The organism is Pelotomaculum isophthalicicum JI, assembly GCF_029478095.1.
GTDB lineage: Bacteria > Bacillota > Desulfotomaculia > Desulfotomaculales > Pelotomaculaceae > Pelotomaculum_D > Pelotomaculum_D isophthalicicum.
Genome location: NZ_JAKOAV010000008.1, coordinates 1 through 106,499, shown reverse-complemented (window position 1 = coordinate 106,499; position 106,499 = coordinate 1). Strand labels below are relative to the sequence as shown.

Here is a 106,499-nt window from a genome sequence, read left to right as displayed (position 1 = left end):
TATTATAACACATTACGCAAAATTACGCACTATTTATCGGAGGGAATTTGACATTTTTCCAATAAAAAAAGCCCTATTTTCAAGGCTTGTAGAGATTTCTATATAGGTCGCAAGTGTCAAAGACCCGTTTCTTGTCCCTGTGTTTGAACAATAACCATTGTAATATAAAAAATAATGTAATATAATATTGCCAAGTTAAAAACAGTGTTGTTTTTGCTTTTTTGAAACTGGGTAGTTTCCATGAGGTAATGACGCCTCATACCGGCCCTTTAACAGGCGGCCGGTATGAGGTTTTTGTTTTTTATGCCCGCGTTGGAAAGGAGGTTTTTTCTTTTCTGAAGAGTTTTATTAAGTTTATTTTATATCTAACAGGAGGTATATTTAATGAAAACACCCCAGGACGTCCTTGCTTATATCAAGGATAAAGATGTAAAAATGGTTGATGTGAAGTTCATCGACCTGCCTGGTCTTTGGCAGCATTTTTCGGTTCCTGTTTCCGAATTTGACGAGAATGCTTTTGCTGAAGGTTTTGGCTTTGACGGTTCCAGCATACGCGGTTTCAGGGCTATTGATCAAAGTGATATGAACCTGATTCCCGACCCGACAACGGCTGTTATGGATCCATTCAGCAAAGTACCCACCCTCAGCATTATTTGTGATATTATTGACCCGGTGACCGGCGAGAAATACAACCGCGACCCCCGCAACATTGCCAAAAAAGCTGAAGCGTACTTAAGAGCCAGCGGGATTGCTGACGAAAGCTACTGGGGACCTGAAGCGGAGTTCTTTGTTTTTGACTCGATCAGGTTTGACCAGAACCAGCATTCAGGCTACTACTTTATTGATTCCGTGGAAGGCATATGGAACTCGGGACGTGAGGAAAATCCCAACCTTGGTTATAAGCCGCGCTATAAAGAAGGATATTTCCCGGTTCCCCCCACTGATTCCCAGCAGGACATGCGTAACGATATGGTTATGACCATGCTGGAAGCCGGGCTAAATATCGAGTGCCAGCACCACGAAGTGGCTACCGCGGGCCAGGCCGAAATCGATATAAAATATAATAAGCTTGTCAAAATGGCCGACGATCTGATGATGTTTAAATACATTGTGAAGAATGTCGCCAGAAAGCATGGTAAAACCGCGACCTTTATGCCGAAACCGCTATTCCAGGACAACGGTACCGGCATGCACGTCCACATGAGCCTGTGGAAAGACGGAATTCCCCTGTTCTTTGACGAAAAAGGATACGCCAAGTTAAGCCAAACCGCGCTATACTTTATCGGCGGCTTGTTGAAGCACGCCCACGCGCTCACCGGTATTACCAATCCGACCACCAACTCTTACAAGCGGCTGGTGCCGGGCTACGAAGCGCCGGTGAACCTGGTTTACTCCATGAGGAACAGGAGTGCGGCGGTACGTATCCCCATGTACTCCAACAACCCCAAAACCAAACGGGTTGAGTTCCGCCCGCCCGACCCCTCCTGCAATCCATACCTGGCTTTTGCCGCCTTGTTGATGGCGGGTCTTGACGGGATTAAGAATAAAATCGATCCGGGCCAACCGATGGATAAAGACATTTTTGAGCTTCCGCCCGAAGAGGCCAAGGATATCCGTTCAGTCCCGGGTTCGCTCGACGCGGCATTGAAAGCGTTGCAGAATGACCACGAATTCCTGCTGGAAGGCGGAGTCTTTGATAAAGATGTGCTGGATGCCTGGATTGAATACAAACTAACTAGGGAATTTGACGCCATCAGGCTTAGACCGCATCCGTACGAGTTCATGCTTTATTACGATTTATAGGATTTTTTGAAGATCCGGATACCTGACGCTGAAACGCCCGGCAGTTTAACTGCCGGGCGTTTTAACGTATTTCAGCTCAAGGTGGTGCCACTGCTCAGCTGTTCTACATAAATATCTTCCTCGCTGTCTATCGTAACTAGAAAAACACTAACTATATCGGTATTCGCCTTTATTTAGCCTTCTTAAGGGGGGGACCGTACCAAAAAAATAAAATTGTACGCTAAGGATTGTTCATTAAGGGCCATTCAAAACCCGTGCATTTTGAAATTCATAAATAAAAATACCTGCAGCAAACCTGTCAAAGACAGGGACGAAAAGCTGTAGGGTCTAAGGTGCTTTTAAACACTATGATAGCCTGGCTGCCGCATATACTATGTGCATGACCTGCCCTTTTTTAAGCGGCAGGTTTTTTGTGCATATGCTATGTTCTGATATGGAATCCAAAAGTGAAGAATTATTAGAACTTCTATATTATATATTTTTTAAAAAATTTCCACAAAATAAAGTGAGATATTTCTCGCATGAGATACTTCTCATATCGAGTAATTTATATTATTATGTTTTACAGGAGGTGTTAGTGTGCCCAAAGACACTTTTTATAATTTGAGTGACGAGAAGAAAAAGAGAATATTTGACGCTGCCGTACAGGAATTTTCTACCCGGCGTTTCAGCGAAGCATCCCTTAACCAGATTGTGAAGGCCGCCAAAATACCTTGGGGAAGCTTTTATCAGTATTTTAATGACAAAGAGGACATCTACCTTTATATGCTCGAAGAAATTGGAAAGGATAAGCGGAAGAACGTCCCCTACACAGAAGCCTTGGATCCGGATGCGGACGTTTTTGAAACCATTATTCAAAAATCCAAAGAATCCCTTGAGCTGGGCAGAGTAAAACCGGAATATACCAAGATAGGCATGCTGATGGAGATAGATAACAGCGAATTCATTACAAAGCTCCGTGTAGCATCCGCCGAAAAGTATATGAAAATGATTGAGCGTGATAAAGAGCGTGGCCTCATCAAGCCGGAAATTGATTCCGAACTGGTTATGAATATGATTTTCACATTCGGTTTGAATGAGTATTTCCGGAGCGGGTTGGACGAGAATAGGTATTTAAAGAAACTCAACGATGCTATCAAAATAATCAAGGAAGGAATTTCTATGTTTAAGGATTGATAGAATCCGATTGCCTAATGGGTTCGGCCATCAAATAATAGAAAGGAGAGCCTGTATGAGTTCATATGTGCTTGGTTTTCAGGAAATCGATAAGCATAAGCTCATGGTGGTCGGGGGCAAAGGCGTTAACCTTGGGGAACTAGCCAGGATTGAGGGGATCCGGGTACCGGAGGGGTTTTGTGTTACCACCGAAGCGTATAAAAGAATCACTGGGAATAACGAGGAATTCAATTCATTACTTGATCAATTGTCCCTTCTAAAAGTGGACGACAGGGAAAGCATCAGTGAAATCAGCAAGAAAGTTCGCATGGTCATTGAAGGGATATCCATTCCAAAGGACATAGATGAAGAGATCGCTCGCCATCTTTCAAAGCTTGGTGAGAAAAATGCCTATGCCGTGCGTTCCAGCGCTACGGCGGAGGATCTTCCGACAGCTTCCTTCGCAGGACAGCAGGATACGTATTTGAACATTATAGGAAAAGATGCCATTCTTAAGCATGTCAGCAAGTGCTGGGCGTCGCTGTTTACTGACCGTGCCGTAACCTACCGTATCCAAAATGGTTTCGACCACAGCAAGGTCTATCTGTCTGTGGTTGTACAGAGGATGGTTTTTCCACAGGCTGCGGGGATTATGTTTACAGCCGATCCCGTCACGTCCAACCGGAAAGTGCTGTCCATAGACGCCAGCTTCGGGCTTGGTGAGGCACTGGTCTCCGGCCTGGTCAATGCTGATATTTATAAAGTGCGGGAAGGTAGGATTATTGATAAAAAGATATCCACCAAAAAGCTGGCCATCTATGCCTTGGAAAAAGGAGGCACGGAGAAACGGGAGATCGAGCCCCAGCAGCAGAATAGGCAGACCCTGACCGACGAGCAGATTTTGCAGCTTGAGCGCATGGGCAGAAAGATCGAGGCGTATTTCGGCTGCCCGCAGGACATCGAATGGTGCATCAGTTGGGGACATTCCTCCGACCCCAGAGACTGGCCTCAAAGAGAGGTGTATCCCCTTTCCTCTGAAGATGCATTCTTTATCGTTCAGAGCCGCCCCATTACCACATTATACCCCGTACCGGATGTGAACGATGGGAAAAACCGTATATATTTATCCTTCGGCCATGGCCAAATGATGACCGAAACCATCAAACCATTGGGAATGTCCTTCCTCCAGGTTTTATCCAAGGATTATATACTACGCAAAGCCGGTGGAAGGTTATTTTACGACTTGACTCATGATCTTGCCTCACCGGTGGGGAGAAAAATAGCATTCAGTACTTTTGGCCAAATCGATCCTCTAACAAAAAACGCTATGTTGAATTTATTTAAACGAAAACAATTTTTAAAGACTTTACCGCGGGGGAAGAGAGCACTCCGCCTGGGCGCAGAGGGTCTATCCTGGGCACTGCCCATTCATGTCATAAAGATCTATCGCAAAAACGACCCTCCGCTTATTAAAAATCTCATTTCCCGCAACGAGGAGTCTGTCAGGGAGCTGCAGCAAAGGATCGCAAATCTGTCCGGAGAAGAACTGTTCGATTTTATTTCACAGGACCGTACTCAGCAACATCAGAAACTTTGAGCCCAATGTCCACAAGATTAAATTTGAGCAGGGGCTTAAGGAAGCGAAGCAGAAGGAACAGGAGCTCTTGAGCCGCCTGGAGCAATTGCCCGGCGGCAAGGGTAAGGCAAAAAAGACGAAGAAGATGATCAGAATTATGCGCAATTTAATCGGCTACCGGGAATATCCCAAGTATACCATTATCCAACGTAACTACATTTATAAGCAGGCACTGCTGAAGGAGGCCGGCAAGCTCGTGCAAAAGGGGGTTATCCGGGAGAAGGAGGACATCTATTACCTGACCTTTGAGGAACTCAGGGAGGCAGTTAAAACAAACCGGGTGGATTACAATGTCATAGATAAGCGAAAAGCGGAATATAAGGTCTATGAAAAGCTGACGCCGCCTCGATTGATGACGTCTGAAGGAGAGGTCATATTGGGTGAATACGATACCGGCAACATTCCCAAAGGTGCTTTGGCAGGTGTACCCGTTTCAACAGGCGTCATAGAGGGCAGGGCACGGGTCGTTTTAAACCTGGAGGACGCCAAGATAGAGGAAGGTGATATTTTGGTCACCAAATTCACTGACCCTGGTTGGACACCGCTCTTTGTATCCGTCAAAGGCCTGATAACGGAAGTCGGCGGGATGATAACCCATGGCGCTGTTATTGCAAGGGAATACGGTCTTCCGGCAGTCGTAGGCGTAGAAAACGCCACCAAGCTGATCAAAGACGGACAGAGAATCCGGGTGAACGGAACGGAAGGGTATGTAGAAATCCTGTAACAGAGAAAATGGCATTTTACTGTTACAGGAGGAAATAAATGATGTAAGCAATAAAAGCGACCCGGTCAGGGTCGCTTTTTCAGACAGAAGAGAATTGAGGTGCCGACATATGAAAAGAGAAAAGAAAACTGTAAATACAAATCTTATATTGTTATTGCTTGGGAGGATGGTAAGCATGTCAAACGAGAGTTAGCCGAAGGTGTGTCAGGATTCGTAATGGATTTGTCCGAGGGTATCAGATTCATTCTGAATAATAAAGTAATCCGTAAATTATCTATTTTTTTCCTGGTAATATACACCTTAATCCAACCTATATTTGCCGTAGTGTTGCCTCTGTTTTTCAGAACCTGGTTGGAATTCACAGATACACAGTATGGTTATCTGCAAATGGTAATCGTATTGGGAGCGCTGGTGGGAAGCATTCTGGTGGGCGTGCTGTTCAACAAAGAGAATGAAGTGACCAAATCCCTCGTGATCGGCTGCAGCCTGCTTATGGCTACAATGATGTACATTGGACTATACTGGCAGCTACCTTATTGATAATATTGATTTCATTTATGTTTTTGGCCTCGCTCTTAAGGGTTCATTTCTTAGCATTCTCTTAGTTTTTTCTTGGCTGATCTTTAACCGGCGGGGATATACTTAAATTTAAAAAAAGTTATAGAAACTATAACAGTCTTGATCTGTTAGGAAATTTTAACTTTGGTATAATTGTTTATTGAAAGATGAAAACATAATTTTTATTGCTGTCTTGATAAATGAAAAACATTGGGAAGAGAATTTAGGAGTGAGCAGGGATGTCCACGGAAAAGCCGAAGTTTACGGTCCTAATAGTTGATGATGACCCCGGGGTTATAGATTTCCTTTCTCTGGGTTTGCGCTATGAAGGCTATTCAGTAGATAGCGCCGCGAACGGCAGCCTTGCGTATGAACGCGCCCGGGCGGCGCCGCCCGATGTGGTAATTCTTGACTGGATGCTGCCTGACGCTTCCGGCCCGGAAATGTGCCAGCGGCTTCGCACCCTGGCTGACCCGGCTATTCTGATGCTGACGGCTAAAGACGAGGTGGCTGACCGGGTAGCCGGTCTGAGGGCTGGGGCGGATGATTATCTCGTCAAGCCGTTTCATTTTGACGAACTCCTGGCGCGTCTGGAGGCGCTTCTGCGCCGGAGGGGTCAATCTTACGGCAAAGACATGCTTCAATTTTCCGATCTAAACTTGTGGCCCTCCCGCCGCGAAGCCCGCCGGGGACAGGAGCGCCTGGCTTTGACCCCCACGGAATTCGACCTTCTCCACCTGTTGATGCGGCACCCGCATCAGGTTTTGCCGAAAGAAACGATCCTGCAAAATGTATGGGGCTACGACTTTGGTGGGGACGCTAGTGTCGTAGAAGTCTATATCGGTTACCTGCGCCGCAAGCTTGGCGAGCCGCCGCTTATTAATACGGTGCGGGGTGTGGGTTATGTCCTAGAGGAAATCAAGCCGTGAAATTTCCCCAATACATCCACAGCCTGCGCGCCCGCTTGACGCTGGGGCTGCTCCTGGTGCTGACCGTGCTGCTGCTGGTTTACGGCCTGCTGGCCTATACTGAATTAAAAGCCGATTTGATAGAGACTGCCGAAGCCAAACTGCGTGTGCAAGTGGGACCAACACTGAAGCGCTGGACCAGCCATAACTATACTATTAGCGAAAACCAGCACCCGCCTGTCGCCGGGCTGACTCAGGAACTGGAAGCCCAGGGACTGGATGTGTTGATATATGACAAGGAGGGCAATCCTCTAACGAATAGCGGCCAGGCAATGGAAGAAACACCTCCCCTCCCGTCTTTACTCCTGTCAGATGTGTTGAAAGGTACGGATCAAATCCGGGTCCAGCCCGGTGCTGAAGGAAGAAAGCTTGTTTACCTGGTTCCGGTTATCGGCAGTGGCGGAGAGGTTCAGGGAGCTCTGGAGGTCAGCGCTTCGATGACCAATGTAGATGTTTCGCTTTCACGTGCGCGCTTGTTGCTTTTCACCGGCGGCCTTGTAGTATTGCTAGCGGCGGTTGGCTTGGTTTATCTGGTGATCCGTTTTGCCCTGCGCCCGCTGACCAATTTAGCTGCCACCGCGAGGAGCATTTCTGGCAACAGACTAACAAGCCGTGTTGTAGTGCCTCCCGGAGGAGATGAAATAACGGAGTTGTTTGTGGCTTTTAACTCCATGCTCGACCAGCTGGAGAACGCTTTTGCCGCTCAGCGTAAAGCCACCGATCAGGTTCGCCAGTTCGCCGCTGACGCCTCTCACGAGTTGCGTTCTTATCTTACTGTTATAACCGGTTACCTTGATGTGTTGAGGCGGGGAGCGGCTTCAGAGCCGCAGGAGCAGACCCGTGTGCTGACGGCTGCGAGAACCGAATTAGAGCGCTTGAACCGGCTGGTTGATGATTTGTTGACTCTGGCCCGCCTGGGCGCCGGGGCGCCTCTCCACCGTCAGGCGCTCGACGTGCCCGGTTTGCTGTCCGACGCGGCCCAACGCGCTATTTTGCTGGCGCCGGGGCGACGAGTAACGGTTCGGTGCCCGGTCTTGCCACCTTTGTTGGCGGATCCGGACAGGATGCGCCAGGTATTAAACAACCTGGTTGATAACGCGTTGCGGCACACGGCGCTGGAGGAGGAAATTACATTGGGCGCGGAAGTCCGGAATGAAAACTTGTGTATGTGGGTGCACAATACCGGCACAGGTATTGCAGCCGAGCATCTTTCCCGTGTTTTTGAACGATTTTGGCGCGCCGATTCATCCAGGAGCTGCAGCAAAGGCAGCGGTTTAGGTCTGGCCATCGTCGCGGCTATCGCTGAAGCCCACGGCGGCACCGTCGATGTGTATAGCGCTTCCGGCAGCGGCACCACGTTTACCGTCTGCCTGCCGCTTAATGTTCGGGAAAATTCTTAAGAAGCAATGTACTAAAACAATAATTGGGAGGTTTCATTATGGGATTTTTATCTAAGTTTTCACGTTCGTCAAGTAAGGGACATTATCGCCATGGAAGACATGGCAGCGACTATTACAAGAGACGTGGACACGGTATCTTGGGCAAAATTATTGACGCTTTGAACAGTTCAAGAAGCTACTCTCACTCTCATTCTCACTCACATTCACATCACTACAGACGCCGTCATTCGCGCCATAGTTCATGGTCATAAAAGATATAAGATCTTCACAAATGCAGCAAATTGATGAAGATGAATTTAATGGTTCGTATAACCATGAGCGCTCCGCTGTGCTTATAGTTAACACCCATTCCCGAAGGGGGCAACAATTTTTCCTTTCAGCTAAGGACGAATTGACTAAGCAAGGTATCTCAATTGTGGCTTCATACCCGGTTAGATATCCGGAACGTTTGCCCGAAGTGGTTCAGGATGCAATAAAGCATAAGCATAAACTGATAGTTGTCGGCGGGGGGGGGACGGGACAATAAGTTCGGTAGTGGATTATTTCGCCTGCCAGGATGTGGTGCTTGGGATACTACCGTTTGGTACGGTGAACAGTTTTGCGCGAACTCTTGGAATCCCTTTAGACCTGAAGGGAGCAGTTGAAGCCATTGTCAATGGAAAAGTGATTGATGTGGACCTGGGGAAAGTTGAGGAGGTTGTTATAGCCAATGGCAGGCACTTTGGAGTAACGCCGCTTGCCCAAAGTGCTACAGCGGATGATCGGGAACTTACAGTTTTCGTTATGGATACGCCGAACCGATGGCATACTCTAAAATTATGGATTGTCTTCCTGCTTGGGAAAGCGACTATTTTTCCCCAAGCCCGTTTTTTCAATGTGAAGGAAGTAAAGCTTGAAGCATCACCGCCGCAATGTGTTGAGGTGGATGGTGAAATAACTGCGAAAACACCGGTTAACATTACATTGGTTCCAGAAGCTCTAAAGGTTATGGTACCCGGTAACCTTAGGGATATAAGTCTGGAGTCTCCAAGAGTAAGTCCTGATATAAAATAAAACTCTTAGCTATCTCTTGGTTTTTTCTTGGCTGGCCTTTAGCTGGCAGGCATATAATAAAGAAGCATTCACGTAATGTTTACGAGGAGGTATTTGAGATGAAAAAATTATTTTATATATTAGCGGTTATTTTTATATTCTCTCTGGTTACTGCTGGCTGTGGCAATGTGCAGGACGTTACCGAGGGTGTTAAAAATGTTAACGATAGCATCCAGAACGTTAACAAATCAATTCAGGATGCCAATAAAAGTATACAGGATACAGGAAAGAAACTATCACCCAATAAGGAAAATAACGGAGGAGAGTCTGGATCTGAGTCCGGATCTAATGCAAATGAAAAAGGGTCCGGGGAAGGAAGTAAAGAAGATTAATTTGTTTTCATTATCGAACATAGCCTCTTGGGAATCCGCATTTGTTTTGGTTCAGGGCTTACGCCCTGGGCTATTTTTATTGCCCGGTATTTTCTTAACGCTTGCAGAGGCTACAGTTTACAGTAAACAGGTAATTCCATTTAGACCCGTGTTTTAACTCGTCAGTATAAATTTCAGTAATCATATTTCTATATGGTAGGAATTCAAGGCCGAATAAGATTTTGCGATATCTTTCAACCGCGGCTAATTCTCCGAACAGGGCTTTGGTTATTCCGTTACAATAACTGTCAGGAGGCTGGAAAGCACCGTTCTTGACCGCGGATATCTCCTGCCCGGTCAGTTCCCAATAGATCTCTCTCAGCATTTTGTTATGCTTGATCTCATCATCGCGAATGGATGCTATAATTTCTTTTTGCTCAGGCGGGGCAATGCTAATCATGTAATTATAGAATAATTCATCTTCCCTCTCACCGCTCACAGATTCGACGATTAGCCTTAGAGCCTCCGGATAGGCATATCCCGGCACATACATGTATGTTGGATAATATTTATAATTAATGCATGGATAACCCGGATACGGTGTTTGTAATGGATTGGTTCCTGGACCACAGGCAGGACAATTAAAATTTACAGCGTTTGTGTTGATTTGTTCGTGCTCATCTTTATTCACATTTCCTTTGTTGTGAATATCGGCCATGAGAAACACCTCTCTTTGGTACCATTATATGGTATTGGGACAATAATGTTCCTGTACTATTAATTGTAATTTCACAAGAATTACCCTTTTCGTGCTGTGCTACACTGCTAAACATACCATAAATCTTATCCACCAAACTTATATAAGTGGTAGATGGTTGATTTGTCGTATCCCATGTCCCAGGGACAGTGGTAGCGGTCCACGTTATGAGAATTCACCAGGGGGTATCCCTTTGAATCATATCCGACTACTATGGCCATATGTGCTGAGTAGCCGATCTTGCCGTAACCTATTACATCCCCCTTTTGCAATTCTCTTACTGCTCCACGTGGATATTTTTCACCGGGGGTGTTTAATTCCTGGAATGTGCCCCGGGCCAGTCGCTGTCCCCATCCACTGTACACCAGCCAGTCACCGAAGGTCTCAGCCCGAACCCAGGCTTGGCTGCCCGCGCCTTCGTTCAGGTTGTAGAACCAATTGTCATCCATGGGCAGCCTGCCTCCTTCCTGGTCTCCCAGGCATTGTGAGACAAAGTTGGTACAGTCCCCGCCCTGGTCGTTATAATCGCGATAACGGATGTTGTATTGATTATCATTGCCCGCCCCCCAGGCCAGGCCGGCGAATTCATCGGCATATTTTACCGTGCCCTCCCGGTTGAGTAAACTGGGGGCGCTGCTCGCAGCCGAATTTGTATGTTCATTTTTCTTTACAACCGCGGGACCGTCTGACGGTATGGGATCAAGCGCCAAACTATTGTCGCCGAGACCGTCGGTATAAAAATCTTGCAGTATAAACCATTTACCGTTTTTAAGTGTTAGTTTCATCCAATGGCGCGTACCAATACCAAAACGGTTTACTGTGGGATCATCTTGGTAAACATAGCCCAACTGCAGAGTTTGGTCGACGGTCAGTTCAGCATTATCTCCCACCACTTGCGACCAGGGGATTTTTATGGTTGAATTTGCTTCAATAATATTTACTCCACGTTTCTGAGACCACAACTGGATGTATTTTAATTTGGATTTCTCATGCTCCAAAGCCCAGCGGCCCAACATCGTCGTGGTATCATAATATGAAAGGGCCTTTTCGGGATCGCTGCCGGTAACTGATGCCGAGGCGCGGGACTGAAAAATCACCTGAACTCTTTCCTGCAAATCCCTTTTACTGATATCCGCTGATGAACTGGCTCTGTAACTTAATACTCCCATCAGTAATACAGTTATGGCAAATATCATCAACATGGTTTTCTTTGTAAATTTCATTAGATTCATCCTCGTCTAATGGTGTTTTTACTAACGGGTCTTAAAATAATTAGTTCTGTCATATAGGTTTACCATCCCGAACAAAATTATATGAATTTTTCACCTTGGATTGGTTTTCAACAGAAGATGAGGAATCATTGATGGTCAATTGTAGTATGTCGGTTGGTTACCAAGAGCCTGTGATGACCAAGTGGGGCCATTCTTGACAAAATATTTCTAATCTGATCTTTGGGGAAATAGAATTCATAGACACTAGAAACCAAACTCAATATTTAGTATTTCGGCCTGACTATCCTGGGGCTTTGCAAATTTGATTTCTAGTATGCCGGAGCGGTAGTTTGCCTGGGCGCTATTGCTGCTTACCGCTGTCGGAAGGGTAACGGTACGGCAGAATTTGCCTGTGCGTCTTTCTTGTATATGCACTATTGACCCCTGCTCAGAAAGATGAGGTTCGTAACCTACTACCCCCTCAATCTTCAGTGTATTTCCTTTTATCGCTACTTTGGCGTCGCTTGCTTTTTGCAATCCTGGTAAATCTACGCTGATTATAATCTCATTAATTGTTTCAACTAGATTTAGCAATGGCCAATTCCTTCTACTAATGTGTTCTAAAAAACCCGTGGGGTCGGGCCAACCATTAATCTCCTGAAAAAACTTTTTATCTGCATTGGGAATATTTTTAAAAATCTCGAACGGGTTGTGATTCACGGCCAATATTTTCACCTTCTTTATCTTCACGTTGAAAATTTATCTTTATTTGAGGCTGCTCCTCCTGGGGGGAAGGAGGTTCGCCGGTTTTGCCTTTTTTTTGCTCTTCTGTTTTTGGTTTTTGTGGCGATGCAATGCGGAGCACTTTACTGCCGTAATTAAGGCCTATGCTTAAACAACCGCTTAGGTCTTTCACATCCATGCCGTCAATGTTAAAGATAATCTGGTCAAGATTTACCTTGTCAACACATACTTTTTCAATTTTAATTTCACAGGACTGTCCCATACATTCCCTTTTTATGGCTGCCAGGTCGGCAGCCATCCCATTAACGGTAGATTGCAATTCCTCTACCTGTTTCATAAAGTTGACCTGTTGCGACGGTTGTTCCCTAAGAGGATGCATAATACGTCGCCAGAAAAGTTTGAACATGACATTACCATTTCCCGCTTTTTTTGAATGATGTTCAACTAGCCCTGTTATCAGACCTTTATAGCTAGCAGTATATGCTGTGATTAAAAATTTGTCACTGATATGGCTTTGTGGGCATATCTTTTTAATAATAGATAAAGTGGTGGTGAAGTTGTGGCCAAGGTATTGCTACAGATTAATATTAATAACTTGCGAATCGCCGATGTCGATACCGGCTCGGCAGTGGCAATCGGGAACAATTATTTCTTTGACTGGAAGACCTATAGCAAATCCAACAGCGGTTTTGGCCGGTTGAGCGGCGACAGAAATTCGATAGCTGAAGCTGACTTCAAGGTGGATGATCCGGACTGGCAGGATATGATCTGCATGGATAGGCCGGATGAAACGGTCCTGCGCAAACTGCTTGATATTGATTAATTTAAAAGAGGTGCAAGGATGAAAACAGAAATATACCTTGGAAAAATTAATTTGGCAATGGCTCAAGGCAACGCGGGAATATTTTACGGTGACAACACCCTTAAAGGCTGGCGTGCCAGTTCTAAGAGAAATCTTTCCCTTGGCCGGGTCAACGGGGACGGTAACTTTATAGCCAGCCGGCTAAATTTTCTGAATGATTCTGACATTATTGACATGTTTGTAAAAACTCAAGAGCCGAAATCCTAAATGACCTCGGCATTGCCGCCGGTGACGGGGCTTTGCCCGCCGGCATTGGGAACGTTCATGTCAAACAAATCATTATCGATAATGATATTAGCCCCTGAGGTAATAAGATTCAGGTTGCCGGGAACTGGCCCAACTGAAGTATTCGCCTTTGACCAAAAACTCCACGCGTTGGCCACAGCCTTTCCCTGATTTAAATTGGCATTATTGCGAAATTCGTTAACTTGAATGGCGCCGTTTAAAATTGATACTGCCACGTCAAAACTCTCCTCGCTGATATTGTTTCTATAATTTATGCCGCACTTATTCATATTGACTGTTGGGCCATGATTCTTATATCAAGGGTTTATGTTAGGGGTGTTATATTTTATGAATTCAGCTGATAAAAATTGGTTTAAGCTTGCTCTTGATCTTTATGAAAAGACCAAGGGAATGAATGTCTATGGTAATTTAAACAAAGATGTTCTTGATCATTTAATGGAAATTGCCAACCATATTGCATTCCCTAATTTGAATACGGCCCAGTCCGAAAAAGAAATAAAAGTTGAACAGGCGGTTTCGTCTACCCCTGTAAAAGCAGAAGATAACATCGTTTGGCAGGAAGGGTCCGCTGCGTCGTACGATCTCGCCTCAACTACGGATACTATAAAGGGCGGTTACACCCCGCCCATTTCAATCTATGAAACCCCGCGAGAAGTAAACGTTAGCGCCATTCTTCCCGGTATTGCTTCCAGGAACAATTTGAATGTTCTTTTGTCCCAGGAGACATTAGAGCTATCCGGTACTAGGGATGTTATCGAAACTTCGGGAAATAAAATAGAAAACAAAAGGTTTTTTAAAACTATACGTCTACCGGCGCTGGTAGAGCCTTCCGGCGCAACCGCCACATACCATAATGGGTTCTTGTATGTAAAGGCTCCAAAGAAGAATCGATCATCGCAAAATATTACAGTAAAATTCGAATAATATAAAGAGATAGGTGGTTAGATTCCGACTCGCTTGCGGAGGTCGGTTTACGATCTTTAACAACGCTAATAGCTGGCGTTCCTATTCCAGATATCGCCGAGAAAAAGCCCCAGGTTAATAAAAACAGTCACCCACAGTAATGCTCCGGCAGCCGAAAAAAACATTACCTTCCAATAAGGCAGCCTGGCGATTCCGGACAGGTAAGGCGTTATGTGCCTTAACCCGGGCACAAAATAGGCCAGGACGATGGCCGGCGCCCCGTATCTCCCCGCCCATACCTCTGCCTTTAAAAGCTTCTCCGGCGTTACGCGAATGAAGCGTCCATACTTTTCAAAAAAGGGAGTTCCTATTTTCCTTCCGATAAAATAGCTCACGGACACGCCGGTCAGGCTTCCCAGAACAGCCGTAAACACTACTGGGGCAAAGCCCAATATACCTTTTCCCACGAAAAACCCTATTAAAGTGAGGATTGACTTGGAGGGAAGAAGCACTCCCAGGGTGTCGCATACGAAATACAGGTATAATCCGGTATAACCGTGGCTTGATATAAACTGTGCGGCCAACTCCTTCAAGTCCAGAACCATCCCCCCTATATCCCCCTTATATCAACTGCTTCATATTGCGCCACAGCGAATTAAACCTCGCCTGGCGTATTTCATAAACATAACATGTAAGCCAGGGTCAGAGCTATATTTTTCAATGATTTACTTCCCGTATGGATTATAACACAATTGCCTGAAATATCTTTAGGTTACACTTGGCCCAGGGGGTTTTAGAACCGGGAATAAAAAACACTCCCTTCTTTTCAAAACAAGGAGTGTTCAAATACGATAATTAATGGGTTCCACGGAGTAATATGCTTCCCGGCAGTTTAACTGCCGGACTCTTCCGCATATTTCAGCACGCGGGCCAGGATTTCGTCGCGCTTGGCGTTGATGGCGTCAAAGTTCATGGCGGGGATGTAGTATGTCTCCATATGGTCATGCTCCGCTTTGGCCTTGGCGATATAGCTGATCGCCCTGTTGATGGCCGCGGAGAGACGTTTTTGGGCGCTGTCGATTTCGCTGTCGTAAACCGTTAGGATCGATTCATTAAGATACTGGTTCAGATTGTACAGCTTAACCTTGGTGATGGAAGGAACATTTTGGGCTTTAAACTCAATACCGGGGATATCCTTCATAACCGCGCATCCTTGCTGCGGAATTAAAACGAGGTCTATATTATCCGGCGCCAGCGGGCAGTGGAATACGCTGGTGTCCAAACCCCTTGTATGGGCGGCTTTGGCGACAGCGCCCACAACATAAGAAGTAAGGCTGGTCGCGTCGCCGGTCACCAGGTATAGCTTCTTGACATCCTGCAGGATAGTGTCGAGATAGTGCCACTGACCTCCGGGGGTAAAAGCGGTGGCGAACAGATGCCTGTCTTTGGGCTCTCTCTCATACTGGACCGGGGCGTCCTCAGTGACGCTTTTGATTATTTTCCAGGCGGTTTCATGCACCCGGGACCGGTTGGCGGCTTCTTCCAGATAGCTGTCCAGTTCGTCCTTGATCACTTTAGCTTCGGCCAACTGGTTGTACGCTATTTTGAAAAGGCGGCCGACGCGGGCGTTTGACTGCAATACTTGCTGCTTTACGGCCTGCATTTTTTCTTCATCCCAAAAGTCGCCGAGATGGATAATTTCATCAACCGCTCCGGGATTTTTCGGATCAACCACATGCGGAGCGGTCCCGTCAATCATCGCCACCCGGACGGCCGGGATACAGATGCCGTCAAGAGAGTCGTTGTCGGATGAGCAGCAGTGGTACTCGACATCGAATCCTTTTTCCAGCATCGTTTGTCCGATATTACGCATAAACGTTGATTTTCCGACACCCGGCCCGCCTTTTAAAATAAAGATGCGAGTGGCGTCATTTTCAATAATATAGTTGTAGAAAGAATAAAAGCCTCTTGATGTGTTGCCGCCGGGGAATAGTTTTGTCAGTTTCCCGTTTGCCATAATCCAAACCTCCTTGTTTGGTTTAATAAGTTGCAAAAAGGTGCCTTGCCAAGGCGGAATAAGCATTTGTCCAGGGTCTTTAAATGGAAACGCATCAGTCTGTTTTATATATCTATTATAAAAAGCGGTGGTTATGATTTATTTGGGCAGGGAATTAATGGGAGGGTCATTTTTCCATCTTGCGGTGGCAGTATCTTTATTGAACCTGGTGTGTTAAAATAAAGTTCAATCCACAGTTCATTTCGAGGTGTGTCCCATGTATGGGGCCAGGATCGTTCTTGCCGACGCTGATGTTAATTTTCGTAAAAAGTTAAAAGAAATCCTTATCCTTGCGGGTTATCTCGTGGTCGGCGAGGTGAGTGAAGGCAGGAGTGCCCTCAAGGTGGTCTTTCAGACTGACCCCGACCTTGTTATTATGGACACAATGTTGCCGGGCGCGGCAGGTTTGGATATTATCAGAATTATAGAAGATCACCGGGTGGCGCCGGTAATCCTGCTGGCCGACTCACGTGGGCAGGATATACTGGAAGAGGCCAAAGATTCCTGGATTTTTGCTTTCCTGGTAAAGCCGGTAAACGAGGCGCATCTGGTCCCAGCCATAGAAATAGCAATTGCAAATTTTCGGAAGTTTATTAAGCTGGAAGAAGAAAATAAAAAGCTTAAACAAGCGTTGGAAGAAAGAAAACTTGTGGAAAAGGCTAAAGGTTTGGTGATGGAAGCCAGAGCTCTGAGTGAAAAAGAAGCTTATAAGTACTTGCAGAGATTAAGCATGGACAATTGTATGCCGATAGTCAGGGTGGCGAGAAAAGTTATTAGTCATTACAATAAAAAGGAGCAGTAAGACATCAAAGATTGTATACAATATTTTATCTGTCAGCCGGTTGATTTTTTGAGATTAAATGTTTATACTCGTTTATGTAAGCTAGGTTAAGTTAATAGTTTTTGGGGCAAAGGCGTCCTTTGAAAGACCGGTAGAAATACTGAGTCCTTAAAGGGCGTTTTTTTATTTCCCGGAAATTATGTATAAGTGATCTTGGTATAAATAAGCGGTGATTTTGAGCCGCGCTGAATGCCTAAAGGTCGTGATTTGCGAATTTGTTCTTAATTATTAACAATAAAAATGCGTTATCATATATAGATCATAAATAAATAAACCGGAGGTTTGCTTTGAAAGCCTTTACCAAAGAAGAAGTATTGGAAAAAGCCAAAGAATACAATGTCAAGTTTATTCGCCTGCAATTTACCGATATATTCGGTTCTTTTAAAAATATTGCCATTACCGTGGAAGAACTGGAGAGGGCGCTGGAGGGACAGGTCATGTTTGACAGCGCCGTTGTTGAAGGTTTTATTCGCAACAAGGAAAACGAAATTTATCTCTACCCGGATCCCGCCACCTTTGAGATCTTCCCGTGGCGTCCCAGAGACGGCGCGGTGGCCAGGCTGATCTGTGACATCTATTCCCCGGAAGGAGAAACTTTTCCCGGCTGCTCCCGCTCCGCCCTGAAAAGGGTGTTGGAAAAAACGTCCGAATCGGGGTTGCAGTTACGGGCCGGCGCGGAAATTGAGTTTTTTTTGTTCCATACCAATGAGCAGGGCAAGACTACCACGATCACCCATGATCACGCGGGTTACTGTGATTTGTCCCCGGTGGATTTAGGGGAAAACGCGCGGCGGGATATGGTGCTGACGCTGGAGGAAATGGGTTTTGAGATTTCTTCCTCCCACCATGAGATAGCTCCCGGACAGCACGGGATATTTATCAAAGAGGACAGTGCCTTTGCTATCGCTGATAAGATTGCCACTTTTAAATTCGTTGTGCGGACCATCGCCCAGCGGCACGGGCTGCACGCGTCGTTTATGCCTAAACCGCTTGCTGGAGAAAACGGCTCCGGTATGCGCCTGCACCTGTCGCTTTGGCGTGAGGGGAAAAATATCCTTGCAGACTTGAATGACAGTTTGGGCTTGAGTGAAACGGCGTATCATTATATTGGGGGCGTACTGCAGCATGCCCGGGCGATTACCGCTGTTGCCAATCCGCTGGTTAATTCATACAAGCGGCTGCTGCCGGATGAACTGTCTCCGTGTCTGGCGGCCTGGTCGGAAAAGAACCGCAATACGATGATCCGTGTCCCCGCGGCGCGGGGGGACAGTACCCGTTTCATCCTGCGCAGTCCCGATCCCGCCTGCAACCCCTACTTGGTACTGGCCTCTGTCCTGGCGGCCGGCGTGCACGGCCTTGCCGCAGAGATTAAACCTCCGCAGCCGTCGCCGGAAAATTACCCGGGACCTGGAGGATTGAGGGAATTGGTCGGGAGCAGCGGACTGCCGCGCAGCCTGAACGAGGCGCTGCAAGCCCTTACCGAGGATGAGACTGTTTGCGCGGCGTTGGGAGAACACATAGCCAGGCGTTACCTGGAGGCAAAAGGGGAGGAATGGGAGCGTTTCATGGCTGAAGTGCACCAATGGGAACTGGATGAATACCTGGCCAACTACTAAGTTTATAAAATTTGTTTTTCCATTAGATCGGAAAAACGCTATTTGGATATCTAATTAACGAACTGAAAGGAGGCTGCCCACCCGAATTACCAAACGGCGTGTATCACAAAGAACAGAGAATAAATAAGAGAGATATTATTTAGGAGGATGGTACAAATGAGTATTGGTCAGCAGAAGTCTAATGATGCTTTGGGTACAGCGAATCGCGGCAACCCCGCCGAATCAGGGTTGTGCACTTTATGCCGGGCAGATTGCCAGGGCAGGTGTGAAACCTTTATGTCCTGCATGAAAGGACGTAAAATGCTTTACCCCAGAGATTTTGGAACTATCACAGCAGGCAGTGACAATATCACTCACGTGGGGGTTTCCTACAATTCCCTCCGTATACAGGGTTATAACTATGGCGCCTATGGTCTCTCGAAAGGCCTTTCCAATGGGGCGGATGATTGTATTTTCCCCAATGTCAATATCGAAGCAGAGTTTGGTAATGAAGTCAAGACGAAATCCAGGATTCCCATCCTGTCCGGCGCCCTGGGATCAACCTTTGTCGCTGCGAAGTACTGGGAGTCTTTCGCGGTCGGCGCGGCTCTCGTCGGTTATCCGATTGTCGTCGGTGAAAACGTTGTAGGTGTTGACAAACAGTCTGTCATCGAAAACGGCAAGATTGAGGTATCACCAGAACTCGATCGCCGGGTTAATACCTATCTTCGTTATCATGACGGATACGGCGCGATTATTGTTCAGATGAACGTTGAGGATACCCGTAACGGCGTCGCGGATTATGTCCTCAGGAAATATGGCGACAAAGCGATCATCGAGTTGAAGTGGGGCCAGGGCGCCAAGGATATCGGCGGCGAAATCCAGGTAACTGACCTCGATTACGCTATTTTCTTGAAAAACAGAGGTTATATCGTAGACCCGGATCCGACCGTGCCCGAAGTCCAGCAAGCATTTAAAACCGGAGCCATCCGTTCATTCGCCCGCCACAGCCGTCTGGGATACACCGATCTTTCAAGTAGTGACCAGGTCCAGGAGGCTTTCATGACGGCAGTTGCCGATCTTAGAAAATTGGGATACAAGAGGATTACCCTGAAGACTGGTTCCTATGGCATGGAAGCGCTGGCCATGTCGATCAAGTTGGCTACGGACGCCAAGCTGGATCTCCTGACTATTGACGGCTCCGGCGGCGGCACCGGCATGAGCCCGTGGAACATGATGGAGAGTTGGGGTGTGCCTTCAATTCTGCTCCATTCCAAGGCCTATGAATATGCCAGCATCCTGGCTCAGAGAGGCAAAAAAGTCGTTGACCTGGCTTTTGGCGGCGGTATTGCCAGAGAAGATCAGATGTTCAAGGCGTTAGCCCTGGGTGCTCCGTTCGCGAAGATGATTTGTGTCGGCAGGGCGACGATGATTCCCGGCTTCCTGGGAGCAAATATCGAGGGAGTACTGAATCCCGAGCGCAAAGCGGCTCTGAATGGAAACTGGAATGAACTGGCGAAGTCCGTGGCGGAAATTGGCACAAAACCAGAAGAAATCTTTGCGGGATATTATGATGTTCAGAAAAAAGTCGGCGCTGCTGAAATGAAAAACATTCCTTTCGGAGCAATCGCTATTTGGACACTTTGTGATAAATTAGCGGCAGGTCTGCAGCAGCTTCTCGCCGGAGCCCGCAGGTTCAATATTTCGGAAATTTCCAGATTTGATCTGGCGTCCGGCAACAGGGAAACCGAGAGAGAAACAGGTATTCCGTTTATCACAGAAGTTCAGGATGAAGCTGCAAAGAGACTGTTAAACAGCTAATTTGACTTGCTCAGGAAATTACCGGCGTCCGCTATGTCATGGACGCGGACGCTGAAGAAGAGGAGCAAATTTTAAGCTGACCCTTAATAAAACAGTTGCCTTCTTAATAAGAGTTTAATATAATAACGTCTATAGTTGTTTTATATTATAGGTACGAGGATGTATCTATATAATTCAGGCAATGATGCCCTCATCAGGTGAATATTCCTGCCAGAGGGCATTTTTATATCCGACGGATTGATTTAGAATGCTAGCGGCAACAGGAGGCATGCGCCCGTGGGGGAACAAAGGGTAATATTAATTGACAATGATGCCGCCTGGAGAAAGAATGTCAAAGCCATACTGGTTAAAATGGGCTACTGGGTAATCGGCGAGGCTGAAGATGGTCTCACCGGCCTAAAACTAATCAGGACAAGGCAGCCTGATCTGGTCATTATCGAGGCATTTCTCCCGGGTATGGACGGATTTGAAGTAGCCCGCATCGTTTACGAAGATAAACTGGCTCCTGTGGTATTGATTGGTTCGTCCACACATCAAAATGTGATTGAGAAAGCTAAAAACGCGAAAGTCTTTGCTTTTCTGGTCAAGCCTGAGCTTGACTTCAACCTCATCCCGGCGGTAGAATTGGCTCTGACCAATTATCAAGAAAGAGTCAGACTTGAGAGCCAGGTGCAGGAACTTCAGAATACGATTGAGACTAGAAAAGTTGTCGAAAGGGCGAAGGGTATCTTAATGGAAACAATGGGTGTTTCCGAAGCCGAAGCTTTTAAGCGCATCCAGAAGCAGAGCATGAACAAGCGGATTTCCATGCGAGCGGTGGCTGAGGCTATCATCCTGGCCCATAACCTGTAAGCCGGCGGTTAACATTCACGCTTCATCAACATGATCCATTAAACCGTGCACGTGGTTGTGCCGGGCGGGCAAAGAAGCCCATGACGGTAGAGGATAATCTGGCTCTATTGTTGTGGGCTTTTTTATTATCATAAAAATTCTTTTCTGAAGGGTGGTTGTTATGGAGGTAACTGAAAAAGGACAATTACTGGATAAAGCCAGGAATTTGGGAGTTAAGTTTATCCGCCTCCAGTTCACCGACATCCTTGGCGTGATGAAAAATGTTGCCATCACCATTGAGCAGCTTGATAAAGCGCTTGACGGAGAATTAATGTTCGACGGTTCTTCCATTCACGGCTTCGCCAGGATTGAAGAATCGGACATGTACTTGAGGCCGGACTTGAAAAGCTTTGCCATGTTTCCCTGGCGGCCCAGGGAAGGCGGGGTTGCCCGCTTGATTTGCGACGTCTATAACCCGGACGGTTCTCCTTTTGCGGGCGACCCCCGCTACGTTTTAAAGAAAGTTCTGGCTGAAGCGGCGGAAATGGGCTACAGTATGCAAGTTGGGCCTGAGCTGGAATTTTTCATGTTCCAGATTGACCAAGATGGTAATCCCACCCTGGATACTCATGACGACGCCGGATACTTTGACCTGGCCCCGGTGGATCTTGGCGAGAATGCCCGCCGCTCGATGGTGCTCACCTTGGAAGAAATGGGTTTTGAAATTGAAGCCTCGCACCACGAGGTGGCCCCGGGGCAGCATGAAATTGACTTCAAATATTCCGACGCTCTTGATGTCGCCGACAAGATCATGACTTTCAAGATGGTTGTACGTTCCACGGCCCAGCGGCACGGCTTGCACGCCACTTTTATGCCCAAACCTGTTTTTGGCATCAACGGTTCCGGCATGCACATGAACCAGTCACTTTTCAAGGACGGGCGGAATGCTTTTTATGACCCGTCCACTCCCGACCAGTTAAGTGATGTTGCCAAGTACTATATCGGCGGATTGATGAAGCACGCCCGTTCCATGGCGGCTGTTACCAATCCCACGGTTAATTCGTACAAACGCCTGGTGCCCGGCTATGAAGCCCCGGTTTACGTCGCCTGGTCGGGACGCAACAGGAGCCCGCTGATCCGTATACCTGCCAAAAGAGGCAATTCGACCCGTATCGAATTAAGAAACCCGGACCCGGCCTGCAACCCGTATCTGGCCATCGCGGTTGCTCTGAAGGCGGGACTCGACGGGATTAAGAACAAGATTCAGCCGCCGCCGCCCACCGACATGAATATTTATCATATGACCGCGGAGCAGCGGGACGAAATGAACATCTCCAGCCTGCCAGCCAGCCTTTTGGAAGCGCTGGATGAATTATCGAAAAATAATGTCATAAAAAGTGTATTGGAACCGCATGTTTATGAAAAATTCATTGAAGCCAAAAGACATGAGTGGGACAGTTACCGCGTGCAGGTCCATCCGTGGGAGGTCAGTGAATACCTCACCAAGTTCTAAGTATTGACGGATCATGACGCCAGTGTCTTAACTTGTGTTAACTTGTACAAAATGTACCATCCTCATCGTCCTTTCCCCAAATTTCCGGGTGAAAGGACACTTTTTAACTATACACTTCAAAATTAATATGGTATACTTTTGTCTAGTTCCAATAGAAAACAGGTACAGTGTTGTACCGCGCTACGGGGCGATGAGGCCTTCACGCACAGGCAAAATTAATTATTACCTGTAGTGGGGTCTTTTTGTAATTATTGCGCCGTGGTGACAGCAAACAGAAAGGTGTGAAATATAAGTGGCTAAGCTTACCAACGACGATGTGCGTAATCTGGCCAAGGACCTGGGAGTAAAGTTTGTGCGCCTTCAATTTACGGATATCTTCGGCATTTTGAAAAATGTCGCCATAACAGTTGAGCAACTGGATAAAGCCCTTGACGGTGAGTTGATGTTTGACGGCTCATCCATAGAGGGTTTTGTTCGCATTGAGGAATCCGATATGTATTTGCGGCCCGATCCGGCAACGTTTGCGACTTTTCCCTGGAAGCCCCAGGAAGGCGCGGTAGCCCGTTTAATCTGCGACATCTACGATCACGACGGCAAGCCTTTCGCGGGTGACCCGCGGTTTGTTCTGAAGAGGGCTATCCAAGAAGCCGCGGAAATGGGCTACACGATGAATGTGGGGCCGGAAGCCGAATTTTTCCTTTTCCACGTTGACAGTGAAGGAAAGCCCACTACCATCACCCACGACAAGGCCGGTTACTTCGACCTCACTCCCGTCGACCTGGGGGAGAACGCCCGGCGTGACATGGTACTGACTTTGGAGCAAATGGGCTTTGAGATAGAGGCCTCGCACCACGAGGTGGCGCCGGGCCAGCATGAGATCGACTTTAAGTTTGCGGAAGCGCTGGATATAGCGGACAAGGTTGTCACATTCAAGTTTGTGGTGCGCACCATTGCCCAGCGGCATGGCCTGCACGCGACCTTCATGCCCAAGCCGGTGTTTGGACTTTCAGGCTCCGGCATGCACATGAACCAGTCGCTGATGAAAAACGGAAAGAACGCCTTTTATGATCCTGCCGCCGCAGACGGTTTGGGGCAGGATTGTATTTATTATGTGGGCGGTTTGATGAAGCATGCCAGGGCGATATCGGCAATCGTGAACCCGACGGTTAACTCCTACAAGAGACTGGTTTCCGGCTATGAGGCGCCGGTATATGTGGCCTGGTCGGCACGCAACAGGAGTCCCCTGATCAGGATTCCGGCCAAGCGGGGAGAGTCCACCCGCATTGAGCTGCGCAACCCCGACCCGGCGTGCAACCCTTACCTGGCCATGGCGGTCTGCCTTAAGGCTGGTATTGAAGGTATCAAAAACCGGATTATGCCGCCCGCGCCGTGCAACCGCAACATTTACGAGATGACGCCGGCTGAAAGAGAGCAGCTTGGCATCGGCAGCCTGCCCGAAAATCTGCATGAGGCTGTGCAGGAATTAAAAAAAGACAAAGTAATTCAAGAAGCCCTGGGTGAACATATTTTTGGCAGATTTATCGAGGCGAAAGAGATCGAGTGGGATCGCTACCGGGTTCAGGTACATCCCTGGGAGATTGAGGAGTACCTGACCAAGTTTTAAATAAGAAGGCAGTTAAAATTTCTAACTCGACTTTCGGTGAACGAAAGTTGAGTTAGAATGGCATAAGGGCAAAAAACGATCTCGAATGGAAGATAATCGGCTTGGATTTCATGTTCCTTTGCCTGGTGAGGAAGGTCAAGTATAAACTTAGTAGACTTTTGGATGTTCTTTGTTCTTCTTTTGCATAGTTTCTAATTAACCAACAAAATACCAACAGAAAATGCGGATACAACGGCGTATCTAAGTTAAAGTTCGGCAATGAGGCCCGTATTGCAGGGTGCGGTGTTATAGCACGCCTGTAATGAGGCCTTTTCTTTTTCTAATACATTTTTTCATTTATTAAGGAGAGAAAGAAAGGTTGTAGAACATGAAAATCAATGGATTACCTTCAAAACAAGGCCTTTACGACCCGTGGTACGAACATGACGCCTGCGGCATCGGTTTTGTGGCGAACATAAAAGGAAAAAAATCAAACGACATCGTACGAAAAGCTCTCGCCGTTTTGCTTAATTTAGACCATCGCGGAGCCAGGGGAGCCGAGTTGAATACCGGTGACGGCGCGGGAATCCTCATGCAAATTCCGCATGCTTTTTTTGAAAAGGAATGTGCCAAGGAGGGTATCCACCTTCCCTCCGCGGGAAATTACGGCGTCGGTATGCTTTTCCTGCCTACGGATCCCACCTCGCGTGAAAGATGCGAACAAGCGCTGGAAAGAATCGTCGGGGAAGAAGGCCAGACCCCGCTGGGGTGGCGAACTGTTCCGACAGACAACCATACGCTTGGTGAAACCGCGAAACTGGCTCAACCATATATACGCCAAATTTTTATCGGGAAAAATCCGGACGTCAAAGACATCATGGCCTTTGAGCGCAAGCTTTACGTTATTCGCAAGCGGGCGGAAAAAGAAGTTCCCCGCGACTGCCTGCGGGAAGGGGATACTTTCTATTTTGCCAGTTTCTCCTGCAGAACGATAGTTTATAAAGGAATGTTGATTTCCGAACAGGTTGCCGAGTTTTATCCCGATCTAAACGACCCTGCCGTGGAAACCGCGCTGGCCCTGGTCCATTCCCGGTTCAGCACCAATACGTTCCCCAGCTGGGAGCGCGCCCACCCGTACCGTTACTTGATCCATAACGGGGAAATCAACACCCTGCGCGGCAACATCAACTGGATGCATACCCGCCAGGCCATGTGCGAGTCGGAACTGTTCGGCGAGGATATGGCAAAAGTCTTCCCTGTGATCGACCAGGACGGCAGTGACTCGGCCATGTTTGACAACTGCTTCGAGTTTTTGTCGCTCACGGGGCGTTCCCTGCCTCACGCCGCCATGATGATGATTCCGGAACCGTGGTCCAACCACGAAAGTATGAGCGACGAAAAGAAAGCGTTTTATGAATACCACGGCTGCTTGATGGAGCCGTGGGACGGACCCGCGTCCATCGCTTTCACGGACGGCGCGATCATCGGCGCCGTGCTTGACCGGAACGGCCTGCGGCCTTCGCGATATTACGTAACCAAAGACGACCTCATTGTTTTGGCCTCGGAAGTCGGTGTGCTTGACATACCGCCGGAGGACATAGTGCTGAAAGAACGGCTGCGCCCGGGGCGCATGCTGCTTGTCGACACGGTAGAGGGTCGCATTATCAGCGATGAAGAGCTTAAAACGAGCATGGTGACGGAGCATCCTTACCGGAAGTGGCTGGACGAGTTCCTGGTGAGCCTCGAACAACTGCCGGAGGCTCCTGATGTGCCGGAACCGGACTTTGAGATGGTGCTCAAGCGGCAGCAGGCCTTTGGTTATACTTATGAGGACCTTTCTAAAGTGCTGGAGCGCATGGCGAGAGACGGGGTGGAGCCGGTGGGGGCAATGGGGCATGACGGCCCGCTGGCGGTTTTATCGGACCAGCCTCAGCTTTTGTACAAATATTTTAAGCAATTGTTTGCCCAGGTGACCAACCCGCCGATTGACTCCATTCGCGAGGAGATCATTTTTGCCGTCGAGACCACCGTCGGCAGTGAAAAGAACCTGATCAAGCCGGAACCCGGCAGTTGCCGCCGGATCAGGCTGAAAGCGCCTGTCCTGACCAATGAAGAGTTGGCTAAAATCCGGCATCTGAAGATGGACGGGTTTAAAACGGTGACCTTGCCCATCCTGTTCAAAGTGGCGGAAGGAAGCCGGGGCATGGAAAAGGCGCTGGAAGACCTGTTCCATGCGGCCGGCCGGGCCATTGACGGCGGCGCCAATTTGCTGATATTATCCGACCGGGGTGTGGATGCCGAAAACGCGCCCATTCCGGCCCTGCTTGCCGTAGCGGGGCTGCATCACCACCTGATCCGGGAGAGAACCCGGAACAGGGTCAGCCTTTTGCTTGAATCAGGGGAACCGCGCGAAACGCATCACTTGGCGGTGCTGCTGGGCTACGGCGCAAGCGCCGTCAATCCTTACCTGGCCTTGGAAACGCTGGAGGATATGTCACGTCAGGGGATGCTGGACGGGATAACAGTCAAGGAGGCGCGGAAGAATTACATCAAGGCGGCTATTAAGGGCGTGGTCAAGGTTGCTTCCAAAATGGGTATATCCACAATCCAGAGCTACTGTGGAGCCCAGATATTTGAGGCTGTCGGGATTGACCAGTCTGTAATTGACAAATATTTTACCTGGACTGCTTCGCGTGTGGGCGGAGTCGGGCTGGCTGAAATCGCCGGTGAGGCGGCGCTCCGCCACCAGAGGGCTTTCTCGCCCGGCTGTGACAGCGCGCTGGATGCCGGCTCCACTTACCAGTGGCGGCATGACGGTGAAGAATATATGATCAATCCGGAAACTATCGCTTTGCTGCAGCAGGCCTGCCGCAATAGTGACTTTCCGTTATTTAAGAAATACTCGGCGCTGGTCGACGGCCAGAAAAACGCGCTGCGCAAGTATTTAGACTTTAAAAAAGACCGGACGCCCGTGCCGATTGAAGAGGTCGAACCGGTGGAGTCCATCTGCCGGCGCTTTAAGACCGGGGCCATGTCGTTCGGCTCGATCAGCAAGGAAGCCCACGAAACCATGGCTATCGCCATGAACCGCATTGGGGGCAAGAGCAATACGGGCGAGGGCGGGGAAGATCCGGCCCGCTTCAAGCCCCTGCCAAACGGCGATTCCCGGCGCAGCGCCATCAAGCAGGTGGCCTCGGGCAGGTTTGGCGTTACCAGTGAATACCTGGTCAACGCGGATGAAATCCAGATCAAGATGGCCCAGGGGGCAAAACCCGGTGAGGGCGGCCAGCTTCCGGGGCGCAAGGTGTATCCCTGGGTTGGCAAGGTCAGGGGGACCACGGCCGGGGTAGGCTTGATTTCACCCCCGCCGCACCACGATATTTATTCGATTGAAGACCTGGCTGAATTGATTCACGACTTAAAGAACTCTAATCCAAACGCCAGGATCAACGTTAAGCTTGTTTCGGAAGTTGGCGTGGGCACAATTGCGGCCGGGGTGTCCAAGGGGCGGGCTGATGTAGTATTAATCAGCGGCTTTGACGGCGGCACGGGGGCCTCACCCAGGACGAGCATCACTCATGCCGGCCTGCCCTGGGAACTCGGGGTGGCTGAGACACATCAAACGCTGGTGTTGAATAATTTACGCGACAGAATTATTGTTGAAACGGACGGAAAACTGATGACCGGCAGGGACGTGGTGATCGCCACACTGCTCGGCGCCGAAGAATACGGATTTGCCACAGTTCCACTGATCGTCATGGGCTGTGTTATGATGCGGGTTTGCAACCTGGATACCTGCCCGGTCGGCATAGCGACCCAAAACCCGGAATTGCGTAAGAATTTCAAGGGCGACCCGCAGCATGTAGTCAACTTTATGAGGTTTATCGCCCGGGAAATACGGGAAATTATGGCGGAACTCGGTTTCCGCACTGTTAACGAAATGGTTGGCCGCACCGATGTGCTGGAAGCCAAGAAAGATATAGATCACTGGAAGGCGAAAGGACTGGACCTGTCGGCCCTGCTCTGGCAGCCCGACGTTCCGGAAAACGTCGGGAGGTACTGCCAAACTGAACAATATCACGGGTTGGAGAAATCTCTGGATAAACAGGAGCTATTAAAGAGATGCGAGCCGGCCCTGGAGCGCGGGGAGCCGGTTGAGGCCAGGCTGCCTATTCTGAACACCAACCGGGTGGTAGGCACTATATTGGGCCATGAGGTGACCAAGCGCTACGGTGGGGTAGGCCTGCCCGAGGATACAATCCGTCTTTACTTTGATGGTTCCGCCGGGCAAAGTTTTGGCGCTTTTGTTTCCAGGGGAATTACGCTCACCCTTGAAGGAGACGCCAACGATTACTACGGCAAAGGCCTTTCGGGCGGCAAGCTGATTGTTTTTCCGCCGGCTAAAGCGACCTTCGTGCCGGAAGAAAACATCGTTGTCGGCAATGTGGCCTTTTACGGCGCGACATCAGGGGAAGCTTATATCCGGGGCGTGGCCGGTGAAAGATTCTGTGTCAGAAACAGCGGTGTGAATGCTGTTGTTGAAGGTGTAGGCGACCACGGATGTGAATATATGACCGGCGGCCGTGTTGTCGTGCTTGGCGTGACCGGCAGGAACTTCGCGGCCGGCATGTCGGGCGGGGTTGCCTATGTGCTTGACGAAGACGGGACGTTCCCGGATCGCTGCAACTACGAGATGGTAACTATTGAAACTCTTGAAAATGCCGGTGAAACTGCCGAGGTTAAAGAAATGATTCAAAGACATTTAAAATATACCCGAAGCGAAAAAGCCCGGGTGGTTCTGGATAAATGGGACGAAATGGCGCCGAAATTTGTAAAGGTTATTCCAAAAGATTACAAGCGCATGCTTGAAGCCATTGACCGGGCGCATCAGATGGGCCTTGGCGGTGATGAAGCCATTATGGTCGCTTTTGAAGAAAATCTAAAAGACGTATCTCGGGTCAGCGGGAACTAACCGGTGAGGAGGAAGTATCATGGGTAAGCCGACAGGATTTATGGAATATCAGAGGGAACTCCCGGACGACCGTGCTCCTTTGGAGCGCATAAATGACTGGGACGAACTTCATTGCCCTTTTTCGGAGGAAAAGTTAAAAATTCAGGGATCGCGCTGCATGGGTTGCGGCACGCCCTTCTGCCATAGCGGAACCGTGATAAACGGCATGATTTCAGGTTGCCCCAACCATAATCTGATCCCCGAGTGGAATGACCTGGTGTCCAGGGGCCTGTGGAAAGAGGCGTTGACACGCCTGTTAAAAACGAATAACTTTCCGGAGTTTACGAGCAGGGTTTGCCCGGCCCTTTGTGAGGGCGCGTGTGCCGCCGGGTTGTACAGCGACCCTGTCACTACGAAAATTATCGAGAATGCCATTATCGAGCGTGCCTATGAAGAGGGATGGATAGCCCCGTGCCCGCCTTCCGGCAGGACTGGCAAAAAAGTTGCAGTGGTTGGCTCCGGTCCTTCCGGCCTGGCCTGCGCGGACCAGCTTAACAAAGCCGGTCACCGGGTTACTGTTTTTGAGCGTGCCGACCGGGTTGGCGGGCTTTTGATGTACGGCATCCCCAATATGAAGCTTGACAAAAGGATTGTTCAGCGGCGCGTTGATTTGATGGCGGCGGAAGGTGTCACTTTTGTAACAAGCACGGAAGTGGGCAAAGACTATCCCGCGAAAAAGCTCTTACAAGAATTCGACGCGGCAGTTCTTTGCGGAGGCTCGACAAAACCGCGCGATCTGCCGATTGAGGGCCGAAACCTGAAGGGAATTCACTTCGCGGTGGAATTTTTGGGCGCAAGTACCAAGAGCCTGCTGGACTCCGGTCTTGCCGACGGGAATTATATCTCCGCCGCGGGCAAAGACGTTATTGTGATCGGCGGCGGTGACACCGGCACCGACTGTGTCGGCACCGCCCTGCGCCACAAATGCAATAGTGTCAACCAGCTTGAGATCATGCCGAGGTTGCCGCTCGAACGTGCCGCCAATAACCCCTGGCCCCAATTCCCGCGGGTATTTAAAGTTGATTACGGCCAGGCGGAAGCGGAGGCTCTTTACGGAGCCGACCCCCGTCATTACTGCGTCACGGCGCAAAAATTTGCCGGAGATGAGTATGGCTATGTAAAAGAAGTACACACTATTCAGGTTGAGTGGATAAAAGATGATCAGGGCCGCCTTGCGCCCAGGGAAATTCCCGGTACCGGGAAAGTTTGGTCCGCCCAGTTGGTGCTGTTGGCCATGGGGTTTACCGGTCCGGAAAACACCCTGCTCGACCAGCTCGGTGTCGAGCGCGACGGGTTTTCCAACGCGAAGGCTGAATACGGCAAGTTTGCGACCAATGTCAAAGGAGTATTTGCCGCCGGCGACATGCGCCGGGGTCAAAGCCTCGTGATCTGGGCGATCAATGAAGGGCGCGGCGCGGCGCGCGAGTGTGACCGCTACCTGATGGGTTCCACCATGCTAAAGTGATCAGTAGACAGGAGTCAGAAATTCAGGAGTCAGAATAAAAGAAAAGTATTTTGGGCAGGGATGATGAAATTCATCCCTGCTTTTTATGAGTGCAAAAGCATTGTAGTTATCAGTTGTAGAAAAATGAATTTCATAACACCGTGATTTATTATTATCAATATATTCTTTTGGTATTTTTTTGAAACAACCGATAAATCTATTAACAAATAATAAATACCTTATAATTGATATTAAGTCAGCTTACATTTATAATGTAAGATAAAGGAGGTGTAAGGCAGTGCCGGTTATCACAGTTTCTTCAAAAGGACAAATAATTATCCCTTCAGAAATAAGAAAAAAATTCAATATTAAACAAGGAGATAGGTTTCAACTACACGAACACGAAGGTAAGTTAGTTTTGGTACCATTACAGGATAGACCATTTGTTAAGCTTCATGGTACTTTAAAAGGTAAAACAAGCTTAACCGGGTCGCTGCGAAAAGAACATGCCCTGGAAATTGAGAAAGAAGAACGATAAAGTTTTCGTTTTGGATGCGTATGCCTTGCTTGCTTTTTTGGAAGCTGAGGAGGGGGGAGATATTGTTAATGAATATCTCCAGGGTCCTGGGGCACAGTTTTATATAAGTGCGATTAATTTAGGTGAAGTATTTTATATTGTACTTCGAGAGCGAGGTATGGAAACTGCGGAGATCGTTGAGTCTGAAGTAATGCAAGCTAATAATATTCGTATTGTAGATGTCACTTGGGAACGGGCTAAATTAGCTGGGATATTTAAGTCGAGGGGTGGTATCTCCTTTGCAGATTGTTTCGCCGCTGCGCTTGCTTTAGAAAAAGATGCGCCACTCATTACTGGGGATAAAGAATTTCAAAAAGTAACTGATAAAATAAAAATTATTTGGTTAGGTCCTCAAAAATCTTGTTAGAGAATACTCCGGCTAATCCCCTCTTTTTCAAATGAGGGATATCATATTAAGAATAATTTTTGTAACTAGTATACTCATTAATATAGCCGTTAGGTAATTTAAAAAAATCATTTTGATTCATCCTTCGTGAACATCTGTCAAATACTTTGGCTGACCACCAATTACTGACAGTATAGTAATACTATATTGAAACTATTTTCATGTCAAGGTAATAAAAATATTATGGGCCGGCAACCGGCAGACGGCACTTGGACACCGGGTTGTACTGCGGAGTGTTTCACTTGCGCGGCGGGGTTGATTCGGATAAACTGGGTGAAAAGTAGACGTCTGACGACCGACAACTGTTTAGCGAGGTGGGTATAGTGTGCTATAAAATTGTGATTATAGGCGCCGGTCCGGGCGGCTATGTCGCCGCGGTCCGGGCGGCCCAACTGGGCGCTAAAGTCGCCTTAATTGAAAAGGACGAAGTGGGCGGCACCTGCTTGAACCGGGGGTGCATCCCGACTAAAACACTGGCGTACGGCGCCGAATTGTTGAATAACATCCGCCGCGCTGCCGAATTCGGCATTGCCACGGGAGAAGTGACGGTTGATTTCAGCCGCCTGGTGGAGCGGAAAAATAAAGTCGTGTCTCAACTGGTTACGGGGGTAAATTATCTTATTAAAAAGAATAAAATAGATTTGATTAAGGGTACGGCCCGCCTGCAGGCTCCGGGTAAAGTCAGTGTGGCGGCGGAAGGCGGCGAAGAAATAGTTTTAACAACAGATAATATTATTATCGCCACTGGAACCGAGCCGGCACTAATCACAGCTTTAGGCTACGACGGGGAGTTGGTGCTCACCTCCAATGAGGCGTTAAACATCGCTGACGTTCCGGAAAAGATGCTGGTTGTCGGCGGCGGGGTGATTGGCTGTGAGTTCGCCTGTATCTTTAATGCCCTGGGATCGAAAGTAACCGTGCTGGAAGTGATGCCCGCCATCTTGCCGGCGGTAGATCAGGAAGCGGCCAAGACAATGCAGGGACTGCTAAAACGGCAGGGTATCACTGTTAAAACCAAGGCGAATATCCTGGAAGTGAAGAAGTCTGCCGGAACTGTTACCGCCGTGTTGGAATCGGGTGAAGAAATTGCTGCCGGCAGGGCGCTTATTTCCATCGGCCGGACGATGAACACCCACGGTTTGGGGTTGGAAGAAGCTGGTGTGGCCTTGGGGCAGCGCGGTGAGGTCATTGTTAACGGTAAACTTGAAACCAGCGTTCCCGGCATCTACGCGATTGGCGACATTACCGGCAAAATCCAGCTTGCCCATGTCGCTTCCGCCCAGGGCCTGGCCGCGGTCGACAATATTTTAGGCCGTCCCCGTGAGATGGACTACCGGGTAATACCTAATTGCGTCTTCACCCACCCGGAAGTTGCGGGTGTCGGTTTGACTACCCAGGAGGCGCAAGAAAAAGGAATCAATGTCAAATCGGGTAAATTCCCCTTTATCGCCAGCGGCAAGGCGAAAGCCATGGGTGAAACAAATGGATTTGTCAAAATTCTTGCCGATCCGGAAAGCGACCGGGTGCTCGGAGTGCATATTGTCGGGCCGCACGCCACCGACCTGATCGCTGAAGCCGCCCTGGCCGTCAAGATGGGGGTCACGGTTAAGCAGCTGACAGAAACCATTCACGCCCACCCGACATTGCCCGAGGCCGTGCTGGAAGCCGCCGGGGCCGTACACGGCATGAGCATACACACGTGAAATGACAGTATTCAGTAGTCAGGAGTCAGTAGTCAGAATAAAAGAGTGGTTTTTGACTCGTAATATTCTGAATTCCGACTACTGAATTCTGACTACCTATATAGAAAAGTTTTCCGGAGGAGGGCGAACTCTTGAATCGCTGGTGCCGGGTACTGTATCTAGGACTATGTGATTATCTTAAAGCGTACAACCTGCAAAAAAGGCTGGTTAAGGAACGGGTAACCGGGAAAATTCCTGACACACTCCTGTTGTTGAGCCACCCGCCGGTCTATACGATTGGCCGGAGCGGGTCCAGGAAACATATCCTTGCGCCGGACTATGTGCTGGAGCGTGAGGGCATCAAAGTATATGAAGTCGACCGGGGTGGCGATATTACTTACCATGGCCCCGGTCAGCTTGTCGGTTACCCCATCTTAAATTTAAGGCAGCACGGAAGCGACCTCCATAAATTGCTGCGCATGTACGAAGAGGTGTTCATCCGGGTCCTGGCGGAATACGGCGTCGAGGCAGGCCGCCTGGACCGGTATCCCGGGGTTTGGGCCGGTCAGGATAAGATATGCGCCGTTGGGATCGGGGTCAGCAACTGGGTTAGTTATCATGGATGGGCTTTTAATATTAATCCGGATATGAAGTATTTCAGCTTTATTACTCCCTGCGGCATCCGGGATAAGGGAGTGACCTCGTTAACCAGGCTCCTCGGCCGGGATGTCCCGGAATTTGAAATTATGGCAACCGTTGGGGGACATTTCGGGGATGTATTTAATCTTCAGATAGAAGCCGGCTATTCAGCGGCCGAACTGAGTGAGGCGGTGGGGATATGACCGTGACGGGGCGTTTTCCGCCCTGGCTGCGCAAAACAATAGTTACTTCCGTTAAAGTAGCTCACACCAGGGAACTGCTGTCCGGACTGCGTCTGCATACAGTCTGCCAGGGAGCGCGGTGCCCCAACCAGGCGGAATGCTTTTCCCGGAAAGTCGCCACCTTTATGATCCTGGGTGATACCTGCACTCGTGGTTGTGCTTTTTGCGCTGTAAACAAGGGGACACCGGCGGCGCCGGATTCAGGCGAGCCGGAGCGGGTGGCGGAAGCGGCAGCCGTGCTGGGTTTAAAACATGTGGTGGTTACGTCGGTAACCCGGGACGACTTGCCGGACGGCGGCGCGGGGCATTTTGCCGGTACTATTGGGCTTATTAGAAAGATAGCGCCGGACGCCACCATTGAGGTCCTTACCCCGGATTTCCAGGGCAAACCGGAGTCGATTGCCGAAGTGGTTGCCGCCGGACCTGATGTTTTTAACCATAATATCGAAACGGTTCCCAGACTTTATCCTACTGTAAGGCCGCAGGCTGATTTTACAAGGTCGGTAGATTTTTTAAAAAAAGTTAAGGAACTAGCGCCTGGGATCACTACCAAGTCCGGTCTGATGGTTGGCTTGGGTGAGAGCAGTGAAGAGGTTCTGAATGTAATGCGCATTTTACGCTCCGCAAGCTGCGACATCCTCACTATCGGGCAATATCTTCGTCCTTCAGATGTTCAACTGCCGGTAATGGAATATGTCTTGCCGGAGACTTATGATTTTTACATGGAAAAAGGGTTGTCCATGGGGTTCGGGGAAGTTGCGGCAGGCCCGTGGGTGCGCAGTTCTTACCAGGCCGGTGAAGTGTATCGCAAATATAGTTTGAAGTAGGCTTAAAATCGCCCTAATGGCAAACCTACATCAACTTAACAACTATATAGTCAATTAAAGTACAATAAGGGAGGTTTATCATATGGAAGTCAAGTTGCCGTTTCTCGCTGAAGGTGTTGAGGAATGTACCGTTACTTTCTGGCACGTGAAGGAAGGCGACAAGGTTGAAGAAGAGGATGATCTGGTTGAAATGGAGACCAGTAAAGCAATTTTCAATGTGCCTTCTCCTTCGGGCGGAACTATTAAGGAAATCATGGTAAGTGAGGGTGACGTGGTCAAAGTGGGGGATACCCTTTGTATTATTGAGTAAACAATATCAGCCGCCTGGAAAGCGGAACGTACAATCCGTCCCTCGACTTTCTGGCAAAGGTTGCCCGATCTCTTGGGAAAGAGGTACAAATTACGCTGAAATGAAACATCGCAGGATGCCACAAAAAAGGTAATGGCGCATCGTATGGGCCTGGCCACGATTGAAGAAACCTGCAAAAGAAAATGGCATGACGTCAAGCGCCATACCATTTCGACATACCCCTTTGGGGGAGCTCTTTTATTGACTTTGCTTTGATTAACTTGTGTATAAACTATACCGGAATAAAAGTCTCTTGCTTTAAGGCGTTGAGTTTATGGCTCAATGTTTTGAGCGGTATTCACCAGTAGCGCTTTCTGCGGCTGGATACCGCCAAAGGAGTGTGCCGGGTTCTCTTCGATGTCGTAAAGCGGGTTTGTCATCAGTCCCGTGTATGCTGTGATGCCATGTTCATTCAAATCCAGTCCTTCAAATTCTTCCTGGGCGGATACCCGGATACCGACTGTTTTCTTTAACGCTGTGAACACCAGGTAAGTGGCAGTGAAAGCCCATACCGATACTGAAAGAACGCCGAGCGCCTGAACGCCCAGGAGCCCGGCGTCGCCGCCGTAAAACAAGCCGCCCTGCTGGGCAAACAAGCCAACCGCCAGGGCTCCCCATGTGCCGCCTGCCCCGTGCACGGCAATAGCGCCTACCGGGTCGTCAGCCTTGATTTTGTCAAAGAAGCTCACTGCCAGAACCACCAATACTCCGGCTACTCCGCCTATTATCACCGCGCCGGCCGGTTGCACGTAAGCTGTCCCGGCCGTAATGGCGGCGAGTCCTGCCAGCGCTCCGTTCATAGCCATACTGGGGTCGGCTTTGCCGTATTTGAACATGGTAAACAGGATGCCGGCGGTGCCGCCTGCCGCCGCGGCCAGGTTGGTGGTCAGGGCGATCCTGGCTATATTCATGTCCAGTCCGGAGAGGGAACTGCCCGGATTGAAGCCGAACCAGCCAAACCACAGAATAAAGGTCCCCAAAAAGGCCAGGTGCAAGTTGTGAGCGGGCAGAACATTTAAAGAGCCGTCTTTGTTATACTTCCCTGTTCGCGGACCCAGCGCCAGCACGGCTGCGAGGGCGCTCCAGCCGCCCACGGCGTGCACAACCGCCGATCCGGCGAAGTCCAGCATCCCGAGTTTTCCCAGCCAGCCGTTAACCCCCCATACCCAGTGGCCGGCGACAGGATAAATCAAGGCGGCTGCCACCGCGGTATAGATAATGTAAGGGCCGTATTTCATCCGTTCGGCCACCGCGCCGGAAACGATCGAGGCCATGGCCATGGCAAAGGCTGCCTGGAATAACCAATAAGCATAGATTGGTATTCTTAATTGAATGTGGCTCAGGTCGCCGCCGATTAAAAACCCGGTGCTTCCGAAAACGCCGGCCCGGTCCAAGCCGTACATTATTCCAAAGCCTGCCGCCCAGTAACTGAGCATCCCGATTGTGCTGTCGGTGAAAACTTTCATCACGATATTCATAGAGTTCTTGGCGCGGATAAAACCGGCTTCCAGGAAGGCGAACCCGCCTTCCATAAAGAATACCAGGGCCGCGCAGAGCAATACCCACACGGTATCCACACCGGACGCAAGATCTTGCACATTGATTTCAGTCATTGGTTTTTACTCCTCCCATTTCTTCCATGAAAATTTGCCATCGGCGGCCAGCAGGCTTACAATGCGGCGCCTGTTCAACCTTACCTGAATAAAATAAAAACGTTCTTTAAGACCGGATTATAGTCATACCGGTCAAAAAGAGCGCCTTCGCCCGTTTAACATCCCTGTCGAAATATTATAATTGCATGTATCTTATATCGCGGCAGCGGCTTTATCTTTGCTAATTGCGCGCCGCCATTTATCAACGACTTCATGTTTTCGCGCGCCGGTATTGGCGGCTTCTTCGGCCAGGTCCAATAAAGCGCTTAAATCATTGATATTAATCAAGAATGCTTCGTGAATTCCCGGTTGCTTAAATTGATTGAAAATCCCTCTTAATTTGTCAATACGGCAACTTGAACAGTGTTGGCGGGTGAGCAGACAGTTATCGCAGCTTTTGTCAAACAACGCTTCAATTTTTTTAAGATCGTCATTGTCTATCAAGATAGTCCCCTCCCATAAAAAGAAAACGCCCCAAATAAACTATTCAAGGGCGTCGTCGACCTTGTGTTTTTATAATGCGTCTTGACCAGATTCGCCGGTACGGATGCGAAAAGCGTTTTCCACAGGTAAAATAAAAATTTTTCCGTCGCCGATTGCGCCTGTATATGCTGCTTCTTTGATAATGTCCACTACGTCCTCGACCTGATAGTCACTGATAACGATCTCCAGCTTGATTTTCGGCAACAGGTTGATACTGTATTCATTGCCGCGATATACACCAACCCTGCCTTTCTGCAATCCGCAACCTACCACCTGGCTTACTGTCAAGCCTTGGATGTTATACTTGCCTAAAGCATCTTTTACTTCTTCCAACTTTTCCGGACGGATAATGGCCTCAATTTTTTTCACAAAACAACCTCCTTGTTGTTTTCTTGCTAAAATAAAAAGTGTCGCAAAAATACCATAAATCATTACGGCATTTAAGGACACCCTCGGCCTCAATACTTCTATGTACCTTATTATCATATTTACCTTAAGTTATTTTAACCTGGCAGCGTACTTTTGGCAAGGGGATATCTATAAAAATTGCCGCTACATAACTTGCCGGCATAGATCGTCCAGGTTTATTACTTGAAGTTTTTTCCGGGTTACTTTGATTAAATTGCTGTCCTGCAGTTCAGCGAGCACTTTAGTCATTGTCTCCCTGGATATTCCGACAAGCTTGGCAAGTTCAGCATGAGTTAACTGCAGTGATATGGTTATTTCCCCTTCTTCCGGCCGTCCGTATTCTTTGGCCAGACTGATTAAATTATAAATCACCCGGGAACGGGCGTTTAAAAACACCAGTTCCTCGATCTGTCTATTAGCCTGCTTTAACCTGTTAGATAAAATTTCAATAATTTTCACGGGTAACCCATTTTACGACCCGGTCCAATTCGCTTTGCTCGAGACCTTCGAAAATTGATATTTTACTAAAACTGATCATGGTAACCTCCGAGACTTTGCGTAAATATATAATAACATAAAACCCATTTATCGTCGTTATGCTATATTTCGCGCAGGTGTGCTTATAAGTTTAAGAAGCAGGGACTTTTGCGCTTAATTATGGTATAATATGTGGTATAACAAATAATTTTATTATGCTATAAAGTTTACTATTGCACAGTAGTATTATAGTGATAATAATGTCGGGCGGGAGGGCTTGATTTGAGACATACACTGGCAGTGTTGGTAACTAATAAACCGGGCGTCCTGGCCCGTATATCCGGCCTACTCAGCAGGAGGGTATTTAACATTGAAAGCATTGCTGCCGGATATACTGAAGAAACAGGTGTGACACGCATTACCATTGTCGTTCAAGGGGATGACTATATCTTGGATCAGGTTATGAAGCAGCTGTCTAAGCTGGTCGATGTCATTAAGATAGTTGAACTGAAGTATGAAGATTCAGTTGACCGTGAGCTTGCATTAATCAAGGTGAATGTTGAAGTTGACCGCAGGTCGGATATAATCAATCTTGTTTCAGTATTCCGGGCTAATATTATTGACGTGAGCAAGGATACAATGATAATAGAGATATTAGGTGACGAGAAGAAGATAAACGCGTTTTGCGTGGCATTGGAAGACTACGGTATTGTGGATATGGTGCGCACCGGGAAAGTGGCGCTGTCACGCGGCCGTGGCGCGGTGAAACACTGATACTATTATCGCTTCATGAAAGGGGGTCCGGTTCGTGCCACGGGTTGAGAAATTTATGGTCAGTTTGCCTGATTCACTTCTGGCCGAAGTGGACCGGATCGCAGCCGCCGAGCAGATTAGCCGGAGCGATATTATCCGCGAGGCCGTAAAGCTTTACATTGAAGATCGCAGAAGGCGGTTATTTATTGAGCAAATGAAAAAAGGATACCTGGAAATGGCTAATATCAACCTTGCACTTGCTATTGAGCATTACCGCCTGGAGTCGGAAGTCACACAAAAGTTCGAACTACCGGGGACGGAGGTAAAATAAGCCATGCTGATCCGCCGGGGTGATATTTTTTATGCTGATCTGAGCCCGGTTGTCGGCTCGGAACAGGGGGGGACAAGGCCGGTGCTGATAATACAAAACGACATTGGAAACCAGTACAGCCCCACCACCATTGTTGCCGCGATTACTTCCCAAATTGCCAAAGCTAAGCTTCCTACACACGTGGAGATGCCGGCCCACCCAGGTGGAATGGGAAAAAATTCTGTAATTTTGCTGGAACAAATCAGGACGATAGACAAAAGCAGACTTTTGGAAAAAATAACGTCTCTTGACAGTGAGATGATGGTTAAAGTGAAACAGGCGGCGGAAATAAGTCTCGGTTTGTTGGATTTATAAAAAAGAACATCCGGTGAGGATGTTCTTTTTGTAACAAAGTAGAGGTGAGCAAAAATGCTGGCTGTCGCAGGCGGTATGATTATTACCATGGCGGGGCGCGTAATAGACAGGGGAACTTTGCTGGTAGATAACGGCAAGATTTATGGCGTCGAGAACGGTATCGTCATTCCCCGGGGCGCGGAAAGCGTTGATGTATCGGGAAAGGTGGTTATGCCCGGGATGATCGACGCGCACAGCCACCTCGGCATTGTTGAAGAGATATACCGGGAAGAGGGAGACGACTGTAACGAGAGCACCGACCCGGTCACTCCGCATCTGCGCGCCATTGACGCGATCAACCCGGCGGATCTGGGATTTCGCGACGCTCTCGCGGGAGGGGTCACCACTGTTGTGACAGGTCCCGGCAGCGCAAATATCATCGGTGGCGAAATGGCGGCGGTAAAAACGCACGGCACGGTGATAGATGATATGATCGTCCGCTTTCCGGTCGGCCTGAAGGCTGCTTTAGGTGAAAATCCAAAACGCAGTTACGGGCGTGAAAAAAAGACGCCCGCCACCCGCATGGCTTCCGCGGCGATTTTAAGAGAAGCGCTGGTGCGCGGGCAGGAATACATGAAGAAGTCTTCTTCAGGCATAGCTAAAAATGCAGCCGCGTTTGAGAAAGACCTGAAGCTGGAAGCGCTGGCCGGGGTGCTGAAGCGGGAGATTCCCTTGCGGGTGCACGCCCACCGCGCTGACGACATTATGACAGCGGTCCGCATTGCCCGGGAGTTTCAGGTGGATCTGGTTGTCGAGCACTGTACCGAGGGCCATATCGTAGCGCGGAAACTGGCGGAGCTAAGGATTCCCGCCGTCGTCGGCCCGGTGATCACAAACAGGGCCAAGGTGGAAATGCAGGGACTGACCCTCCAAACGGCCAGAGTGCTCTCGGAGGCTGGAGTGCTTTTTGCGATAATGACCGACCATCCGGTTGTGCCTATTCAGTATCTGGCTGTTTCCGCCGCCATGACTGTTAAAGGCGGTTTAACTGTAGACGCCGCTCTACGGGCGGTAACCATAGATGCCGCGAAGATATTAAAGTTGGATCATCGCCTGGGGAGTTTGGAACCGGCGAAAGACGCCGATTTTGTCGTAATGGATCGACATCCCTTTGATTTTCTTTGCCGTGTGGAACAAGTATTTATTGACGGAGTTAAAGTTTATTCGCTCATATAAGAGTTTCTACTGAAAAAAATTTGCTGCGAAAAAGTTTTGGATTTCTGAATAAATTTAAGAAAATTGCTTAGAAATATTGCAATTAGTTGTCGAATTGAATATAATTGGATTATTAAACTTAATTGCTATATAATGTAAATTTTTGTCGGGAGGTGATGAAATGCGACGAGAGCCGTTAGATGTTCTAATTGTAGACGACCAAGCCGGGGTGCGTTATTTGCTGGAAATTATCGTTCGGGATTCGGGTCACCGGGCTCATACCGCCGGTAATGGACTTGAAGCAGTTGATTTGGCTCGTTCCATCCGTCCCGATTTAATCTTCATGGATGTACGGATGCCCTTGATGGGGGGGCTGGAGGCTTTGGAGAAAATTAAGGCGCTGGCCCCCGAAACAAATGTGGTGATCATGACTGCGTTCAGTTCGGAAGAAACGGTTTCACAAGCTATGCAAAAAGGGGCGCTTACCTGTATTGTCAAGCCTTTTGATGTGGACGAGCTAAAAGAATTCCTTAAGGGATTTGACCGCGATTGCCCTGCTTTTGGAAAAACGGCTGCAAGCGGTTGAGTAAGCAGAATTTTTATTTTCTTTTAATCTCCTTCCAATAGTGGAAGGGTTTTTTGTTGTTTGGACAAACTTTTGTTATAATGAAACGTATAAAATGCAAGCTTTTATTATAATATTTAATGTTTTCGCCCTCTTTCGGGTAGGGGTGTTTTGATATCGGGGTGAACGTGTTGCCTGTAATTAAAACTACGACACCAAAGGAAACCGCCTGTGTGGGAAAAAAACTGGGCGCGTTGTTGCGTCCGGGCGACGTGGTATGTCTGAATGGCGACCTTGGGGCCGGAAAGACCCGGTTTGCCCAGGGAGTGGCTTGTGGCATGGGGGTCGACGGGCCGGTGACCAGTCCCACTTTTACCATCATCAATGAGTATCTGGGCCGGCTGCCTCTTTATCATATGGATTTTTACCGGCTGGAAGACGCTCTGGAATTAGAAGATTTGGGTTATGAAGAATATTTTTACGGCAGCGGTGTAACAGTAATTGAGTGGCCGGAGCGGGTGGCGGAATTGCTCCCGGCCGTTAGACTGGATATCTTTATTGACAGGAGTCCGGAAAGTGAGGAAGCCAGGAATATTTCTTTCGTTCCATATGGAGATGACTTGACGGGCATGGTTGAGGAGTTGATGGGTCTTGTATGTGTTGGGGATTGAATCCGCCACTCCGGTGGCCGCGGTTGCTGTCGCCGGTAGAGAGGGAATCCTGGCCGAGCGCATGGTTCTAAATAAACGGACACATTCTGTAAATTTGCTTCCGATGATTAAGGCTGCACTTGAAGATGCGGAGATTGAACGCCGCGACCTGACCGGTATAGCGGTGTCCAGCGGGCCGGGGTCTTTCACCGGCCTGCGGATTGGGATGAGTACCGCCAAGGCTTTGGCCCAGGTATGGGAGTTGCCGGTAGCGGGTATTTCTACTCTGGAAACCCTCGCTCACGCCTTTGCCGGACATAACCGTTTGATATGTCCGGTATTGAACGCCCGGAAAAATGAAGTATACACTGCTGTATATGATTATTCCGGCATGGCTCCGGTTCTGTTGATGAGTCCCAGAGCCGCGCGGATAGAGGAATTAATCAAATTGTTAGCGGGTTACCAAAAGCCGGTGACTTTTTTAGGAGACGGATTGCCGGTTTATGGCGATCAGCTTAAAACCGGCCTGGCGCAAATGGCGGTATTTGCCCCGCTGGCTGCTAGTTACCCGAGGGGTGCCGCGGTAGCTGAGCTAGGTTTAGTGGCGTTTGACAACGGAAGGGGTGTCAGCCCATCACGGTTGCAGCCGGAATATATCAGACTATCTGAGGCTGAGGTAATTTGGCGGAAAAAACATTGTGCCGGGGGATTGGAATTGTGAAAGTTACTTTTTGTAAAATGGGCCCTGAACACCTGGATCAAGTGTTTGAAATCGAACAAGCGTCCTACCCGGCTCCCTGGTCCCGTCAAACTTTTTCTTCTGAAATAAAAAACAGCTTTGCCCATTATATAGTAGCGTTAGTGAATGGACAGGTGGCAGGCTACGGAGGCATGTGGCTTGTTCTTGAAGAAGCGCAGATTACTAATGTCGCCGTGCATCCTGATTACCGGATGAATAATATCGGTAAAATGCTGATGATGGAATTGATCAGGCGGGCAGCTTTATTCGGGATCTTTAAGATGACCCTTGAAGTGCGCCCGTCAAACCTGATTGCCCGGCATCTGTATACAACTATGGGTTTCATAGAAAAAGGGCTGCGGAAAAAGTATTACACCGATAACAATGAAGACGCTATTATCATGTGGAAATATGGCCTTGAGAACGGACAGGGTGTATTAGTGAACACATGAGTCCGACTTCATGGAATGATTTTGAAGATACAATTAATCCTAAAAATTTTGAATAGTTGATTAATAGGAATATATGGGTTATACTTTTGTTGAAATTTGCCAAAAGTAAATTCAGGTCAGGGGTGTAAAATGGCAAAAATAATTCCGTCCGAGGAAAACTCCATATTCGCCCTGGATATTGGGACGAGAACGGTGATTGGGGTCGTAGCCCTGGTTGAGTCGGGCTTGCTGCGGGTAGTCGCTCAGCATATGGTTGAGCACGGCAGCCGGTCCATGTTTGACGGGCAGATTCACGACATTCCCAAAGTGGCGGACACAGTGCTGGAAGTCAAACGTGTTCTCGAAAAAAAGGTCGGGTTTAAGTTGAACAAAGCGGCCATAGCTGCCGCTGGAAGGTCCCTGGTAACCAAACAGTGCCATGCTGAAATGGATATTGACGATCATGTGGAGATCGACGGCACGATGGTTAACAGTCTGGAAATAGCCGGCATCAGGAGCGCCCACCAGGAGGTTGACACAGCTGTTGCCGGAAACACTGAAAAATTTTATTGCGTGGGTTACAGCGTCGTTAAATATTATTTAAACAATTATCCGGTTACCAATTTAATCGGGCATCGCGGTAAAATTATCGGAGCCGACGTACTGGCTACTTTCTTGCCGGAATCGGTGGTGAACGGGCTTTACGCGGTGCTGGGAAGAGTGGGTCTGGAACCGGTAAACCTGACGCTGGAACCAATCGCGGCCATCGAGGTACTGATTCCGGAAAGTATGAGACTGTTAAATCTGGCGCTGATTGATATCGGCGCGGGCACGTCTGATATTGCCATCACCAGAAAGGGATCAGTAGTATCGTATGGTATGGTGCCGGTGGCCGGCGATGAAATAACCGAGGCTGTCGCCGAAACTTTATTAGTTGACTTTAACTGGGCGGAGAAGATTAAACGATCTTTAGAAAACGGCGGGAAGATTGTTTACAAAGATGTCCTGGGTATTGAGACCACGGTTGCCGCCGCTGAGGTGGCCGCTGTGATCGAGCCGGTTTTGGACAAGTTGGCCGGTGAAATAGCAGGGTCAATCATGAACCTTAACGGCGGAGAACCGCCCAGAACAATCTTTTGCGTGGGTGGCGGCTCGCGGCTGCCGGCGTTGACCGACAAGCTGGCTGAAAAGTTGGGCATAGAAGCGCAAAAAGTCGCTGTCAGAGGGAGAGCGGCCATTCAGAATCTGACTGTCGATGAGGAGGGTCTGGACGGACCTGAAGGAGTCACGGTAGTGGGGATCGCGACAGTGGCCATTAAAAAACTGGGACAGAATTTTGTCACTATCAAAGTGGACGGCAAGGAATTCAGCCTGTTTAATTCAAAGGATCTTAATGTGTCAAACGCCCTCAGCCTGTTGGAGTTCAACCCCAGGGATTTGATCGGGTACAACGGCAAAGATTTGAAATTTACCCTCAACGGCAGACCCGAAGTAGTTTACGGCGGTCTCGCCAGTCCGGCGGAAATATACATAAACGGTGAAAAAGCCAACCTGAAAACCGCCATTAAAGACGGTGACGAGATTAATGTTCTAAAAGCCGGGGCCGGCGCGGACGCCAGGGCTTACGCGCGGGATTTCCTGGAGGGTCTGGCGGGCGTCAGCATTACTTTAGACGGCGAGCCCAGGGTAATCGAGCCGGTTTGTATGATTAACGGGAAATTATCTTCTTATGATACCGAGATAATGAATGGCGACCATCTGGAGATAAAGACGGTAAAAACACTAGGCGAGCTTTTTGAAAAAGTCGATCTGACGGATCAGGTTATCCATGTTAACGGTGTAGAAGCGACTTTGGAGCATGTTTTGCAGGACGGGGACGATGTAAGGCTTGTCAAAAAAAAACTTTCAGACAATGAGAGTGATGACACGGGAGTAGACAGGAGCGAGGCCGGACAGCCGTCTGGTGAAGTCGTTTCAGTCACAGTCAACGGGAAGAAAGTAAACCTTTCCGGTAAAAAGCATTATATTTTTGTGGACGTGCTCAACCACATTGATCTGGAGCCGGCGGCACATACCGGCCTGCCGGTTTTGCGCCTAAACGGGGCCCCCGCCGGTTTTACCGACGCGCTTGAAGAAGGGGATTCAGTAGAAATATACTGGCGGTAGTTTGTTGTAAATAAACCATTTTAGGCGAATAGACTGATTGACGCGCGTAGATACTATGTATATACTTATGTTGGAGGTGACGCGCATGTTTGCTACTATTCAAAAATGGGGAAACAGTCAGGCGGTACGTTTGCCGAAAGGAGTACTAGAGGAGGTCGCCATGCGTGAGAACGACAGAGTGGAAATAAGGGTGGAGAACGGGAGTATCATTATCAGCCGTGCAAATAAAAAACACAAAACGATAGAAGAACGATTGGCCGGTTATAATGGTGATTATAGAAGCGCAGAATGGGATACGGGCAGCCCGAGGGGAAAAGAGGTGTGGTAATGGCCTACACACCTGCACAGGGAGATATCATAACACTTGAATTTGATCCACAGGCGGGACATGAACAAAAAGGCAGACGTCCGGCGTTAGTGGTCAGTAATAATACTTTTAACAACTTTACAAAAATTGCGATTGTTTGTCCGATAACAAATACCAATCGCGGGTTTCCATTGCATGTGCCTCTTGATGAAAGAACTGCCACAACAGGTGTTATAATGTGCGAGCAGGTAAAGGCATTAGACATGCTCGCCAGGAATGCAAGGTTTAAGGAAAAGGCTCCGGAGGATATTCTTGAAGAGGTAGTTGATATACTGGCTGGGTTTTTTGAATGACATCAAGGACAGCACTTATCGAAATGCACGTTTTTGTGTTAAGAAAGTTGAATTGACGCCGCCAAGAACGCTGACAAATGGTGTTAAACTAAGCAGATATACAATTGCGCAAGATATGATTATCACACTTATAAATAGAAAAATTATAACGGAGCCGCCGCTCCAAACAGCATCTAAATTTTTGTTCGCGATGAATATTCTAAGTTCACTTAGCACTAAAATATGACTGAAATATATAAAAAAAGACTGGGCTGAAAACCATTTGATAAATTTATTAAAAGAATCATTAAAATCTTTGATATATATACTTAGTGGTATAAGAAGAAGAAACTTGCAACACTGTAGAGCATTATGGTTGGTTTGATTGAGGTGGCTGATGTGTTGGTTAATATAGTATCCGTTATCAATATACAGTAGGCCAACACCCATGGCAAGAAGGTCTTCATTGATAATTTGTTTAAATTTATCTCCCCTTTATCTATCTTTATTACAGTATACATGCCGAGCACGAAATAAAAAATCCAGGGGAAAAATAAAATCGAATAATATTTGAATCCGCTTTTGGGTAGCAGGAATAATTCATAGCCATAGAGATAATCAGCTAATTGAAAGTAAAAAGTTACAATAAATGAAATGACTAATACTAGCTTTTCGTGTTCTTTAACTAGCTTGTGCAAAATTGGATATAAAATATAAAATTGAATTATTATTACGATAAAATATAAGTGTGGCGCCGCTGTCCCTCGTATAATATTTATAAGGTATTTTTCAATAAAAGTAAATCCTTGCCCAAACATATCCATGATGCCGTGCTTTATTTCAAATAACCCGTTGTGCAAGTAATAAACACTATAGATAAATGTCCAGATAATATATGGAATTATTATTTTAGATAAACGCCGGACAATAAAATTATTAAATATAACTTTTTTCTTGTCAAGATCATAATAGAATAGAAGAAAACCTGATATTATAAAGAAAGTAGGCACTGCAAACCGCATCCCTTGATTCCACAATAAAACAACACCGTGCTTGCCGTTAAATAAATATCCGCCCGTTATATGTATCGCTATTACGGCTAACACGGCAATACTTCTTAATAAATCTAACTCCTGTAAACGTGCCTTCAATTAGCCCTCCAGCCCAACCTACTTTATCATTTGCTAATTTTATTATAATTGATAACATGAGTCAAATATAGACATCAAACAATCGAACAGGACGTACCCTTGCTTGACCGGGAAAATATACCACGGGCGTCACGCCTTGACAGAGTGTTATTAAAGCTATAATCTCTTGATAAGTTTACTGGTGCAACTGTCACAAAAACGCTCTCGTCTCTGTTATATATAATGAAATCACCCCAGTCTGGAGGACCCGGATGAGCTCGCCGGAAAATGATGAACACAGATTAAAACCGGCTGTTTTCAAGGTGCTTTTTGACCGCTTTTACCCGGCTGTTTGCAGGAGGCTAATCGGTCTGCTGGGTAACCGCGCCGCCGCGGAGGACGTTGCCCAGGAAACGTTTATCAAGCTTTACCTCACACCACCCCGGGAGTCTGCCAACCTGAACGGTTGGCTGGCAAAAGTGGCGACTAACCTGGCTTACAACCAGTTGCGCAGTGAAAACAGCAGGAGACACCGGGAAAGCCGTGCCGGGCGTCAGTGGGATACTGCAGCGGAAGAGGGTCCTGAAGATGCGCTGGAGCGGGAGGAGGAAGCGTCCTTCACCCGGCGCGTTCTGGAACTCTTGCCGGAAAGAGACCGGGCCTGCTTGCTGCTGAAGTTTTCCGGAATGAGTTACGCCGAATTAGCCGAAGCGCTGGGTGTGAAAGAATCATCAATTGGTACCCTGCTGGCGCGGGCCCGTGCCAGATTCAAGACCGAATACACCAGGCTCAAGGAGTGATGGCGGTGTGTTATGATACCGGCGCGCTGCAAGCTTTCCTGGATGGAGAGGTTGCCGGCGGCGAACAATCTGCGATTGAAAAACACTTGACGGGCTGTAGTTCGTGCCGTGAAACTCTGGATCAATTAAGGGAAAACCAAACCTTCACCGATGCCAGGGTGGCCGGTTACCTGCGGTCCCTGAGCCGGACCGGGATTGACACCGGCGGAGTATGGCTCCAGTCCAACAACAGCAGGAGGCCGAGGCAAAATAATTATGGATTTAAGAAAGGAGTCTTTCAGATGTTGTCAAAATACCGGGTGGCCGCAACCGCGGCGGTAATGGTTTTAGCGGTGGCGATCGCCTTTAGTTTCAGTTCGGTGCGCTCCGTGGCCGGCGAATTGCTGACTATATTCCGGGTGGAAAAAGTTAAAACTATCAGCATTGCACCTGCTGATTTAGCAAATATTGAGAAAGCAGTCCGCAGCGGGGCCGGTCAGGTTGACATTGAAAATTTTGGCAAACTGGAGTTTGTTGGCAAGCAGACCGCAAGTAAAGTATCTCTGGAAGAGGCGCGCGACGCGGTTGATTTCCAGCTTAAGCTGCCTGAGCCGCCGCCGGCCGGTTACCGTTTGCAAGAAGTTAGTCTAAACTCTGGAGGAACCTTGAACCTGACCTTGAATACCGATAATACCAACCAGGTTTTAAAATCTCTCGGTAGTGAAAAACTCCTTCCCGATGAACTGAACGGCAAGATGTTTTCAGTAAAAGTGCCTGCCACAGTTAGTACGCGGTATGCCGGTTCAGGCGACGCAAGTATCTTTGTGATGGAGGGTAGGAGTCCCGAATTGGCGGCGAATGGCGCGGACGTGAGTGCCATCCGGGACGCGCTGCTGGCGCTGCCGTTCCTGCCTGAAAGCCTGCGCGGGCAAATAGCTTCCGTTAACGACTGGCAGCATACCTTGCTTGTACCGGTTGTCGACGGTACTACCCGGGACGTTAACGTGGCCGGGTCGCAGGGCGTATTTATCACGCCGCCCGCCGATGTAAAAGGCGGCGGCAACGATTCTCCGCCCAACAGCTTGATTTGGCAAAAAGACGGTGTTGTTTACGCAATCAGTGGGAAACTGACCCTGGAACAAGCCATGGATATGGCTGTCTCGATGAAGTAAGTAATTTGCCGACCTTTCTAGGTGGTTAATACAAGGCGAGGTAAAAAAATGATCCTGGAAACAAACGAACTAACAAAAATATACGGCGCCAAAGCCGCGTGTTCGAAGATTTGCCTCTCGGTGAACGAGGGGCAAATCTTCGGTTTTCTCGGTCCTAACGGCGCCGGGAAGAGCACTCTGGTCAAGATGCTGGTGGGGCTTCTTTTCCCCTCTTCGGGGACGGCGCGCGTCCTGGGGCGGCCGCTGGGCGACCTGGGAGCCAGACGCAAAATTGGTTATTTGCCGGAAAATTTTCGCTACCAGGACTGGCTAAGGGGTGAAGAACTGCTTTCTTTCCACGCCTCCTTGCACGGGATGAGCGGAGCGGAGAGGAAACAGCGCATTCCAGCGGTGCTGGAACAAGTGGGGCTGGCCGGCAAAGAGAAGCAAAAGGTCGGGTCTTACAGCAAGGGCATGCAGCAGCGGGTAGGGCTGGCCTGTGCCTTGCTGCACGATCCCGAACTGATCTTTCTGGACGAGCCGACTTCCGCCCTGGACCCGCTGGGGCGGCGTGAGGTGCGTGAAATAATGCTAAAACTGCGCGACGACGGTAAAACCGTTTTCTTGAACAGTCACCTTCTAAGTGAGGTGGAAATGATTTGTGACCGGGTAGCGATAATAAACAAAGGAAAAATAGTGGCAGGCGGGACGCTGGATGAACTGCTCTCGCAAACAATAGAGGTGGAAATGCAGGTTGATGGCCTGACACGGGCGGCGTTGGAGGAGCTAACCAACCTGAGCGGTAAGATTGCCGTGGAAGGCCGTCATGTCAATGTTACTCTAGAACACAGTGAACAGATTCCGGCTCTCGCCGAAGCGGTGGTCAAGAACGGCGGCCGGCTATATAGCCTTGGCGCCAAGCATAATTCTCTCGAAGATTTATTTGTAGACCTCATACAAAGAGGTGATAGTTAAACGTGCCGACAATAATTTTATTGACTTTAAAGGAAATAGTCCGGCGACGGATACTCTTGGTTACTGTCATCCTGACCGTTATTTTTTTGATTCTATACGGCGCCGGCGTTCATTACGGCTACCAGGATATGAGCCGCGGCGCGGGGCCGTTGAAGGCGTTGATCGCCCCGCAGTTTCTTGCTTTGGGCCTTTATTTCGGCAGTTTCATAATCGCATTTTTAGCTGTCATGGCTGCGGTTGGAACCATTTCCAGTGAAATTGAGAACGGCACGATGCATGCTATCGTGCCGGGTCCGGTGAGACGCTCAACAATCATCCTGGGAAAATTCTGTGGCTACGGTTTGATGTTATCCGCCTTCGCAGCCTTATTTTACTTTGCTGTGCTGCTTATCGTACATTATAATACGGGGCTGGACATACCGGTAAAAGCGGCGGCAGCCGGTCTTTTCTGCCTGCAGCCATTAATTCTCCTGGCGGTAGCCATGCTGGGATCCACTTTTCTTTCTACTTTGGCCAACGGCATCGCCGCGTTTATGCTTTACTCGGTAGGGGTTGTGGGCGGTATGCTGGAACAAATAGGCTACCTGGCCGGTAGTAAAACGCTGGTGAACATAGGTATCGTGTCCAGCCTGCTTATGCCGGCTGACTCCGTGTACCGGAAAATAGTTTATTCACTCTTATCCGTGCCGGGCGCGTCTTTATCCATGACGATGCTGGGTCCGTTCGGCAGCGGCGCGGAGCCAAGCGCCTGGATGCTGGCGTATACAGCTTTCTATATCTTGGGATTCCTGCTCCTTGCGCTGAGAATCTTCAGTAAAAGAGATATTTAGCGTTGAAGAATCAGTTTTAGATGGTAATATTAATATAGACCTGAATATAGACGTGCTTGTCACCAACTTGTTGCTTGTTGAGAAAGAAGCGTTTGGATATATGGGAATGAAGGTCGTTATGAGCGAGCGCGATTTGATACGCGCTTCTCAGGCCGGCGATAGTGAGGCTTTTTCGGAACTAACCAGTCAATATTTAAGCTACGCTTTCAGGATTGCTTTTACTGTCCTGCAAAGCCAAAGTGACGCGGAGGACTTGGTGCAGGAGTCCTTTTTGGTTTGTTTTCGCAGACTGGCGGGATTTCGCATGGAGTCGTCTTTTAAAACGTGGCTCACTCGTATTGTTATGAACCTTTGCTATGACTACCTGAGGAGAAAGCGCCGGGAAGGAGCTGTGCTTGATAAAATGGCAGATTGGGACACTGCCGTTACAGAGGACTGGACCGATAAAAGCGACCGGAGCCTCGAATTGAGGGATGCCTTGAGGTTATTGAGTGACGCGCACAAAACTGTCCTGGTGATGTATTATGAAATGGATTTGGATATTAAAACAGTGGCTAAAATACTGGGGATACCGGTGGGAACAGTCAAGTCGCGCCTGGCTAACGCTCGCGCAATGCTAAAAGAGGTTTTGGAAAGAGGCTAAGAAACATGCTTTGTGAAAGCGTCAAAGTTTGGTTTAACGACTATCTTGACGGTGACCTGAACAGCAAGAAAAAGGAAGCTGTTGACATCCACCTGGAGCGTTGCGATCATTGCCGTCAGGAGTTCAACAAGTTGAAGCAGGCGGACGACCTCCTGCGTCTGGAAGTCAGACGTATGTTTCAGGAGATTCCTTTGCCTGAAGGCCTCCAATCAAAAATTGACGATAAAATTAAAATGCGCGGCAGTCGTATACCCTTTTATGAGCGGCTGCAAAGAGGCTGCACCGGCATTGCCGCCGCGCTGCTTATTTTCGCCGCGGCTTATGGTATGTTCCACCAGCAGCTTGGCGGCCACTTGTTTACTAATCTTAAAGACGGGGAATCGTTACCCGAAGTGACCGATCAGGTAAATCTGCCGGAAGTAAATGACCCGGCTCAAATAAATCAGTTTGACAAAGACGGGGATGTTCGAACTGTTATCACTGGTAAGCCTGTTGAGCAAAGTGGCCAGGGTGCGCAGAATCAACCTGAAAATGCCCGGCAGCCAGCAATGATAGCGGAGTTGCCGGCCAGGCCGCCGGCTGGCGGAGCAGATACCTATGCCGGGGCTAATCCCGTGGCTTCACAAAAGCTGGAGTCAACAGTCAAGAAGGCGAATGGAGCTGAAAACGCGGCAGACAGCGCCGCCGCAATGACCGGCGCCGGGAAAAGGGTTGATAATGCCGATTCTAAAAATGATCTTGTGCCGCTGACGCCATCTTATTTACCAAAAGGAACGGTGCTGGAAAGCCTCTCCCGCAGTGAGAACGTGGTTAGCATTAATTATACGACCGGTAATTTAAAATTCGGGATTGAGGAGAGGCCGGCAACTGAAGCAAACATTCTTAAGGATAAGCAATTAAAGGGGAAAGAAGTAAAAATAAACGGGCGGAGCGGGACCTTGCTGGAATCGGTTCCGGCAGGCCAGGCGACCATAATTTTTAAGCAGGATAGCTTGCTGATCACTATAGAAGGCACTCTGCCGGTTGAAGAAATTCTGAAAATCGCTGAATCATTACAGTAGATAAATAACGGAGTACATTCTTAATTCGTGATATTTTTGGGACTTTAGGGTGATTTATGCTATACTTAATTCATAATATTGCTTTTGCCATCGGATGTTCCACAGTGGCGATGATGTGCGAAAAAGGTTGTAAAAAGGAGTGGACTATGAAGAAGTATCCCATTTCAATTTTTTTTCCGTGTTACAATGAAGAGGAAAATGTGGAGAGAGTGGCACGGGAAGCCTTGGCTGTTGCCCCTAAGATATCGGATGACTATGAAATCATTATTGTCAACGACGGCAGCCGCGACCGCACCGGTGAAATTGCCGAGCGTCTGGCCGGGGAATACCCTGAAATAAGAGCAATCAATCATGATAAGAATAAAGGTTACGGCGCCGCGTTGCAAACCGGGTTTAAAAGCGCTACTAAAGAGCTTGTTTTTTATACTGACGGGGATGGTCAGTTTAAAATGGAGGAGATTACAAAACTCCTGCCGTTAATTGAAAAATACGATATTGTATCGGGTTGCCGGATTAACCGCCGGGATCCGGTTATCCGAAAAATAAACGCTTTTTTATGGGGCACTATGGTGAATATGTTGTTCAAGTTCAAAGTTTCGGATGTCGATTCCGCATTCAAGCTCTACCGCCGTAAAATATTTGACGAGATAACCCTGGAATCACAAGGAGCTCTTATTGACACTGAAGTTCTGGCAAAGGCAAAAGCGCGGGGGTATCTAATAACCGAGGTGGGTGTAAATCATTACCCGCGGATAGCCGGTGAGCAGACGGGGGCAAAACTGACTGTAATCCTAAAAGCGTTCAGGGAGCTTTTTAAGCTTAAAAAGAGTTTCTCCAAGGTTTGACGATCATTTTGAAAGTAAAAGGTGAGTCAGGGGACGGTTCTTTGACTCATTTTTTTATTCAAAAATGAGTCAAAGAACCGTCCCCTGACTCACGCGTCCCCTGACTCACCTTTTATTAGCTCTGTCGTTTGCCGTTAAACTACCTGCACATTGGCTGCTTGTTGGCCGCGTGGACCGGAATTAATGTCGAATTGTACCTTCTGACCTTCGTTCAAAGTTTTAAAGCCGGAATTTTGTATGGCTGAATAATGGACAAAAATGTCCGTTCCGTCTTCTTGTTCAATGAACCCGTATCCTTTGCTGTCGTTAAACCATTTAACCGTGCCAAACATAGTATTAATTCCTCCTGTAGATTATCTATATATTAAATAGACTATATATAGTATTACCAGGAGCAATGATTTAATTACCTAGCCCGACAATTTTATTTAAACGGCCTTAGGGCACACAACGCGGCTCCTATTTAAAAATCAAGCCCACCCTTTTTAACGGGTAGGCTTATTTTAGTATACGCTATTATTATGGTATCAGCAATTACCGCGCGTAGCTGGAATTGTTGCGGAAACAATCACTGCAGTAAACAGGCCTGGAACCGTCTGGTTGAAATGGTACCCGTGCTATTTGACCGCAACCGTCGCATGTAACTTCATACATTGGACGGTTTTTCCTGTTGCCGGACCAATTGCCTTGATCACGGTTACGGTTGTTTTTTCTTGCCTGACGGCAGGAAGGACATCTGGAAGGTTCATTAGTAAAACCTTTTTCGGCAAAAAATTCTTGTTCACCTACTGTGAATTCGAATTCTTGCCCACAATCCTTACACACTAACATCTTGCTTGAAAACAATAAAAACATCTCCTTACCTCAAAGTGCTCTGCATGGACGAATACCAACCCCGGTCAGGAGATGTCTATCGATCTTTAGCAGGCTTAATAATTATATCATTTCTGCATAATTAATCAAGCTCGTTGCCGAGAAAGTATCAATCAAGGGGAAGTATAAAAAATATTCCAGCAAACACTTTACTTTTTCAAAGCAATGGTTTGTAATATGTTATAAAAGAGTATAATTTTTTAGGGAGGATATAAATGTTTTCTAATATTAAACGAGTTAGTTTACTACTTGCGGCGCTATTCGCAACGGTAGTTTTTTGGGGAACAACGCCGGTTACACCTGCCTGCGGCAGCATGGGTTATGACGGTTATGCGTGGAAACTTACGCAAGCTTTTGGCGACGCTATGAATGATATGATAATGCAGAATCAACAATACTTGTGGTTGTGGCTGGCTTTGATTATCTTGCTGCTGGGGTTAATTGTTTTCCGGTATCGTACCATGAAGAGAGTAAATAATCAAAATATCTGGACTGCGGGTACAGCTGCAGGAAGCAGCACACAAAGAGACTGGATGCGTCTTTCCATTGAGCAAGAAGTGCTTTACGCACGTGAAGAGGACGATAAATATAAGCGGGCAAAGGTTATAAATATGAGCGGCGGCGGGCTTCTTTTTGCAACTAGGGAAGAACTTCAGAAAGATGATGAATTGGAAATCATATTAGAGTTATCTTATGGTGAAGAATTGAACCTTAAAGGCCGGGTAGTGAGGGTTACAGAAGACAGTGGCGGCGATGACAAAAAACAATTTATGATCGGCCTGCAATTTTTGAATATAAAAAAAGGTGAGCAGGATAAAATTGTAAGAAAAATACTTCAAGAGCAGCAAGAATCTGTTCTTGAAGAAAGAAGGAAATCTAAAGGCGAGTGTATTTTATGTGGAAAACCCTTGCCTGAAGGAGATAAAGGAGTTAAGTTGTATTGTCCGAAATGCAGCGCATATGACAATGAATAAAAAAACCTTGCGTGAATGCGCAAGGTTAAGCCTGTCTGGTTTTAAATAATTTCTTCCACCATGTTAACGGCGATTTGTGTTTGTTTTGTTGTATGACTACCTGGGCTTGAATTCTACGGATCGTCCGCATAACTTCCTGGTCTCTTCTTTCAATATTTTTTTCCAAAGCGGAAACGCGTTTGTCAACAGTATCCTCAATCATTTTTTGGGTCAGGCTGAATAGTACCTTGGCTGTGTATACATCAATTGTAGGCACCACAGCCTGTGAGTAAGGCCCTTCCCATTCATGATTGTCGCCTGTCAAACTGTTTTCGTCTTGTTTTCTGGCATATATAAGCTCTCCCATGCGATTACTCCTCCTATTGGCCAATTCTTCTCAGTGGATGCATATATATTCTCTATACTATACGGAATTTCCTTCCTGAGAAAAATAATTTTACCAAATATAATTTAAATACACAGTTGAAAAGCATAAAAATAGACAGGAATGATTAAATTTCAAACCTGTCCATAAACTTTTAAATTCCTTATTTTATAAAAAGGATGTTAGAATTTAATGCCCTTTTTCCCGGTTTGATGTTTAGACATATTCTTCTTGATTTCATATTCATGTGCTTTAGGATCGTTCAGTTTGGCCTTGTGTATGTCTTCTATCATATCTTGAGGAATATCATGCGCTTTTCGGTTCTTATTGCTTTTATCATAAGATTTGTCCAAATTGTGGAACCTCCTTTTTTGAATTTATAAACTTATTTTAATTAGAGGGCAATATTTTATACATGCAAAAATAGACTCATTTTGTAAAAAAATAACTTAATCGACACAACTCGACAAAATCTCTGAAGGAATTTTTTGATCGGCGCAGAAAAAAATAGAGTAATTTTACCATAAATAGATTTAAAAACAAATGATGGGGATGAATTGATTTTGCGAAAGATTGAAATTTCATCTCTCCGGCCGGGCATGGTACTTAGCAGCGCGATTTACAACAGTAGAGGTGAAGAACTTTTAAGGGCCGGGAAGCAACTCACCGACACCTACATTCAACAACTTCTCAAACAAGGTGTGACTGTTGTATGGGTAGATGGAGCGCAAATTGGTCAACAGGTTAATGACGTGATAAAATGGCAAACGCGCCTGGCGGCTGTGAACCAGGTGAGAAATATCCTTGTTAATGCCAAGGAGTCCGGCCGCCTGGTAATTGAACCGCAGACACTCTATAATACTGTCGGTGAATTTACCGAGCAACTCCTGAATAATAAAAACTTAATATTTAACCTGGTAGACCTGCGTTCACAGGATGATTACACTTTCGCTCATTCTGTCAATGTATGCACGCTGGCCTTGATGACTGGCATTACATTGGGATACAGTCGCGAAGAGTTGGAAGTGCTGGGGGTTGGGGCGTTGCTGCACGACCTGGGCAAGGTTAAAATACCGGATGAAATCCTGAATAAACCAGGGGCCTTAACTTCCGAAGAATTTGGAATTATGAAAAAACACACAATTTTGGGTTACGAACTCATTCGCAATGCTGAAAATATCGGTGAAATACAGGCGCTTATGGCGCTTCAGCACCATGAAAATTATGATGGGTCAGGCTACCCGGCAGGGATACAGAGTGACAGGATCCACGAATACTCTCAAGTTGTAGCCATCGCCGACAGGTTTGACGCGATCACGGCGAACAGAGTTTACCGGAAGGCATTCCCGCCTCATGAAGCTTTCGAGATGTGTTTAGCTGCAGGCAACTATTACGTCAAAGAGAATGTTGCAAAAGCTTTTATGTACAATATAGCCGCTTATCCTGCCGGGACACTCGTTGAGTTAAATAACGGCATGATTGGTGTGTCGGTTGACACCCCGAAAGGTTACTCACTATATCCTTTGGTACGTATTTTCTATAACAATCAATACAAACCTGTAACAAAACAGTATGATCTGCCTCTGTTTGAGAAACCCGGGCTTTGCGTGCTTAAGGTTTTGCAGGATTCATTGGGATATAAATCTAAGGAGTTGCATTTACGTGACTAATGAAAATGATATAATTGTTGTTAAGCAAGAGGTCAATTTGCAGGTCTCTGAGCAGATTGAATTTAAAGCTATTGTCACAGAAGTTGATGAAAAGCTTTTCTGGATAGGTCTTCCAAGAATAAATGGACAGGTTTTAATGCTGCAGGAAAAACAGCGGGTTAAGGTGAGTTTGGTTAAGCCGTCCGCGTTTTATAGCGCTGAAACGAGTTTGGAGGAAATAGGAACAGATTCTTCTAAATTTTATGGACTGGCTATACCGGAACATTTTGGCCAAAAAAAAAGAAAATTTCTTAGCGCCAAATACGCCACAAATGTTAAGTTTTCCACAGGTAAACAGTCTGTGCAAACAACTCTTGTGAAGTTTTCGGCGGGCGGCCTGACGGCCTACATGGTTCCTGATCTGGCAAAGATGTTGCAAAGCGGTGACGATATCTACGCAAGCTTTCGGATAAGCAATGTTTCATTTAATATTAAAGTGCGCTTGGCTTCGCTAAAAAGTTATGATAATATCCATTATTGCGGTTTTGAATTTCTTTATCTGCTGCCGGGTGTCCGTAAGGAACTGGATACGCTTGCAAATGTTTATTCCAGGACTTCAGTTTAAGCTCAATTAGCATCTGTTGTGGGAGTGATTTGCCAATGGGCGTTCTTGTATGCAACGGGGCCAACTTGCAATGCAGCTTCGGAGTTGCGCCGTCTACGTTGATGGTGCTGCCGGTAAACCGTGTGTTAGCAACCACGCCTGCCGCTACAATAATGGATTTTGCGCCAATGGTTAATATACTGCCTTTTGGGATGTGTAACTCCATGGCTAATCCCACAGTCGCGTCAGCCACGGCGGCGGCTATGGGTGTTTTAACTCCGATGCCTTGCGTGCCGGTCACGCCCGCTCCATGGGCGCCTGGCAGCCCGCAGGTGCTGATCGGAAATATGCCGGCGCTGAATAATTCGTCGAAATTAATGTGCGCTTGGGGCGGAGTAATCCAAATAATCAGCCCGGGGCAATTTAAAACCCAAGAAACCAGGATCTTCAATGTATGGCTTAACTTATTCCCATATAATCAGTATTGTGCTAACATTGACTTTTGTATCCCTTGTGGGCATTTACGCGGGCAGGCAGGTTAGCGGCGCCGCCGATTTCACAGTGAGCGGGAGAAAAGCCGGGGTAATTCTGATAATAGGAACTATTACAGGAACTCTGGTGGGAGGCGCTTCAACTGTTGGAACAGCGGAATTGGCTTTTAGGTATGGCATGTCGGCTTGGTGGTTCACCCTTGGCGCGGGAGCAGGCTGCTTTTTGCTCGCTTTACTATTGGCCAAGCCGCTGCGGGAGTCGAAATTAGAAACAATACCGCAATTTTTAGTTATGAATTATGGTCCGGCCGCGGGGCCCATTGCCAGTATCTTTAGTTCAACGGGTATATTCTTAAATATCATAGCCCAAATTTTGGCTGCTATTGCCTTAATATCACCAATATTTCAACTTAGTTCTATTAACGCCGCCTTAATCGCCATAGTTCTGGTAATATGCTATGTCTATTTTGGCGGAGTAATGAGCACCGGTATTGTAGGAATTGTGAAACTTGTTATCCTATATAGTTCTTTAATTGTCACAGGCTTGCTGGCTTACACCAAGGTGGGGGGAGCGGCAGGCATCATCAACTCATTTCCTCCTTTCCCCTGGCTCAGTTTCTTTGGCCGGGGGTTCTCCACGGACATAGCCGCCGGCTTTTCGCTAATTGTGGGAGTTATGTCCACACAGACTTATTTGCAAGCGATGTTTTCCGGAAAAGATGTAAAAACGTCCAAGCTTGGCGCTATATGTTCGGGAGTTCTTGTGCTGCCGAGTGGCTTGGCGGGATTGCTTGTCGGCATGTACATGAAATTGAACTACCCGGATATGATAGCTTCCGAAGCCTTGCCGGTGTTTGTGATCAATTTCTTGCCCCCCTGGCTTGGGGGGATTGTGCTGGCTGTGCTGTTAGTGGCTGTCATAGGGACTGCGGCAGGCCTTACTTTAGGGATTAGCACTATGTTTACCAGGGATATTTATCAGAAATACATCAATACTCAGGCTGACGACCGCCGCATGTTGATGATATCAAGGGTAGTTCTGATTGCAGTAATAGGTTTGACCATTCTCTTTGTAACTGGAAACCTGAAATCAATGATCTTGCAATGGAGCTTTCTCTCCATGGGGTTGCGTGGGGCTTGCATATTTCTTCCGTTGTTAGGTGCGGTTTTCTTTAAAAATTTAGTCAGCCCCATAGGCGGCATTTTAGCCCTGGCAGTAGGGCCGATGGCCGACCTGGCTTGGAAACTAGCCGTTCCTGGAGGAATTGATCCATTATATGCAGGCTTGCTGGCAAGTTTCATTGTTCTTTTGATTTGTTCAGTGATGTTTCCGGCTTCCAGATATCCAAAAACAAACTAACCTGCTTTATTGCAGGTTAGTGTTATCGATGTTTACATAAAGTGCACTTTCGTTTTCGTCATAAACGGCTGCGAATCTTCCCTTTTTATTTATATCGAAGTAATTAAAAAACCCTTTGGCGAAAACCTTTGTCTTTTTAACATTCAGGCCGTCTTTTGATGACTTGATTCTTATTGTGTTGCTGCTCTTGTCATATGCTAATTCCACAATTTCAGGTTTGTTTAGTTTTTCGCGCGCTTTGTTGTTCATCACCAGAGAATTCTTTGACAATGATACTAGGGGTAATTTTTCAGCCCGTTCCCCTCTTGGCTTATAAACTTCGAATGCCATTTTGTTTTAGACCACCTTTTTGTATTTTAGAAATTATTATATATAGGTAATATTATAATGTCAAATATAAACGCTAAATTTATTATAAAGTTGCTTAGTGTTGTATTATTAGGTTAGGTCTAACGTATTTGCGAACTCATATTACAGTCATCAAATTGATTTTATTTTGAGTGAACTATCCATAATTCTTAAAACTGATAAAGTTGTCCCGCGTTTTAAATAACCATTTCTTTAGGTATAAATATCGGCATTTGATAAATAATGTTAGAGATGCTATTCCCACTCTATTGTCGCCGGCGGTTTTGAAGTAATGTCGTAAACCACCCTGTTAACGGCCCTGATCTCGCTGACAATGCGGGAAGAGACAGACTCAAGCACTTCGTAAGGAAGGCGAACCCAGTCAGCAGTCATAGCGTCCTGGCTATTTACCGCCCTAAGCGCCACTGTATAAGCATAGGTACGCTCGTCTCCCATTACCCCCACACTTCTCATGTCGGGCAATACGGCGAAGGATTGCCAGATCTTCCGGTAAAGGCCGGCCTTTCTAATTTCTTCTTCAAATATTGCGTCCGCTTCTTGTAAGATTGCCACCTTCTCGGCGTTAACTTCACCGGTAATACGGACTCCCAGTCCAGGCCCCGGGAATGGCTGGCGCCAAACGACTTCGTCCGGCAGCCCCATCTCTTCACCCAGCGCTCTCACTTCATCTTTAAATAGCCAGCACAGTGGTTCAATTAATTTCAGCCGCATGTCCTCCGGCAGTCCGCCCACATTGTGGTGTGACTTGATTACGGCCGCCGTGGCGGTGCCGCTTTCCACCACATCAGGGTAAAGCGTTCCCTGCACCAGAAAATCTATTTGGCCAAGTTTATCCGCTTCTTCTTCAAAAACGCGGATAAATTCTTCCCCGATAATTTTCCTCTTGCGTTCGGGATCTGTTACACCTGATAATTTCGAAAGGAAGCGTTCATGCGCTTCAACCCCGATGAGATTGATTTTAAATTTATCCCTGAAAACTTTAAGAACCTGCTCCGCTTCACCTTTGCGCAACAGGCCGTGATCCACAAAGACGCAGGTAAGACGGTCGCCTACCGCCTGATGGACCAGAACAGCGGCGACGGAAGAATCCACTCCGCCGCTCAGGCCGCAAAGCACTTTCTTATCTCCCACTTGCCGGCGTATTTCATCAACGGCTTGTTCAAGAAATGAGGTCATGGTCCAAAGACCGTGGCAGCCGCATATATCAAAGAGAAATCTTTGCAGTATATCCTGCCCTTTTGGCGTGTGAACCACTTCCGGGTGAAACTGCACCGCGTATAAGGACTGCTCCGCGCGAGCCATGGCTGCTACGGGCGCCTTGCTGGTAGTCGCCGTGACAGTAAATCCCGGTGGTGGTGATTCGACCATGTCGCCGTGACTCATCCAGCATTGTTCGGTTGGCTCCAGGTTTATGAAAAGCTTGTCCCGCTCAAGCACAGTCAATTCTGTCTTGCCGTATTCCCGGTGCGCGGCGGGAGATACCACGCCGCCCAACTGACGGCCCATAAGTTGCATACCATAGCAAATGCCCAATATCGGGATGCCCAGTTTATAGATGCCCGGGTCGCATGAAGGAGCGCCTTCACTGTAAACGCTGGAAGGCCCGCCGGAGAAAACAATTCCTTTGGCCCCTTTGGCAATAATGTCTTCAAGTGGTGTTGAAAACGGCAGCATCTCGCAGAATACCTTCAGATCCCTGATGCGGCGCGCGATCAGGTGGCTGTATTGGCCGCCAAAATCGAGCACAATGATCATTTCTTGCTCATGCAGTGACATTTTGTTTTCCTCCACCGTAAATTTTCGGACTTAAAATCATAATGTAGGGGAGGTTCCGGTAACGCTCATTGTAGTCAAGGCCGTATCCGACCACAAATTCGTCAGGAATGGTGAAGCCGCAGTAATCGATATTCACCGGTTCGATTCGCCTGGACGGTTTGTCGAGCAGCGCGCATAATTTAATGCTGGCAGGGCCGCGGGAGCTCAAATTATCTGACAGGTAATTCAGGGTCAGGCCGGAATCAATGATGTCTTCCACGATTAAAATATGACGGCCCTGGATGCTCCGGTCTAAATCTTTAAGAATCCGGACCACCCCTGATGATTTGGTTGAGCTTCCATAGCTGGATACAGCGACGAAATCAAAGTAAGTTGGTATCGTAATTTTGCGTACCAGGTCGGCCAGAAACACCATAGCGCCTTTAAGTATGCCGACTACCAATATTTCTTTATTAGCATAGTCTTGTGAAATCTGCCTGCCTAATTTAGTTACCTGCAGCTTTATTTGCTCTTCTGTAAGCAATATTTTTTCACCGTCTGGATGCACAACCAACCCCCCCCGGAGAAAATAAGCTTTAAAATCCGGCATATTATAACAAGTATGTTGTCGTCATGTCAATCGCCGCATAATCGAATAAGATATCAAACATAACAAAAAGACCCGTATTTTATGTAACGGGCCTTGAAATATTTAGTTTACATCAGGCGGTACAATTGATATATTTTTGTCATAATCCCAAAAGCTTAAGTTGATCTCGATACCGCTTTGGGGACTATTTTTTTCCTTTGCCTGTATCAGCGCTTGTTTGATCCGGTAGTCCTCCGGACTTAACCATATCATATAAGAAAAGTCGGTTAGCCGGAGTTCAAGAAAAGGATCCATAAGGATTGGGCGGATTTCCATTTGCAGCAGTCGTTCACCGTTTACTTTTACAATACCTTTATATTTTAAGTCGGGGATATCTTTAAAGTTGAAATAAGCTAGCGGGTTCAACTCGGCATAAAAGATCTCCATGTCCGAGAGTTTGTTCCCGGGCAGGGAGACCCACCTGCCGGAAGGCTGGTCCCTGAAATACGAACTATCGCCCACTTGAATGAAATCAACTGGTGTATTCATGATGGTCCCTTTCATCTGGACCTGGTCGGGAGCCGCTCTCTCGCCTTCGACTTTGCTATAAAAATTAATATTTGCTTTGCCTGTTGTGATCAGTTTGGTTTCTGTCTGGTAACGGAAGCTCTCGCTGGCAATTGTCCTTTCCAGTCCGATCTTGAACATCTCCCGGGGAGGAGCTTTTCCGGCCCCGCGGGATTTAATGGTCATACTTGCCAAAAAGAAAATAAGCAAGATAAAGATTACCGCCAGAAATATGAAGGAAATTTTTTTATTTAATACTACCCAGCAAGGACGCCGCAAGACGCTACCTCCCGTCCTTTTGTCGTATTATTTAATATACTTTTCAATTCTGCGGATTATGACACATAGACACGCGCAATAGTGTAAATAATTTAGAAAACCCTTTTGGGAGGAATTATTATGGATATCAAATATGGGGAAAAACCTAAAAAACCGGATGAGCCAATTGGAGACCTGGCGCTTGAGCTGGCTGACATATTGTTCATCCTGATTTGCTACTCCAATTCATTGAATATTGACTTGGAGGACGCGTTTAAGCGGGTGATGGCCAAGTACCGGTACCGTGACAGTGAGCGTTGGACCAGAAAAGATAACACGTGACATATATCATTGTATTTTAATCACTATTATAATACAATTTAAAAGTATTGTATTTAGAACTTTACTATTCATGCTAAAAGCGTGGCGTTAATCCTAGTGCCAGTTTATTGAGGGGGTTCTCTTTATGGCAACGATAGTACCTTTTAAAGGTTTACGCTACAACCCGGGAAGAATTGAGGAGATGGCCAAGGTCGTCACACCGCCTTACGATGTCATTGACACTGACGCCCAGGACCGGTATTACAAACGTCACCCATATAACATTATTCGCCTGGAATACGGGAAGACCTATCCGGAAGATGACGAAGCAGACAACCGCTATACCAGGGCGGCCAGGGACTTTGACGCCTGGACTAAAGACGGCGTTTTAATAACCGAAACCGAACCGGCCCTATACCTCTATGAGCAGGAGTTTTTTGCCGGCGGGGAAAAGAAAATTCGCAGCGGCTTTATTTGCGGGGTCAAGCTAGAGCCTTACGATAAAGGTATCGTATTGCCTCATGAGGAAACCATACCTAAACACAAGGCGGACCGCCTGGACTTGATGCGTGCCTGCAGGGCTAATTTCAGCCCGATTTTCAGCTTGTACGCCGATAAAGAAAAAAAGGTGGAGCAATCTTTACGCGAAGCGGTAGCAAGGACCTTGCCGGATATAAGCTTTACCGATGAAATTGGCGAGTCGCACCGGATGTGGGTGATTACTGATCAGGCAGTAATCAGCAAGGTGCAGCAAATAATGGCCGATAAGCGGATCTTCATTGCCGACGGCCACCATCGTTACGAGACCGCTTTGAATTATAAAATGGAGAGAGAAGCGCAGCATGCGCAAAATGAGCCATATAATTATATGATGATGACTTTGGTAAACTTGTACGACCCCGGATTGGTGGTCCTGCCCACACACCGTCTGATAAAAAATGTTGATAATTTAGATATTAGACGGATTATTGAGCGGATAAAAGACAGCTTCGTCGTGGAGGAACATCGCCTGGGAGCGAACGGGAGCAGTTTGCAGGAACTCATCAAACTCATGGCTGAACGTGGACAAGTAGGCAAAGATAAAGGAAAGGCCCCCCTCACACAGGATACTCTTGCTTATCACCCACACGTTTTTGGCTTGTATGCCGGGGAAAATATATTTTACTTATTGCAGCTGAAAAACGAAAAAGAACTTTCCGAAATAATGCCTCAAGGAAAGTCTCCCGCCTGGCAGGGGCTGGACGTTTCGATACTGCACTCGCTGGTTGTTGACAGGCTTTTGGGTATTGGCGGCGAACTTATGGCAAAAGCTGAACATATAACCTATACTCGTGAAGAAGAAGTTGCCCTGTCCTTAGTGGATAGGGGAGAATGCCAGTTAGCTTTGTTCCTAAACCCCACTTTTGTGGAAGAAGTGATCAATGTGGCTAATAACGGGGAGAAAATGCCGCAAAAGAGCACTTTCTTCTATCCGAAGTTAATCACAGGTTTGGTTGTAAACCAGCTATAGTGTGCATTTGTGTAAAGGTAAGGCATGTAGTTCTATGTATTATGCGCTGTTCATCTTGCCATTCGGCCTTCTATATGTTAGAATAAAATAGTCAAATACGGGGGTGTAGCTCAGTGGGAGAGCGCTTGACTCACATTCAAGAGGCCACTGGTTCGAAACCAGTCATCCCCACCAGTAAAATCAAGGGTTTCAGGGTTTTTAAGTGTGGCCAAAATCATCTTTGCCCACACCAGATTTTGATTAAACCGGTAGCAGAGAAGCCGGTTTTTCTTTATTATCGGAGTATTTTTATACGGTAAAATATTTTCAAGTTCCTTAGCTATTTTAAAATCTGTCTCATCATTAGTGTGACCATAGGTTCTAATTGTAAAGGTTGGTTCTGTATGCCCAAGTCTTTCAGAAACAGCTTTGGCACTATCAATTAGATTACTCTTTTTTCTGTAAAGGACTTTACAGGAATATGAATGATTCTACCAGTAATAGTCTTATCACGTGCCATTTGTTCCAAGGCTTTGACGACTTTGGCGGTATAATATTTTTCACCGCACTGTCTGCATACACCGGCTGGGACGTTTTCAAAAACTACCAATTCATCGCCTGTACGATAATCAACCTGGATTTTTTTCTCCGTTACTTTACCTCCACAAAAGGAGCAGTCGGCATATTCGTGCTTCATTGGTTTGCCCTCCGTTTTCTTGTTTTCCAATCATCTTCCCAATAATCGGAACTTGGTACATACACTGTAATAATCCGGCACCAGCCGGTAGGTAAAAAACCAATCACAACATGAACCGGTCGCCCAGATATGGCATTTCCATAAATTAAGCAACTTTGCCCACGCGGATCATCCGGATATGGCTCAATTATCTCACCAGTTAGTATTGCCTTTTCTATGTCCTCAATAAGCAGATTATCGTTTCGTCTCTCCTGCTCCGCATGCTGGGAGACTTCATATCGTTCTTCCAACACAGCTTTACGTAAGATTGAGATATCCAGGAAACCTGCCCCCTTCAATCCATGTTGGTAAATCCATTATACCTTTTTAGTTTAAAGAAAGAAACGAAGATATTTCGACAGCATCTAACTGGTAATTCAATAGGCTAATTGATTCTTGTATCCTCTGTTTTTTGTAAGGAACAATTTACTATTCGCCTGTCTAATGGCGAGGGCAGTTATATCACAACAAATAAAATGTTCAACTAGAACCACCCGCTAGCAGAACAACACCACTAAATTATTAGTTCAATTTGAGAACTACTATCTTATTTAAGGAAGAAAAATGATAAATCCCCAAAAAGTAGGAGTCATTTAAATCTTTACTTGCTTGGGCATAAGCCTTAGTCACAGCGTCGAAGTTAGCCTTTTGCTTATCACTTTCTGAAACCTTGTGTGCAATCAGCTAAGAAGAAAGATATTTTTTATATATCATTATTACCTTTTAAATGATTTAGTGGGGAAATGTAGTATTGTATTAGGTATATTTTATTGTCAGGTTAGAGGCACCGGCAAAAGCCAACAACACCGCTGTATACGTTACGCCTAAGACCACCGATGCCAGGAAAATCATCCCCGTCGACGATTTTTACGTGACCCGGTCCGTGGACGTAATAATGACAAACGCCTCAGCCGGAGTAGTCACTCAGCTCGCAAAGCAGGTACGCCTGGTATTCTCTTTTAAAGACATTGATTTTAAAAGAGCCAGTAAAATGGATATAGAACAGCCGATAGGATGTTTCAGAATTGGCTATTGGGATGAATCAAACAAGAATTGGGTTGAACTGCCGTCTCAAATATTTTGGGACGGTACTAACGGTGTGGCAGAAGCAGAGACAGACTTGGGTGATGGCCGTTATGCCCTGCTGTGGTCCTATCGGGGAGACGTGCAGTTAAGCCAGATAGCTGACCAGGGGACCAGGGTAATGATTGACAATGTACCGATCAAGTTTACAGATGCTCCTTACACCAAAGATGACCGGACGATGGTCCCATTGCGAGCAATATCTAATAACCTGGGGGCGCAAGTGACATGGACCGCTTCGGAAAGCCGAATTGATTTAGTCCACAAATCCGACAATATCAAACTGTGGGTAGGTAAAAAAGAAGCTTTCAAGAGCAATCAGTCACTATCAATTGATGTCCCGCCGGAAGTTGTTAACGACAGAACCTTCGTACCCCTGCGCTTTATAGCGGAGGCGTTTGGTGCAAAAGTAAGCTGGGACGACTCGACCCAAACGGTGAAAATTTTCGGCGGTCAATAATTAGTAAGCGTAACTTAGAAACCTTCCTCTACGCGGGGAAGGTTTCTTGTTTCCAGTCCTCAACACGATGAAAGGGCAAGCCTCTATAAAAGAAGGAAATATTCCTCTACTGTTGAATTAGATAGTAGGGGAGTGTATATAAATGAATGATTTAAAAGATAATGTGCTGGATGAGTTTAAATATCGTGAAAGAGTTACAGCTTTCATTGACATACTAGGATTTCGGAAAAGAGTGAATGAGAGTTCTCATGATCATGAAAAAACGCTTCGAATTTGTTCAGCGTTAAAATTCCTAACTTATGATTATAAAAAATACAATGATTTTTGTAATAGTACTGATGAGTTTGTCAAAAGCGGCAGGAAAGTAACGGCTTTTTCGGACAGTATTGTCATATCATATCCCAAGAAAGAGGAAACGATGGTTTTTCTTTTATTGGATGTGATGTTGTTACAGGCACATTTGGCATTTCTTGGTTTCATGCTTCGTGGAGGAATTGTTTGCGGAAAGCTATTCCATAGCGGCAATATAGTTTTTGGCCCAGCTTTAGTTAAAGCTTACGAGTTAGAATCGAAGGCCGCAATTTACCCACGTATTATAATTGAAAGAAAGTATTTGGAAGACTATAATTTTGATATGCAATACTTGCACCCTAAATTATGTGAAGTTCATCCAAATCTTAAAGAAAGAAAACATCTTATCCACTTAGTGAAAAAAGATAATGATGGTTTATATTATGTGGACTTTCTCTTGGTCTGTAGAGTTGAAATTATAGAAAAACTTCTAATTTCATGTGATGAAATGCTTAATAGTACTGAAGAACCAAATGAAATTAGCAAGATTAACTGGTTAATAAATTATGTTCGAAGTTGTGAGGAATTAGGTGAAAAAAGGATGCCTTTAAACGGCATCCTTTAAGCTGAAAAATTCATAACCCAATTTTGTCAGACTGCATATCTTGCTTTTTCCTTCGGTGCTGACGTCCACAATGCCTAGCGCGTAAAGCTGCATGACTACATGATCTAAAACGGCTCTTTTAACTTTGGCGGTGAGTGATAAATCCTCCTTATTCATTGGACCGCTGTCTTCCAAGGATTTGATTACTCTTTCCGCTTCTTCCGGCAAGCGCTTTTGCACTGTTTGAAAGTATTCAGCAAGTGATGGAAACATAATAATATTTAATCCTTTCTAAGTAATTTATTAATATTATTGTCATTTGCTCAACCAATTAAACATGAGGTACACTATGATTTGTTATACTTCTCCGCCCTTTTGTTTTATTATTTCCACAGCTTTATTTACATGCTTATCGCTTGTCACCACCGTAACTAAAAAAGCCCGCCCGCCGGCCACTCCATAATCGGCGCACCCGTAACCGCTGGAAGAAGGATCCGCGCCCAATAATATCCTACCATTATCGTTCAGATTCTCACTGTCGCCACTTGAGAATAAAGTAAGCCCGGTTAAACTTAGAGCATTATTTACAGGATTATTGAATTCCCTGTTAAGCTCCTCTCCGTAACGGGATACACGGTCTAACCGGACCTCTTTCATTCCGGCGTTCCTTAACGCATTTACAGCTTTCTGAGCTTGATTATCCGAAGAGAAATAAGAAAGAATAGATCTTTCGCCTGGCGACAATTGCATAAATAACAATCCCCCTTAATTTTTTCTTATTGTCACCGGGTTTATTAAAAACATACCCTTCCCATATATTAAAATAAAAGAAGCTACCACTCAAAAAAGCAGCTCCTTTTCGCAAAAATCTATTTGCATTATTCAGTTTTATTTAATCCTGGCAACTTCTTCAAGTTTTTCAGCCGAGTTGGCCAGTTCATGCATAGCCGCGGAAATCTCCTGGGTGGCAGCTGCCTGTTCCTCGCTAAAAGCGGCTGTGTTAATTACTTTTTCGATCATTAGTAATGCTGTATTGTTTATCGTAGCAAGTATTTCTTTAATTTCCTTAACGGCTTGTGTATTTTTTACCGACATTTTACGGATTTCATCGGCTACCACCGAAAAACCTTTGCCGTTCTCCCCCGCTCTCGCCGCTTCTATGGCGGCGCTAAGGCCAAGTAAATTAGAAGTGTTGGCGACATCATGAATAAAACCTAAAATCGTGTCAGTTTTCTTGACCTGCTCAACCACTTCTTTTCCTAAAGTCTCAAGGATGTTTTGAATGTCAGCCAGCTGTTGAGCGGATGAGGCAAGTCCCTTTATGGTAGCTGAAGTTTGTTGTGTTGAAGAAGCGACTACTTGGGCAATATCCATTACTGCCCCCTGGCTTTTTAAACTAAGGCCGAGGGCTAGGCCGCCAACTACATTGCCACTTTTCTCTCTCAAGGGTAGGCTCCTGGATTTAAAGGGTACGCCATAAACTTCCTTAGGTAACACCGCGTCAATGATCTTTTCCGTTTTAATGGCTTTGTACATACCGCCGCCCTCGGGGATTGGTTTTCCTGCCAAGTTGCCCAAGTTTATTTCTTGACCGGGTAGATAATAGATATATTTCTCCCTGTCCGTTATTCCAATTGTACAATCAACAGGAATCATATCTTGGATTAACGGGGCAATTTTAATCAATGAGTCCAAAATGTCTTGCGCCATGAAAATACCCCCCAAGTTTTTCTGTTTTTGCAATAGTTCTAACTGATTTCTATAAAAAGCAAGGGATACCTTTAGAAATTGATAAATATATTTGAATTTTTTAAAAAAGTTTAATTATCATAAAATTCTATTTTGTTATTATTCGCGTCAAATATTCCGGTTAAAAAAACGGTGCAAGATAATGCTTGGGAGCCTTTATGGCTAATACCATAAACTCTCTTCACCAAGCCCATTCCTTCAACGTACCAATCCTCACCTTTACTGACGGACGGTATATTGCACCATTCGGAGTAAAAAGACTGCTGTTTTGCAGCGCACTCTTTCTCCCATAGTATATTTGCCGCCTGAACATCATGCCCGAGGATATTTATTCTTTCCAGCCCATTGTATTTGTAAGTGCATTTATACTCAGATATGTTATTATAGCTGTCTATGGTTATATACCGGCTTAGCCAAGTACCTCCAGGTGTTTGCTCCTGAAAAACCAAGTCGCTTCCTTCAATATTTTTTTCGACAATGACTTCACTTTCCGGTATTTCGAAGCCGCTTTCCAAACCCATTAAAGTATCTTTATTTAGTTGATATATTGAATAGCTTCGAGATCCATCTTTATTATAAAAAATTTGCTTGTATGCTCCCGGCGCTGATTCTTCCCAGGTGGTTACATAATCATATTTATCGTTGTTATTTAATAACGACGTGTAGCTGAATCTGTAGCCTGTGTGAGGAATGAAATAATTTATTGTTAATTTATCTGCGTCATTCGCCAATGCATTATTGATAGAACTGATGAAAAGTAAATGTATTATGATAATACAGGATAATATACAAAATGCGCTGCGAAATTTCATTGAGAAATCCCTCCCAAATTAGTCAGTGCGATAACTACGGATTAACCTCCTGGTCGGGGATCGTCTGTAATTAATTACCATAAATGTAATTATATCAAAAAAGTAAGGAAGCATATAGTGCTTCCTTACTTTTACCTTTCACTTATGTCCACCCTGGAATGGGTTGGTAACTATAGGTATATTTTGATATCTTGATGAATTGCGAAAAAAATTGGTATTATTCTAATTTATTCTCAAAAGAAAGGAGGTAAAACCTGTAAAATGTCGAATAATACCGAAGGGAGATGATTCAATGGACGTGGTTGATATCGCCAAGAAAACTCTTCTTATTTATCCACTGGTTGAGGGTCATTGCAGAAGGGTTGCCAACCTGACATATGCGGTTACTTCGCTTCTGCATATGTCTAATCACAAAAAAATAACATTGGCGGCTTACCTGCATGATCTAGGAAAAACCACATGGCCGCCTGAACTATTAACTAAATTTCCAATAGAACCTTCTGATTGGGCGGTGATTACTGCTCATCCCATCGCTTCTTTAAATATACTTGATGAAATATGGCCAAAATCGCCGGAATTTATAAATGCCTTGGTTCGTGGTCATCATGAGCGGCCAGGAGGCGGCGGTTATCCCGACGGTCTGCAAGAACCGGCTTTAGAGATGTTGATAATTGGAGCTTGTGACGTCTATGACGCGATAATTAATAGGCATGAATTCATCCCCGGCGAAGCTTTATCTTCCGAATTTGCATTATCACAAGTGGAACAATTTGCGCCAGTTCAAATAATGGATGCGTTAACAAAAGTGATACAGAAAAATACATCCACAATGCCAAGTGCGTAAAGCTGCATGACCACATGGTCGAATTTAAAAAATGTGTCTAAAGGCAAAACCCGCGAAAACACCCGTCAGCATACCAAGAATCATAAACGCCAGGGATATGATTATTAAAATTCCTTGTATTTTAAAATAAGTGTTTAGATTCATAAAAAGCATATTCAATTTTGTTTCATCCTGTTCGCCGGCCAAAAGTTCATCAGCGTATAGCTTTGTGTTGCGCAACTTTATGCCAAGTATTATCGCTATAATTCCAGGAATCGCGCCAATAATGAACGCGAAAAGACCTCCAATCGCTGATATCGCACCGAAAATAATTGTCATGATACCGACAAAACCGGCCCATTTGCTTAACTCCTTCAAATTCTCCTTGTCAACCAAGCGAAACCACCTCCATTTTTTTATATATATCTATTCTCCAGCCTGATTTAAAGACTTAAAAAATATTGCAATTCTTGAAAAAAGACCACCTATTAGAAGCGTTCCAGGAGCCTAAAATAATATTTTGTCGAAAAAAGTTGGAATATTGTAGAAATTTAATCAATTAATTGGCAGGTTTTTGATAACATTTGTAGAAGTATCCCAAAAAAATAATGACGAGAGAAAATAAATGGAAAAGATTCTGCTGTTTTTTATGCAAGGCATCCCTGAAATAACGGGTGTAGTGGCGTTTGGTTTGGCCCTGGTCAGGGTGCCGCTTCGCTGGAGGATCGTCACGGCGACCGGTACGGTGCTGACCATAATAATTTATGTGATTAGATCCGTGCAAATAACTTTTGGTATTCATATGGTTATGGTAATTTTGCTCTTAGCTGTATTTATCATTAAAACCACCCGGATTACAGCAATGAATAGTTTTTTTGCCGCTATTGCGAGTTTTACCACTCTGGCGACATTGGAATTTGTAATTATTAAATTGTTTCTTCTTATCACAAAACTCGATCAACAAGTTTTCGTATCAAATGAATTGTTGTGGAAATTGGTCGGCCTGCCGCAGGCTATACTGATGATTTTATTTGCATTGATAATTTCAAAGTATAAAGCACCCGACAGAGACGCGTGGAGAATATGAGTTGATTTCTCTAAAATTATAAAAGTTGGAGTGGACTGACAGATGGAAAAGACACTGTTGTTTTTTATGCAAGGTATCCCTGAAATTATGGGTACTGTGGCTTTTGGTTTGGCTTTGGCCGGGGTGCCGCTTCGCTGGAGAATCATAGCGGTGGCCGGCACGGCACTGACTATAATAATTTTTATAATAAGATCTCTACCTCTAAATTCTTTTGGTCTTCATTCAGTTGCTGCTACATTATTATTGGCCCTTTTTATTATAAAAGCCACCAGGACTACACAGTTAAATAGTTTTATTGCCGCCTTTGCGAGTTTTACTACCTTGGCGATATTGGAATTGGTGATAAATAAATCATTTTTTTTGATCACAAAACTAGATCAACAGGTATTCTTGTCAGATTACTTATTATGGAAATTAATTACTCTACCGCAGGCCATTCTAATGATTTTATTCGCCGTAATAATTTCAAAATTTAAAAAACCTGATAAAGACGCGTGGGAAATATAGACTAGGCATGGAAGGGGGTGAAATGTTATGAAACACAAATTATTTGCATTTGCGGTCACAGTGTTGCTGCTGCTCGCGAGTATAACATCAGCGTCTGCTTGTGGTATAGGGTCTTACCAACCAGAGGTGCCTGAGTCGCTAAGAAGGTAGCCAAAAGGTAAGGAGGTGGTTTTCCCCGCCTCCTTATACATTTTAACGCGTAACATCAGGAGGTGATATATTGAAATGGCAGGAGTAATGAAAGAAAGTCAAAAAGAATCAATTAATCATTTGTCAATCATGCATATTTTTTGTATCATTGTCGCATTGTTGGGCGTATTGCTTTATGGTAATAATATCAACCCTTATAATACGGGCAGTATTTGCTTTTACATGTCATTGAATTTAATATGGTTAATTATCCTGTTATACAAGTTGGAAAAACATTTAGTGCAAAAGGATGGGAAATATTTATCATTATTTAATATTATATATATAAGTTTTCCGCTGCTAATAGCGATAACTACTTTGTTTATCGAGAAAGAAAATATTTTTTACTTAAAAGTAGTGTTTATCCTCCCGGTCTTATTCGCCGCCTCAGTTATGGGCAAAACGGCTGGCATAGTGATGTCCACTGTTTGTTCCTTTTTCATAGTTGTTTATGAAATGATTGCCAAAGGTATGTATTTCTTTCAGGCTTTTGAATCAAGTTTAATCATGATCAGTATTATGTACATAGTCGGCTGGTTTGTCGGCGTGCTAATAGATAATAATGTGCAGTACCAGGAGCAGTTAAAAGAGAACATATTATCTCTCAATGAAGAGATTGAACATAGGAAACAGACGGAGCGGCAAAATCAGAAATTGTCCAGTGTCGTCGAGCAAAGTCCAAATATCATTATGATTTTAGATACAGAAGGCAAAATCGAGTATGTCAATCCGAGATTTACTGAAATAACTGGTTATCCATATGATAACGCCATCGGAAAAGAGTTGAAACCCGGCGGGCTTGCTTCTGATGAATTCGAAAAATTTTGGGAGGTAATTCAATCGGGCGGTGTATGGCAGGGTGAATTCTGCAACAAGAAGAAAAACGGTGATGATTACTGGGAATTTGCCACCATTTCGCCTTTTAGAAACCCCGATGGCGCAATCACTAATTTTATTAAAATCGCGGAAGACATCACCGAACGTAAAAAAGTTGAAAAGGAAATGGAGCGGCTGGAGCGGATGCACCTGGTTGGAGAAATGGCCGCCGGTATCGGCCACGAAATAAGAAACCCGATGACCACGGTGCGCGGTTTCTTACAAATGCTTCAAAGAAAAGATGAGTATATTAAACATAGGGGATACTTTAATCTGATGGTCGAAGAACTGGATAGAGCGAATTCGATAATAACGGAGTACCTTTCCCTGGCCAGAAACAGGGTGGTGAATTTCAAAATGCAGAATCTTAATTCAATAGTGGAAGCTTTATCACCTTTAATCCTGGCTGATGCGATAAACTTCGATAAAAATATAAAATTTGAGCTTGGAGATATTTCAGATTTATTCCTGGATGAAAGGGAAATGCGCCAGCTTATTTTAAACCTTGTTAGAAATGGGCTGGAAGCGATGTCACCCGGCGGGAACTTGACCGTCGGGACATTTATGGACGGTGATGAGGTGGTTTTATCGGTGCAGGATCAAGGCCCGGGCATCGAACCCGATGTGCTTGATAAAATCGGTGATCCTTTCTTTACTACCAAAGAAAACGGGACAGGCCTGGGGCTGTCCGTGTGTTACAGCATCGTGGCCAGGCACAACGCAGCTATCAATGTAAAAACCGGCCCAACGGGAACTACTTTTTTTGTGGCATTTAAGCCGGGTTGCGATAACGAAACAGAGTTGGAGCCGGACATGAACACAGCGAATTAGATTCTTGATATAGATAAAATTTTCTTGAAATTTAAAAAGGATTTTTGAAATTTGTGTCGAATTTTTTTGGTAAAAGTTGCGTGAAATGTTCCACCTGAACTATAACGGGAAATATTTATCAACGAGGTGATGCAGTGTCTAAGAGAAAGCTGTCGATATCCTTAAGTATTTTTTTGCTTGTTACATTTCTCACAGCCACAGCGGTGTACGCGGGACAGGCTTTGAAAGAAGGCGCGTCCGGGAACGATGTCTTGAAGGTTCAAACGAAATTGCAATCGTATGGCTATTACGACAGCGCGCTGGATGGAGATTTCGGCCCTGCCACATTAAACGCGGTTATAAGATTTCAAGCGGATTGCGGGTTGACGGTTGACGGTATTGTTGGACCAGAAACAATACAGGCTTTGGAGCGGTTCAATCCTGCGACTTTTACTCCAAGCCGCGGGGCGGCAGGTGATAGAAAAGGACAGACCATAGTATCTTATGCGGAACAATTTTTGGGCACGCCCTATGTTTGGGCGGGTGGTTCGCCAAGGGGCTTCGACTGCTCGGGATTTACCAGTTATGTCTTTGGCCATTTCGGCATTGACCTGCCTCACGCGGCCGACGAGCAGTTTGATGAAGGTTATCGGGTTAGCCAGCCGAGAGCGGGGGATTTGGTTTTCTTCAGCACCTATGAGAGCGGCCCGTCGCATGTGGGCATTTATATCGGCGACAACCAGTTCATTCACGGCAGTTCCGGCGCCGGCGAGGTTTGTATAACTTCATTGTCCACCCCTTATTATCGTGAAAGGTATTTAGGCGCTCGCCGGGTAATTAGTTAACTAACAAGTATTCAGGAGTCAGGAGTCAGAATAATTCGAGACGAGTAAACTTCGGTATAAATCCGCTTCCTAATTTAAAAGGAGGCGGATTTATAGTTTATACGATAAATTACTTATAAATTTATTTTATCGATTGCTAAATCAGCATAAAATAAATCTATTTAAATCATAAAGCAGTTGTATGGTAAGATAGTAAGGGTTAGTGAGATGACAGGAAGAAGGAAAATGCCTTGCCGCAAGCGGTAGTGATTGTATTTAAGTCAACCCATGATGTGATCAAAGCGAAAAGTGAACTCGAGAAAGCTTGTATTCCGCATGAATTGATTCCCACTCCCAAAGAAATTTCTTCCGAGTGCGGGATGTCGCTGCGAGTAGAAGAACCATTGCTAGGCAGGGCGCTTGAATTATTTCAATCAACGGGGGTGCGGTACCGGGATGATTTACTTTGATAACGCCGCCACCAGTTTTCCCAAGCCCGAAGCGGTGATTGAGGCCATGGCGGACTATTTTTTCAACATCGGCGGGAGCACCGGCAGGAGCGGCCACAGGCTGGCGATAAAGGCCAGCGAGCTGGTCTTCAATACCCGCGAACTGCTGGCGCGGCTTTTTCAGATCAAAGACAGCGCCCGGATCATCTTCACTAAAAACGTCACCGAAGGCCTCAACATAGCCATAAACGGTTTTTTGGAAAAGGGGGACCAGGTTGTCACCACCTCCATGGAGCATAACAGCGTGATGCGCCCGCTCCGTTACCTGGAGCAGCGCGGGCAAATAAAAATATTTACCGTCCGGGCAAACAGGGAAGGTCTGGTGGACCCGGCAGCCTTCGCGGATATTCTCAAAAAAGAAAAAATCAAACTGGTCGTGGTAAACCACGCCTCCAACGTGACCGGCTCCATAGCCCCCGTTGCTACTATTTCTGAAATAGCTCACAGGTATGGGAGCCGCATACTGGTGGACGCGGCTCAAACAGCGGGCGCCTATCCGGTTGACGCGGCGTCCGGCGACATCGACATGCTGGCCTTTACCGGCCACAAGTCCCTCCTGGGCCCGCAAGGCACAGGCGGGTTGTACGTGCGGGAAGGGATCGAGCTTTCACCCATTGTCAGGGGCGGCACCGGCAGTAATTCCGAAAGAGAAATCCAGCCCGATTTTTTACCGGACCAGTTTGAGTCCGGCACCCTGAACATTATCGGCCTCGCCGGCCTGGGCGCCGGCGTGCAGTATGTTTTAGAAAAAGGCGTGTCAAATATCAGGCGAGAGGAAATGAAGTTAACCGGGATGTTTATCAAAGAAGCGGGGAAAATTGAAGGTGTGGAACTGTACGGGCCTGGCGACATGGACAAAAGAGTGTCGGTTGTCAGCTTCAACATTTCCCGTTGCGCGCCGTCAACGGTAGCGTACCTGCTGGACAAGCGTTTTGACATCGCCTGCAGGTCCGGCTTGCACTGCGCGCCCGCGGCGCATAACACAATTGGAACCCACCCGCGGGGAACCGTCCGGTTCGCTTTTGGCTGCTTCAATAACGCCGCCGAGGTTGCAAAAGGATTAACAGCCCTGGCTGAAATTTCCCGTAAGGAGATGGTAAACTAAAATGAAAATAATCGACGCGAGAGGCTTGGCCTGCCCGGAACCGGTGCTGCTGACCAAAAAGGCGGTTGACGCCGGTGAAAAAGAGTTCGCGGTGCTGGTGGACGACGAGATCCCAAAAGAAAATATCAGGAAGTTTTGTGACGGCTGCAACTGTTCCATGGTCGAGACCCCGGACGCCGGCGGCTGGAAGTTGACCATCCGCCAAAAAGAAGGCTGCGCAGCCTGTGAAGAACTTCTAGAGCCGACAAAAAAGGAATCGAATTCCAGGGTTGCTTTTTTTATTACCTGCAACAAGATCGGCATTAATGACGAACTGGGCAAAATTCTGATTGAAGGATTCATCAATACCCTGCCTTCCGCCACCAACAAGCCCCGGCTGCTCATGTTCCTGAACGAAGGCGTCCATTTGACGACGGAAGGTTCCCCCGTGCTGCAGTCGTTGGCCAAGCTCGCTGAACTGGGGGTGGAAATAAGGTCCTGCGGCACCTGCCTGGACTATTACGGCCTGAAAGACAAGCTCCGGGTGGGGACCATCACCAATATGTACGACACCGTCGAAGCGCTGACCAGCGGCGACGTGATCATAAAAATTTAACAACAGTCTCTCATATTGACATTTTTCTAATTAATTTGTTAACATAAGATTAGCTTTATGAGCAAGCCCGTCTATGAAGCGGGCATTTTTCTTTAAAGGGTGTGAAACCGTTTTGAAATCTCTTGTCACCGGAGGCGCGGGATTTATCGGCAGCCATTTGGTGGAATATCTGATCAGTAAAGATCATGAAGTGATTGTTATTGACAATTTATCGACAGGAAGGGCGCAAAACCTGGACCTGATCCGGGGAAACAAAAATAACGTGCGCTTTGTGCGAGCCGACGTCGCTTCCGGTGACATAGCGCGATATTTTGAAGGAGTGGACTACGTTTTTCATTTGGCCGCGTTGGCCGATGTCGTCCCGTCAATTCAAAATCCCCTGGAGTACCACAGGGCAAATGTGGACGGGACGGTGCGCGTTTTAGAGGCGGCCAGAACACATCATGTGAAAAAGTTTATCTACACCGCTTCGTCTTCCTGCTACGGGCTCCCCTCTTTGCTTCCGACGCCTGAAACGGCGGAGATCCGTTTGGAACATCCGTATGCGCTGACCAAACACATTGGAGAACAGTATGTGCTGCACTGGGGGAAAATTTATCATTTGCCCGTGGTATCACTGAGGTTGTTTAACGTGTACGGACCGCGCTCCGCGTCCGCCGGCTCTTACGGCGCTGTTTTTGGCGTTTTTCTGGCTCAAAAGCTTCACAATAAGCCGTTTACAGTCGTCGGAGACGGGACCCAAACCAGAGATTTCACTTATGTCACGGATGTGGCCAGGGCCTATTACGCGGCGGCTGAATCCGGTTGTTCCGGAGAAATCTTTAACGTGGGCAGTGGAAAAACATACAGCATAAACCGGCTGGTGGAGCTTTTGGGAGGGGACAAAGTTTATATTCCAAAGCGTCCGGGGGAGCCGGACTGTTCCCTGGCGGACATCTCCAAGATCATCAAATATTTGAACTGGAGACCGGCAGTGACTTTTGAACAGGGAGTTGCAACGCTTCTGGAAAATATTGATTACTGGCGGGAGGCTCCCTTATGGACAGAAGATTCTATCGCGGAAATTACGAGAGACTGGTTTCGCTATTTGGGATGAAAAGCATACCCGATTAAAAAAATGGTCGGATTGGAAGGAATTTAGTAAGGTTGTGTAGAATTCTGCTCTCATGCAATTACAACAGTATCATGAATACTGTATTAGGAGAATTGTAATAAGTGTCTAAAGTTAGCGCAAAGGGAAAAAAGAAAGCCGCGGCGGTGAAGAAAACACCGGAAAGTGACCAGTGGGAAATTATCCACGCCATAGCCTTCTGGGGGTTGGCGATCTTACTGTTCCTGCCTCCTTATTTCAGGGGACTCTTCTTCCAGCCCGAACAAGAGCGGGCCTTGATTTTTGCCGCCGTCATTTTCTGGTTAGCCTGGCTGTGGAAGTGGTCGAAGCGTGATTACAGCTTTCTTTCCCACCCGCTGGATTACTGCGTCCTGGCTTTTCCCGCAGTTTATCTTGTATCAGCCTTTCAGGCCGCCAACTACGGCCTGGCGGTGGACGAAGCGGTCAAGACCACCCTGTATTTCCTGGTTTACTGGCTGGCCTCGCGGCTGGTCAGGGATGAGCAAGATATTGTAACCATCCTGCACGTCATATATATCAGCGCCGTCGGCGTGGCGTTGGCCGGCCTGGCCACCGCCACCGGGATCGTCAACATTAAGGACGGCTTCCTGAACGGGCGGGTTTATTCCTCTTTCCAGTATCCCAACGCCCTGGCCAGCTACCTGGCGGCGGTGACGTTTATCGGTTTTTACCTCTGGCGCAGGGCCGGTGCGCCATCATCAATAAAAGGCGCCCCCGCCTGGTTGAATTTGGGCAGTTTTTATCAATATCTTTATGCCGCGGGTAACTTAGTGTTATTTGCCGTGCTTCTGGGCACCAAGTCCAACGGCGGCCTGCTGGTTTTTTCAGCCGTATTTATCCTTTTTCTAATCGGTTTGCCCAAGGGCACCAGGATACCTGTATTTATCCATTTTATTTTTGCCGGTATACCCGCTTTCCTGGCCATCTGGGGGTTCCTGGCCGCCGTGGCCGGCGGCAAAATGGGGCTGGCCTGGCTGTGGATGTTTGTAGGGCTGGCTTTGGCGTTGGCAGGGCAGGCACTATACAGCTTTGCCGAGAGAAAAGGCTTATTACAGTGGATTGCCGCTCACAGGAATGTCGTTCTGGCCGTAGCGGCGCTTGTCATTGTAGCCGGTTGCACCGGAGCCGGCGTTTACGTCAGCGGCCACAGCGACGCCGTTAAAACTCTGGCCGGGGAAATCCGTCTTCGCAATGCCACCGAGCGCATGTATTTCTTCCAGGACGCCATGAAAATGTTCAAGGAGCGGCCCATTATCGGCTGGGGCGGCGGCGGCTGGCAGGAAGCCTACCGCGCCTACCAGAGTTACCTGTACAATTCCAATCAGGTGCACGGGCATTACTTTCAGATCATGGTGGAAGCCGGCATCCTCGGCCTTTTGGCCATTCTCGGGATCTGGGCAAGTTTTCTGTTTGTCGCCCACCGGCTTTACCATGGCGCGAGAGAAAATACCGCCGGTCGTTTGTTAATCTGGACAATTACCATAGCTGCTGTTTCCATTGGATTACACGCGGTTATAGACTTTGACCTCTCCCTTTCCGCTCTCGCCATGGTCTTATGGACGATGTTCGGCTTTGCCAGAGGCATTGGGATTTATACAGGCGCCAGGACGGAAGAGAAAAAGAGCAGGACGTATGTAGCGCCTAATAATGCCGTTCTGGTTGGTGTGTCAATAATATCAATAATGTTAATTTTCTACACGGGCACATTAGCGGTCGCAGGCAATTACGCATTGCAGGCAGGACATTACTTTCAGAAGCAAAATATTAATCAAGAAGACATTAATAAAGGTGTATCTTTATTACAAAAAGCGAGTTCATATAGTTCCCTGAATGCCGAATATCACAGTAACCTCGCCCGCGTTTACGCACAACAGGGGAAGCTTGACGAAGGTATGGTTGAGGCGAAGGAAGCGGTAAAGGTGAGCAAGTACAACGCACAATGCTACGCGGACCTGGCCGGACTTTACTTAAACGGAAACAAGAATAATGAAGAAGCTGTTAATGCCGCTGAAAAAGCCCTTTCCCTGGCTCCTTTTCAGATACAGTGGTATGAGTTGCTGGCAAGAACTTATTTTGTCGTTGGATATAATGTATTTGCCGGCGGAAACCCGGAAAAGGCAAAACAGTACTTTGAAAAAGCAGTTCAAGTGCCGGCCAGGATCCAAAGTCAAATGGACAGCTTGAATGACCAGGAGAAAATGCTTTGGAAAGACGCGCCACTGTTATCACCAACTCCAGGAGTTAAACTAAATGTAGGCATTGCTCAATATATTCTAGGAATGTGGACAGAAGCCGAAGCAAACTTACAGGCAGGATTGCAGGATGAGAGAACCAAAGGAGATGCGGCGCTTTGGCTCAGCCTATTGAAAGATAAACAGGGCAAGGCGCAGGAGGCAAATGACCTTTTGCAGCAGGCTAAGCAATCCGCGCCGCAGTTGGCACAAAGTTATGAGGGATTAAGGAATCTGATAGTAAAGAATTAATTGTAATACCTGGAGGGAAATATGGTTAAATTTAAACATATTGTTGTTACAGGTTCATCAGGGTTTTTAGGCAGACATCTGATCCCGATATTGCATGAACGTTATGGTAAAGAGCGAGTAACAGGGCTTAGCAGTAAAGATTATGACCTTATGGATCCAGTACAGGTTCGTAAGATGTTTGATGAATTGCAACCGGATGTAGTAGTTCATCTAGCTGCGTATTCCGGTGGGATTGGTGTAAACAGGGATTACCCTGCTGATTTTTACTACCGGAACACGTTGTTAACCGCATTGGTTTTTGACGAAGCCGCAAAACATAAAGTTAAGAAACTCATCTACACAATGGGTGGGTGTAGTTACCCTGCAAACGCAACCTCACCGATTGACGAGGGGCAAATGTGGAATGGTTTCCCACAGCTTGAGAGTGCTGGTTATTCTGTTGCAAAAAAGTTAGGCATAGTGGCTAGTCAGTCTTACCGCAAGCAGTACGGTTTAAATTCCGTGGTACTTATTCCGGGTAATATGTATGGAGAATATGATAATTTTCGAAATAACGAATCGCATGTTGTACCAGCCATGATCCGCAAATACTATGAAGCAAAAAGAGATAACTTGGAGCAAGTAGTAATGTGGGGTACAGGCTCGCCGAAACGGGATTTTGTTTACGCTGGTGACGTTGCTGCACTTATACCCAGGTTTATTGAAGAATACGATTCAAGCAATCCAGTGAACATTTCAACAGGTACGGAAATTTCTATTCATGAATTAGCAGAGATGATTAAAGGATTAATAGGGTTTGAAGGACAAATAGTTTGGGACGCGACGAAACCCGATGGTCAAATGGTAAAAATATTTGATGTTAAGAAGTTAAGTAGTTTGGGTATGAGTTGTCTTACCGAGCTAAAAAGTGGAATTGATAAGACTATTAGATGGTTTGTAAAAAATTACGAAACAAAAAGTGATGGTATTAGACTTTAAGTCCTATAGTATTTCTATTAAATAGCCAGGTGATTTATGATGGGGAAAAAAGTGGTAATAGCTGGTTATTACGGTTTTAATAATATTGGCGACGAAGCAGTATTAAATTCCATGCTTAACGATATGAGATTTTTTGATCCTAATATTGATTTTGTTGTATTATCAGACAAGCCGGAACATACAGAAAGTAGCTATAAAGTAAGATCAGTATCATGGAGGGAACTTGATAAGGTAATTCAGGTTATTGAGAATTGTGATTTATTAATTATCGGAGGAGGGGGGCTATTTAATTCGTATTTAGAATATGACGGTAATCAAATGCTGTCGTATAATAATTCCTTGTTTAGTGTTTTTATTTTTAGTTTGCCTCTTCTTGCAGCTTTATTAGATAAGCCATGTATGATATATGCAATTGGTGCTAGTAATTTTAATTCTAGTGAGGCCATAGCTCATGCACGCATGGCAATTGAGTTGGCTGATATATGTACCGTTAGGGATCCTGTCTCTGTATCCGTTCTTAGAAATATTGGTTGTTGTGTAGATAAGGTCAGAGTTACTGCAGACCCAGCATTTAGGTTGCAGAATGTAAGTAGTGAACGAGTTAAAAAAATATTCTTTCAGGAAGACATTCCCTATGGTTATTCTGTTCTTGGAGTTGTTTTACGCAATTGGGATTTTTATGGTGATCCATTAAGAACTGAACATGAGATTTCTAAAGCTCTTAAAAGATTTTCTAATAGTTTTAAAGGTATAATCCTATTTATCCCATTTGATACTAATACAGCTCTTGGTGATTTAAGTAATGATAAAACTATTATTGCGCGAATGAAAACGTATATTGATTCTAATATGGTTTTTTCACTAGAAGGTGATTATACTCCATCTGAGATTTCCTCTATAATTGCAAATTGTGATCTGGTGCTAGGTATGCGATTGCATTCATGTATTTTTTCAATAAAGAATTATGTTCCTGTCATTGGCCTTGTCTATGATCAAAAAGTTAAAAATATTATGGATATGGCGGGGATGAAAGATTTTTTAATAGATATAAAAAATATAAATGCAGACAATGTGTATTATTTATTGCAAAATCTATATAATAAGCGTAAAGAGGTAAGCAATTATTTATTACATACTACAGATAATTTAAAGAAAAGTGCTTTAGAAAATGCTAAGCTGGCGCTGGAAATTGTTAATGGGCGAAAAGACATAAAAAGCAATACTTTTTCAAGTACTCAATATATAAAAAAAATTGCACTTAAGCAAACAAAAAATTTAATTGAAATTGAAAAAAAGTTGATAAACTCAATAAAACAATATTGGCATATAATAATGCTATCCGGAAACTTATTAATGAATTAAAATATGAAGAATGCCTTTATATACTTGATAGTTTGCTGGAATTTAAAAATGATGAGCCAGAATGGAATTACTTGAAAGCATTTTGCTTGCAAAACTTAAAAAAAGAATATAATAAAGTACTCGAATGCTATAGTTTAGCTCTTGAATATGGTTTTGATGAGTTTTGGGTGCGTTATAATCGTGGTATTTTATTATGTGAACTAGGATATATGGATATGGCTCAGAGAGACCTAAATAAAGCCAAAGACCTAAATCCAGATCATCCTGATCTTGAAGATGCGTTAAAGTTATTAGAAAAATAAATATTACTTTATATTTAAATGGATAAAATGATTAAATCAAAAAGAAGTATATATAATAACATAATTCGTTCCAAGGATCTCTTATTTGCCCTGGCGATGCGAGATGTAAAGGCACGTTACCAATTAACTATATTAGGATTGTATTGGGCAATAATAAATCCATTGGTAATGGCCCTAATAATGGGGTTTGTTTTTGAAAATGTTTTCAGGGCATCAGGAATTGAAGGTATTCCCTATATCGTTTTTCTTTTTACAGCGTTGACTTTTTGGAATTTGTTTTCCAATTCTGTTGGATCTGCATCAACTAGTTTAACTGGACAAGCTAGTCTACTATCAAAACAGTATTTCCCCAGGATAATCATACCTACAGCTACTGTCTTAGCGAGATTGGTAGATCTGTGCTTTTCAATGGTTCCAGTTGCTTTATTACTATATATATATAAAGTGAATATTAATATTAACGCATGGATGCTACTTCTTATATTAATAATACATATTATTTTCACATTGGGTTTTTCCTACCTCGTTTCAGCTTTAAATGTATTATATCGTGACGTTAGCCAAGTGACAGGCTTATTATTAATGCTTTGGATGTATTTGTCGCCAATATTTTATAGCATATCTCAGGTGCCTGAAGAATTTAGGATATATTTTAAGTATAACGCTATAGGACAGATTGTCGACATGGAGCGTAATTTACTCTTAACCGGCCAAGCGCCCAGTGGAAGTGATATTTTATCTGCAATGATAATCTCCCTTGGGGTTTTTATTTTTGGCTACATTGTATTCAAGAAAATTGAACCTTTGATCGCGGAGGTATTATAGTTTGCTTCTTGATGTTGTAAATGTTAGTAAGAAATTTATACTTCATGAATGTAGGGGGGATAGATTTTCAAATCTTATCACTTCCATAATTCAAGCAAAGAAATTTAAAAAGGATAGGCAATTTTGGGCGTTGAAAGACGTAAATATTACTCTCGAACAAGGGAAAAGCCTTGGTATTATAGGTAAGAACGGGTCAGGAAAAAGCACCCTGCTAAAAATAATTAACGGAACAATGTTACCAACTACCGGTTTTATTAATATAAACGGGACAAAATCAGCATTAATCGAATTAGGTGCCGGATTTAATCCTGATTTTCCCGGGCGCGATAATGTATTTTTAAGCGGTATGATCATGGGAATGTCAAAAAAAGAGATAAATCAAAGATTCGATGAAATAATTGATTTTGCGGAAATAAAGGAATTTATAGATATTCCAGTGAAGTATTATTCGTCTGGTATGCAGGCCAGGCTAGGTTTTTCTGTGGCAATAGCGGTTAAGCCTGATATGTTAATTGTAGATGAAGTGTTAGCAGTGGGTGACGCAAATTTTAAAGAAAAATGCAAGAATAAAATTGCTAAACTTCAAAAAGAAGGGGTAAGTATTTTATTTGTTTCCCATGATATTTCCGAGGTGAGCAATATTTGTCAAGAAGCGGTATGGCTAGAAAAAGGAGAGATTATGCAATACGGCCCAACTGATGAAGTAGTAAGAGCCTATAAAGAATTTATAAACCAGTCGGCTTAAGGTGGTTAAATAATGATTTATATTATAGGTGGAGAAGGTTTTATCGGATCTGCAGTTGTCCGCTTTTGCCAGAAATCCATGTTCGAATATCGAGTCATTTCAAGGCAAAATTATAATAATTATATCGGTAGCTCATGTGACATTTTAATTAATTCGAATGGCAATTCAAAAAAATACTTAGGCAAAGAAGATCCGGTATTGGATTTTAAATTATCTGTTTTAAGCGTACGTGAATCTTTGAAGGATTTTAATTTTAATAAGTATCTGTTGTTTTCCTCATGCGATGTATATCCTGATTGTTCAAACCCAGATTTAACCGATGAAGATACAGCTATAGATATATCAAAACAGAGTATATACGGTTTTCATAAATACCTGGCGGAGGAATGTGTCAGACATTGCGCCAAGGATTGGATGATTATCAGGTTTGGCGGTTTTGTCGGGCCTAATTTAAAAAAGAACCCGATCCATGACATATTAACCGGCGGGCCATTGTGGCTTGACCCAGGCAGTCAATTGCAGTACTTACATACGGACGAGGCGGCGAAAATTATTTTTTATCTGGTTGATATCGGCATTAAAAACGAGATAATTAATGTATGCGGAAATGGGTTGGTTAAGCTTTCCGACGTGATTACTCTTTTAGGGAGAGATGTGCCGGTTAAGCCGGGCAGCCCCTTTGTAAGGTATGATGTAAATATTAATAAGCTGAAAAAATATTGCATAGTACCGAACTCTCAAGAAACAGTTATTAAGTTCATACAAGAAGCTGTGACTGGTTTGAATAGGGGAGAAGCAATTGTTTGAAAAAAAGTTAGATATGCAAGATACTGTGGTTGTTGTTTTAGCCGGTGGCAAAGGAACGAGGATCAGGGATCTTTACCCGAACGTCCCAAAACCCTTTATTCCGGTAAACGGAAAACCTTTCATCGAATGGGTTTTGTTTTACTTTAAACAGCAGGGGCTGAGAAAAGCTGTCATATCCCTTGGGCATAACGCCAATGTGGCTGAGGTTTATCTAACAGTCAGGGATAAAAGTGATATGGAACTATCCTATGTTATTGAGGACACTGCACTTGGCACTGCAGGTGCGTTCCTATTTGCATCAAAAACAGTATCCGAATATGAGAAATTTATTATAACCAATGGGGATTCTATTGTTTTAGCCGACTTGCAGCCAGCTCTGGAAACTTTGAATAGAGAGGATACAGATGTTGTTATTATAGGAGTACATGTTGATGATGCTACACGGTATGGATCAATGGTAGTTGATAGTGATATGCGCTTATTAAAGTTTACCGAAAAAACATCTGGCCAAGGAATAATCAATGCTGGCATCTACATGATAAAGAAAAGAATTATAGATGAATTTCCACCAAATTTACCTTTAAGTTTCGAAAATGAGGTATTCCCTTATTTGCTTGAAAGAGGAATCATTATAAAGGTCCACCAGTGCAACGCTCCTTTTCTAGATATTGGAACAAAAGAAAGTATTAAACTAGCTGATGATTTTATTGGTAGGAATTTTGGAAAGGATGTCGAATTTTGATAATTGCAAGAGCACCTGTTAGGGTCAGTTTTTTGGGCGGTGCAACCGATTACCCGGAGTTTTTTCTCAAACACGGTGGGGCTGTTATCGGTACGGCCATTGACAAGTTTGCTTATATAGCAGTTAGTAAACGTATTGGTCAGTTGTTTGAATATCCGATAAGGGTTTCTTACAGCAAAGTTGAACAGGTAAAATCCATCGACGAAATTGCACATGCGCCTTTTCGCGAATGCCTGAGACGATGTGAAATTACTGAAGATGTAGAAATAAATTATTTTGCCAATCTGCCCGCGTTTACAGGTCTGGGCTCCTCGTCCACGTTTGTGGTGGCGTTGTTGCAAGCTCTTTATGCTTACCGAGGTCGGTTTATCCATGGTATAGACCTGGCTTACGATGCGATTGCCATGGAGCGGAATGTCTTAAAAGAAAATATCGGCTGCCAGGATCAGACCTTTGCCGCGGTGGGAGGGTTCAATCTTATCGAATTTCGCAGCGAGAGAGACATTGTGGTCAACCGGCTGCCACTGTCTCCCGCAAGGATAAATGAGTTTCAGGAGCATCTGATGATATTTTTTACGGGCGTAAAAAGGCGGGCAGACAATATTGTAAAAAAGCAAATTGATAGAATGGATGACAATAAGGAACGGCTCAAAAAAATGCTCTCCCTGGTGGATAAAGGTTATAACATATTGACGGGCAACGAGCCAATTGAGGAATTCGGCCGGCTGCTTCACCTTTCCTGGCTTGAGAAGAAAAGGCTGGAGGATTCCATATCAAACAGCGATATAGATTTTATCTACGAAACTGGTAGAGAGGCCGGCGCCATCGGCGGCAAGCTTTTAGGGGCGGGAGCCGGAGGTTTTGTCCTTTTATTTGTCCCTCCTGAAAAGAAGGAAGCCGTCAGAGAAAGGCTTAAAGGCTATTACGAGCTTTCGTTCCGGATTAACGCGCCCGGTTGCCAAATCATATCGAATATTTAATTTGAAAAAATACAACCAAGAAAAGGAGATATAACATTTATGACGACAAAGATTCTTGTCACAGGGGGAGCCGGATATCTAGGCTCTGTAATCGTACCTGTACTTTTAGCTGAAGGATATGAAGTTAAGGTTCTAGATAATTTTATGTTCAAACAAAATAGTCTGCTGGAATGTTGCGCAAATGAACACTTTTCCGTGGTACGTGGCGATTGTCGCGATAAAGCTACAATGAAAGAGGTTATGAAGAATGCGGATATTATAATCCCACTGGCAGCTTTAGTAGGAGCACCCTTGTGTAAAATTGATCCTATTGCCACTCAGACTACTAATTATGACGCAATAAAATTATTACTATCCCTGCGTTCAAGAGGCCAGGCCATTTTATATCCATGTACCAATAGCGGCTACGGCATTGGTGAGAAAGACAAGTTCTGCACGGAAGAAACTCCCCTCAAGCCGATTTCACTGTACGGCGTCACTAAGGTTGAGTCGGAAAAAGCCATTCTTGAAGCTGGCAATGCTATTTCTTTCCGCCTGGCCACTGTTTTTGGGACTTCACCAAGGATGAGGGTGGACTTGCTGGTAAACGATTTCGTTTACCGCGCGGTAACCGATCGTGTGGTAGTTGTTTTTGAGGGCCACTTTAAGCGTAATTATATCCACATCAGAGACGTTGCCAGTGCATTCTTGCACGGTATTAAAAACTTTGATCGCATGAAAAATGAGCCGTATAATGTGGGTCTGAGCGATGCGAATCTTTCGAAGTTGGAGTTATGTGCGGAAATTAAAAAGCAAATACCTGGGTTTATATATATGGAGGCTCCCATCGGAGAAGATCCAGATAAAAGAGACTATATCGTATCCAATGAGAAAATAGAAAGTACCGGATTTAAGCCTGCACACTCATTGGACAAGGGAATCAGGGAATTAATAAAATGTTACACCATAATTAGAAATGCCAGATATTCAAATGTTTGAGGTGAAATAATTGCATAGTTCAAATATTAATGGTATGGATATGATTGTACCAAAGACATTTGAGGGGGTACTACCTGTATCCCCCAATAGACAGAGATTTGATTTCGAGCCTTATGCATTCATAGGATTTAAGTTGTCAAAAATATTAGGTGGAATCGTTTTTGATATTGGGGCATCTTATGGGGTAATGACAACATTGTTAGCAAGATTAGTAGGTGAAGAAGGACAAGTCCATTCATTTGAGGCCAATGCGGATGTTATTGAAAAAGAAAAAGAAATAGTTATGGTTAATAATTTAGAAGATATTGTTTTATTAAATAATATTTTTGTAGGAGATAAGACAGATATAGAGGTCGAATTTTATGCTATACCTGGATATAAAAGTGTAGCTTCAACGGGTAATGCTAGTATTATCAATAAATACCCGGATGCTGAAAAAAGAAAAATTCAGACAGTAAAAATTGACGACTATTGCATAAGGAAAAATGTATTCCCAGATCTTATAAAAATTGATATAGAAGGTGCAGAGTATATAGCTGTTTTAGGAATGACTAACTTATTATCCTGTAAAGGACCAGATATTGTAATTGAGACACATGGGGAAGGCATTAAAGGCATTGGTGGTAGTTTAAATGAACTTGTTGAATTATTAGATAGTTATGGATATTGTTTTTTGGATTTAAAAACTGGAAAAGTAGTAGATGGAGAGATATATTCTAAAGAATACAAGAAGAAAATTCGTTATATCCTAGCAAGTAAAAAGATTAAAAATGATGAATATCGAAAACATGTTATACATGTTTCAGGATACGAAATAAATGAATTAGCGGAGAGAGAAAGGCAAAAATCTCTAATATCTGAGGCAAGGAAACTGATTGATAATAGCCAGTTTAACAACGCTGAGTTAATATTAAATAAAATTGTACAAAGAGATGAAAATAACGCTGAGGCATTTTACCTACTTGCTTTTTGTATGCATATGAATAATAAAGGTTCTGAAGATGTAATTAAATTATATAATAAGTCACTAGAAATGGGATTTAATGAGTTCTGGATTAGATATAACAGAGGTTCATTTTATTTTAACACTGGGAATTATAAAGACGCCAAGGAGGATTTGTTAAGAGCCTTACAGTTAGACCCTAATCATCCAGGTGTAAAAAATATCTTAAATAGTTTAGAAGAGGTTTCTAAATGCCTAAGTTCATATTAATTGACCACTCAATTCGTGAATTTGGTGGTCATTATTACGAATATGCCGTTCATGTTCTTCGGGCTGCCAAAGAAGAAGGATTAAAAACTATTTTAGCAACAAACCGAGATTTTAAGTTGGATAGAAGTGAGACAGAATATATTGCTGATGTATACCCTGTTTATAAATATGATTTTTGGGGACTATCCAGGACCATTTATAAACAATACAGTTTTTTTGAAAAGATTAAAAGTAAGATTAATTCAATTAAAGTAAGGTTAAAATTATCTCTTGGGTATTCATCTGTGGGGTTCCTATGGCTAGTCAGAAATCAATACAAGGAATTGTTATTTTCGCAGTCTTATAATGCACGTCAGCTTGTTACATGGTTTTTTATCCTTATTCCACTTATTTATTTAACGAAGATTGCAAAAGGATTTAGAAGTTTACTTAATGTAATCTTTTATCCGTTTAAAACAGGCTATATTGGAAATGTATTGAAAGAATTTTTGAATTTTATCAAGGTTATTATCCATCCTCTGATCGCTGTTATAAAGTACAAAGGTAAGTTAATCTTTTATATTCATCAGTTAAGAAGAATTAGAGCTTTTAGAAAGGCTACCGAAAATTTATTCGAACGGGTTAAACTGGAAAATGAAGATATAATATTCATTCCAACTTTGTCTGAAGTTGATTTAATGGGCCTACTCGACTACTTTAAGAAGAAAAAAAATGATTCAATTAAACCGTCATGGAACCTGGTGTTTAGAAGAAATTTATATTTTGGCAGGGAACCAGAGTACCTGACCCAGAGAAATAATATTAAGCCCTTACGTAACGCCTTTTTGCATTTTAAAAATAATCTTTCTGGTCAAAAGGTATGTTTTTTTACCGATACTGAAAAGTTAACGACCCAATACAACAGTCTTAATATCTTTCAATTTAATACTTTACCCATACCGGTTAACAACAGATTTCAGGAATATATGGCTCAAAAAGAAAAAGGATATCCACTTAAGGCAGTATATGCCGGGGACGCCAGGCGGGAAAAGGGGTATCAATATTTACCTGGAATCATTCGGGATCTTTGGGAGGATTATGTTGATGCCGGAAAACTCAGTTTTCTCCTTCAATCAAATTTTGCTTTTACACGGTTAGAAAATAATGCGGATATAGTCTTTGCCAGAGACCAGTTGGAAATAATGCCTGATGATAAGATTCAAGTAATTAAAAGGCCTCTTTCATCGGATGAATATTGCAATCTTATACTTTCCGGTGATATCGGTCTTCTGTTTTATGACAAGGATAATTATTACGCGAGAAGTTCAGGCGCGCTGGTTGAGTTTTTAATCGCGGGCAAACCGGTTATCGTGCCCGCAGGTACATGGCTGGTGGAAGAGTTTATCCATGAAACCTATAAATACCATAAAGAAATAAGCCGAACAATGGAGAGTATCCAGAATATAGATGGGAATAAATTGAAGTGGGCAAATTTAGGTAATAAAAAATTAAATCCTATGACTAAGAGTAACCTGATATTCGGGGGTAGGTCTGCAAAATCATTTTGCTGGATGGATATACCTGAAGGAGCGGGAAATCTTCTGATATCTTTTTGCTTTGATGAAACAACCCGGCCTGGGGTGTATGCGGAAGTATACGTAGACCAGCTTGACCAGTATAAAAGATCTATCTCAAGCCATTCTTTTGTTTTAGGTAGAAATATTACAAGAAATGTTTCAGGGTTGGTTCGAATTGACCCGCTTTCAAAGAGAATATGGCTGGGTTTCAGTAATGCTTTTGGAGACTTTACCATTACTATTTCTGATATTACACTTAATTTTATTAAAAAAGATTCCATATCTGAGAAATTACCTTTAGGTGTTATAGGCCTTGCTTATTCATCTCCAGAACAGATTCCGAAGCTAATGGGGGATATGATTGATAATTATCCACACTATCAACGGACAGCTCAGGAATTTACCATTAAATATAGGCAAAAACACAACGCCAACCAGCTAGTGAAAAGTCTAATGCAAATAAGTAAAAATAGCTCCTGCTAATGAGGTTATTATAATGAGTTCAAAATTAAAAATACTTGGCGTGTCCGATGTTAGCGTAGGTTACGGAAGTCCACAGATTCTTTCTTTCATGAAATCCCTTAGTGAATATATCGGACATGCTGAGAGTGTCCTGTTGGAACCGGATCAACCAGAGAAACCGCCAGTGGAAAATCTTATCGCAGAAATTAATGTAAAGAGAATTTATACCACATTTCACCCTCATAGCAGTCCCGGCAGGGTAGAATATATCAGTAATTCTACAAAAAAAATTAATAAGTTTAAGCCGGATATATTGGTTATATTTTGCACCTATAGTCTGCCTGTTTTATTGAAAATATCTTACAGGCCCCGTTATGTGATATATTATGCCATTGAATCTACCTCGGCTTATGGCATGTTTGATATTGAATTAAACCGCCGTATTGATAAACTGGTGGACCTTATTATTTATCCTGAGGAGAACCGGGCCAAAAGGGACATTGAATTACGTGGGTATAAAAATATCCCATCTGTTATCTTGTATAACTGTGCTAATCACGATTATGAATTCAGTCCCTTACCTTCCGATCAGAGAAATGGTAGGATATTATATGCTGGCACAATTGATCGGGATCTAACTTTTGCCGATTATTACTTAAATAATAAAGTACAAGATTATCCCATCGATCTATATGGTTTAATTGGTGGTGACAATCAACAAATTTTAACTGAAAGCTTTTTTAAACTCTGTGGTGCCGAACGTTATCTGGGATATGTTGAAAACATTGTATTAGCAAGGTTACGTAAGAATTATGCCTATAGTATAGTTATGTGGAATCCTATTAATGATAATTTTCTATATGCAGCGCCAAATAAGTTTTTTGAATCAATTTTTGACTGTGTGCCTCCTATAGTTGCTCCACATCCTCAATGCAAGGAATTAGTCAATCGTTATAAGTGTGGTATTGTTATGGATAGGTGGGATTATGATTCCTTTTGCCGTTCTATTGAACAGGCGTTACGAATTTATGGCACACTTGAGTACGAAACAATGGTAGGTAATTGCCGGAAAGCGATAGTAAAGGAATTAAATTGGGAGAAGCAGTTTGAAAAAATAGAACGATTTTTAAGAATTTAATCTTAACTTAAAATTTATGGTTATGAAAAAATTATATATATTTTTTTAAATATTTTTAAGGTGATAACATGAGAGATTTATTATTGAAACAGGTTGCAACGGCTCAACAAGTGATATCTACGCTCGACGTGGAATTTGTTAAACATATTGAAGAGGCTGTAAAGCTTGTTGTACGTTGTTTGAAAAGTAATGGGGGATTATATTTGGTAGGTAACGGTGGTTCGGCCGCTGATGCTCAGCATTGGGCTGGTGAACTGGTTGGAAGGTTCATGCTTGAAAGAGAACCTTTAAGGGCATGTGCTCTTACCACTAACACGTCAATCTTAACGGCGCTGGTAAATGATTACCCGCCAGAATATGTTTTTGCCCGGCAAATGAAGGCTATGGCAAGACAAGGTGATGTTTTAATAGCTATTAGTACTTCAGGCAACTCACCTAATATTATATATGCCATAGATATTGCACGCGAAATTGGGTGTCAGGTAATTGGATTTACAGGTAAGAATGGTGGCAGGATGAACGGAATATGTGATGTGTTAATAAAAGCACCGTCAGACAGTACGCCACGCATTCAAGAGGTGCACCTCCTAGCAGGCCACATGCTTTGTGCTGGTGTCGAGAGGATAATATTTGGTATATGATTTAGCATGTAGCAATTATTATTAAGCTATTATGAAGGAATTAAATATTTGGAAGTTATTTTGAGAATTTAAAATTCAAACATTTTATAACTTCTTAGGATTGGAGATATAGAGTATGGAAGCATCAGTAATTCAAATTACTGCATTTTTGCTTCTTGGTCTTATTTATTTTATTGTGGGATATTGTTTAATAATCCCTTTGCAAATACAAAATCTTACGAGTAAGTTATTTTGGTCTTTAGTGCTAGGTTTTGCTGGTGCACCGTTATTTATTGGAATAATAGGACTGTCTACGACATCAAGCCTTAAGATTTCAATGATAGTTGCTTTGCTAATTATTATAATAATTACATTTGCCAATAAAAATAAATATAAAACAATTTTTAAAGAAGAGCATGAAATGAAGGGATTAATTTCATTAAATATTGCTATCCCATTTAATATATGGGTTATTGCATTTATTGGATCATTAATTGTCTATGCTCCATATCTCATTGGTTCATTAGAAATTACTGCTGGTAATGGGCATATATTCATGGGGACAAATGTATTTGATTTTGAAAAACATGTAGCGATAGTTACTAGTCTTATGGCTAATGGGATGCCTGCATTTCACTATGCTGCTCCTGGAGTACCGCTTCAGTATTACACCGGGTACTATATAGCTCCAGCCTGCCTTGCTTCGTTATTCCCAAGAGCCGTAATACAGATGGTGGTTGCTCAATTTGTTTGGGGTGGCATTATTTATGTTATTCTTTGTTATTATCTTGTTAGTGAAATTTTTAAAGAGAACAAATGGAGAATTCTATCCTTCTTATTATTTCTATCTGGACTCTCAATTGGGATTAGCTTTTATGGATGGGATAGTTATATTGCCAACTCGTTTTTGGGTATCCTATTCAGAGTGCCGAACCATCTTTTTCCTGTTTTTGCTGCTTTATTGTGGCTACCTCAACATATAGTCCCTGCAATATATGCGTTATATATCCTTGTTAGACCATTTGCTTTTCATCATTCGAGAAAATATTTTTTTATGATATCTATCATGTTAGCCTTTATAGTTTCAAGTAGCTTTTTTGTGGCACTTTTCTTGTTACCCGCATTTGTAATTGGGTTGTTAATTAGGTATTTTGAGTCGTTGAGTCGTGAAGATGTTTTAGTTAAAAAGGCCGTAGTTAAACAATGGTTTACTTATGTTCTTGTATTTGGGGTGCTTCAATTAGTATTCATATTGCCACATTATGTTAATACGATCAATGCATTTATCCAGGGTGGAAGTCCAGTAGGTAATGTGACAAGTATAACTGATAATATTTTTCATAATATTGGTTTTATAGTGGACACATGTGGAGTATCAGTAGCAATTTTACCTTTATCAATTCTTCTTATAAAGAAAAAAGAATGGTTTCCCTTATTATCTTTTTGTTTTCTTGCAATAATGGCAAGTTTATTGTCTAATTTTGCTTCTGACACCTTGCATAAATCTCTTAATATCCTACAGGTAAGCTTACCTATTCTATTTGTATTAATTTTAAAAGAAATGTGGGCTAGGAGTACTTGCAATAATTTTGTTAAGGTAGCTATATTATTAACTTTAATTAATGCAGTATTGTCATTAGCTTTTGGTATTGGTAGTTCAGCAAGTATCGCGGGAGTGAAATATACACCGAAAATTTCAATTGAAGAGCGGGATTTATTTCATTGGGTACTTAAAAATACAAAAGCAACTGATGTTGTTTCAATGTTAGAGGATGAACGAACTGTATTTGAAAGTTTGCTGGGTAGGACTGCGTACGCCTCTGGTAAAGATTATTTTCCCAGATTACAAGATATAAACGCAGATAATATAAAGTTAGCCAGATATAAGGCTATAAGTGATAATAACTTAATTGGCATTATAGCTTCTGATTATATATATCTTCCTAAAATGCCCAGTGGTTATGGGGTAAATAAAGTTCAACAAAAAAAATATAAAGAGAATATTCAAAGATTAGAAATGCTTGGCTTTAATATAGTATATGAAAATAATAGTGGTTTAGTAGCCAAAAATATATGGACTTATGATAAAGACTATTACAAATATATCAGTATGAATTCAAACCTGCCTTTTAAGAATGAAATGACTGACATTTCCTCTGCAAGGAAACATGTTATGCAATTAGTCGATAATTTAAATTATAACGAAGCTAAAAAGATACTTTTACAATTAATAAATAAATATCCTGACGATAAAGATATGCATTATTATCTTGCTTTTTGTTTACATGTTACTGAAGAAAGTTTAGATGAGGCATTGCTACATTATAATAAAGCACTAGAATTAGATTTTTCTGAGTTTTGGGTTCGGTATAATCGTGGCGCATTATATTTAAAATTAGATGACAAAATACGAGCTAGGGATGATTTATCAAGAGCTATTTTATTAAATCCTGAACATAAAGGGGCACAGGAGTTATTAAGGAGCATAAATATCTCAAATCAATGATACTATGAAGGCTTAATGAATAGGGAATTATTGCAAGTCAAGTAACAAATCTGCCTCGATAAAGTTTATATAAGAATTGACATATTTGAATTGACGTATGTGCATTTGGTTATAAGTTAAATAGCGAATATATTAAAAATGAATGAAAATACGTTTTTCTGTGCCCTTTAAATTTCTAAAGAAGGTGAATTATTATGTTTGACATTATAGTTATCGGTTGTGGTTTTGCAGGTGCTGTTGCTGCCCGAAAATTTGCTGAGGAGAAAAACAAAAAAGTATTATTACTTGAAAAGAGGTCCCATATAGCAGGTAATATGTATGAGGATATGGATATAAATGGCATATATGTTCATCGTTATGGACCACACATTTTTCATACAAATTTAGATTATGTTTTTGAATACCTGAAACGCTTTTCAGATTGGTTTTCCTATGAACATAGAGTCTTAGGCAGAATTGATGGACAATTGGTTCCAATACCATTTAACTTCACATCAATCGAAAAACTATTTTCAGAAGAAAAAGCGGATATAATTAAAAAAAGACTTATAGAAATCTTTTTGGATAGACAGGTAATATCAGTCATGGAAATTATGAATAACTCAGACGAAATTATAAAAGAGCTTGGACAATATATTTTTGAAAAAGTTTTTATTAACTATACTGCAAAGCAATGGGGTATTCCTATTGAGCAAGTTGATGGGTCGGTCATTAGCAGAGTACCAGTTGTTTTGGGTTATGATGATAGATATTTTCAAGACAAAATACAGGTTATGCCAAAATATGGTTACACGAAACTATTTGAGAAAATTCTAAATCACCCTAATATAACAATTAAACTAAACTGTAATGCAGCAAAAAAAATAAAAATTATTGATAAAAATGTTTATTTTGACGGTGAGATATATAGAAAACCTATTATTTACACAGGTGCTGTGGACGATTTACTAAATTATAAATACGGTGAATTGCCATATCGTTCATTAGATTTGGTTTTTGAACGATATGATGTAACAAATTTTCAGCCTTGTGCAGTTGTTAATTATCCCAATGAGGAAGATTACACAAGAATAACTGAATTTAAATATTTAACCGGTCAAGTAGTAAACGGAAAAACAACAATTTTAAAAGAATATCCACTGCATTACAATATAATGGCCGAAAAGGGCAATATTCCATATTATCCAATTATTAATGAGCGGAACTTAAAACGATATGAAATGTATAAGGCAGATATAGAAAGGACTGGTAATATTTTCCTTTGTGGGAGACTTGCTGAATATAAGTATTATAATATGGATGCAGTTGTTGATAGAGCAATAAAAATAGCTGAAGAGGTAGATGTATAAAAGTATGATTATTAAATTACTAAAAGAGAACCCTATTTTTGTTGAAATGTTTTTATACGGAATTATCGGTAGTATATCTGCGGGACTCGATAGTCTTACATATTACTTATTAACGCGTGAGTTGATGTTAAGCGAATTTGTCGCAAATTTTTTTGGAATAAATCTCGGAATAACTCTTAGCTTTATTCTAAATACATTTATAAATTTTAAGAAGACAGATAAACTAATCAAGCGTGCTGCTAGTTTTTATTTTGTTGGCTATATTGGATTATTATTATCAATGATTATTTTGTGTATTGGAATCAAGATAATAAACATAAATGATATGGTAGTAAAGATTGTTTCAGTATTTATTGTTGCCCTGTTTCAGTTTATTCTAAATAAATTAGTAACCTTTGGACCTGTCATTGAAAGTATAGAAAAAAATATAGAAAGAAGGTTTGCAAATAATGGATAGTTTATATATAGTCATTCCTGCTTACAACGAGGAAATGAATATCGAATCAGTTGCGCGGGAATGGCACGAAGTGGTTAAAAAAATAGGTGGTAATTCTAAACTTGTAATTATCAACGATGGTAGTAAGGACAACACATACAATAAAATGCTTGATTTAAAGGCAGAATTAAAATACTTTGAACCATTGACAAAGCCAAATAGTGGTCATGGTGCAACTGTCTTATATGGTTATCATTATGCAATTGAACATTGTGCGGATTATATTTTCCAAACTGATTCAGATGGACAAACGCTTCCATCTGAGTTTTATCAGTTTTGGGAGCAAAGGTATAGGTATTCTGCAATAATTGGTCATAGAAGTAACAGACAAGACGGGTTATCGAGGGTATTTGTTACAAAGATATTAAAATTGGTTTTAAGATGTATATTTGGGCTAAATATAACAGATGCTAATGCACCATTTAGATTAATCAAAAGAGAAGTCATGGAAAAGTACATATACCAAATTCCAAAAGATTTTAATTTATCTAACGTTATGCTGACAGTGCTACTTATGAACGCAAAGGAAAATGTTAAATTTATCCCCATTACTTTTAGACCAAGACAAGGAGGAGTTAATTCCATTAATCTAAAAAGAATTATAAGAATTGGGAAGCAGGCTATAAAAGATTTTAGACAAATTAAAAAGAAATTAAAAGAATCTTTGTAAAATAAAATATTTAAAAAAATATTAATGTAACAGTACCAAAAATCTTTTTTATTCTGGTATGTTGATTGAGAGGGATCTGATCGGTGATTGATAGGAGGTCTGCTATATTTCTTGATCGCGATGGAACTATTATTGAGGAAGTAAACTACCTCTCGCGTCCAGAACAGGTTCACTTGTTATATGGCGTGGGAGACGTTTTGAATACTTTTAGCAAAATGGGATACTTACTGGTGGTAGTTACTAATCAATCTGGATTGGCACGTGGTTATTTTAACGAAGCTGAATTAAAAAAAATCCATGATAGAATGGCTGAGCTGTTGGAACAAAGGAATGTAAAAATTGACGCGGTATATCATTGCCCACATCATATTGATGGAATTATACCTGAATACAAGATTAGGTGCAATTGCCGTAAGCCTGCTCCAGGCATGTGGTTTCAGGCTGCTAAGGACTTAGATATTGACTTAGGTAATTCATGGACAATAGGTGATAAGTTGATTGATCTGCAGGCGGGGGATGCGGCAGGGACGAAAGTACTAATGGTGGAGACAGGCTATGGGCGGGAAGAGCGCCTGAAATTGCCGTCAGGTTGGATTTCGGTACCGGATATGACTGCCGCGCTTGATTACATTGTAAGATACCGTAATGAGAACTTGTAAACTGATTGCGGGTGGTAGTCTGTCAATGTTATATAATATTCTTTTTACTTATGTTCTCGTTGGCCGTGGAGGCGACGCCGTGCAGGTAAACGCCTTTGTGGAAGGATTTAAAAATTTAGGCTGTCAGGTGGTTTTAACCGGGCCTTCTCCAATAAAACCCTATGAGTTTGGAAGCGCTGAAGGTAAACTGCGCAATGTGGCACGCCGCTTGCCATGGTGGGCAAAAGATATCATTGAGGCCGCCCTTGGTTTAGTGACCATTAGAAGAGCGAAAAACAGCATTAAAAAAAAGAAATTTGATTTAATTTTTCACCGGGCCGGCATATATGATTTTGCCGGTTGTCTTTTAAAGAAAAAAAATGCGCTGCCGCTTATCGTTCATCTTGATGCACCATTTCCAATAGAAAGAGAGTATAAAGGCGAGCGTTATTTTAAATTTTTCCATAAAGCTGCGATGAAGAACATCGGGAAGCATGCTGACCTGGTTGTTACAATGTCAGAACAGGCAAAAGGTTATTTCGTGAATCTGGGCATACCGGAACAAAGAATTTTGGTATTGCCAAACGGGATTAGCCATAAAAGGTTGCAAAGGGGCATTGCTCTGGCTGCGGAACATAAGCCTTTTTTTAACGAAAAAAAAATTACTTTGGGTTTTTTAGGGAACTTGAGCCGTTGGCACAAGGTAGATTTATTACTCGAAGCAGTGAAATTGTTGATCGAAAAGCAAACACATAAGTATTATCTTGTTGTTGTCGGCAAAGGTGAAGAATATGAAAAGTTAAAAGAAAAAACAGATGTGCTGGGCATTTCAGGTTATGTTGAATGGGTTGGACACCTGCCTCCCGGCCAGGCTTTTGAAGAAATTGCTAAATTTGATATAGCCATATTGCCACACACGTTGACCACAGGCGCCCCTATGAAGCTTTTTGAATATGCCGCGTTGGCCCGCCCGGTGGTGGCTCCGGACCTGGAAAATATCAATTCCCTTTTTTGTAAAGATACTGAAATATGCCTGTTTGATCCGGGCAATGTTTGTGATATGGTTAGAGCAATAGAACTGATTAGTAGTAAAAAAGAATTAGCTTTGACCATGGGGGTAAAAATGCAGGAACGTGTTAAGAGCTATACCTGGGAAAGCATCATAAAGAAGATTCTTGACGCTATTGCACAAAAAGCAATCTAGTTTGGGAATGGGATAAAAATTGGACGGATAGATATCATTGCTATCTGTGGTGTCGCTAAAGAGACTATGAGGTGGGTTCTTTGGCCCTTTTAAAAGTTTTACATGTAATAACATTATCTGAACTTGGCGGAGCTCAAAAAGTAGTTTACCATATTGTTGCCGGGCTGCCCGCGGAACAGTTTGAGGTAACTGTCGCCTGCGCGCCCGGTGGCGAGTTGGTGAATTGGTTAAAGGTTCTGCCCCAAGGTATACATGTGGTAGAAATCCCGGAAATGAAAAGAAATATCTCACCGTTAAATGACTTCAAAGCCCTTTGGAAGCTTTATTCATTGATGAAAAAAGAGGCTTTTCATATTGTCCACTGCCACAGTTCCAAGGCCGGCATCTTAGGCAGGCTGGCCGCCTGGTTGGCCGGCGTGCCGAAGATTTATTTCACCGTGCACGGGTGGGGGATCAATGAGTACCAGAGCCGGCCTGTCCGTTTCTTCTATAAATGGGCGGAGCGGCTGGCCGGAGCGGTCAGCACTAAGGTTGTCTGTGTGTCTGAAAGCGACCTGGCGAAGGGCCGGAGTTTAAGGCTCGCGGCTGATGGTAAGTTTTGTGTGATTTATAATGGTCTGCCTGAGTCCCAAAAACGGGAAGGGATTTTACGCGGGGAACTGGATATTAAAGGAGAAGACATTATCATCGGGACAGTGGCCCGCCTGGCGCCTCAGAAAGCCCCGCTGTTTTTACTGGAGTTAGCCAGGCGAATGATCACCCGTCCTGACAGAGGTCCGGGTGAGGGACAACTCTATTTTGTTCTTATCGGCGACGGTCCGTTGAGATCCGAATGTGAAGAATTCATCGCTGGTAGCGGTCTGAACGGGCGTGTGTTTTTACTGGGTGCGAGAGAGGAAGCGGCGGAATTAATAAGGGATTTTGATATTTTTGTCCTGTTTTCGAGATGGGAAGGCCTGCCTCTGACTATAATTGAGGCGATGCAGGCAGGGTGTCCGGTTGTGGCCAACGCGGTGGGGGGTGTGGGCGAGTTGGTGGTGCATCAGAAAACGGGTTGTTTAATCAATGAACTTGACCTGAAAGCGGCGGAAAAGGCTCTCCGGGACCTGATTTCCAGTAGAGACAAGCGCCTTTCGATGGGGGAACTGGGACGGCAAAGAGCTGAAAATTTATTTAGCATAAATGAAATGAGAAAAAAGTACATAGAATTATATCTATGCATAAGGCTGGGTAATAATGCTATAATAAGAATTATTTATTGGTAATTAAAAGGAAATTGTTTTAATGTGACGAATTAAGGAATTAGTACAATAGTGGAACGGTTTTCTTATTTCCCCCTGGGGGTTTTTATATGGAAATGCAAAAGGATAAAATATTTTTTCGAATAGGACTAGTGCTTTTTGATCTTGTTCTGGTTAATCTGGCATATATACTGGCATTCTTAATTAAGTTCGGTTGGGACATTCCCGAAAGAAACCTGACTCCTTATCTTTCCACTTGGCCCTGGCTTACTGTATCCGCGCTAGCCCTTTTTTATTTCTACAGATTATACGGCAGTTACAGGTGGCGTTGGGCGGAAGTTTTTGCTTCATTAATCTGTGTTGTGTTCTTTCAAGCCATGGTTGGTATGGCTTTATCATTCCTTTTTCGTAATTTCGCCTTCCCGCGTACGGTCCTGTTAGCAGCGCCATTTATTCAACTGGCTCTGCTCAGCCTCTGGAGAAGAGCGGCATGGCACCTGGAAAGAGGTTTGCAGGGTATCAGGCGGGTTATTGTCGTCGGACAACCTTTAGAGGCGGTCGCGCTGGCTGAAAAGTTGGAATCAGCGGCGGGCGGGACGATCAAGGTATCCGGTCTTGTTCTTGAGTCTCAGTCTGAACCGGGTTATTCGGTATATGAATCTTCTTGTAGTGTTGAGAACCGCTGGCCGCTGCTGGGTGAGTTGCCTGAATTTTGTCAATGCCTTGACATCGTGAAACCCGACCAGGTTTTTATCTGTTCAAATCTCTCCCAGGAGCACAAAGCCGGGGTTATTAACTCATGTGTGGCGAAAGATATCAAGGTGTTCCTGGTACCCGATTTGTATGAGATTATGTTAACCCAGGCGAGGCTGGATCAGGTTGATGACGTGCCTATCTTTGCTGTGGGCCGTTTGAAGATACCTGAGGAATCCATGATTCTGAAAAGGTTGATTGACATTGTTCTTTCCCTGGCCGCCCTTGTGGTTGCCGCGCCATTATGTATCCTGGCGGGTATTGCTATTAAATTAGACTCTCCGGGGCCTGTTTTATACCGGCAAAAGCGTCTTACCATGCAGGAAAAATCTTTTTATTTGTACAAGTTTCGTACTATGGTAGTAAACGCTGAACAGGAGAGCGGGCCGGTGCTGGCTTCGGAGAACGACCCGCGGGTTACCAGGGTGGGGCGCTTGTTGCGGGCGGCCCGGATCGACGAAATCCCGCAGTTGCTGAACGTTTTGAAGGGTGATATGAGCATCGTGGGGCCGCGGCCGGAAAGACCTTTTTTCGTTAACGAGTTGGTAAAACAGAAGCCGGAATACGTCTACCGGATGAATGTCAAGTCGGGCATCACCGGCCTGGCCCAGATTGCGGGGCGGTACAGCACCAGTCCGGAGAACAAGCTGAAGTATGACTTGCTTTACACGAAGTCGTACTCGCCGGCAAAGGACCTGGCTATTTTACTGCAGACTGTAAAAGTAATGTTGATGAAAGACAGGGCCTCGTAACGTTCTCCCCATGGCTAAAGCCAGTCCTCTGATTGTTCCTTTTTATATTTATTATATTCCATGACTCCGGCCTTGTCCTTGATTCTCAATCTTAATGGGAAGAAATGAGGGGTGCTTTCGTCATATAGTGACCTCCGTTTTTCTTGACTAACCTTAGTGGACATGTTATTTTTAGCTTATCAATAACCTTAGTGGACATCAAGCATGTATTTTCGACATAACAATGTCCACTAATCCTATTAGCGGACATTACAGTTGTAAGTATGCAATATTAAATTGTGGGGGTATTTGTTTAATGAGTCTACTAAACCGAATAAGCGTAGACCCGGCAGTTTGTCATGGAAAAGCCTGTATCGTCGGTACCCGTATAATGGTTTCTGTAATACTGGACAACCTTGCGGAGGGGAAGACTCGGGATGAAATTCTGAAGAGCTATCCTTCATTACAGCCAGTTGATATAGATGCAGCCCTTGCATATGCTGCTATGTTGGCCAAGGAACGACATCTTGCCATATAGGGAGGTCAGTTGGTGAGAATTAAGATAGATGAGAATCTTTCTGTGGATGTAATGGAGCTTTTCCGTTCCGTCGGCCATGATGTTGAATCGGTTTTCTCCGAGAATATCCAAGGGTGCTCCGATCAGATGCTGATGACGAAATGCCGGGAGGAAGGCAGGGCTCTTGTTACCCTCGATAATGATTTTTCAGATATCATTACATATCCTCCGGATACAACGGAAGGCATTATTGTATTGAGGTCCAAAGAACAGGGGAAAGACGCTGTTTTGAAAGTGGTCCGCAATCTACTACCAAGATTGACGGGAAATTTTTTCCCCGGGCAGCTCTGGATAGTTGAGGAGAAACGAATACGTGTTAGGGGTAAGGAATGATAAATGATTTGGATTACCTGCAGCCGGAATTCTGTACTATAAGAATCCGGCTGTTTTAATTCCGATATATCTTTAGCATAATGAACATTTTGTTAATTGTGCGACACAAGGAGGGGGACTGTCAGAAATAGAATATGGAAACCATTGACATGTTAACACGTTTTATCCAAAAAATGCTTGCAGCCCTGGGTTGGAATGGCGCAGAAGCTGAAGTTCTGGAAATGGTCCTTGATACTGGCTTAATGAAGCGACAAGCGCGTGGGTCAAGCTGGACAACGTGAGTGTCGACCTTTCGGCAGGTAAAGTAAGCGGCGATGTTACCCACTTCACGAAATTTGCCGTGCTTGCCACTGAAAAGGTTGTCTCAAAGGCCACCTTGACAGATATCGCCGGTCACTGGGCAAAAGACAACATCAACAAGCTGGTTGCATTGGGAGCAATCAGTGGTTATCCCGATGGAACCTTCAAGCCTGACAACCAGATTACCAGGGCCGAGTTTGCCACAGTCCTGGTGAAGGCGTTCAAGCTGCAGCAGCAATCAGGCAAAGTGTTCGGCGACACAGCCGGCCACTGGGCTAAAGATTATGTTGCGACTGCGGCTGCCAACGGTGTCGTCAATGGTTATGACGCGACGACATTCGGTCCTGATGACCCGGTTACGCGCGAACAGATCGCGGCGATGATCGTCAGGGCTGGGGTCGTATCTTTTATATTGACATTTTTCGTTATGATTTGTTAATCTGAAGGTATTCCTGGTGCCTTGCATATTTCGGCCGCATCCGGACACCCATTCCGGTAGCATCCGGACAGCGTAACGGCAACATCCGGACAGCATAACGGAATTATCCGGACAGCATTTCGGCAACATCCGGACACCTTGTCGAGTTAGTAA

Annotated in this window: 113 protein-coding genes, 1 tRNA gene, 3 pseudogenes and 1 riboswitch; of the genes and pseudogenes, 90 read left to right on the top strand and 27 right to left on the bottom strand. The window is 44.7% G+C overall.

Annotated elements, in window-relative coordinates; all coding sequences use genetic code 11:
• Positions 1–384 precede the first annotated feature (384 nt).
• The 9 genes and pseudogenes from glnA (L7E55_RS06450) to L7E55_RS06410 all read left to right on the top strand — a co-directional run bounded on the left by glnA (L7E55_RS06450) (position 385) and on the right by L7E55_RS06410 (position 9,668).
• Positions 385–1,803: a type I glutamate--ammonia ligase gene (gene glnA / locus L7E55_RS06450; protein ID WP_277443272.1), complete on the top strand. Its 1,419-nt coding sequence runs from the start codon at positions 385–387 to the stop codon at positions 1,801–1,803.
• Positions 1,804–2,082: 279 nt separating this feature from the next.
• A riboswitch (cyclic di-GMP riboswitch) is annotated at positions 2,083–2,170 on the top strand.
• 212 nt (positions 2,171–2,382) lie between these two features.
• Complete coding sequence (locus L7E55_RS06445; protein WP_277443270.1) at positions 2,383–2,979, top strand: TetR/AcrR family transcriptional regulator; 597 nt, start codon at positions 2,383–2,385, stop codon at positions 2,977–2,979.
• Between the two features lie 55 nt (positions 2,980–3,034).
• A pseudogene (locus L7E55_RS06440) lies at positions 3,035–5,318 on the top strand (phosphoenolpyruvate synthase).
• 99 nt (positions 5,319–5,417) lie between these two features.
• A complete protein-coding gene (locus L7E55_RS06435; RefSeq protein WP_277443269.1) occupies positions 5,418–5,858 on the top strand; it encodes an MFS transporter in 441 nt (146 codons plus the stop codon).
• A 257-nt stretch (positions 5,859–6,115) separates the two neighbouring features.
• Positions 6,116–6,805, top strand: coding sequence for a response regulator transcription factor (locus L7E55_RS06430; RefSeq protein ID WP_277443268.1), 690 nt, complete (start codon positions 6,116–6,118; stop codon positions 6,803–6,805).
• Positions 6,802–8,244: a sensor histidine kinase gene (locus L7E55_RS06425; RefSeq protein ID WP_277443266.1), complete on the top strand. Its 1,443-nt coding sequence runs from the start codon at positions 6,802–6,804 to the stop codon at positions 8,242–8,244. Before L7E55_RS06430 ends, L7E55_RS06425 begins: the two co-directional genes overlap by 4 nt.
• Positions 8,245–8,515: 271 nt before the next feature.
• The gene (locus L7E55_RS06420) at positions 8,516–8,770 is read left to right on the top strand and encodes a hypothetical protein (protein WP_277443265.1); all 255 of its coding nucleotides are present in this window, start codon (positions 8,516–8,518) and stop codon (positions 8,768–8,770) included.
• 8 nt (positions 8,771–8,778) lie between these two features.
• Complete coding sequence (locus L7E55_RS06415) at positions 8,779–9,297, top strand: diacylglycerol/lipid kinase family protein (RefSeq protein WP_277443263.1); 519 nt, start codon at positions 8,779–8,781, stop codon at positions 9,295–9,297.
• Positions 9,298–9,395: 98 nt separating this feature from the next.
• Positions 9,396–9,668, top strand: a complete 273-nt coding sequence (locus L7E55_RS06410; protein WP_277443261.1) for a hypothetical protein — start codon at positions 9,396–9,398, stop codon at positions 9,666–9,668.
• A gap of 94 nt (positions 9,669–9,762) precedes the next feature.
• Here L7E55_RS06410 and L7E55_RS06405 read toward each other — a convergent pair whose 3' ends face one another.
• From L7E55_RS06405 to L7E55_RS06390, 4 genes are all read right to left on the bottom strand, one after another.
• Positions 9,763–10,365 (bottom strand): ferritin-like domain-containing protein, encoded by a 603-nt coding sequence (locus L7E55_RS06405; RefSeq protein WP_277443260.1) that lies wholly within the window; start codon positions 10,363–10,365, stop codon positions 9,763–9,765.
• A 125-nt stretch (positions 10,366–10,490) separates the two neighbouring features.
• Entirely contained in the window at positions 10,491–11,627 is a 1,137-nt protein-coding gene (locus tag L7E55_RS06400) for an amidase domain-containing protein (protein ID WP_277443258.1), read from the bottom strand.
• A 252-nt stretch (positions 11,628–11,879) separates the two neighbouring features.
• Positions 11,880–12,209, bottom strand: coding sequence for an Hsp20/alpha crystallin family protein (locus tag L7E55_RS06395; RefSeq protein ID WP_277443257.1), 330 nt, complete (start codon positions 12,207–12,209; stop codon positions 11,880–11,882).
• A 97-nt stretch (positions 12,210–12,306) separates the two neighbouring features.
• Positions 12,307–12,696 carry a hypothetical protein gene (locus L7E55_RS06390; RefSeq protein WP_277443256.1) on the bottom strand — a complete coding sequence of 130 codons (390 nt, stop codon included), beginning with the start codon at positions 12,694–12,696 and terminating at the stop codon, positions 12,307–12,309.
• Positions 12,697–12,918: 222 nt separating this feature from the next.
• Here L7E55_RS06390 and L7E55_RS06385 point away from each other — a divergent pair, with 222 nt between their 5' ends.
• Both L7E55_RS06385 and L7E55_RS06380 read left to right on the top strand, forming a co-directional pair.
• Positions 12,919–13,182 (top strand): hypothetical protein, encoded by a 264-nt coding sequence (locus L7E55_RS06385; RefSeq protein WP_277443255.1) that lies wholly within the window; start codon positions 12,919–12,921, stop codon positions 13,180–13,182.
• Positions 13,183–13,200: 18 nt separating this feature from the next.
• On the top strand, positions 13,201–13,428 hold the full coding sequence (locus L7E55_RS06380) for a hypothetical protein (protein ID WP_277443254.1): 228 nt from the start codon (positions 13,201–13,203) through the stop codon (positions 13,426–13,428).
• Here the strand turns inward: L7E55_RS06380 and L7E55_RS06375 are convergent.
• A complete protein-coding gene (locus tag L7E55_RS06375; RefSeq protein ID WP_277443253.1) occupies positions 13,425–13,682 on the bottom strand; it encodes a hypothetical protein in 258 nt (85 codons plus the stop codon). The genes L7E55_RS06380 and L7E55_RS06375 overlap by 4 nt on opposite strands.
• A gap of 112 nt (positions 13,683–13,794) precedes the next feature.
• Between L7E55_RS06375 and L7E55_RS06370 the strand changes: the two genes are divergently transcribed.
• Complete coding sequence (locus L7E55_RS06370) at positions 13,795–14,391, top strand: Hsp20/alpha crystallin family protein (RefSeq protein ID WP_277443252.1); 597 nt, start codon at positions 13,795–13,797, stop codon at positions 14,389–14,391.
• Between the two features lie 65 nt (positions 14,392–14,456).
• Here L7E55_RS06370 and L7E55_RS06365 read toward each other — a convergent pair whose 3' ends face one another.
• On the bottom strand, positions 14,457–14,975 hold the full coding sequence (locus L7E55_RS06365; RefSeq protein WP_277443251.1) for a DedA family protein: 519 nt from the start codon (positions 14,973–14,975) through the stop codon (positions 14,457–14,459).
• A 287-nt stretch (positions 14,976–15,262) separates the two neighbouring features.
• Positions 15,263–16,387, bottom strand: coding sequence for a PRK06851 family protein (locus L7E55_RS06360; protein ID WP_277443249.1), 1,125 nt, complete (start codon positions 16,385–16,387; stop codon positions 15,263–15,265).
• A gap of 256 nt (positions 16,388–16,643) precedes the next feature.
• On the opposite strand from L7E55_RS06360, the gene L7E55_RS06355 reads away from it, so the two are divergent.
• The 15 genes and pseudogenes from L7E55_RS06355 to L7E55_RS06285 form a co-directional block, all read left to right on the top strand.
• Positions 16,644–17,228 carry an ANTAR domain-containing response regulator gene (locus L7E55_RS06355; RefSeq protein ID WP_277443247.1) on the top strand — a complete coding sequence of 195 codons (585 nt, stop codon included), beginning with the start codon at positions 16,644–16,646 and terminating at the stop codon, positions 17,226–17,228.
• 326 nt (positions 17,229–17,554) lie between these two features.
• Entirely contained in the window at positions 17,555–18,883 is a 1,329-nt protein-coding gene (gene glnA, locus L7E55_RS06350) for a type I glutamate--ammonia ligase (protein ID WP_277443245.1), read from the top strand.
• Positions 18,884–19,039: 156 nt separating this feature from the next.
• Positions 19,040–20,683, top strand: coding sequence for a glutamate synthase-related protein (locus L7E55_RS06345; RefSeq protein ID WP_277443243.1), 1,644 nt, complete (start codon positions 19,040–19,042; stop codon positions 20,681–20,683).
• Between the two features lie 276 nt (positions 20,684–20,959).
• A complete protein-coding gene (locus L7E55_RS06340) occupies positions 20,960–21,535 on the top strand; it encodes an ANTAR domain-containing response regulator (RefSeq protein WP_277443242.1) in 576 nt (191 codons plus the stop codon).
• A 160-nt stretch (positions 21,536–21,695) separates the two neighbouring features.
• Positions 21,696–23,027 (top strand): type I glutamate--ammonia ligase, encoded by a 1,332-nt coding sequence (gene glnA / locus L7E55_RS06335; RefSeq protein WP_277443240.1) that lies wholly within the window; start codon positions 21,696–21,698, stop codon positions 23,025–23,027.
• A 292-nt stretch (positions 23,028–23,319) separates the two neighbouring features.
• Entirely contained in the window at positions 23,320–24,651 is a 1,332-nt protein-coding gene (gene glnA, locus L7E55_RS06330; RefSeq protein ID WP_277443237.1) for a type I glutamate--ammonia ligase, read from the top strand.
• Positions 24,652–25,018: 367 nt separating this feature from the next.
• Positions 25,019–29,602 (top strand): glutamate synthase large subunit, encoded by a 4,584-nt coding sequence (gltB, locus tag L7E55_RS06325; protein ID WP_277443235.1) that lies wholly within the window; start codon positions 25,019–25,021, stop codon positions 29,600–29,602.
• Between the two features lie 19 nt (positions 29,603–29,621).
• The gene (gene gltD, locus L7E55_RS06320) at positions 29,622–31,106 is read left to right on the top strand and encodes a glutamate synthase small subunit (protein ID WP_277443234.1); all 1,485 of its coding nucleotides are present in this window, start codon (positions 29,622–29,624) and stop codon (positions 31,104–31,106) included.
• Positions 31,107–31,383: 277 nt separating this feature from the next.
• Complete coding sequence (locus tag L7E55_RS06315; RefSeq protein ID WP_277443231.1) at positions 31,384–31,623, top strand: AbrB/MazE/SpoVT family DNA-binding domain-containing protein; 240 nt, start codon at positions 31,384–31,386, stop codon at positions 31,621–31,623.
• Positions 31,604–32,029, top strand: coding sequence for a type II toxin-antitoxin system VapC family toxin (locus tag L7E55_RS06310; protein WP_277443230.1), 426 nt, complete (start codon positions 31,604–31,606; stop codon positions 32,027–32,029). Before L7E55_RS06315 ends, L7E55_RS06310 begins: the two co-directional genes overlap by 20 nt.
• Positions 32,030–32,391: 362 nt before the next feature.
• Positions 32,392–33,771: a dihydrolipoyl dehydrogenase gene (lpdA, locus tag L7E55_RS06305; RefSeq protein WP_277443229.1), complete on the top strand. Its 1,380-nt coding sequence runs from the start codon at positions 32,392–32,394 to the stop codon at positions 33,769–33,771.
• A 131-nt stretch (positions 33,772–33,902) separates the two neighbouring features.
• On the top strand, positions 33,903–34,592 hold the full coding sequence (gene lipB, locus L7E55_RS06300; RefSeq protein ID WP_277443228.1) for a lipoyl(octanoyl) transferase LipB: 690 nt from the start codon (positions 33,903–33,905) through the stop codon (positions 34,590–34,592).
• Positions 34,593–34,594: 2 nt separating this feature from the next.
• The gene (lipA, locus tag L7E55_RS06295; RefSeq protein ID WP_338091179.1) at positions 34,595–35,458 is read left to right on the top strand and encodes a lipoyl synthase; all 864 of its coding nucleotides are present in this window, start codon (positions 34,595–34,597) and stop codon (positions 35,456–35,458) included.
• Positions 35,459–35,540: 82 nt separating this feature from the next.
• Positions 35,541–35,768, top strand: coding sequence for a biotin/lipoyl-containing protein (locus L7E55_RS06290; RefSeq protein WP_277443226.1), 228 nt, complete (start codon positions 35,541–35,543; stop codon positions 35,766–35,768).
• Positions 35,768–35,872, top strand: a pseudogene (locus L7E55_RS06285) (helix-turn-helix domain-containing protein); the annotation flags it as partial. The gene L7E55_RS06290 and the pseudogene L7E55_RS06285, both read left to right, overlap by 1 nt.
• 207 nt (positions 35,873–36,079) lie before the next feature.
• Here the strand turns inward: L7E55_RS06285 and L7E55_RS06280 are convergent.
• From L7E55_RS06280 to L7E55_RS06265, 4 genes are all read right to left on the bottom strand, one after another.
• The gene (locus L7E55_RS06280; RefSeq protein WP_277443225.1) at positions 36,080–37,420 is read right to left on the bottom strand and encodes an ammonium transporter; all 1,341 of its coding nucleotides are present in this window, start codon (positions 37,418–37,420) and stop codon (positions 36,080–36,082) included.
• A gap of 192 nt (positions 37,421–37,612) precedes the next feature.
• Complete coding sequence (locus L7E55_RS06275; protein WP_277443224.1) at positions 37,613–37,903, bottom strand: hypothetical protein; 291 nt, start codon at positions 37,901–37,903, stop codon at positions 37,613–37,615.
• Positions 37,904–37,972: 69 nt separating this feature from the next.
• The gene (locus L7E55_RS06270) at positions 37,973–38,311 is read right to left on the bottom strand and encodes a P-II family nitrogen regulator (RefSeq protein WP_277443223.1); all 339 of its coding nucleotides are present in this window, start codon (positions 38,309–38,311) and stop codon (positions 37,973–37,975) included.
• A gap of 183 nt (positions 38,312–38,494) precedes the next feature.
• Positions 38,495–38,809 carry a Crp/Fnr family transcriptional regulator gene (locus L7E55_RS06265; RefSeq protein WP_277443222.1) on the bottom strand — a complete coding sequence of 105 codons (315 nt, stop codon included), beginning with the start codon at positions 38,807–38,809 and terminating at the stop codon, positions 38,495–38,497.
• Positions 38,810–39,109: 300 nt separating this feature from the next.
• On the opposite strand from L7E55_RS06265, the gene ilvN reads away from it, so the two are divergent.
• The 11 genes from ilvN (at position 39,110) to L7E55_RS06210 (ending at position 46,670) form a co-directional block, all read left to right on the top strand.
• Complete coding sequence (ilvN, locus tag L7E55_RS06260; RefSeq protein ID WP_277443221.1) at positions 39,110–39,601, top strand: acetolactate synthase small subunit; 492 nt, start codon at positions 39,110–39,112, stop codon at positions 39,599–39,601.
• A 34-nt stretch (positions 39,602–39,635) separates the two neighbouring features.
• Positions 39,636–39,911 carry a CopG family ribbon-helix-helix protein gene (locus L7E55_RS06255; RefSeq protein ID WP_277443220.1) on the top strand — a complete coding sequence of 92 codons (276 nt, stop codon included), beginning with the start codon at positions 39,636–39,638 and terminating at the stop codon, positions 39,909–39,911.
• A 3-nt stretch (positions 39,912–39,914) separates the two neighbouring features.
• On the top strand, positions 39,915–40,265 hold the full coding sequence (locus L7E55_RS06250) for a type II toxin-antitoxin system PemK/MazF family toxin (protein ID WP_277443219.1): 351 nt from the start codon (positions 39,915–39,917) through the stop codon (positions 40,263–40,265).
• Between the two features lie 54 nt (positions 40,266–40,319).
• The gene (locus tag L7E55_RS06245) at positions 40,320–41,480 is read left to right on the top strand and encodes an amidohydrolase (protein ID WP_277443218.1); all 1,161 of its coding nucleotides are present in this window, start codon (positions 40,320–40,322) and stop codon (positions 41,478–41,480) included.
• Between the two features lie 160 nt (positions 41,481–41,640).
• Positions 41,641–42,045, top strand: a complete 405-nt coding sequence (locus L7E55_RS06240) for a response regulator (protein WP_277443217.1) — start codon at positions 41,641–41,643, stop codon at positions 42,043–42,045.
• A gap of 170 nt (positions 42,046–42,215) precedes the next feature.
• A complete protein-coding gene (gene tsaE / locus L7E55_RS06235) occupies positions 42,216–42,695 on the top strand; it encodes a tRNA (adenosine(37)-N6)-threonylcarbamoyltransferase complex ATPase subunit type 1 TsaE (protein ID WP_277443215.1) in 480 nt (159 codons plus the stop codon).
• On the top strand, positions 42,682–43,395 hold the full coding sequence (gene tsaB / locus L7E55_RS06230; protein WP_338091180.1) for a tRNA (adenosine(37)-N6)-threonylcarbamoyltransferase complex dimerization subunit type 1 TsaB: 714 nt from the start codon (positions 42,682–42,684) through the stop codon (positions 43,393–43,395). Before tsaE ends, tsaB begins: the two co-directional genes overlap by 14 nt.
• A complete protein-coding gene (gene rimI / locus L7E55_RS06225; RefSeq protein WP_338091178.1) occupies positions 43,392–43,865 on the top strand; it encodes a ribosomal protein S18-alanine N-acetyltransferase in 474 nt (157 codons plus the stop codon). The genes tsaB and rimI overlap by 4 nt, the downstream gene beginning before the upstream one ends.
• Before the next feature lie 129 nt (positions 43,866–43,994).
• Positions 43,995–46,010, top strand: coding sequence for a cell division FtsA domain-containing protein (locus tag L7E55_RS06220; RefSeq protein WP_277443213.1), 2,016 nt, complete (start codon positions 43,995–43,997; stop codon positions 46,008–46,010).
• Positions 46,011–46,095: 85 nt separating this feature from the next.
• A complete protein-coding gene (locus L7E55_RS06215) occupies positions 46,096–46,338 on the top strand; it encodes an AbrB/MazE/SpoVT family DNA-binding domain-containing protein (protein WP_277443212.1) in 243 nt (80 codons plus the stop codon).
• On the top strand, positions 46,338–46,670 hold the full coding sequence (locus L7E55_RS06210) for a type II toxin-antitoxin system PemK/MazF family toxin (RefSeq protein WP_277443211.1): 333 nt from the start codon (positions 46,338–46,340) through the stop codon (positions 46,668–46,670). The genes L7E55_RS06215 and L7E55_RS06210 overlap by 1 nt, the downstream gene beginning before the upstream one ends.
• Positions 46,671–46,978: 308 nt before the next feature.
• On the opposite strand, the gene L7E55_RS06205 is transcribed toward L7E55_RS06210, so the two are convergent.
• Positions 46,979–47,800 (bottom strand): acyltransferase, encoded by an 822-nt coding sequence (locus L7E55_RS06205; protein WP_277443210.1) that lies wholly within the window; start codon positions 47,798–47,800, stop codon positions 46,979–46,981.
• Positions 47,801–48,051: 251 nt separating this feature from the next.
• Here L7E55_RS06205 and L7E55_RS06200 point away from each other — a divergent pair, with 251 nt between their 5' ends.
• The 7 genes from L7E55_RS06200 to L7E55_RS06170 all read left to right on the top strand — a co-directional run bounded on the left by L7E55_RS06200 (position 48,052) and on the right by L7E55_RS06170 (position 54,063).
• Positions 48,052–48,579, top strand: coding sequence for an RNA polymerase sigma factor SigX (locus L7E55_RS06200; protein WP_277443209.1), 528 nt, complete (start codon positions 48,052–48,054; stop codon positions 48,577–48,579).
• A 5-nt stretch (positions 48,580–48,584) separates the two neighbouring features.
• The gene (locus L7E55_RS06195) at positions 48,585–49,730 is read left to right on the top strand and encodes an anti-sigma factor family protein (RefSeq protein WP_277443208.1); all 1,146 of its coding nucleotides are present in this window, start codon (positions 48,585–48,587) and stop codon (positions 49,728–49,730) included.
• A gap of 48 nt (positions 49,731–49,778) precedes the next feature.
• Positions 49,779–50,684, top strand: a complete 906-nt coding sequence (locus tag L7E55_RS06190; RefSeq protein ID WP_277443207.1) for an ABC transporter ATP-binding protein — start codon at positions 49,779–49,781, stop codon at positions 50,682–50,684.
• A gap of 2 nt (positions 50,685–50,686) precedes the next feature.
• A complete protein-coding gene (locus tag L7E55_RS06185; RefSeq protein ID WP_277443206.1) occupies positions 50,687–51,514 on the top strand; it encodes an ABC transporter permease in 828 nt (275 codons plus the stop codon).
• Positions 51,515–51,620: 106 nt separating this feature from the next.
• Positions 51,621–52,157 (top strand): RNA polymerase sigma factor, encoded by a 537-nt coding sequence (locus L7E55_RS06180; protein WP_277443205.1) that lies wholly within the window; start codon positions 51,621–51,623, stop codon positions 52,155–52,157.
• Between the two features lie 5 nt (positions 52,158–52,162).
• Entirely contained in the window at positions 52,163–53,218 is a 1,056-nt protein-coding gene (locus L7E55_RS06175; RefSeq protein ID WP_277443203.1) for a DUF4367 domain-containing protein, read from the top strand.
• Positions 53,219–53,274: 56 nt separating this feature from the next.
• A complete protein-coding gene (locus L7E55_RS06170; protein ID WP_277443202.1) occupies positions 53,275–54,063 on the top strand; it encodes a glycosyltransferase family 2 protein in 789 nt (262 codons plus the stop codon).
• A gap of 134 nt (positions 54,064–54,197) precedes the next feature.
• On the opposite strand, the gene L7E55_RS06165 is transcribed toward L7E55_RS06170, so the two are convergent.
• Together L7E55_RS06165 and L7E55_RS06160 are read right to left on the bottom strand one after the other, a co-directional pair.
• Positions 54,198–54,395 (bottom strand): cold-shock protein, encoded by a 198-nt coding sequence (locus L7E55_RS06165; protein WP_277443201.1) that lies wholly within the window; start codon positions 54,393–54,395, stop codon positions 54,198–54,200.
• A gap of 202 nt (positions 54,396–54,597) precedes the next feature.
• Positions 54,598–54,909: a zinc-ribbon domain containing protein gene (locus L7E55_RS06160; protein WP_277443200.1), complete on the bottom strand. Its 312-nt coding sequence runs from the start codon at positions 54,907–54,909 to the stop codon at positions 54,598–54,600.
• Between the two features lie 242 nt (positions 54,910–55,151).
• Here L7E55_RS06160 and L7E55_RS06155 point away from each other — a divergent pair, with 242 nt between their 5' ends.
• Positions 55,152–55,910, top strand: a complete 759-nt coding sequence (locus tag L7E55_RS06155; protein ID WP_277443199.1) for a PilZ domain-containing protein — start codon at positions 55,152–55,154, stop codon at positions 55,908–55,910.
• Positions 55,911–55,935: 25 nt separating this feature from the next.
• On the opposite strand, the gene L7E55_RS06150 is transcribed toward L7E55_RS06155, so the two are convergent.
• Entirely contained in the window at positions 55,936–56,256 is a 321-nt protein-coding gene (locus L7E55_RS06150; protein WP_277443198.1) for a hypothetical protein, read from the bottom strand.
• Between the two features lie 200 nt (positions 56,257–56,456).
• Positions 56,457–56,627, bottom strand: coding sequence for a hypothetical protein (locus L7E55_RS06145; RefSeq protein ID WP_277443197.1), 171 nt, complete (start codon positions 56,625–56,627; stop codon positions 56,457–56,459).
• Positions 56,628–56,837: 210 nt separating this feature from the next.
• Between L7E55_RS06145 and L7E55_RS06140 the strand changes: the two genes are divergently transcribed.
• From L7E55_RS06140 to L7E55_RS06125, 4 genes are read left to right on the top strand one after another with little or no spacing between them, the layout of a single operon-like run.
• On the top strand, positions 56,838–57,944 hold the full coding sequence (locus tag L7E55_RS06140) for an HD-GYP domain-containing protein (RefSeq protein ID WP_277443196.1): 1,107 nt from the start codon (positions 56,838–56,840) through the stop codon (positions 57,942–57,944).
• Entirely contained in the window at positions 57,937–58,548 is a 612-nt protein-coding gene (locus L7E55_RS06135) for a PilZ domain-containing protein (RefSeq protein WP_277443195.1), read from the top strand. The genes L7E55_RS06140 and L7E55_RS06135 overlap by 8 nt, the downstream gene beginning before the upstream one ends.
• A 35-nt stretch (positions 58,549–58,583) precedes the next feature.
• Positions 58,584–59,069: a DUF4280 domain-containing protein gene (locus L7E55_RS06130; RefSeq protein ID WP_277443194.1), complete on the top strand. Its 486-nt coding sequence runs from the start codon at positions 58,584–58,586 to the stop codon at positions 59,067–59,069.
• Positions 58,978–60,378 carry a sodium:solute symporter family protein gene (locus L7E55_RS06125; protein WP_277443193.1) on the top strand — a complete coding sequence of 467 codons (1,401 nt, stop codon included), beginning with the start codon at positions 58,978–58,980 and terminating at the stop codon, positions 60,376–60,378. Before L7E55_RS06130 ends, L7E55_RS06125 begins: the two co-directional genes overlap by 92 nt.
• Positions 60,379–60,384: 6 nt before the next feature.
• On the opposite strand, the gene L7E55_RS06120 is transcribed toward L7E55_RS06125, so the two are convergent.
• The 4 genes from L7E55_RS06120 to L7E55_RS06105 all read right to left on the bottom strand — a co-directional run bounded on the left by L7E55_RS06120 (position 60,385) and on the right by L7E55_RS06105 (position 63,937).
• On the bottom strand, positions 60,385–60,708 hold the full coding sequence (locus L7E55_RS06120; protein ID WP_277443192.1) for a hypothetical protein: 324 nt from the start codon (positions 60,706–60,708) through the stop codon (positions 60,385–60,387).
• 273 nt (positions 60,709–60,981) lie between these two features.
• Positions 60,982–62,523: a glutamine-hydrolyzing GMP synthase gene (gene guaA, locus L7E55_RS06115; RefSeq protein ID WP_277443191.1), complete on the bottom strand. Its 1,542-nt coding sequence runs from the start codon at positions 62,521–62,523 to the stop codon at positions 60,982–60,984.
• A complete protein-coding gene (gene hpt / locus L7E55_RS06110) occupies positions 62,510–63,070 on the bottom strand; it encodes a hypoxanthine phosphoribosyltransferase (protein ID WP_277443190.1) in 561 nt (186 codons plus the stop codon). The genes guaA and hpt overlap by 14 nt, the downstream gene beginning before the upstream one ends.
• A gap of 144 nt (positions 63,071–63,214) precedes the next feature.
• Complete coding sequence (locus tag L7E55_RS06105) at positions 63,215–63,937, bottom strand: hypothetical protein (RefSeq protein ID WP_277443189.1); 723 nt, start codon at positions 63,935–63,937, stop codon at positions 63,215–63,217.
• 129 nt (positions 63,938–64,066) lie between these two features.
• On the opposite strand from L7E55_RS06105, the pseudogene L7E55_RS06100 reads away from it, so the two are divergent.
• From L7E55_RS06100 to L7E55_RS06090, 3 genes and pseudogenes are all read left to right on the top strand, one after another.
• Positions 64,067–64,258, top strand: a pseudogene (locus L7E55_RS06100) (MazG nucleotide pyrophosphohydrolase domain-containing protein); the annotation flags it as partial.
• A gap of 124 nt (positions 64,259–64,382) precedes the next feature.
• Positions 64,383–65,747, top strand: coding sequence for a DUF1015 domain-containing protein (locus tag L7E55_RS06095; protein ID WP_277443188.1), 1,365 nt, complete (start codon positions 64,383–64,385; stop codon positions 65,745–65,747).
• A gap of 99 nt (positions 65,748–65,846) precedes the next feature.
• Positions 65,847–65,921 (top strand) — tRNA-Val (locus L7E55_RS06090).
• A 247-nt stretch (positions 65,922–66,168) separates the two neighbouring features.
• Here L7E55_RS06090 and L7E55_RS06085 read toward each other — a convergent pair.
• Both L7E55_RS06085 and L7E55_RS06080 read right to left on the bottom strand, forming a co-directional pair.
• Positions 66,169–66,423, bottom strand: a complete 255-nt coding sequence (locus L7E55_RS06085; RefSeq protein ID WP_277443187.1) for a type II toxin-antitoxin system MqsA family antitoxin — start codon at positions 66,421–66,423, stop codon at positions 66,169–66,171.
• Complete coding sequence (locus L7E55_RS06080) at positions 66,420–66,761, bottom strand: DUF4258 domain-containing protein (RefSeq protein WP_277443186.1); 342 nt, start codon at positions 66,759–66,761, stop codon at positions 66,420–66,422. Before L7E55_RS06080 ends, L7E55_RS06085 begins: the two co-directional genes overlap by 4 nt.
• Before the next feature lie 596 nt (positions 66,762–67,357).
• Here L7E55_RS06080 and L7E55_RS06075 point away from each other — a divergent pair.
• Both L7E55_RS06075 and L7E55_RS06070 read left to right on the top strand, forming a co-directional pair.
• Positions 67,358–68,005, top strand: a complete 648-nt coding sequence (locus tag L7E55_RS06075) for a stalk domain-containing protein (RefSeq protein ID WP_277443185.1) — start codon at positions 67,358–67,360, stop codon at positions 68,003–68,005.
• A 142-nt stretch (positions 68,006–68,147) separates the two neighbouring features.
• Positions 68,148–68,921: a hypothetical protein gene (locus L7E55_RS06070; RefSeq protein WP_277443184.1), complete on the top strand. Its 774-nt coding sequence runs from the start codon at positions 68,148–68,150 to the stop codon at positions 68,919–68,921.
• Here L7E55_RS06070 and L7E55_RS06065 read toward each other — a convergent pair.
• The 4 genes from L7E55_RS06065 to L7E55_RS06050 form a co-directional block, all read right to left on the bottom strand.
• A complete protein-coding gene (locus L7E55_RS06065; protein ID WP_277443183.1) occupies positions 68,904–69,173 on the bottom strand; it encodes a transcriptional regulator in 270 nt (89 codons plus the stop codon). The genes L7E55_RS06070 and L7E55_RS06065 overlap by 18 nt on opposite strands.
• Before the next feature lie 84 nt (positions 69,174–69,257).
• Positions 69,258–69,650: a hypothetical protein gene (locus L7E55_RS06060; protein ID WP_277443182.1), complete on the bottom strand. Its 393-nt coding sequence runs from the start codon at positions 69,648–69,650 to the stop codon at positions 69,258–69,260.
• 138 nt (positions 69,651–69,788) lie between these two features.
• The gene (locus tag L7E55_RS06055) at positions 69,789–70,610 is read right to left on the bottom strand and encodes a methyl-accepting chemotaxis protein (protein ID WP_277443181.1); all 822 of its coding nucleotides are present in this window, start codon (positions 70,608–70,610) and stop codon (positions 69,789–69,791) included.
• Between the two features lie 110 nt (positions 70,611–70,720).
• Positions 70,721–71,461, bottom strand: coding sequence for a hypothetical protein (locus L7E55_RS06050; protein WP_277443180.1), 741 nt, complete (start codon positions 71,459–71,461; stop codon positions 70,721–70,723).
• A gap of 292 nt (positions 71,462–71,753) precedes the next feature.
• Between L7E55_RS06050 and L7E55_RS06045 the strand changes: the two genes are divergently transcribed.
• Complete coding sequence (locus tag L7E55_RS06045; RefSeq protein ID WP_277443179.1) at positions 71,754–72,305, top strand: HD-GYP domain-containing protein; 552 nt, start codon at positions 71,754–71,756, stop codon at positions 72,303–72,305.
• Between the two features lie 24 nt (positions 72,306–72,329).
• Here the strand turns inward: L7E55_RS06045 and L7E55_RS06040 are convergent, their stop codons facing one another.
• Positions 72,330–72,680 carry a DUF5362 family protein gene (locus L7E55_RS06040; RefSeq protein WP_277443178.1) on the bottom strand — a complete coding sequence of 117 codons (351 nt, stop codon included), beginning with the start codon at positions 72,678–72,680 and terminating at the stop codon, positions 72,330–72,332.
• A 229-nt stretch (positions 72,681–72,909) separates the two neighbouring features.
• Here L7E55_RS06040 and L7E55_RS06035 point away from each other — a divergent pair, with 229 nt between their 5' ends.
• From L7E55_RS06035 to L7E55_RS05870, 34 genes are all read left to right on the top strand, one after another.
• Positions 72,910–73,371: a hypothetical protein gene (locus L7E55_RS06035; RefSeq protein WP_277443177.1), complete on the top strand. Its 462-nt coding sequence runs from the start codon at positions 72,910–72,912 to the stop codon at positions 73,369–73,371.
• A 42-nt stretch (positions 73,372–73,413) separates the two neighbouring features.
• Entirely contained in the window at positions 73,414–73,878 is a 465-nt protein-coding gene (locus L7E55_RS06030) for a hypothetical protein (protein WP_277443176.1), read from the top strand.
• 27 nt (positions 73,879–73,905) lie between these two features.
• Positions 73,906–74,028 (top strand): cyclic lactone autoinducer peptide, encoded by a 123-nt coding sequence (locus L7E55_RS06025; protein ID WP_277443174.1) that lies wholly within the window; start codon positions 73,906–73,908, stop codon positions 74,026–74,028.
• A 75-nt stretch (positions 74,029–74,103) separates the two neighbouring features.
• Complete coding sequence (locus L7E55_RS06020) at positions 74,104–75,774, top strand: ATP-binding protein (protein ID WP_277443173.1); 1,671 nt, start codon at positions 74,104–74,106, stop codon at positions 75,772–75,774.
• A gap of 134 nt (positions 75,775–75,908) precedes the next feature.
• Entirely contained in the window at positions 75,909–76,598 is a 690-nt protein-coding gene (locus tag L7E55_RS06015) for a C40 family peptidase (RefSeq protein ID WP_277443172.1), read from the top strand.
• A 230-nt stretch (positions 76,599–76,828) separates the two neighbouring features.
• Positions 76,829–77,047 (top strand): putative Se/S carrier protein, encoded by a 219-nt coding sequence (locus L7E55_RS06010; protein ID WP_277443170.1) that lies wholly within the window; start codon positions 76,829–76,831, stop codon positions 77,045–77,047.
• Positions 77,034–78,191: an aminotransferase class V-fold PLP-dependent enzyme gene (locus L7E55_RS06005; protein ID WP_277443169.1), complete on the top strand. Its 1,158-nt coding sequence runs from the start codon at positions 77,034–77,036 to the stop codon at positions 78,189–78,191. Before L7E55_RS06010 ends, L7E55_RS06005 begins: the two co-directional genes overlap by 14 nt.
• A 1-nt stretch (position 78,192) precedes the next feature.
• Positions 78,193–78,786 carry a sulfurtransferase-like selenium metabolism protein YedF gene (gene yedF, locus L7E55_RS06000; RefSeq protein ID WP_277443168.1) on the top strand — a complete coding sequence of 198 codons (594 nt, stop codon included), beginning with the start codon at positions 78,193–78,195 and terminating at the stop codon, positions 78,784–78,786.
• Between the two features lie 112 nt (positions 78,787–78,898).
• Positions 78,899–79,882, top strand: a complete 984-nt coding sequence (locus L7E55_RS05995) for an SDR family oxidoreductase (protein WP_277443167.1) — start codon at positions 78,899–78,901, stop codon at positions 79,880–79,882.
• Between the two features lie 119 nt (positions 79,883–80,001).
• Positions 80,002–82,401 carry an O-antigen ligase family protein gene (locus tag L7E55_RS05990; RefSeq protein ID WP_277443166.1) on the top strand — a complete coding sequence of 800 codons (2,400 nt, stop codon included), beginning with the start codon at positions 80,002–80,004 and terminating at the stop codon, positions 82,399–82,401.
• Between the two features lie 21 nt (positions 82,402–82,422).
• Positions 82,423–83,379: a GDP-L-fucose synthase family protein gene (locus L7E55_RS05985; RefSeq protein WP_277443165.1), complete on the top strand. Its 957-nt coding sequence runs from the start codon at positions 82,423–82,425 to the stop codon at positions 83,377–83,379.
• A gap of 36 nt (positions 83,380–83,415) precedes the next feature.
• Positions 83,416–84,741, top strand: coding sequence for a polysaccharide pyruvyl transferase family protein (locus tag L7E55_RS05980; RefSeq protein ID WP_277443164.1), 1,326 nt, complete (start codon positions 83,416–83,418; stop codon positions 84,739–84,741).
• A 32-nt stretch (positions 84,742–84,773) separates the two neighbouring features.
• Entirely contained in the window at positions 84,774–85,043 is a 270-nt protein-coding gene (locus L7E55_RS05975; protein ID WP_277443163.1) for a tetratricopeptide repeat protein, read from the top strand.
• Positions 85,044–85,070: 27 nt separating this feature from the next.
• On the top strand, positions 85,071–85,868 hold the full coding sequence (locus tag L7E55_RS05970) for an ABC transporter permease (protein WP_277443162.1): 798 nt from the start codon (positions 85,071–85,073) through the stop codon (positions 85,866–85,868).
• A gap of 1 nt (position 85,869) precedes the next feature.
• Positions 85,870–86,613, top strand: a complete 744-nt coding sequence (locus L7E55_RS05965) for an ABC transporter ATP-binding protein (RefSeq protein ID WP_277443161.1) — start codon at positions 85,870–85,872, stop codon at positions 86,611–86,613.
• Positions 86,614–86,625: 12 nt separating this feature from the next.
• The gene (locus L7E55_RS05960; RefSeq protein WP_277443160.1) at positions 86,626–87,420 is read left to right on the top strand and encodes an NAD-dependent epimerase/dehydratase family protein; all 795 of its coding nucleotides are present in this window, start codon (positions 86,626–86,628) and stop codon (positions 87,418–87,420) included.
• A complete protein-coding gene (locus L7E55_RS05955; RefSeq protein ID WP_277443159.1) occupies positions 87,413–88,162 on the top strand; it encodes a sugar phosphate nucleotidyltransferase in 750 nt (249 codons plus the stop codon). Before L7E55_RS05960 ends, L7E55_RS05955 begins: the two co-directional genes overlap by 8 nt.
• Positions 88,159–89,142 carry a GHMP family kinase ATP-binding protein gene (locus L7E55_RS05950; RefSeq protein WP_277443158.1) on the top strand — a complete coding sequence of 328 codons (984 nt, stop codon included), beginning with the start codon at positions 88,159–88,161 and terminating at the stop codon, positions 89,140–89,142. Before L7E55_RS05955 ends, L7E55_RS05950 begins: the two co-directional genes overlap by 4 nt.
• 39 nt (positions 89,143–89,181) lie before the next feature.
• On the top strand, positions 89,182–90,120 hold the full coding sequence (locus L7E55_RS05945) for an NAD-dependent epimerase/dehydratase family protein (RefSeq protein WP_277443157.1): 939 nt from the start codon (positions 89,182–89,184) through the stop codon (positions 90,118–90,120).
• Between the two features lie 10 nt (positions 90,121–90,130).
• A complete protein-coding gene (locus L7E55_RS05940; protein ID WP_277443156.1) occupies positions 90,131–91,333 on the top strand; it encodes an FkbM family methyltransferase in 1,203 nt (400 codons plus the stop codon).
• Positions 91,315–93,372, top strand: coding sequence for a hypothetical protein (locus tag L7E55_RS05935; RefSeq protein ID WP_277443155.1), 2,058 nt, complete (start codon positions 91,315–91,317; stop codon positions 93,370–93,372). Before L7E55_RS05940 ends, L7E55_RS05935 begins: the two co-directional genes overlap by 19 nt.
• A gap of 13 nt (positions 93,373–93,385) precedes the next feature.
• Positions 93,386–94,489: a glycosyltransferase gene (locus L7E55_RS05930; protein ID WP_277443154.1), complete on the top strand. Its 1,104-nt coding sequence runs from the start codon at positions 93,386–93,388 to the stop codon at positions 94,487–94,489.
• Between the two features lie 83 nt (positions 94,490–94,572).
• Positions 94,573–95,130: a D-sedoheptulose-7-phosphate isomerase gene (locus L7E55_RS05925; RefSeq protein ID WP_277443153.1), complete on the top strand. Its 558-nt coding sequence runs from the start codon at positions 94,573–94,575 to the stop codon at positions 95,128–95,130.
• A 115-nt stretch (positions 95,131–95,245) separates the two neighbouring features.
• Positions 95,246–97,615, top strand: a complete 2,370-nt coding sequence (locus L7E55_RS05920; RefSeq protein WP_277443152.1) for a tetratricopeptide repeat protein — start codon at positions 95,246–95,248, stop codon at positions 97,613–97,615.
• 194 nt (positions 97,616–97,809) lie between these two features.
• Complete coding sequence (gene glf / locus L7E55_RS05915) at positions 97,810–98,964, top strand: UDP-galactopyranose mutase (protein ID WP_277443151.1); 1,155 nt, start codon at positions 97,810–97,812, stop codon at positions 98,962–98,964.
• Positions 98,965–98,968: 4 nt separating this feature from the next.
• Complete coding sequence (locus L7E55_RS05910; protein ID WP_277443150.1) at positions 98,969–99,421, top strand: GtrA family protein; 453 nt, start codon at positions 98,969–98,971, stop codon at positions 99,419–99,421.
• Positions 99,414–100,130, top strand: coding sequence for a glycosyltransferase family 2 protein (locus L7E55_RS05905; protein ID WP_277443149.1), 717 nt, complete (start codon positions 99,414–99,416; stop codon positions 100,128–100,130). The genes L7E55_RS05910 and L7E55_RS05905 overlap by 8 nt, the downstream gene beginning before the upstream one ends.
• 83 nt (positions 100,131–100,213) lie before the next feature.
• A complete protein-coding gene (locus tag L7E55_RS05900) occupies positions 100,214–100,789 on the top strand; it encodes a D-glycero-alpha-D-manno-heptose-1,7-bisphosphate 7-phosphatase (protein WP_277443148.1) in 576 nt (191 codons plus the stop codon).
• A 25-nt stretch (positions 100,790–100,814) separates the two neighbouring features.
• Positions 100,815–101,972 (top strand): glycosyltransferase family 4 protein, encoded by a 1,158-nt coding sequence (locus L7E55_RS05895; RefSeq protein WP_277443147.1) that lies wholly within the window; start codon positions 100,815–100,817, stop codon positions 101,970–101,972.
• An 80-nt stretch (positions 101,973–102,052) separates the two neighbouring features.
• The gene (locus L7E55_RS05890; RefSeq protein ID WP_277443146.1) at positions 102,053–103,237 is read left to right on the top strand and encodes a glycosyltransferase family 4 protein; all 1,185 of its coding nucleotides are present in this window, start codon (positions 102,053–102,055) and stop codon (positions 103,235–103,237) included.
• A gap of 86 nt (positions 103,238–103,323) precedes the next feature.
• On the top strand, positions 103,324–104,718 hold the full coding sequence (locus L7E55_RS05885) for a sugar transferase (RefSeq protein WP_277443145.1): 1,395 nt from the start codon (positions 103,324–103,326) through the stop codon (positions 104,716–104,718).
• A gap of 295 nt (positions 104,719–105,013) precedes the next feature.
• Entirely contained in the window at positions 105,014–105,235 is a 222-nt protein-coding gene (locus tag L7E55_RS05880) for a DUF433 domain-containing protein (protein WP_277443144.1), read from the top strand.
• Positions 105,236–105,247: 12 nt separating this feature from the next.
• Entirely contained in the window at positions 105,248–105,607 is a 360-nt protein-coding gene (locus tag L7E55_RS05875; RefSeq protein WP_277443143.1) for a DUF5615 family PIN-like protein, read from the top strand.
• A 277-nt stretch (positions 105,608–105,884) separates the two neighbouring features.
• On the top strand, positions 105,885–106,346 hold the full coding sequence (locus L7E55_RS05870) for an S-layer homology domain-containing protein (RefSeq protein ID WP_277443142.1): 462 nt from the start codon (positions 105,885–105,887) through the stop codon (positions 106,344–106,346).
• Positions 106,347–106,499 lie beyond the last annotated feature (153 nt).

What these genes read in the sequence shown, in the direction of transcription:
- L7E55_RS05885 (WP_277443145.1), top strand. Translation starts at nt 103,324, where the DNA reads ATGGAAATGCAAAAGGATAAAATATTTTTTCGAATAGGACTAGTGCTT.
- L7E55_RS06200 (WP_277443209.1), top strand. Translation starts at nt 48,052, where the DNA reads ATGAGCTCGCCGGAAAATGATGAACACAGATTAAAACCGGCTGTTTTC.
- L7E55_RS05905 (WP_277443149.1), top strand. Translation starts at nt 99,414, where the DNA reads ATGGATAGTTTATATATAGTCATTCCTGCTTACAACGAGGAAATGAAT.
- L7E55_RS06370 (WP_277443252.1), top strand. Translation starts at nt 13,795, where the DNA reads ATGAATTCAGCTGATAAAAATTGGTTTAAGCTTGCTCTTGATCTTTAT.
- L7E55_RS06190 (WP_277443207.1), top strand. Translation starts at nt 49,779, where the DNA reads ATGATCCTGGAAACAAACGAACTAACAAAAATATACGGCGCCAAAGCC.
- L7E55_RS06075 (WP_277443185.1), top strand. Translation starts at nt 67,358, where the DNA reads ATGACAAACGCCTCAGCCGGAGTAGTCACTCAGCTCGCAAAGCAGGTA.
- L7E55_RS06165 (WP_277443201.1), bottom strand. Translation starts at nt 54,395, where the DNA reads ATGTTTGGCACGGTTAAATGGTTTAACGACAGCAAAGGATACGGGTTC.
- L7E55_RS06290 (WP_277443226.1), top strand. Translation starts at nt 35,541, where the DNA reads ATGGAAGTCAAGTTGCCGTTTCTCGCTGAAGGTGTTGAGGAATGTACC.
- L7E55_RS06095 (WP_277443188.1), top strand. Translation starts at nt 64,383, where the DNA reads ATGGCAACGATAGTACCTTTTAAAGGTTTACGCTACAACCCGGGAAGA.
- L7E55_RS06215 (WP_277443212.1), top strand. Translation starts at nt 46,096, where the DNA reads ATGTTTGCTACTATTCAAAAATGGGGAAACAGTCAGGCGGTACGTTTG.
- L7E55_RS06175 (WP_277443203.1), top strand. Translation starts at nt 52,163, where the DNA reads ATGCTTTGTGAAAGCGTCAAAGTTTGGTTTAACGACTATCTTGACGGT.
- L7E55_RS06125 (WP_277443193.1), top strand. Translation starts at nt 58,978, where the DNA reads ATGTATGGCTTAACTTATTCCCATATAATCAGTATTGTGCTAACATTG.
- L7E55_RS06180 (WP_277443205.1), top strand. Translation starts at nt 51,621, where the DNA reads ATGAAGGTCGTTATGAGCGAGCGCGATTTGATACGCGCTTCTCAGGCC.
- guaA (WP_277443191.1), bottom strand. Translation starts at nt 62,523, where the DNA reads ATGTCACTGCATGAGCAAGAAATGATCATTGTGCTCGATTTTGGCGGC.
- L7E55_RS06355 (WP_277443247.1), top strand. Translation starts at nt 16,644, where the DNA reads ATGTATGGGGCCAGGATCGTTCTTGCCGACGCTGATGTTAATTTTCGT.
- L7E55_RS05985 (WP_277443165.1), top strand. Translation starts at nt 82,423, where the DNA reads ATGGTTAAATTTAAACATATTGTTGTTACAGGTTCATCAGGGTTTTTA.
- L7E55_RS06120 (WP_277443192.1), bottom strand. Translation starts at nt 60,708, where the DNA reads ATGGCATTCGAAGTTTATAAGCCAAGAGGGGAACGGGCTGAAAAATTA.
- L7E55_RS06020 (WP_277443173.1), top strand. Translation starts at nt 74,104, where the DNA reads ATGGCAGGAGTAATGAAAGAAAGTCAAAAAGAATCAATTAATCATTTG.
- glnA (WP_277443272.1), top strand. Translation starts at nt 385, where the DNA reads ATGAAAACACCCCAGGACGTCCTTGCTTATATCAAGGATAAAGATGTA.
- L7E55_RS06345 (WP_277443243.1), top strand. Translation starts at nt 19,040, where the DNA reads ATGAGTATTGGTCAGCAGAAGTCTAATGATGCTTTGGGTACAGCGAAT.
- L7E55_RS06065 (WP_277443183.1), bottom strand. Translation starts at nt 69,173, where the DNA reads ATGTTTCCATCACTTGCTGAATACTTTCAAACAGTGCAAAAGCGCTTG.
- L7E55_RS06250 (WP_277443219.1), top strand. Translation starts at nt 39,915, where the DNA reads ATGCTGATCCGCCGGGGTGATATTTTTTATGCTGATCTGAGCCCGGTT.
- L7E55_RS06220 (WP_277443213.1), top strand. Translation starts at nt 43,995, where the DNA reads ATGGCAAAAATAATTCCGTCCGAGGAAAACTCCATATTCGCCCTGGAT.
- L7E55_RS06245 (WP_277443218.1), top strand. Translation starts at nt 40,320, where the DNA reads ATGCTGGCTGTCGCAGGCGGTATGATTATTACCATGGCGGGGCGCGTA.
- yedF (WP_277443168.1), top strand. Translation starts at nt 78,193, where the DNA reads ATGAAAATAATCGACGCGAGAGGCTTGGCCTGCCCGGAACCGGTGCTG.
- L7E55_RS06030 (WP_277443176.1), top strand. Translation starts at nt 73,414, where the DNA reads ATGGAAAAGACACTGTTGTTTTTTATGCAAGGTATCCCTGAAATTATG.
- L7E55_RS06085 (WP_277443187.1), bottom strand. Translation starts at nt 66,423, where the DNA reads ATGAAGCACGAATATGCCGACTGCTCCTTTTGTGGAGGTAAAGTAACG.
- L7E55_RS06240 (WP_277443217.1), top strand. Translation starts at nt 41,641, where the DNA reads ATGCGACGAGAGCCGTTAGATGTTCTAATTGTAGACGACCAAGCCGGG.
- L7E55_RS06360 (WP_277443249.1), bottom strand. Translation starts at nt 16,387, where the DNA reads ATGGCAAACGGGAAACTGACAAAACTATTCCCCGGCGGCAACACATCA.
- glf (WP_277443151.1), top strand. Translation starts at nt 97,810, where the DNA reads ATGTTTGACATTATAGTTATCGGTTGTGGTTTTGCAGGTGCTGTTGCT.
- L7E55_RS06005 (WP_277443169.1), top strand. Translation starts at nt 77,034, where the DNA reads ATGATTTACTTTGATAACGCCGCCACCAGTTTTCCCAAGCCCGAAGCG.
- L7E55_RS05960 (WP_277443160.1), top strand. Translation starts at nt 86,626, where the DNA reads ATGATTTATATTATAGGTGGAGAAGGTTTTATCGGATCTGCAGTTGTC.
- L7E55_RS06210 (WP_277443211.1), top strand. Translation starts at nt 46,338, where the DNA reads ATGGCCTACACACCTGCACAGGGAGATATCATAACACTTGAATTTGAT.
- L7E55_RS05910 (WP_277443150.1), top strand. Translation starts at nt 98,969, where the DNA reads ATGATTATTAAATTACTAAAAGAGAACCCTATTTTTGTTGAAATGTTT.
- L7E55_RS06280 (WP_277443225.1), bottom strand. Translation starts at nt 37,420, where the DNA reads ATGACTGAAATCAATGTGCAAGATCTTGCGTCCGGTGTGGATACCGTG.
- L7E55_RS06400 (WP_277443258.1), bottom strand. Translation starts at nt 11,627, where the DNA reads ATGAAATTTACAAAGAAAACCATGTTGATGATATTTGCCATAACTGTA.
- gltD (WP_277443234.1), top strand. Translation starts at nt 29,622, where the DNA reads ATGGGTAAGCCGACAGGATTTATGGAATATCAGAGGGAACTCCCGGAC.
- L7E55_RS06130 (WP_277443194.1), top strand. Translation starts at nt 58,584, where the DNA reads ATGGGCGTTCTTGTATGCAACGGGGCCAACTTGCAATGCAGCTTCGGA.
- L7E55_RS05970 (WP_277443162.1), top strand. Translation starts at nt 85,071, where the DNA reads ATGATTAAATCAAAAAGAAGTATATATAATAACATAATTCGTTCCAAG.
- L7E55_RS06390 (WP_277443256.1), bottom strand. Translation starts at nt 12,696, where the DNA reads ATGAAACAGGTAGAGGAATTGCAATCTACCGTTAATGGGATGGCTGCC.
- L7E55_RS05880 (WP_277443144.1), top strand. Translation starts at nt 105,014, where the DNA reads ATGAGTCTACTAAACCGAATAAGCGTAGACCCGGCAGTTTGTCATGGA.
- L7E55_RS06050 (WP_277443180.1), bottom strand. Translation starts at nt 71,461, where the DNA reads ATGAAATTTCGCAGCGCATTTTGTATATTATCCTGTATTATCATAATA.
- L7E55_RS06060 (WP_277443182.1), bottom strand. Translation starts at nt 69,650, where the DNA reads ATGCAATTGTCGCCAGGCGAAAGATCTATTCTTTCTTATTTCTCTTCG.
- glnA (WP_277443240.1), top strand. Translation starts at nt 21,696, where the DNA reads ATGGAGGTAACTGAAAAAGGACAATTACTGGATAAAGCCAGGAATTTG.
- gltB (WP_277443235.1), top strand. Translation starts at nt 25,019, where the DNA reads ATGAAAATCAATGGATTACCTTCAAAACAAGGCCTTTACGACCCGTGG.
- L7E55_RS06025 (WP_277443174.1), top strand. Translation starts at nt 73,906, where the DNA reads ATGAAACACAAATTATTTGCATTTGCGGTCACAGTGTTGCTGCTGCTC.
- L7E55_RS06055 (WP_277443181.1), bottom strand. Translation starts at nt 70,610, where the DNA reads ATGGCGCAAGACATTTTGGACTCATTGATTAAAATTGCCCCGTTAATC.
- L7E55_RS06170 (WP_277443202.1), top strand. Translation starts at nt 53,275, where the DNA reads ATGCTATACTTAATTCATAATATTGCTTTTGCCATCGGATGTTCCACA.
- L7E55_RS06150 (WP_277443198.1), bottom strand. Translation starts at nt 56,256, where the DNA reads ATGGGAGAGCTTATATATGCCAGAAAACAAGACGAAAACAGTTTGACA.
- L7E55_RS05935 (WP_277443155.1), top strand. Translation starts at nt 91,315, where the DNA reads ATGCCTAAGTTCATATTAATTGACCACTCAATTCGTGAATTTGGTGGT.
- L7E55_RS06035 (WP_277443177.1), top strand. Translation starts at nt 72,910, where the DNA reads ATGGAAAAGATTCTGCTGTTTTTTATGCAAGGCATCCCTGAAATAACG.
- L7E55_RS06070 (WP_277443184.1), top strand. Translation starts at nt 68,148, where the DNA reads ATGAATGATTTAAAAGATAATGTGCTGGATGAGTTTAAATATCGTGAA.
- L7E55_RS06420 (WP_277443265.1), top strand. Translation starts at nt 8,516, where the DNA reads ATGCAGCAAATTGATGAAGATGAATTTAATGGTTCGTATAACCATGAG.
- L7E55_RS05895 (WP_277443147.1), top strand. Translation starts at nt 100,815, where the DNA reads ATGTTATATAATATTCTTTTTACTTATGTTCTCGTTGGCCGTGGAGGC.
- L7E55_RS06045 (WP_277443179.1), top strand. Translation starts at nt 71,754, where the DNA reads ATGGACGTGGTTGATATCGCCAAGAAAACTCTTCTTATTTATCCACTG.
- L7E55_RS05980 (WP_277443164.1), top strand. Translation starts at nt 83,416, where the DNA reads ATGATGGGGAAAAAAGTGGTAATAGCTGGTTATTACGGTTTTAATAAT.
- L7E55_RS06380 (WP_277443254.1), top strand. Translation starts at nt 13,201, where the DNA reads ATGAAAACAGAAATATACCTTGGAAAAATTAATTTGGCAATGGCTCAA.
- L7E55_RS06365 (WP_277443251.1), bottom strand. Translation starts at nt 14,975, where the DNA reads ATGGTTCTGGACTTGAAGGAGTTGGCCGCACAGTTTATATCAAGCCAC.
- L7E55_RS05930 (WP_277443154.1), top strand. Translation starts at nt 93,386, where the DNA reads ATGAGTTCAAAATTAAAAATACTTGGCGTGTCCGATGTTAGCGTAGGT.
- L7E55_RS05945 (WP_277443157.1), top strand. Translation starts at nt 89,182, where the DNA reads ATGACGACAAAGATTCTTGTCACAGGGGGAGCCGGATATCTAGGCTCT.
- L7E55_RS06405 (WP_277443260.1), bottom strand. Translation starts at nt 10,365, where the DNA reads ATGGCCGATATTCACAACAAAGGAAATGTGAATAAAGATGAGCACGAA.
- L7E55_RS06430 (WP_277443268.1), top strand. Translation starts at nt 6,116, where the DNA reads ATGTCCACGGAAAAGCCGAAGTTTACGGTCCTAATAGTTGATGATGAC.
- L7E55_RS06155 (WP_277443199.1), top strand. Translation starts at nt 55,152, where the DNA reads ATGTTTTCTAATATTAAACGAGTTAGTTTACTACTTGCGGCGCTATTC.
- L7E55_RS06410 (WP_277443261.1), top strand. Translation starts at nt 9,396, where the DNA reads ATGAAAAAATTATTTTATATATTAGCGGTTATTTTTATATTCTCTCTG.
- L7E55_RS05920 (WP_277443152.1), top strand. Translation starts at nt 95,246, where the DNA reads ATGGAAGCATCAGTAATTCAAATTACTGCATTTTTGCTTCTTGGTCTT.